The organism is Enterobacter sp. Taxon_8 (genome assembly GCF_058354585.1).
On sequence record NZ_CM177989.1, the window covers coordinates 2,631,565 to 2,743,458 of the forward strand.

Consider the following 111,894-nt stretch of genomic DNA (forward strand, 5'->3'; position numbering starts at 1 on the left):
GTCGACCTCTTCCGTCGTGTTGTACATCACCAGCGACGCGCGGCACATTGCCGGCACCTGGTAAAACGCCATCAGCGGCATGGCGCAGTGGTGCCCGGTACGGACCGCCACGCCGTAGTTATCGAGGAAACTGCCCACATCATAGGCGTGATGTTTCCCGAGATTGAACGCGATCACCCCTTTCCGGTCGGCAGGCCCGTAGAGGGTCAGATCCGGCACGCTGGCAAGCTCGGCAAGCGCATAGTGCATCAGCAGCTGTTCGTACTCCTGAATGCTATCAAGGCCGATTGCGGAGACGTAGGAAACCGCCGCCCCCAGCCCGATAATCCCGCCGGTGTTGGGCGTACCCGCCTCAAAACGCCACGGCGCGCGCGCGTAGGTCGTGCCTTCGGTCAGGCTGACGGTGGCGATCATCGAGCCGCCCCCTTCCCATGGCGGCATCGCCTGCAGAATGTCTTCCTTCACGTAGAGCACGCCGATCCCGGTCGGCCCATAGAGCTTGTGGCCTGAGAAGACGTAGAAATCGCAGTCCAGCGCCTGAACGTCAACCGCGTGGTGCATTACCGCCTGGGCGCCGTCAATCAGCACCTTCGCGCCGGCCTGATGGGCTTTTTCGACAATCTCTGCCACCGGGTTTTCAGTCCCGAGCACGTTGGAGACCTGGGTGACCGCCACCAGCCGCGTTTTATCGTCTAGCAGTGCGTCTAGCTGCTCGAGCTGCAGCGTCCCATCGGCGTTCAACGGGATCACCCGCAGCTGCGCGCCAACGCGCTCGCAGAGCATCTGCCACGGCACGATATTGGCGTGGTGCTCCATCTGGGTGATGATGATGTTATCCCCCGCGTGGACCTGCGCGTTGCCCCAGCTGTTAGCGACAAGGTTGATTCCTTCGGTGGTTCCGCGCACGAAGACCAGCTCCTCGGGCGATTTTGCATTGAGGAAGGCGGCAATTTGCGTGCGCACGTTTTCCATACGCTGGGTCGCCTCGGCGCTTAGGGTATGAATACCGCGATGCACGGCGGCGTAGCCGTGGCGATAAAACTCGGCTTCCGCATCCACGACCGGGTTCGGCTTCTGCGCGCTGGCCGCGCTGTCCAGATAGGCCAGAGGAAGGCCGTTCACTTCACGGGTCAGAACCGGAAAATCTGCCCGCACTTTCTCGACGGGAAAACTCATGCTTCGCCTCCAGGCAGACGCTGACCGATACGCGCCAGCACCTGCTGTTTCAACTGACCATCGTTCAGCGCTTCCGTCAGTTCGGCGGCAAACGCATAGATAATCATTTTCTGCGCCGCCTGCTTGCCGATGCCGCGGGAACGCAGGTAGAACATCTGTTCGTCGTCGATTCGCCCGACCGTCGCACCGTGGCTGCACTTCACGTCGTCGGCGTAGATCTCCAGCTGCGGTTTGGTGTTCACCTCCGCCAGTCGGCCCAACAGCAGATTGTTGTTGGTCATCTGCCCGTCGGTTTTAATGGCGTGCTGCGCCACGTTAATCAGACCGTTAAACACCGCTCGCCCTTTATCACTCACGATGGTTTTGTGCAGCTGGCGGCTGTTGCAGTAGCCTTTGTTGTGCTCCAGCCACGTGCGCGTGTCGCACACCTCAGATTTAACCGGCATCGCCAGGCTGTTGATACGCAGCGTGGTGTTTTCACCGTTAAGCTGCGTGCTGGTATTGTGGCGCAGCACCGACCCGCCGAGCAGGAAGCTATGGCTGTACGCCGCCGCATCCTGGCCCAGGACAATGTCGTTATGGGCAAAGTGGTGGCTCTGCGCATTCTCAAACGCCAGCTTGACGTGGTGAAGCTGGGCATTGGCCGTCACATTCATCGTCAAACGCGAGCCGGTAAAATGGCGCGTCTCGTTGAGGCTGACGTAATGTTCAATCACCGTGGCCTCAGCCCCCTCCGCCAGCTCAAGATGATGGCGATAGTGCGCGGTGTTGATTTCGTCGCCGCCCAGCCCCTGGGTGATGTGCATCAGCAGCAGCGGCTTTGCCGGACGCTGGTTACGCTTCACGTGGATGTGCGTCACACTGCGGGCCAGGCTCTCGGTCAGGTGCAGGAAAACCTCAGGCTGAACCGGGGCGCTCAGTGGCTGGCGATCGTCGTTTATCTCAATCTCAAATCCGCTCCCCTGAAGGGCGTCGCTCAGTTCCGGACGGAACTCACCGTCGACAAAAACCAGGCGCACGGCATCCACGTTTACGGCCAGCGCGTCACGCTGCGCCGGGGTGAGATCCGCCAGACGGGTCACAAACTCGGCGTTCAGCAGGCCATCAAGCGGGGTGTATTTCCAGTTCTCGTGCTTACGCGTCGGCAGGCCGAGACGCAGCATCTGCTGAAGATGCTGCTGCGCCTGCTCGGAGCGCGTGCCGCCCTGGGCTTCAAACAGCCGGTGCCACTGCTGGAGCGCATTACTGCTGTTCGGTAAGCCAGCCATAACCCTGCTCCTCCAGTTGTTTAACCAGCGTGAAATCTCCGGATTTCACAATACGCCCCTGGTAAAGCACATGGACGTAATCCGGCTTGATGTAGTCCAGAATGCGCTGGTAGTGGGTGACGATAATGAATGAACGCTTGCCATCGCGCAGGGAGTTAACTCCGTCAGCGACAATCTTCAGGGCGTCGATATCCAGACCGGAGTCGGTCTCATCCAGAATGCACAGCTCGGGCTCCAGAACGGCCATCTGCAGAATGTCATTACGCTTTTTCTCGCCGCCGGAAAAACCGACGTTCACCGAGCGGGTGAGCAAATCTTCCGGCATTTTCAGCAGCTTGATTTTCTCTTCCATTAAATCCTGGAAGTCGAAGCGATCGAGCGCCTCCAGGCCGCGATACTTGCGCACCGCATTCAGCGCCGTCTGCAGGAAGAACTGGTTGCTGACGCCCGGAATTTCGACCGGGTACTGAAAGGCCATGAAGATGCCCTCTCCCGCGCGATCTTCCGGTGACATTTCCAGCAGATCTTTGCCGTTGAACTCGACCGAGCCGTGGGTTACCTCATAATCTTCGCGGCCCGCCAGCGTCGCGGAAAGCGTACTTTTCCCGGAACCATTCGGCCCCATGATGGCGTGAACTTCACCCGGCTTGACGTCAAAATTGAGGCCACGCAGGATGGCTTTGTCTTCTACGCTGACCTGTAAATCTTTAATGCTTAACATGTGCTTTCCTTAACCGACGCTGTGTTCAAGACTAATGGCGAGGAGTTTCTGGGCTTCAACGGCAAATTCCAGCGGCAGTTCAGAGAACACATCCTTACAGAAGCCGTTAACGATCATCGAGATGGCGTCTTCTTCGCTGATCCCGCGCTGCAGGCAGTAGAAGAGCTGATCTTCCCCAATGCGTGACGTCGTCGCCTCGTGCTCAAGCTGGGCCGTATTGTTACGGCACTCAACGTACGGGAAGGTGTGCGCCCCGCAGTCTGCGCCGATCAGCATCGAATCACACTGGGTAAAGTTTCGCGCATTGGTGGCCGTCGGCATGATTTTCACCAGCCCGCGATAGCTGTTCTGGCTGTGCCCGGCAGAGATCCCTTTCGAGATGATGGTCGACCTGGTGTTTTTACCAATGTGGATCATCTTGGTGCCGGTATCGGCCTGCTGGTGGCCGCTGGTCAGCGCCACGGAGTAAAACTCACCGATGGAGTTATCCCCGCGCAGAATGCAGCTCGGGTATTTCCAGGTGATGGCCGAGCCGGTTTCAGACTGGGTCCACGACATCTTGCTGTTTTCGCCTTCGCACAGCGCGCGCTTGGTGACGAAGTTCAGGATACCGCCGGTATTGCCGTCGCCCGGGAACCAGTTTTGCACCGTGGAGTATTTCACCTCGGCATCTTTATGGATGATGACCTCCACCACCGCCGCGTGCAGCTGGTAGCTGTCGCGAACCGGGGCGGAGCACCCTTCGATATAGCTGACGTAGCTGCCTTCATCCGCGACCAGAATCGTGCGTTCGAACTGGCCGGTTTTTTCGGCATTGATGCGGAAATAGGTGGAAAGCTCCATCGGACAGCGCACGCCTTTCGGTACATAGATAAAGGTGCCGTCCGAGGCCACCGCCGCGTTAAGAGCCGCAAAGAAGTTATCGTTTGAAGGCACCACGGTCCCAATGTACTTTTTCACCAGTTCTGGATGATCGTGAATCGCTTCGCCGAAGGAGCAGAAAATGATCCCCTGCTCTGCCAGCTTCTCGCGGTAGGTGGTGGCCACCGAGACGGAGTCGAAAATGGCGTCCACCGCCACCTCTTTCCCCTCACGCACGGGCACGCCAAGCTGGTTAAAGGCCTCTTCCACCTCTTTGCTGAGGAAGCTGTTTTCAGCGCCAGTTTGCTGCACCGCGCCGGGCTGCGAGGCGCAGGTATCGTCACAGCTGCCGCAGGAGGGCGCAGAATAGTAGCTGTAATCCTGATAGTTCAGCTTGTCGTAGTGCGCTTTCAGCCAGTGCGGCTCTTCCATCTCCAGCCAGGCGCGGAAGGCGCTCAGGCGGAACTCCAGCATCCACTCGGGCTCGTTACGTTTCGCCGAGATCGCCCGCACGACATCTTCGTTAATGCCTTTCGCCAGCTCATCTGTCTGGAGCTGGGTGAAGAACCCCTCTTTATAGTTGAGGTGCCCACCGCTCCAGGTATTTACATCACTCGTTGCTTCAGTATTACGAGACATAGTACCGCCTATACCCCAAAGCTTTCGCCACAGCCGCATTCGTTCTGGGCTTTCGGGTTATGAAATTTGAATAACTGGTTTAAGCCTTCGCGGACGTAGTCCACTTCGGTGCCGTCAATAAACGGCATGGCCTGCAGCGCGACGTACAGCTTCGCGCCGTCAGTCTCGAACACCAGGTCATCTTTCTCGGGTTCGGTGACGGTGTCGAGCACGTAGCCGAAACCTGCGCAGCCGGTCTGTTTGACGCCTAAACGCACGCCGAGGATCTCGGGCTTTTTCGCCACCAGCTCGTGAATATGTGCCGCCGCCGCTGGCGTGAGCGTTAAGCCGCGCCAGGCGAAATCGGCAGGATTAAAGGTTTCTGAATGCAGTTCCATAGGTCCACCTCATCTGATAAGCCATCAGGGCATAACACCATGTTAGTGATAACGATTATCACTTCAACCCTCTGTCAGCAGGGGCATTCGGCTAAAGCGCCCTTTTTGCCTGGTTTTATTAAGCATAGACCCTGTGAGAGGATGCAGTCAGGATGGATGTATTTGTTCAATGCATTGATTAATAATGCATTTCGTCGCGGCATTCATAACGAAGAGAAGAAAAGTAAAATATGCATCGGAAATGCCTATTTTTGAGATAGATTTTGCGCAGAAAGTGATAAAAACAAAAAAGGCCCTCAAGGCCTCTTACACTCAGTGATGAAATGAGACAGCAAACCCCTGTTCACGCCAGTGGTCGAGCTGTTCCTGCTGGCGAGGCGTTGGGGATTTCCCCGTCCAGACGAAGATTTTTTGCCCCGGGAAGAGTTCAGGGCGCGGCGAATCAATAGGTTCCGCCAGGACGTCTATGTGCCAGCCCTTCTGCGCCAGGCGCGCGGCTTCCAGCCACAGGTGGGTGCGGTCATCGCATTCCCAGCCAATCAACAGTGCGTCTTTACCGGCTTTCTTGCGGGACTCCGCCAGGCTTGCAATCGCGAATTCAATCAGAACTCCGTCTAACAGGCTTGCCATGTGACGCACGGTATTTTGGTCCTGGTTCATGCGCTGACGGACGGGAGAAATAATATTGTCAATCAGCGCGTCTATCGCGTGATCGCGGCGGAACTCGCCAATTTTGGCACGCAGCTTTGCCGGGCTGGCGTAACGCAGAACGGTCATCATCTCTTCCTGGAATGAAACCCAGTTGCCCTGCGTCAAAACTTCTTTGTTTTCCAGCAAGGCTTTGACTTTTCCGACCGAGACGCCGCTTTTCATCAGGCGTTTGATCTCTTCGATACGCAGGATATCTTCATCGTCAAACTGACGATGGCCCCCTTCGCTGCGCTGCGGCTTCAACAATCCATAACGGCGCTGCCAGGCACGCAGCGTAACGGGGTTGATACCGCATCGTTCGGCCACTTCGCCGATACTGTAATAGGCCATTAACTCCCTCACGCTCAGAACTTCCATACCTAACTGCACCAACCTTATCAGATTGTACACACTATTTGTATAACTAAGACCGCATTTTGAACCGGTGAACGGGGTTCTTTTCCATCCACCTGTTAATACATTGTTGTATAAAATTTGCCGTTCGTACAGTTAACTCTGCCGGATTGTGTACAGCTTTATCAGAATTCGAACTTTTTCTCCGGCCACGCAATCGCGGGAATACCGCCGTGTCGCGGGCTGGCAAAAAGATGCCCCTGGAACTGGGATATTCCCGCTGACTCCAGCCACATCCACTCTTCAGCCTTCTCTACCCCCACCGCGCAGAACTGGATCTCAAGCGAGGCACAGCATTTGATAATCGCCTGGATAATGGCCTGTCGGGGACCACTTTTGTGCACGTTTGCGACCAGATCGCGATTAATCTTAATTCTGTCCGGCTGAAACTGAGCCAGCAGCTGCAACCCGGCAAATCCGGCACCAAAGTGATCGATCGTCACGCTGATGCCCGCGCTTTTTAACTGCCTGACCGAATCCGTGAATTCATCGAATCGGGAAATGGCTTCGCTCTCGGTGAACTCCACCACAATTTGCTCGGGTACAAACCCATTGGCTTCAATCGCGGTGAGCAGAAAGTCCACGGCGTTGGGAATGTTAACCAGCGTCATAGGCAGCAGGTTCAGGGATAACGTCTGGTCCTGTAACCCCAGCGCGCTGGCCATGGAGAGCGCCACCTGCTTGCTTTGCAAATCAGACGCGTACACTTCCTCATTCGGAAGGCTGGCGAAATAAGCCCCTGGCGAGTCGCCGGACGGGGTGCGCAAAAGCGCCTCCCAGGAGACAACCTGCTGCATAAACGGATCGACTATCGGCTGGAACGCGAAGCTGCAATCCGCCCCTTTCGCGACCACCTCGGGCTGCGCGGACAAGCGCGTCTCTTCGCGCACGAATTCCCAGGAATCCGCAGGAGGCAGTTCAAAATAGTTCGCTTTTTCCGTAGCCTCGACAAAGGTGCGGAAAAACTGCAGCGGGCGGTCGTTGTACGTCAGCTGATAGCGCGTCGTCCCCCTGTTGAGCACCTCTTGCAGCACCTCGTCCCTGTCGAAGTGGCGTAAATCAAAAAGCTCCATGCCCACGTTGCCAAAACGACGGACAGGTCCGTGATCGCGCATCAGCTCCACTACGTTGTGGTGGCGAGGGTCGTTGCAAATCTGCTCATAGATGGCAGAAACGTGTTCCACTGGCCCTTCAAGCAGCTGAAAAAAATGTGTGCCATTAAACAGCAGGATCCCCGTGATATTGGATTGCTGGTTTTTACTATTTGCAGCAGCAACCATGACTTCCAGCGCTTTCACTGGAACGTCCTCGCAGATATGACTGCGGTAAATGATGGTGGTGAGCATGCGATTCCTGGGGTTAGGGGTTGGCCACAAAAGAGGTGGATAAGGTTCATTTATAGCACATTAATTGCCTGACAAATAATTTACATCTCAACCGTTTACGGCAATTTAAGAAACGTTTTTCCTGGCTGTACAACTTAACAGCCCTCGACCATTTTGTACAATATATCCTGTAATATTACCTCTCCACCACCCAAGCGCAACTAACTGAATATAAATAACTTTATAAAATATATCGAAGAAATATTAAAAATCTGTACATTTTTAATGTACAGATTTGGAAATTATGTATACCTTAATTGTAACGCTAGTGATGACAAAATTTTACAGGAGCGAAACATGCAGCAGAAAGGTTACGTCGCAGATTCCGCAGCAGCAATCGCACAGTACTTCGAAAAAGCCGTGCTTCCTACCCAGCAGGAGACGCTGGGCCAGGTGGTTGTTGAAATTCTCAGCGACGGGCGAAATCTGAATCGCAAATCGCTTTGTACAAAATTGCTCAGCCGCCTCGAAAAGGCCGATGGCCCGGAAGAGGAAGAGCATTACCACAAGCTGCTTGGTCTGCTCTTCGAACGGTAAGGGTATGAAGAGCAGTAGCGCAGACAAACTGATCGACACGCTTATCGGTGAAGCCGTTCTCTCTCTTTTGAAAGAGCGGGGACCGGTAACAACCGAAGGATTGCTTCAGCGTCTGCGGATCATGAAAGAACATGAAAAGGATCCCCGGCGGCGGGAGACACTTGCGGTGGTGATTGCCGAAATTGGCTCAAACAGCACCGCCTTTACACGTCGCAGAACCGCGCAAGGACGAACGAAAAGAGAGGGACCTCTCAACGATAACCGGGACAATATTGTGCCGTTGTTTGGAAGTGGAAAACCGTCCGATCCAAAGAAAATACATTGACTGCAATTAACAGCTACGGTGAGAACAAATGAGACAAAATATTCAGCTTCAACCCGAATATCATTCTGCGTTTTTAGACAGTGCGCTGTCGGAATACTTCCGTCACGCAGGCGATCGTTTTGCTGAAGAGTCCGCTGTTTTTTCTACTGCAGTACGCTGTGTTCTGGCCTCCGAAGGTCATCTGTCCAATAAAGCGATTATCCTCTGGCTCATTCAGACGCTGGAAGCCACTCACGACGTGGTTCAGGCGGATGTGATTCGCAAGACGCTGGAAATTGTCGTGGGCTACACCATGGACGACCTGTAATTTCACGGCCACTCATCCTGCTTTCGTGTCATCGTCAAAACTGACGAATGTTCTGACGATGACACGCGCCTTCCCCGCTTGACACCCTGTTAAACCAGCAAAGCCAACCTGGCACGGTTCCTGCTTACCTCTGCTTACGGGACTGGGTTTTCCAGTCAACTTTGCTTCATTTCTTAACAGGTCTGTTATTGATGAAAAAGATCGCCAGCGTCTGCCCCTACTGCGGTGCAGGCTGTAAATTAAACCTTGTCGTTGAAAATAACCGTATCATCCGTGCCGAAGCCGCAGAAGGCATCACAAACCAGGGTACCCTGTGTCTGAAAGGCTTTTACGGCTGGGACTTCCTCAACGATACCCGTCTGCTCACCCCGCGCCTGACCCAGCCGATGATCCGCTACCATAAAGGCGAGGCATTCACTCCCGTTACCTGGCAAGAGGCTATCCGCTACACCGCGCACAAACTCAGCAGCATTAAAGCGCAGCACGGGCCGCGGTCGATCATGACCACCGGATCCTCTCGCGGAACCGGCAATGAAACAAACTATGTGATGCAAAAATTTGCCCGCGCGGTGCTGAACACCAACAACGTGGACTGCTGTGCGCGCGTCTGTCACGGCCCTTCCGTGGCCGGTTTACAGGAGACGCTCGGCAACGGCGCGATGAGCAACTCAATCAACGATATTGAAAACTCAAAATGCCTGCTGGTGTTTGGCTATAACTGCGCGGACTCCCACCCCATCGTCGCCCGGCGCGTGCTGAAAGCGCGTGAAAACGGCGCAAAAATTATCGTCTGCGATCCGCGGCGCATTGAAACGGCGCGCATTGCCGACCAGCATCTGCAGCTGAAAAACGGCAGCAACATGGCGCTGGTAAACGCCTTTGGCTACGTGCTGCTGGAAGAGGAGCTCTACGACAAAAGCTACGTGGCGCGCTTTACCGAGGGGCTTGAGGCCTATCGCCAGACGGTGAAAGACTATGCGCCAGAGACGGTTGAGCATCTTACCGGCATTCCCGCCCGCGACGTTCGTCAGGCAATGCGCACCTTCGCGGCGGCCCCTTCCGCCACCGTGATGTGGGGGATGGGCGTGACCCAGTTTGGTCAGGCCGTGGATGTGGTCAAAGGGCTTTCCAGCCTGGCGCTGCTGACCGGCAACCTGGGTCGACCCGCCGTCGGCGTCGGGCCGGTGCGCGGACAAAACAACGTTCAGGGCGCCTGCGATATGGGCGTTCTGCCGAATATGTTCCCGGGCTATCAGGATGTGACCGATCCGGCGGTCAGGCAGAAGTTCGCCGATGCCTGGGGGATTGACGTCAACAAAATGGACGATCGGGTCGGGACGCGCATTACCGAGGTGCCCCATCTGGCGCTGGAAGGCAAGGTTAAGGCATACTACATCATGGGGGAGGATCCGCTTCAGACCGAAGCCGATCTCGGCCTGGTGCGCAGCGGTTTTGAGGCGCTCGACTTTGTTGTGGTTCAGGACATCTTTATGACCAAAACGGCAGAGGTGGCGGACGTTCTGCTCCCGGCCACATCCTGGGGTGAGCACGGCGGCGTCTTTACCTGTGCCGATCGCGGCTTCCAGCGTTTTGGCAAAGCCATCGAGGCCAGCGGCAACGTGAAGCGCGACTGGGAAATCATCAGCCTGCTCGCCACCGAGATGGGCTACCCGATGCATTATGACTCCAACCAGCAGATCTGGGATGAGATGCGCGAGCTGTGCCCGCTCTTCTACGGCGTGACGTATGAAAAAATGGGCGAGATGGGCCACGTGCAGTGGCCGTGCCCGACGCTGGATCATCCGGGAACGCCGTACCTGTATAAAGACAATCAGTTCGACACCCCAACCGGTAAAGGGCAGCTCTTTGCCGCCCCGTGGCGCGCGCCGGCAGAAACTCCGGACGCGGATTTCCCGCTGGTGCTGTGTACGGTACGCGAGGTGGGACATTATTCCTGTCGCTCCATGACCGGGAACTGCGCCGCGCTGCAAAGCCTGGCCGACGAGCCGGGCCGGGTGCAAATGAACCCTGCCGATGCGGAAAAGCTGGGCATTACTGACGGGCAGCTGGTCTGGGTACGTTCACGCCGCGGCAAAGTGATTACCCGCGCCAGCATCAGCGAGCGTATCAACGCCGGGGCCGTTTACATGACCTATCAGTGGTGGATTGGCGCCTGCAACGAGCTGACACAGGATAACCTCGATCCCATCTCCAAAACGCCGGAAACGAAGTACTGCGCGGTGCAGCTGGAGGCGATAGAGGATCAGCGTTGGGCGGAGGACTATGCAGCGTCTGCATATCAGTCCATGAAGTCTCGGCTGATGAGTGCGGCGAACGTCTGAGGAAAATGCCGGGTGCGCTATGCGTACCCGGTAATAGTTAACGCATCTCTCACTATCTCCAGCATTTCGAAATACTTTGCTTTTCATGCCGTGACATCCTGCATATCCGCAGTGCCGCTGAAATACTTAGCAGCAGGGCTGCTTGAAACAGACTCAGCAGGATCCACGCTATACTGAACCGCATCACTATTGACAGGTTTAATGGATAGGCGTGCACATGGCTGATGAGATGTCCCAGACGTTAATATTCGATTGTTCTTCATCCACACAACTGCTGATCGATTATCTAAAACAGGGTGCAAATCTGAAGAAAGTGCTCCCCCGCCGTCGATTAAATTTTGTAGCTGGCGATGAACGCCTCTGTTATATCCTCCTCAACGGGCGCGTCATGATTCACCGCAGCAACGACGATTTAGCCATGGCAACGGTTAAGGCGCCCGCTTTGCTCGGTCTCAGTAATCTGCATTACGCTCAGATGTTCGGTTACATCAAAACCTTTAATCACTGTGAGATCGTAACCCTTAAAATGGATGCTGTTTATGACATTATCAAGCATCATGAGTTATGGGAGCCGCTGGCTTATCACCTGATGGGCCTTGCAGGTAAGCTATTTCATAGCTACGAAGATATAACCGGACCTTCCGCATACAATATTGTCCGCGCCCAGCTTTATGCACTCTCAAACGAAGAAGAATCATTCAGGCAGAACATTACTGCAGAAAGGTATATCCGGGATAAAACCCACCTGTCCCGTAGCGGCGTCATGCGTATTCTTTCAGCTTTAAAAGAAGGGGGTTATATCGAAGTTGAAAGAGGTGTGCTAATCAATATGGGGAAATTGCCTGAAAGATTTTAATCTCACCGGCTGGTGATGGCCGTGCAGAAAATGATCTGACCCGGACACTGTAGCCGTCCTTTAACAACGAGTTGCCCGATACTGAATTTCAGACACAAAAAAGGCCGCACTCGCGGCCCTTTTATTCTCATGTACTCAATGGACGTGAACGCCCAACCGCCAGGCAAAATAGATCTCTTCTTTTAGTTCATTCGAAGAGAGCGCCAGCAAATCTGTAAATTCCAGCTCAAGCTGTTTCAGCTTTTTCAGGTACTGCGCCGGAGACAGGTTGCTCTTATCGCGACGTAAATATTCAATTGCCAGCTGCGTTGGGGTTATTTCAGTATCCATGATGTCCTCGCTTATGTACAAAACCTGACCAGTATATCACAATCATCTGGCTAGTTTTTGACCAAAGGCAAAACATCTGAAAACTTTACACAACCGCCGTGGTCAGCCGCGACGAGCAGCACAGGCGATCCTGCTCATCGAGAATATCTATCTGCCACACCTGATGGCGGCTTCCGGCGTGCAGCGCGCGGCAAACACCGCGCACGCGCCCGCTGCGCACCGAGCGAATGTGGTTAGCATTCACCTCAAGTCCGACAACCTTCTGCTCCCCTTCGGTACAGAGATACCCCGCCACCGAGCCCAGCGTTTCGGCCAGCACGACGGAGGCCCCGCCGTGCAATAAACCAAACGGCTGGTGGGTGCGACTATCGACCGGCATGGTGGCCTCAATTTCATCGTCGCCAATGCGGATGAACTGGATATCCAGCAGCCCCACCATATTCCCCTCGCCCATGGCGTTCAGCGCCTGCAGCGTGACGGCACGTTTCCAGATCATCCAATTATCTCCAGTAAAGCCTGCAATGGGTGACGCACACCGTTACCTTCTACCCGTTTTACCTGGCTGCGGCAGGAGTAGCCCGTCGCCAGACAGCGGTTTCGCGGCAAACGCTGCATCGCCTGATGCCAGGACAGCTCATAGATGCCGAGCGAGTTGGCGTGGTTTTTCACTTCGTGTCCGTAGGTGCCGGCCATTCCACAGCAGCCTACGCTGACGCTCTCCAGCTTCGCGCCGAAGCGGGCAAAGACGGACGCCCACTGCGCGGGCGCGCCCGGCAGCGCGGTGACTTCCGTGCAGTGTCCGAACAGATACCATGGTTCCCCGCTGACATCCTGTACCGCCTTATCTTCCAGCGCCACCGGCAGCCACTCGTGCACCAGCATCACGTTGAAATCACCGCGCTTGTCGCCGAGCGTCTGCCTGTATTCATCGCGATAGCAAAGCACCAGCGCCGGATCGACGCCGACCATCGGTATCCCGAGTTGCGCCACGCGGTTTAAGAAGTCAGCCGTTTTCTGCGCGGTCTTTGCAAAGCGCGTCAGAAAGCCCTTGATGTGCTGCGCCTTGCCGTTGGGTGAGAACGGCAGAACCACCGGCTGATACCCCAGCTTTTCCGACAGGCGGATGAAATCCGCGACCACCTGCGCATCGTAGTAGCTGGTAAACGGATCCTGCACCACCAGCACCACCTTCGCTCTTTGCTCAGGCGTGAGTGCCTCCAGCTGCTCCAGGGTCATGTTCGCCGAGCGATGCCCGACGAGCTGGCGCTGCAGAGACGGCACCGACAGCAGCGGCAGATCGATCATACCGATATGTTTTTCGGAGAGCTTGCGCACCAGCGGCTGGTTGATAAAGAAGTTAAAGGTCTTCGGCGCGCGCGCCATCAGCGGCGCGTAGCTTTCTACCGTTGCCACCAGATGGTCGCGCACCGGGCGGAGGTAGCGGGTGTGATACAGCTGCAGGAAGCGCGAGCGGAATTCCGGCACGTCGATTTTAATCGGGCACTGGGTGGAGCAGGCTTTACAGGCCAGACAGCCGGACATCGCCTCTTTCACCTCATGGGAGAAATCATACTCGCCCTTATTCGCATGCCAGCTGTTGCGGGTGCGCTCAATCAGCGAGCGCAGGCTGGCCCGTTTTTCCGGGAGCTGCTGCTCCAGCCTGAGCGGATCCACCCCGCGATCGGCCAGCAGACGCAGCCATTCCCGCACCAGCGTCGCCCGCCCTTTCGGCGAGTGGATGCGGTTGCTGGTGATTTTCATCGACGGACACATCGGGCTTTTCACATCAAAGTTAAAGCACAGTCCGTTGCCGTTACACTCCATCGCGCCGCGCCAGGAGGAGCGCACCGCAATCGGGATCTGTCTGTCATACGTGCCGCGCTTGACGGCATCCACCTGCAGCATTGGCGCGTCCACGCCTTCAGGAGGGCAGATTTTGCCCGGGTTGAGGCGGTTGTGCGGGTCGAAGGCCGCCTTCACCTTGCGCAGCTCCGCGTAGAGCTGTTCGCCGAAGAATGCCGGGCTGTATTCCGCGCGGAACCCTTTCCCGTGCTCCCCCCAGAGCAGGCCGCCGTATTTGGCGGTTAAGGCCACCACATCGTCGGAGATCTGCTTCATCAGGATCTCCTGCTGCGGGTCGCACATATCCAGCGCCGGACGCACGTGCAGTACCCCGGCGTCGACGTGGCCAAACATGCCATAGCTCAGGCCGTGGCTGTCCAGCAGGGCGCGGAACTCGACGATATAATCCGCCAGATGCTCAGGCGGCACACAGGTATCTTCGGCAAAAGGAATCGGCTTCGCCGCCCCTTTCGCATTGCCGAGCAGGCCCACGGCTTTTTTACGCATCGCATAGATACGCTCAATCCCCGCCAGATCGTTACAGAGTTGCCAGCCGATCACGCCGCCTTCGCCCTGCGCAATCAGCTCATCCAGCCGCTGGCAGAGCGTGGTGACCTGGCTCTCAATCAGCGCCGCATCGTCGCCGGCGAACTCCACGATATTGAGGCCGAGCATCTCTTTATCCGGCACGTCGGTAATGAGATCGCTGACGGAGTGCCAGACAATATCCTCCCGGGCCAGGTTGAGCACTTTGGAGTCGACCGTCTCCACCGAGAGCGCTTTAGCTTGCACCATAAACGGCGCATTGCGCAGCGCAGAGTCGAAGGAGTCATATTTGACGTTCACCAGCCGACGCACCTTCGGCAGGCGGGTGATATCCAGCCGCGCCTCGGTGATAAAGGCCAGCGTCCCTTCGGAACCGGTCAGCACGCGGGTTAAATCGAACTGGGTCAGGTCGTCGTTAAAGACGTGACGCAGGTCGTACCCGGTCAGGAAGCGGTTCAGTTTGGGGAACTTATCGAGAATAAGCTGGCGGTTGTCGCGGCAGCGCTCCAGTACGGTACGATAGATGCGTCCGCTGGCGGTGTTATCTTTGCCAAGGGTTTCCGCGAGTTCGACCGGCATCGGCTGCGTATCGAGAATATCGCCGCCCAGAAGAACGGCACGCACGCCCAGCACGTGATCGGAGGTTTTGCCGTAGACCAGCGAGCCCTGACCGGAGGCATCCGTGTTGATCATCCCGCCGAGGGTCGCGCGGTTACTGGTGGAAAGCTCCGGGGCAAAAAAGTAACCGTAAGGCTTGAGGTACTGGTTAAGCTGATCTTTGATAACGCCCGCTTCGACCCGCACCCACCCCTCTTCCGGGTTGATCTCAATGATGCGGTTCATATAGCGCGACATATCAACAATGATGCCCTGATTCAGCGCCTGACCGTTGGTCCCGGTGCCGCCGCCGCGCGGCGTAAAGACCAGAGAGGCAAAGCGCTCCTGCGTTGCCAGCCGGGCAATCAGCGCGACGTCGGCCGTGGAACGAGGGAAAACCACCGCATCGGGAAGAAGTTGGTAAATACTGTTATCGGTCGCCATCGTCAGCCTGTCGGCATAGTTCGTGGCGGTATCACCTGTAAAACCCTGTTGCTCCAGTGCTTGCAAAAAATTAAGCACCAGCTGAACGACGCCAGGTGCCTGAGAAATCTGTGGGATCATGACTGTCGACCCTAATTAGAGTTGTATGAAATCGTTTGCGTGTATCTTAAAAGTTTTATCACATTTTTTTCTTATAATCTCTGCTGAATTACAGGCAAAATCCGCCTGTCAAAAACCGCTGAGATCATTAATGATTAAAGAGACGCGGTTTTCCGTTCCCGCCAGTTGTACTGGCGTTCTTTTAAGGAAAGTTTCATTTATGGTCAATCTTCGCCAGCCCAGGGATGTTGCGCAAATTTTGCTGTCGGTGCTGTTTCTGGCCCTCATGATTATTGCGTGTCTGTGGATTGTTCAACCCTTTATTCTCGGCTTCGCGTGGGCTGCGACCGTTGTCGTTGCCACGTGGCCTTTGCTGCTGCGCTTGCAGAAGCTGCTGTTCGGCCGCCGCGGGTTAGCCGTGCTGGTCATGACGCTCCTGCTGTTCCTGCTGTTTATTATTCCGATTGCTCTGCTGGTCAATAGCCTGGTGGATTCCAGCGGCCCCGTTATTCGCGCCATTAGCAGCGGTGACCTGACGCTGCCGGATCTCGCCTGGCTGAACAGCATTCCGGTGGTGGGCGCCAAGCTCTACAGCGGCTGGCATAGCCTGCTGGAGATGGGCGGCAGCGCGCTGATGGCAAAAGTCCGCCCGTATATTGGCACTACCACCACCTGGTTTGTGGGTCAGGCGGCGCATATCGGCCGCTTTATGATGCACTGTACCCTGATGCTGCTCTTCAGCGCCCTGCTCTACTGGCGCGGCGAGCAGGTGGCATTAGGCGTTCGTCACTTCGCCACCCGCCTGGCGGGCAAACGCGGTGACGCTGCGGTACTGCTGGCTGCGCAGGCCGTGCGCGCGGTTGCGCTGGGCGTGGTGGTGACCGCGCTGGTGCAGGCGGTGCTGGGCGGTATCGGTCTGGCGATTTCCGGCGTACCGTACGCCACCGTGTTCACCGTTGTCATGCTGATGACCTGTCTTGCGCAACTGGGACCGCTGCTGGTGCTGGTCCCTAGTATTATCTGGCTCTACTGGACGGGTGATACCACGTGGGGAACGGTGCTGCTGGTCTGGAGCTGCGTGGTCGGCACCATGGATAACGTCATTCGTCCGATCCTCATCCGCATGGGTGCAGACCTGCCGCTGATCCTGATCCTCTCCGGAGTCATTGGCGGACTGATTGCCTTTGGCATGATCGGCCTGTTTATTGGCCCGGTGCTGCTCGCCGTCACATGGCGTCTGTTCTCCGCCTGGGTGCATGAAATTCCGCCGCCGGGAACCGACCCGGACGTGATTCTGAGCGAACTGGAAGAGCTGGAAGAGAAAAACACCCATTAAGTTTTTTGCCGGGTGGCGCTAACGCGCACCCGGCCTACATTCTCCCTCACAATACTTTAGCAGCGTTAAAGTATTTATTCGTTGCACACTGGTCAGACCCGCTATTCATGCATTCATTCTGCTCTTAACCTCAAGAAATCTTTACGTCTCTTTAACTATTGAGACGAATCCGATCGACGCTCAAAGATGACATGCCTACTATTAGCACACGGTTATAAATCAACACCTTGATTTATAAGCATGGAAATCCCCTGAGTGAAACAACGAATTGCTGTGTGTAGTCTTTGCCCATCTCCCACGATGGGCTTTTTTTTATCCTGACTACGTGCGCTTAATCTCACAGGCACTGAGCATCCGCCACTCCGCTGGCAGCACCCGCGTTTCCCCGGACACATTGACCGTCACCGCCTCGCGGATATCCGCCGACGATGCGCCAACCTGCAGTTCAAACTCGCCCGGCTCAACGATGCGCTTCCCGTCCCGGCGGGTAAAGTTGAACATCTCAACCGGTAGCGTAAAGCTGAGCGTGGCGGATTCGCCCGGCGAGAGCGTGACGCGCTGGAACGCCTTCAGCTCCTGAAGCGGCCGTACCTGGGTGGCGACCTTATCCCTGACGTAAACCTGCACCACCTCGCTGCCGCTGCGCTCCCCGGTATTGGCGATATCTACGCTCAGCGTCACCTCGCCGTCGATCGGCACGCTGCTTTCAGCGAGGCGGGCAGCCCCCCAGCTAAACGTCGTCCAGCCGAGGCCGAAGCCAAACGGATAACGTGAACCGAAGTGGAACGCAAACGGCGTGCCGCCGCTTTTGAGCTTGTGATTGTAGTAATACGGCATGGCCCCGGCGCTTTTCGGCACGCTCACCACCAGACGCCCCTGCGGCTCTGCGCGTCCCGTTAGCACGTCCGCAATCGCCCAGCCCCCTTCCTGCCCCGGCGCCCACGCCACCAGCAGCGCCGCGACCTTATCCTCCAGCCCCTGAAGGTTGTACGGGCGCCCGCCGGTCATCACGACGATCACCGGTTTGCCCGTCGCCACCAGCGCTTCCAGCAGCTGTTGCTGCACGCCCGGCAGGTTCAGGGAATCGGTATCGGAACCTTCCCCCACGGTGCCGCTCTGGAACAGCCCGGCAAGATCGCCCACGCAGGCCACCACCACGTCACTCTCCTGCGCCGCGTCCACGGCCTCGGGGATCAGGGCGGTACTCTGCGACACCGGCGACTGCTGCATCGGCTTGCCGCCGCTGTCGCCCGGGAAGACCGGCGCACCCGCCATCCGTTTCTCGATAATGTGACACCCTTTGGCGTAACGGACCTGCGACGCGCCGAGGTAGTGTTTCAGGGCCGCGCGCGGGGTCGTCACCTGCGAGGTCTCTTCAACCATATCGCTGATGATCAGATGCACCGGGAAGCTGTAGCCGCTGAGTAACGCCAGCGGATCGTCTGCCGTCGGCCCCACCACCGCCACGCGGGGCTTACCGCCGAGGGGTAAAATACCGTTATTTTCCAGCAGCGTGAGCGATTTCGTCGCCACCTCCCGCGCGACCTGGCGGGTCATGTCGTTTTGCAGATCGATACCGTTCTCATCCGCGTACGGGTTTTCAAACAGCCCCAGACGGAATTTTTCCGTCAGCACGCGCGCCACGATCTCATCCACTTTCGCCATAGAGATCAGCCCGCGCTCAACGGCGTCTGCCAGATGCCGCGCGCAGTCGTCTTTCGGCAGCTCAACGTCCAGCCCCGCGTTGAACGCCAGCGCGGCGGATTCCGCCGCATCGTGGGAAATCCCGTGATGCTGGTGCAGCAGGCTGATGCCGCCGTAGTCCGCGACAATAATCCCGTCGAATCCCCACTGTTCGCGCAGGACGGTAGTCAGCAGGAAGCTGTCGCTGTGCCCCGGCTGATTGTCGATATCGTGATAGGCGGGCATCACCGACCCGGCATTGGCCAGCTTCACCGCCATTTCAAACGGCAGCAGGAAGGTGTCATTCAGCTCGCTGAACCCCAGGTGTACCGGCGCGTGGTTGCGCGCCCCTTCGCTGAACGAGTGGCCCACGTAGTGCTTGAGCGTCGCCAGCAGGTCGCGATTATCGCCCTGCAATCCTTTCACCCAGGCGGTCGCCATCACGCCCACCAGCCACGGATCTTCCCCGAAGGTCTCTTCGGTTCGCCCCCAGCGCACGTCGCGGGAAACGTCCAGCACCGGCGCCAGCCCCTGCTGACAGCCGACGGATCGCGCCTCTTTACCGATCTGCTCTGCCGCGCGCTGTACCAGTTCAGGATCCCAGGTCGAACCGTAGTTCAGCGACGACGGGAACAGCGTAGCGTCTTTGCACAGCAGCCCCACCAGACACTCTTCATGGAACAAGGCCGGAATGCCGAGGCGCGTCTCTTCCATCATCATGCGCTGCAGGCGGTTAGCGGCGCGCACCCCGGTTTTCGCATCAACGATATGGGTACCGAGCGGACGGGTGATCTGCCCGACGCCCAGCTTTAACCGTTCGCCTAGCGCTGCCTGCTCGCTCACGCCGGCGAATTCATCGCTGAGATCGCTGCGCTCGCGGTGGTTACCGTTTTCATCGAGGATCAGCCAGTACGCATGCATCTGGGCGAACTTCTCTTCCGGGGTCATACGCGCCAGTAAATCGGCGACGCGCTCGTGCACGGGACGTCCCGCGTCCTTATAGATAGCTGTCATGTTTTACTCCTGTAGTGCGGAAGGGGTTGCCGGGCTGAGCTGCCCCGTTTCGGGTCTGACCTCACGTTTGCTGGCCAGCTCACGGGCGATGGAATCAACCAGCCGGCTGTTGAGCTTGTAGATGGCAAGCAGCGCGACCATGCAGAGGAACAGCGCGCAAGGGATAAGGGTGAACAGCGCGTTGATGGTCGAGAGAACGCCTGGCGCCTGGGTTGCCTGTCCCGGCGCGTAATCCACCATGCCAAGCACCCAGCCGACCACCGCGCCGCCCAGCGCCAGGCCGAATTTGATGGCAAACAGCGCGGTGGAGAAGACCAGCCCGTCCAGGCGGCGGCCGCTGCGATGCTCCTCGTAGTCGACCACATCGGAGAACATGGTCCACTGCAGCGGCGTGGTAAGGTTTTGAATAAAGCTAAAGACAATGTTGAGGCCAAAGATCAGCCACACCTGCGAAGGCGGCAGGAAGAAAATCAGCGCGCCGAAGATAACGAAGGAGATAATCGTCCACTGGTAGGCGCGCACGCGGTCAAATTTCCCCAGCAGTCGTTCAGATAATAATGCGCCGCTTAAGGAGGCCACCATGCCGGAAACAATAAAGGCAAAAACCAGATCCGGGCGCAACAGCACATAGTTCACGTAATACATCGTGGCGGAACCGCGCGTCACCACCGCCGTTAACAGCAAAATATTAAACAGGAACACAATGCGCCACTGGCTGTTTCCGGCCAGCAGTTTTAAATCGGTGAGCATCGAGCCGGAGGTATCATTGCGCGGCGAATAGCGCTCGCGGGTCATCAGGAAACAGCAGAAAAAAAGCACAATGCCCAGCAGCCCCATCAGGCTCATGGCATAGAAATAGCCTTTCTGCACGTTGCCCTGGCCTAACAATGAGACCAGCGGCAGGGCAATAACCGTCACAATCAACCCGCCGATAAACGACAGGCCAAAACGCCACGACTGCAGAGAATGACGCTCGCGCGGATCCAGCGTCAGCGCGCCGGGCATGGCGCAGTAAGGCACGTTAATCGCGGAGTAAATCAGGCTTAAAATTGCGTAGGTCACGCAGGCATAGACGATTTTCGCCGTCGGCCCCACGTCCGGTACATAGAAAGTGATAAGGCAGCTTACGCCAAACGGGATGGCGAACCACAGCAGCCAGGGACGGAAACGTCCGTGACGCGTCTGGGTGCGGTCAACCAGCGCGCCAATGCACGGGTCGACAAACGCATCGACCACGCGCACCACTAAAAACATGGTGCCCATAATCGCGGCGGGAAGCCCAAAAACGTCCGTATAGAAATAAGCGAGAAATAACGTTGCCGTTTGCCAGACCAGCGCGCTGGCCATATCACCTAAGCCATAACCTATTTTATCTTTGGTACGCAATACAGAGGAAAGTGTCATTGTTATTTGCCTTTTTATCAGGTTAAAACGTATTTCAACCAGTTGCGCATCACCTGAAGGGAAATGCGCAGTAAGGCTCAAGTATTAGCAACGCGTTGCGCGCTAACAATTGTCTAAATTAACAGGCAAATTATGATATTTAGTTTTTTACTTTATTTGTGATGGGGAGCATATTCGGGCGGAAATAAAAAAGGCGAGGAATAATATCCTCGCCTTTTCGGGTCAGCGTGGCGTTACTTGTTCAGTTCCGCCAGGCTCAGCCAGGTTTGCACCACGGTATCCGGGTTCAGGGACAGGCTATCGATCCCCTCTTCCATCAGCCAGGCGGCAAAGTCTTCATGGTCGGATGGACCCTGACCGCAAATCCCGACGTATTTACCCTGCTTCTTCGCCGCGCGGATGGACATAGAAAGCAGCGCTTTCACCGCCTCGTTGCGCTCGTCGAACAGCTCGGAGACCACGCCGGAGTCACGGTCCAGACCCAGCGTCAGCTGCGTCATGTCGTTCGAGCCGATAGAGAAGCCGTCGAAATGTTCCAGGAACTGCTCGGCCAACAGGGCGTTGGACGGGATTTCGCACATCATGATGATCTTCAGCCCGTTCTCGCCGCGCTTCAGACCCTGACGCGCCAGCTCGTCAACAACGGCTTTAGCCTGATCGACGGTACGCACAAACGGGATCATGATTTCGACGTTGGTCAGCCCCATGTCGTTGCGCACGCGCTTCACCGCCTCGCACTCCAGCGCGAAACAGTCGCGGAAGCTGTCGGACACGTAGCGTCCGGCCCCGCGGAAGCCCAGCATCGGGTTCTCTTCTTCCGGCTCGTAGCGCTCGCCGCCGACCAGGTTGGCGTATTCGTTAGACTTAAAGTCAGACAGACGCACAATCACGCGTTTCGGATAGAAAGCGGCGCCGAGTGTCGCGATCCCTTCGGTCAGACGACCGACGTAGAACTCTTTCGGCGAGTCGTAGCCTTTCATCATCTCGCGGATTTCGTTCTGCAGCTTCGGATCCTGGTCGTCAAACTCCAGCAGCGCACGCGGGTGAACGCCGATCATACGGTTGATGATAAATTCCAGGCGCGCCAGGCCTACGCCTTCGTTCGGCAGGCAGGCGAAGTCGAACGCGCGGTCCGGGTTGCCGACGTTCATCATGATCTTCAGCGGCAGGTCAGGCATGGTATCCACGCTGGAGCTCTTCACGCTGAAGTCGAGGATATCGGCATACACGTAGCCGGTATCGCCTTCGGCACAGGATACGGTCACGTTCTGGCCGTCCTTCATGCGCTCGGTGGCATCACCGCAGCCGACAACCGCAGGAATACCCAGCTCGCGGGCAATGATCGCCGCGTGACAGGTACGACCGCCGCGGTTGGTAACGATAGCCGCCGCTTTCTTCATGATCGGTTCCCAGTCCGGATCGGTCATGTCGGTCACCAGCACGTCGCCTGGCTCAATACGGTTCATCTCGCTGATGTCGTGGATCACTTTAACCGGACCGGCACCGATGCGGTGACCGATAGCACGGCCTTCCGCCACGATTTTGCCCTGGGCGTGCAGCGTATAACGCTCCATCACCTGACCGCGAGAGCGAACGGTTTCCGGACGCGCCTGCACGATAAACAGCTTGCCGGTGTTACCGTCTTTCGCCCATTCGATGTCCATCGGACGGCCGTAGTGTTTTTCAATCTGCACCGCCTGCTTCGCCAGCTCCTGAACTTCAGCGTCGGTGAGGGAGAAGCGGTCGCGCTGCTCCTGCGGTACGTCTTCAATTTTAACCTGCTTGCCATGCTCCTGCGTCGGGGCATAGATCATGCGGATTTTTTTCGAGCCCATGGTGCGGCGCACTACCGCCGGACGGCCAGCGGCCAGCGTAGGCTTATGAACATAGAATTCGTCAGGGTTAACCGCCCCCTGCACAACCATCTCACCCAGACCCCACGCGGAGGTGATAAACACCACCTGGTCGAAGCCGGATTCGGTATCAATGGAGAACATCACGCCGGATGAGCCCACGTCCGAGCGCACCATGCGCTGTACGCCAGCGGAGAGCGCCACGCCGCGATGGTCGTAGCCCTGATGCACGCGATAGGAGATGGCACGGTCGTTGAACAGGGAAGCAAACACGTGCTTCACCGCCACCAGCACCGCATCGTAACCCTGGACGTTCAGGAAGGTTTCCTGCTGTCCGGCAAACGAGGCGTCCGGCATATCTTCTGCGGTCGCAGAGGAACGTACGGCAAAGGAGGCCTGCGCATCGTCAGCGGAGAGCTGGTTGTACGCGTCGTGAATGGCTTTTTCCAGTTCCGGCTGGAAAGGTGTGTCGATGATCCACTGGCGGATCTGCGCCCCGGCTTTGGCAAGCTCGGTGACGTCATCAATATCCGTTTTATCCAGCAGGTCGTAAATGCGCTGGTTAACACCGCTCTGGTCTAAAAACAGGTTAAAGGCATCGGCGGTGGTGGCAAACCCGTTCGGTACGGAGACACCCATACCCGAGAGGTTTGTAATCATTTCACCCAGGGAGGCATTTTTGCCCCCAACTCTGTCTACATCATTCATGCCGAGTTGGTTATACCAAAGCACCAGCGGTGACGAGCCATTGTTGGACATCGAAACAATCCTTTTGTGATATTTGATCGGAGTAAGTAACACCTGACTACGTTTTTATACTGGCATATTTATTTCCGCTAAAAAAACGGTGAATCGTGTAAGCAATTTAAAATTTCAACTTTTCGGATACTTTCCCATCAACGATTAACCCGATGATTCCTCTATATTCAGCCAGAAACCCCAAAAATAAAGTCTCTATTTGAAAAATGAAATCCACTTTTCAGGAAAATCAAAAACAGTGTTTCATTCATAATTAGGATAAGTTCTTTGCTGTGTAAATTACTTTTTTAATTTATGCTTTCAGACAATTACGTATGATATTCAGGGTGGGTAAAATGGATAGTGCTGTCGATCGTCACGTTTTTTATATTTCTGATGGTACGGCGATCACCGCCGAGGTGCTGGGCCACGCGGTGATGTCGCAGTTTCCCGTATCGATCAACAGCATTACGCTGCCGTTTGTCGAAAATGAGAGCCGCGCCAAAGCGGTGAAGGACCAGATCGATGCCATTTACCAGCAGACCGGCGTCCGCCCGCTGGTGTTCTACTCCATCGTGATCCCCGAGATTCGCTCCATCATTCTGCAGAGCGAAGGCTTCTGCCAGGATATCGTGCAGGCGCTGGTGGCTCCGCTGCAAAGCGAGCTGAAGCTCGACCCGACCCCTATCGCCCACCGTACCCACGGGCTGAACCCCGGCAACCTGACCAAGTACGATGCCCGTATCGCCGCCATCGATTACACCCTCGCGCACGACGACGGTATCTCGCTGCGCAATCTCGACCAGGCGCAGGTGATCCTGCTTGGCGTGTCGCGCTGCGGCAAAACGCCGACCAGCCTCTACCTGGCGATGCAGTTCGGCATTCGCGCCGCCAACTACCCGTTTATCGCTGACGATATGGATAACCTGGTGCTGCCCGCTGCCCTCAAGCCGCTGCAGCACAAGCTGTTCGGGCTGACCATTAATCCGGAGCGCCTTGCCGCTATCCGCGAAGAGCGCCGCGAGAACAGCCGCTACGCCTCCATGCGCCAGTGCCGGATGGAGGTCTCCGAAGTGGAAGCCCTGTACCGCAAAAATCAGATCCCATGGCTGAACAGCACCAACTATTCGGTGGAAGAAATTGCCACAAAAATTCTCGACATCATGGGGCTAAACCGCCGCATGTACTAATATGCTAGTACATTAACTCAGATTCAAGTATCATGATCGGCAACCACGGGGCGGTGTCGCCCCGAACTTGAAATCAGCAGGGATTGGTTTAAGGTGATGCCCATCACTTCCCGGTAGTCTGCCGATGAAGCAAAAATTTTCTGAGACATTCCATGAATAAAACCGATGAACTCCGCACTGCGCGCATTGACAGCCTGGTTACGCCGGCTGAACTGGCCCAGCGGCATCCTGTTTCCGCTGCCGTTGCGGAACACGTGACGGCCTCCCGCCGCCGCATTGAAAAAATCCTCAATGGTGAAGACAAGCGTCTTCTGGTGGTGATTGGTCCCTGCTCCATCCACGACCTGGATGCCGCGATGGATTATGCAAAACGGCTTCAGGGCCTGCGGGATAAGTATCAGCACCGCCTTGAGATTGTTATGCGCACCTACTTTGAAAAACCGCGGACCGTGGTGGGCTGGAAAGGGCTGATCTCCGATCCTGACCTCAACGGCAGCTATCGCGTGAACCACGGCATCGAGCTGGCGCGTAAGCTGCTTTTGCAGGTCAACGAGCTGGGCGTGCCGACGGCGACCGAGTTTCTTGATATGGTGACCGGGCAGTTTATCGCCGATCTGATCAGCTGGGGCGCAATTGGCGCACGCACCACCGAAAGCCAAATCCACCGCGAGATGGCCTCCGCCCTCTCCTGCCCGGTCGGCTTTAAAAACGGGACCGATGGCAACACCCGTATTGCGGTTGATGCCATCCGCGCTGCCCGTGCCAGCCACATGTTCCTGTCGCCGGACAAGAGCGGTCATATGACCATCTACCAGACCAGCGGTAACCCTTACGGGCACATCATTATGCGCGGCGGGAAGAAACCCAATTACCATGCACAAGATATTGCGGCGGCCTGTGAAACGCTGGCCGAATTCGACCTGCCGGAACATCTGGTAGTGGATTTCAGCCACGGCAACTGCCAGAAGCAGCATCGCCGCCAGCTGGACGTCTGCGATGAGATCTGCCAGCAGATCCGCAGCGGCTCGACCGCCGTTGCCGGGATTATGGCCGAGAGCTTCATCAAGGAAGGCACGCAGAAAATCGTTGCCGGACAGCAGATGGTTTACGGCCAGTCGATCACCGACCCGTGCCTGAGCTGGGAAGACAGCGAGCTGCTGCTGGAAAAGCTGGCTGCAGCAGTAGATACCCGCTTCTGAAACATGCGGGTCAGCCGGGTCACACCGCCTGACCCGGCTGATAAAAATCCTTCAGCGTTTCCAGCAGGGCATGCGCCGCTTTAGAGAGCTGCGTGTGCCCGGGATGGATCGCCCCGATGCACTTTTCAATCGACGGGTTATCCAGCGGAATACAGACCGCGCCCAGCGCCGTCATCTGCGCCTCGCAGAGCGCCGGGACGGCACTGCCGCCCAGCCCGCTCGCGACCATTCGCCCGACCGTAACCAGCTGATGGCTCTCCAGCGCGACGTCCAGCTTTCTGCCGCTTCGCGCCAGCTCCTCCTCCATCATCAGACGTACCGCTGAGGGGCGCTGCAGGGTGATGAAATCCAGCGTCAGCAGCGCTTCCCATGTCAGGCGCTTCTTGCCCGCCAGCGGGGAATCTTTCGGCACAATGGCTACAAACCTGTCGAGGCCCAGCGGGGTAAATAGCAGGTTGTGCGTGGGCGCGGGCTCAAAGGCGATGCCCATCTCCACGCGCCCTTCCCGCACCATCTCTATCACCTGCTCGTTGATAACGTCATGCACGGTGACGTTGATTCCGGCATGGCGATCGCGAAACGCTTTCAGCACCTCGGGCAGGACATTCGCGGCAAACGACGGCATGGCGGCAACCGAAATTTTACCGCGCTGCAGGGTAAAGCACTGGTGCATCGCCTCTTCGACGTTATCCCAGTCGGCAAGCAGCTGGCGCGCCATCGGCAAAAACGTCTCGCCCTCCTGCGTCAGCGCGACCTTGCGCGTGCTCCGCTGCAGCAGCGGTCCGCCGAGCGCGTCCTCCAGCGCTTTAATCGTCAGGCTCAGGGCCGGCTGGGAAAGATTCAGCCGTTCGCTGGCGTGCGCGAAATTGAGAGTGTGAGCTACCGCTAAAAACGCGCGTAACTGTTTGACACTCATTCTCATTTTTCACCTTGTTAACTAATTGAAAAAATTTAGTTAACAGGAAATTAATAAAAAAACCAAATGAGTGGGTCACAAATTCAAAATTAACAAATGAGTCGCCGCCCCTAATGATACCGCCACGGTTAAGAGGAGGAATGACGATGGCGGGACTGGATAAGCGCGTCGACAGCTATGCGCAGGCGCTGGATGGGCTGACGGACGGAATGACTTTGCTGGCGGGCGGCTTCGGCCTGTGCGGTATTCCGGAGAACCTGATAGCAGAGGTCAGACGCCGTCAGGTGAAAGATCTGACGGTGGTATCAAACAACTGCGGCGTGGACGGCTTCGGTCTTGGGCTTCTGCTTGAGACGCGGCAGGTGCGTAAGGTGGTGGCTTCTTACGTCGGCGAAAACGCGCTGTTCGAGCAGCAGGTGCTGAGCGGCGAACTGGAGATTGAACTCACGCCTCAGGGCACGCTGGCGGAAAAGGTGCGCGCGGGCGGTGCGGGTATCCCGGCATTTTACACGGCCACCGGCTACGGCACGCCCGTGGCTACCGGCAAAGACGTGCGCCAGTTTGCCGGTAAGCACTACATCCTCGAAGAGGCCATTACCGGTGATTTCGCGCTGATCAAGGGCTGGAAAGCGGACTGGTACGGCAACGTCGTCTACCGGCATACTGCGCAAAATTTTAATCCGCTGATGGCAACGGCGGGCCGGATAACGGTCGTCGAGGTGGAAGAGATTGTTCCCCCGGGCGAGCTGCCCCCGTCGGCCATTCATACCCCGGGCATTTACGTCGACAGGCTGATTGTCGGCCAGTTTGAAAAACGTATTGAACAGCGCACCCTGCGCGCGGAAGGAGTGTGACGATGTTAACCCGTGAACAGATGGCCATGCGCGTCGCCCGCGAGCTGCGGGACGGATATTACGTCAACCTGGGGATCGGTATTCCTACCCTGGTGGCGAACTACATTCCGGAAGGAATGGACGTGATGCTTCAGTCGGAAAACGGACTGCTGGGGATGGGCGCGTTTCCTGACGAACAGAGCCTTGATGCGGACATGATCAACGCCGGTAAACAGACCGTGACCGCACGGACAGGCGCGGCCATTTTCGACTCGGCCCAGTCGTTTGCCATGATCCGTGGCGGCCATGTTGACCTGACGGTGCTGGGCGCGTTTGAGGTGGATGTCGAAGGCAATATCGCCTCGTGGATGATCCCCGGAAAGATGGTGAAGGGTATGGGCGGCGCGATGGATCTCGTCGCCGGAGCGCAGAACATCATTGTGGTGATGACCCACGCGTCGAAAAGCGGCGAGTCAAAGCTGCTGTCGCGCTGCACGCTGCCGCTCACGGGGGCGGGCTGTATCCGCCGGGTCTTAACCGACCTCGCGTTGCTGGAGATAGAGGACGGCGCGTTCATCCTGCGGGAATACGCCCCCGGCGTCAGTATCGACGAAATAGCGGCTAAGACGGCCGGAAAAATGATTGTGGCGGACGACGTTCGCGAGATGCGCTTTAGCTGAGGACTCACCATGAAAGAGGTCATGATTGTCGGGGCCACGCGAACCCCCATTGGCAGTTTTCGCGGATCGCTCGCGCCCCTCTCTGCGGCCGAGCTGGGAGCCGTCGCGGTTCATCGTCTGCTTGAAAGCAGCGGTCTTCCAGCAGAGACGATAGACGAGGTGATTTTCGGCCAGGTGCTGACGGCGGGATGCGGACAAAACCCTGCGCGCCAGACGGCCATCGCCGCCGGATTGCCCGTCAGCACGCCGGCGACAACGGTCAACCTGGTCTGCGGCGCGGGCTTGAAAGCGGTGCAGCTCGCCGCGCAGGCGATCCGATGCGGCGACGCGGACGCGATTATCGCAGGCGGTCAGGAGAGCATGAGCAACGCCCCCTATCTACTGGACGGCGCGCGTTCAGGGCTGCGTTTTGGCCATACGGGCCTGCAGGACAGCATGATTACGGACGGCCTGTGGGATGCGTTCAACGATTACCACATGGGGATCACCGCTGAAAACGTCGCCCGGCAGTTTGGCGTTTCCCGCGAAGAGCAGGACGCCTTCGCTGCCCGGTCGCAGCAGAAAGCGGCTTCCGCCGCCGAAGCGGGTCGTTTTGACCCGGAGATTGCGCCGGTGACGGTGAAACAGGGTAAAAAGCCTCCGCTTATTGTCAGCCGTGACGAGCAGCCCCGGCCAGGCACCACCGCCGAGCAGCTTGCGCAGCTGCGCCCCGCCTTTTTGCAGGAGGAAGGCACGGTCACGGCCGGAAATGCCTCCACGCTCAACGACGGTGCCGCTGCGGTGCTGCTGATGAGCGGCGAAAACGCACGGGCGAGCGGACTGCCGATCCTGGGCCGCATCGTGAGTTACGCCGTGACGGGCGTTGATCCGTCGGTGATGGGCATCGGTCCGGTTTGCGCCTGCCAGATCGCGCTGGCACGAGCGGGCTGGACGCTCGATGACGTGGACCTCATTGAAGCCAATGAAGCCTTTGCCGCGCAGGCGTTGGCGGTGGGCAAGCAGCTCGGCTGGGATGAGCGAAAGGTGAACGTTAACGGTGGCGCTATCGCCCTGGGTCATCCGATTGGCGCCTCCGGCTGCCGCATCCTCGTGACGCTGCTGCACGAAATGCAGCGCCGTGATGTTAAAAAAGGACTCGTCACCCTGTGCGTAGGCGGCGGGCAAGGCATCGCCCTCACCGTTGAACGTTAAGCATCTCGTTGGTACCCGAATAATAATTAAAGTGAGGAGTCGTAATGAGCGTGTTAATTGCCCTGGCGGCGCTGGGGCTGCTGATGCTGGCGGCCTATCGCGGATATAGCGTGATTTTGTTTGCGCCGATTGCGGCGCTCGGTGCCGTACTGCTGACCGACCCGGGCGCCGTCGGCCCGACCTTTACCGGCCTGTTCATGGAAAAGATGGTGGGCTTCGTCAAGCTCTACTTCCCGGTGTTCCTGCTGGGGGCGGTGTTTGGCAAACTGATTGAGCTTTCCGGCTTCTCGCGCTCCATCGTCGCCGCCGCGATTCAGATCCTGGGCCGTCGCCACGCCATCCCGGTGATTGTTCTGGTGTGCGCGCTGTTAACCTACGGCGGCGTGTCGCTGTTCGTGGTGGCATTTGCGGTTTATCCGTTTGCCGCCGAACTGTTCCGCCAGAGCGGCATCCCTAAACGGCTGATCCCGGCCACCGTGGCGCTCGGGGCCTTCTCGTTTACCATGGATGCCCTGCCCGGTACGCCGCAGATCCAGAACATCATCCCCACAAGCTTCTTTGGTACCAACGCCTGGGCCGCACCGTGGCTGGGGCTTATCGGCTCTCTGTTTATTATCGTCTTTGGCCTGCTCTGGCTGGAGCGCCAGCGTCGTAAGGCGTTCAATAACAATGAAGGTTACGGCACGGATCTGAAAAATGAACCGGAAACGCCGGACAACATTAACCTTCCGCATCCGCTGATTGCCATCGCCCCGCTGCTGGTGGTGGGCATACTGAACCTGCTGTTTACCCGCTGGATCCCCGTCTGGTACGGCACGACCCACGAGCTGACCCTGCCCGGTCTGGCGAAACCGATTGTGACCGAGGTGGGCAAGATCACCGCCATCTGGGCCGTGGAAGTGGCGCTGATCGCCGGTATTTTGCTGGTGCTGATTTTTGGCTTTCGCAATATCCAGGGGCGCCTGGCGGAAGGCAGCCGGACGGCGGTGAGCGGCGCCATTCTTGCGGCGATGAATACCGCCTCGGAGTACGGTTTCGGCGCGGTTATCGCCGCCCTGCCCGGTTTTCTGGTGTTATCCCACGCGCTGGCGGCTATTCCGAATCCGCTGCTGAATGAAGCCATCAGCGTGACCGTTCTCGCTGGGATCACCGGCTCGGCGTCCGGCGGGATGAGTATTGCACTCGCCGCTATGTCCGACACGTTTATTGCCGCCGCCCATGCCGCCAATATCCCGCTAGAGGTGTTGCACCGCGTGGCGTCAATGGCGAGCGGGGGGATGGATACCCTTCCCCATAACGGCGCGGTGATTACCCTGCTGGCGATTACAGGCCTGAGCCATCGCCAGGCCTACGGCGGCATTTTCGCTATCACTATCATTAAAAGTCTGGCAGTGCTTTTTGTCATTGCCGTGTTTTATCTGACCGGCATTGTGTAAGGAGAGAAAGATGAATCTGAACGGTAAAACCGCCCTGGTCACCGGCTCGACCAGCGGCATTGGCCTTGGGATCGCCCGCGTACTGGCGAAGGCCGGGGCGCAGCTTATCCTCAACGGTTTCGGCGATAGCGACTCAGCAAGAGAAGCTATTGCGCACCTGGGCAAAAAGCCAGGCTATCACGATGCGGACCTGCGTGACGTGCTGCAAATTGAAGCCATGATGCGCTATGCCGAATCGCAGTTTGGCGGCGTGGACATTCTTGTCAACAACGCGGGCATACAGCACGTGGCGCCGGTTGACGCGTTTCCGGTAGAGAAATGGAACGACATTATCGCCATTAACCTCTCGTCGGTGTTTCACACCAGCCGGCTGGCGCTGCCTGCCATGCGCGAGAAAAACTGGGGGCGCATCATTAATATCGCCTCCGTTCACGGGCTGGTCGCGTCAAAAGAGAAGTCGGCCTACGTGGCTGCCAAGCATGGCGTAGTGGGCTTTACGAAATCGCTGGCGCTGGAAACCGCGCGCACCGGCATTACCGCCAATACGATCTGTCCCGGCTGGGTACTGACGCCGCTGGTGCAACAGCAAATCGACAAGCGTATCGCCGACGGCATTCCGCCGGAGCAGGCTCGGGAACAGCTTCTGGCGGAGAAACAGCCTTCGGGCGAGTTTGTTACCCCGGAGCAGCTGGGCGAACTGGCGCTGTTTTTGTGCAGCGACAGCGCCGTTAACGTTCGCGGCGCCGCGTGGAATATGGATGGCGGCTGGGTCGCGCAGTGACGTTCAGGCCGGATAAGGCGAAGCCGCCTCCCGGCAAAAAATCTCTAGCTTGAGCAACTGACCTCCAGCCGCTTGCCCCAGTCAGGCGGGCGGCTGACGTAATCATCATCCCGGTCGGCAAACGGCGTGCGCAGCGCCACGTGCAGACGGTGTAACTCGTCGTACTCGCCCTGCTCCGCCTGCTCAATCGCCCGCTGCGCCAGCCAGTTGCGCAACACCATTGCGGGGTTCGTGGCGTTCATCTGCGTCTGGCGAGTCGCATCATCTACCTCTTCCTGCTGCAGCCGCGCGCGGTACGATGCAAACCAGTCGTCAAACGCCTGTCTGTCAATAAACTCATCGCGCAGCGGGGAGGCGGCGCTGTGCTGCTCCGTCTGCCCCAGCATCCGGAAGGTGCGCGTGTAATCGCTGCCCTCGCGCGCCATCAGGGCAAACAGGCCATTGAGGATGTCGTTATCGCCCCTCTCCTGCGTCACCAGCCCCAGCTTGTTGCGCATCAGCGTGCCATATTCCCGCAGTAATATGTCCTGATAGCTGTCGAGCGCATCATTCAGGGCATCAACGTCGATAAACGGCGACAGGGTTTGCGCAAGCCGCTGCAGGTTCCACAGGCCCACCGCGGGCTGATTGTCAAAACTGTAGCGCCCCTGATAGTCGGAGTGGTTGCAGATATACCCCGGCTGATAATCGTCCAGGAAACCAAACGGGCCGTAGTCGAAGGTCAACCCGAGAAGCGACATGTTGTCCGTATTCATAACGCCATGGGCAAAGCCTACCGTTTGCCAGCGGGCAATCAGGGTTGCGGTACGGGCCACCACATCCCTGAACCAGAGCACGTATTTATCCGCCTCGTCCATCAGATGCGCCCAGTGGTGGCGAATGGCAAAGTCTGCCAGCAGGCGCACCTTTTCCGGCTCGCGACGATAGTAAAAGTGCTCAAAATGACCGAAGCGCAGATGGCTTTGCGCGATACGCATCAGCATTGCGCCCTTTTCCACGGTTTCGCGCACAACCGGCGTATCGCTGGTAACGATCGACAGCGCGCGGGCGGTGGGGATCCCCAGGGCATGCATCGCTTCGGAGCCCAGGCATTCGCGGATCGTTGAACGCAGAACCGCACGCCCGTCGCCCATTCGCGAATAGGGCGTCAGGCCCGCGCCTTTCAGGTGCCAGTCAACCGTCTCTCCGTTGGGAAGCCGTTGTTCACCGAGCAGGATCCCCCTGCCGTCGCCCAGTTGACCCGCCCAGACGCCAAACTGATGTCCGCTATAAACCTGCGCCAGTGGTTGCATTCCGGCGAGTAACGTTTCACCTCCCCAAACGCCAGCGCCCTCTGAACGCTGAAACAGCTCAGGCGGAATGGCCAGTTCTTCTGCCAGCAAATCGTTATGCCAGATAAGGCGTGAATTTTGTAACGGTATTGGTTTGAGTGCGGTGTAAAAGCCGGGCAACTCGTCATGCCATTGAGCAGTAAAAGACAGGGTCATAGGTCCTCCTGCTTTTAGTGTAGAGGGTTTACCCGGACTTAAACACGGGCGAAAGCAAGGGTTATCGCTGCTGAACCAGCGTTGTAACGTGCTCGGCAGAGACGGCTGGCCAAAGTGCGCCCTGCATGGCGCCAAAATTGAAGGACAACACGCGTTGCAACAGGCTGTGATCGTCAACGCCCGAGACGATCACTGACTGGCAATGCGGTGTGATTTGCCAGAGGATGGCGCGCATAAAAGGCTCAAAAGAGAGCTCCGGTGCGCGCTGCTGAATGAATCCTTTATCGAGGATAACCCGTTTAAATAATCCATCATAGACAGCTTTGAGCGAGGCGGCGCCTGCGCCAAAGTTTGCCAGCACCAACGGGAAATGGATTGCCATTCTCGCCAGCTGCAGATCGTCCTTGCCGTTATTTAAACCTGGATAATTCTCATTAACAGTAAACTCAAGAAACGGATAACGCTCAAGAATTGAAACAGCGTTTCCATTACTTAATAAAAATTCAACTATTGCAGGTGTAATATTGATCCATGCAATTAACTGATGCTGAATAAAAAACAGTTTACAGGTATCAAGCAATTGCAGTTTTTCGTTAAAAAGCACTAACTCTTCAGCTGCTGAAAGCCGAGGGATAACGAGTTCAGTGGGGATCCTCACATCGCTGCCGACGCCAGTAAAGTTAACCAGAACCTCTAAACCTTTAAGCTCCCCTGCGCTATTACGGGCGGGCAGAAGCAGCAGTTCAGACTGGTAAGCATTATCTAGCGTAATAATCATTGCACTCGCTCCGCATTAAAGATGAGAGAGGACATCCTGGAGCAATTGCCGACACAATTCCACTGTCTTGATTTTAATAAGAATAATTTCATTAGTTCCGTATTTATTTTCAGATTTATCCCTGAATCTAAAATAATTTTATCCTGGTTGCAAAATAATAGCCAGTTTTAGATAAAACAGACACATGCAGGATTCGATAATTTTAGATAAATTTAACTTTAAGCATCTTATTTGAGAAAAAACGGCATGATTTATTAGTTACCATGCCGTCATAAGAGAAGTTTCTGACAAAGACTATATACGTCGTGCCTGCCAGAAATTTTTACGCCAGTAAACATTATCAAGAGAAGAACGCATCACGCCGCGGCTGGTCGAGGCGTGAATGAACTGATTGTCTGTATCATAAATGCCCACGTGCAGACCACTTTCACCCGAGCCGGTTTTGAAGAAAACCAGGTCCCCGGGCAGTAGATCGTCTTTATCAATTTCAGTACCAATTTCGGCCTGCTTGCGCGTTTCGCGAGGAAGCTGTAAATCAAACTTGTCGCGAAACGTCATCAGAACGAAGCCGGAGCAATCTACGCCGCCGCGGCTCATGCCACCGTAGCGATAAGGCGTACCGCGCCAGTTGCTCAGCTGGTCGTTGAGGCTGGCAATGACGGTGATCGAATCTGAAAGCCGTGGGTTAGGCGGCGGCGCACGATGGCTACTGCATCCCGCAAGAAAGAGTGCGGCCATCAGGATAAACCAGAATCGCATTTTCAGACGAATCCTCTGCTTTTTTTGTTCTTTTCGTAATTTAGCGTGCAATTGTGCTAAGAGGCAAGAAACGGTTACGTTTGCCCGGTAGAAATCAGCATCTTATGTCCCTCTATATCCAGCCTTCGGAACGACATGTTGTATGCGCGGGCAAGATGGGGCGGCGTAAGCACCTGATCCCGCGTACCGCTGGCGACCATCTTTCCCTGCGACAGTAGCCACACCCGGTGGGCATGACGCAGCGTGTGGTTGAGGTCATGACTGCTCATCACCACGGCAATGCCTTGTCGGCTCAGGGCGCTTAAAAGCGTATCCAGTGCTGCCTGCTGCGCCACATCCAGACCGCTCATGGGTTCATCGAGAAGCAGCATCCGCCCGTGAGGATTGCCTGCCGGGTGGATCTGAAGGATGACAGCCGCCAGTCGCACCCGCTGCCACTCTCCGCCGGAAAGCTGGCTGGCATGCCGGGATAGTTTATCTTCCAGCCCGAGGGCCGCGGCCACGTCAGTCAGCAGTGCTGTATGTTGTTTGTCGTGCAAATGCAGCATCAGATAATGCCAGACCGGCATCGCAAAGGGCGGCACCTGCTGCTGGACGAGGTAACTGCGCCGATGCGCCAGCGAGACCGGTGACCAGTCGGCGAGCGTATGCTCAAGCAGCGTTATCTGCCCTTCTCCGTCAGTCATGCCTGCCATCCGTGCCAGCAGCGTGCTCTTTCCTGCGCCGTTCGGCCCGACAAGATGCAGGATTTCTCCCGCATTGACGGCGCCGGTCATCGGCTCAAGACGTCCCCTCTCGGCAACGTCCATGAGCTGCATCAGCAAAGACATTATTTCGCCAGCGCCAGCTTGATCGATTCCTTGACGATCGGATCTTCTGGGGTCATATCGGGCGAAAAACGCTGAACGACCTGGCCATCGCGACCAATCAGGAATTTTTCAAAATTCCACAGGATATCGTCCGGGTAAAGCGGCGCGCGGCCTTTGCTGGCCATGCGTTCATAAAAACCGCTCCCTTCAGGCGCAACGGCCTTCGGCGCGGCAGCGATCAGCTTCGCATACAGCGGATGGCGGTCTTCGCCATTGACATCGATTTTGCTGAACATCGGGAACGTCACGCCATAGGTGGTGCTGCAGAAGGTTTTAATCTCTTCTTCGCTGCCCGGCTCCTGGCCCAGGAACTGGTTGCACGGGAAGCCCAGCACGGTAAAACCGTCTTTCTCCCAGGCCTTCTGAATATTTTCCAGCTGCTCGTACTGCGGCGTCAGGCCACATTTGGATGCCACGTTGACGATAAGCAGCACGTTGCCTTTGTAGCGTTCCAGCGTGGTTTTATCGCCATCAATGGTGGTCACTTCAGTATTCAGGATATCTGACTGCATAGCATTTCCTCAGGTTGTCGATTTAACGTCCAGCTTTTAATAGTAGCCAGATAAATACCGGCGCGCCCAGCGTGGCGGTCACCACGCCAATGGGCAGCTCTGCGGCCGTCAGGGCAAGCCGGGCGATGACGTCGGCCACCAGCAGCGTGACGGCCCCGGCAACCGCCGAGGCTGGAAGCAGGGTTCTGTGGTCCGTGAGGCCACACAGACGCAGCATGTGCGGGATCACCAGCCCGATAAAACCGATCGCGCCCGCCAGAGCCACGCTGACGCCGACCAGCCAGCCAATAGCTATTACCAGCACATTGCGCCAGAATCCAATCGGCATACCGAGCTGGCGGGCAGAGGTTTCACCCAGCGCGAGCATATTCAGCGGCTGCGCCTGCAGGGCAGCCCACACGATGACCGGTACCAGCAGCGCCATCAGCCAGCCCTGGTGCCAGTCAACGCCGCCAAAACCGCCCATCATCCAGTACATGAGCTGTCGCAGGTCAAAGGATGTTGAGAAGTAGACCGCCCAGGTCATCAACGCGCTACAGATGATCCCCAGCGCCACGCCGGCAAGCAGCAGACGGCTGGTCGATAAGTGCCGTCTGGCGAAACGAAGAAGGATCGCTGTGATCAGCAGTGCACCGAGAATAGCGCTCAGGCTAATACGCCATCCCGAGAGTTCTCCTCCTCCCAGCATTACCGCCGCTATCAGGCCTACGCCCGCTCCATTCGACACGCCGAGCAGCCCCGGCTCCGCCAGAGGGTTATCAAACAACGCCTGCATTATGGTGCCGCATAGCGCCAGCGCGGCGCCGACCAGAACCACCGCGACGGTCCGCGGCAGGCGAATTTGCCAGACGAAGAGCTGCCCGTCAGGCCCCCACCAGCTTTCAGGCCCAATCCATTTGTCGCCCGCGCAGAGGCTCACGCCCACGGAGGCAATGAGCAACAGCACCAGCAAAAGCAGGTGACGCCGATCGGAACGGTGCTGGTGATGGGCATAGTCAAGCATGTGTACGGTTTTAGTAGCGTGAGATGTAATTGATTTTACGGCGGGTTTGCCGAAGAGCGCAAAGAAAAAAGGCCGCATGGGCGGCCTTTTTAGTTAGTTCATATTACTCTGCTTTAGGCGTTGCGTTTTCGACACGGCTTTTTAACTTCTGGCCGGGTCTGAAGGTCACCACGCGGCGGGCTGTAATGGGAATATCTTCCCCCGTCTTCGGGTTGCGGCCCGGACGTTGGTTTTTGTCTCGCAAATCAAAATTGCCAAAACCGGAGAGTTTTACCTGCTCACCATTTTCCAGAGCACGACGGATCTCTTCGAAAAACAGCTCTACCAGCTCTTTGGCATCCCGTTTGCTAAGCCCAAGCTTATCAAACAGATATTCTGACATTTCAGCTTTTGTAAGCGCCATAGGTTCAATCCCTCAATGATGCCTGGAATCGCTCTTTTAATGCCTCTACACATTTGGCGACGGTAGCGGCAATCTCCTCTTCTTCGAGTGTACGGCTGGTATCCTGAAGGATAAGGCTAATAGCGAGGCTCTTGAAACCTTCTGCTACGCCCTTGCCGCGGTACACGTCAAATAAGTTTACGCCAACTACCTGATTTACGCCAACTTTCTTACATTCGGCCAAAATATCTGCTGCGGGCACATTTTCCGCGACCACAACCGCGATATCACGGCGGTTTGCCGGGAAGCGGGAGACGTCCTGAGCCTGAGGAATCACGCGGTCAGCCACCGGGTTCCATTCCAGCTCGAACACGATGGTACGGCCGTTCAGGTCCAGTTTACACTCCAGCTCAGGGTGAACAACCCCAATAAAACCAACGCGTTTGCCGTCTAAATAGATGGCAGCGCTCTGGCCCGGATGCAGGGCCGGGATGGCTTCTGCGCGGAATTCAATTTCAGATAATTTACCGGTCAGATCCAGAATCGCTTCCAGATCGCCCTTCATATCGTAGAAATCAACCGTCCCTTTTGCCAGGTCCCAGTGCTCTTCATAGCGGTTACCGCTGATGGCGCCAGCCAGCATGAGATCCTGACGGATGCCTAAATTTGCCTGATTATCCGGTACAAAGCGCAAACCGCTTTCGAAAATGCGCACGCGGTTTTGCTGACGATTCTGGTTATAAACGATAGTACCCAGCAGGCCCGTCCACAGGGACAGACGCATCGCGGACATTTCGCTGGAGATTGGGCTTGGCAGGATCAGCGCTTCCTGGCCCGGATGGATCAGTTGCTGCAGTTTTGGATCAACAAAGCTGTAGGTGATCACTTCCTGGTAGCCTTTGTCGTTCAGCATGGTTTTCACACGCTTCAGGGACAGGTCGGCTTCACGGTGGGTGCCCATCACCAGACCTGCCTGCACAGGCTCGTCAGGGATGTTGTTGTAGCCATAAACACGGGCCACTTCTTCCACCAGATCTTCTTCAATTTCCATGTCGAAACGCCATGACGGCGCAACGGCTTTCCATTCGTCCTGGCCTTCGGTTACTTCACAGCCCAGACGCTTCAGGATATCGGTCACCTGCGCATCGGCAACGTGGTGACCAATAAGACGATCCAGCTTGCTGCGGCGCAACGTGATGGTCGCACGCTTCGGCAGCGTCGCTTCGTTGGTGACGTCGATAACCGGGCCCGCTTCACCGCCGCAGATGTCGATCAGCAGGCGGGTCGCACGTTCCATCGCTTTATACTGCAGCGCCGGGTCAACGCCGCGCTCGTAGCGGTGAGAGGCATCGGTATGCAGGCCGTGACGGCGTGCGCGACCGGTGATGGAGAGCGGGCTGAAGAACGCGCATTCCAGCAGCACGTTTTGCGTCTCGTCGTTGACGCCCGAATGCTCGCCTCCGAAAATACCGCCCATTGCCAGCGCTTTGCTGTGGTCAGCAATCACCAAAGTGTCGGCGTTCAGTTTCGCTTCGCTGCCGTCCAGCAGAACCAGGGTTTCGCCCTCTTTCGCCATGCGCACAACGATGCCGCCGTCGATACGATCTTTATCAAACGCGTGCATTGGCTGGCCCAGCTCCAGCAGGACGTAGTTGGTCACGTCGACCACGGCGTCGATAGAGCGAATACCGCAGCGGCGCAGCTTCTCTTTCATCCACAGCGGAGTTGGCGCTTTCACGTTGATGCCTTTCACCACGCGACCGAGGTAGCGCGGGCAGGCATCCGCAGCGTCAACCTGAATAGGCAGCACGTCACTAATGGTCGCTTCAACCGGCGCGATCTCCGGCGCGTTCAGTTCGGTCTGGTTCAGCACGGCCACGTCGCGCGCCACGCCGATAATACCTAAGCAGTCGGCACGGTTTGGCGTGACGCTGATTTCAATAGTGTTGTCGTCAAGCTTCAGGTATTCACGGATATCGGTGCCGATTGGCGCATCCAGCGGCAGCTCAATGATGCCGTTGTGATCGTCGGAAATACCCAGCTCGGAGAAGGAGCACAGCATGCCTTCAGACGGCTCGCCGCGCAGCTTAGCCGCTTTAATTTTGAAATCGCCCGGCAGTACCGCCCCGACGGTCGCCACGGCCACCTTCAGGCCCTGACGGCAGTTTGGCGCACCGCAGACGATATCCAGCAGACGGTCACCGCCCACGTTCACTTTTGTCACGCGCAGTTTGTCAGCGTTAGGGTGCTGGCCGCACTCTACCACTTCACCGACGACCACGCCGTTGAATGCGCCGGAAACCGGCTCAACGCCGTCCACTTCCAGGCCCGCCATGGTGATCTGGTTAGAAAGCGCGTCGCTGTCCAGCGTGGTGTTCACCCACTCGCGTAACCACAGTTCACTGAATTTCATTGTTCTGTCCTGCCCTTATTTAAACTGTTTGAGGAAACGCAGATCGTTTTCGAAGAATGCACGTAAGTCGGTCACGCCGTAGCGCAGCATGGTCAGACGCTCCATGCCCATACCGAAGGCAAAGCCGGAGTAGACTTCCGGATCAATACCTACGTTGCGCAGCACGTTTGGATGCACCATGCCGCAGCCCAGCACTTCCAGCCACTTGCCGTTTTTGCCCATCACGTCAACTTCCGCAGACGGTTCGGTGAACGGGAAGTAGGACGGACGGAAACGAACCTGCAGATCTTCCTCAAAAAAGTTGTTCAGGAAATCGTGCAGCGTGCCCTTCAGGTTGGTGAAGCTGATGTTTTTATCAACAATCAGGCCTTCCATCTGGTGGAACATTGGGGTGTGGGTCTGATCGTAGTCGTTACGATAGACGCGGCCCGGCGCGATAATACGGATCGGCGGTTCCTGCTCCTTCATGGTACGGATCTGAACGCCGGAGGTCTGAGTACGCAGCAGACGCGTTGCGTCGAACCAGAAAGTGTCGTGGTCAGCGCGTGCCGGATGATGGCCAGGAATGTTCAGGGCGTCGAAGTTATGGTAATCATCTTCGATTTCCGGGCCAGTCGCCACGGTAAAGCCGAGCTCACCGAAGAAACTTTCAATGCGATCGATGGTGCGGGTAACCGGGTGCAGACCGCCGTTCTCGATGCGGCGACCCGGCAGAGAGACGTCGATCGTCTCGGCAGCCAGACGCGCATTCAGCACAGCGCTTTCCAGCTCGGCTTTACGTGCGTTAAGCGCCTGCTGTACCTGCTCCTTGGCTTCGTTAATCACCGCTCCCGCTGCCGGACGTTCTTCTGGCGGCAGCTCACGCAGGGTTGTCATCTGAAGGGTCAGGTGCCCTTTCTTCCCAAGATATTCGACGCGGACATTGTCTAACGCGGCAACATCTGAGGCCTGATTAATGGCGGCTGTTGCATTGGCAACCAGCTCTGCGAGATGTGACATGATTTTCCTCATTATGTCGGTGCAGACACCGATTTGGTGGAGTTATTCTCTCAAATTCAGGCACAAAAAAAGCCTCCATCGGGAGGCTTATCTGGCGCTGTTTTTCGTTTCATCTTTCACGCGCTAGCCTCCTGAAGTCAGGTGCTAAAGTAAAAGAAGAAGCGGAAAATAGCAGCATTCATGCTTGCGTTACCTTGTCTGGTAAAAACCGTTAAGACCTTATTGAAAAGCCTGCACGGGTAAATGTCAATCTTCTTACAGGGTTATATGAAAAGAGGGAGCCAGGCCCCCTCTCTCAACTGGCTTATGCCAGTGCTGCTTTCGCTTTTTCGACCAGAGCGGTGAACGCTACTTTGTCGAATACTGCGATGTCAGCCAGGATCTTACGGTCGATTTCAACAGAGGCTTTTTTCAGGCCGTTGATGAATTTGCTGTAAGAAATACCGTTCTGACGTGCTGCTGCGTTGATACGCGCAATCCACAGTTGACGGAACTGACGCTTACGCTGACGACGGTCACGGTAAGCGTACTGACCTGCTTTGATAACAGCCTGGAAGGCAACGCGGTAAACGCGTGAACGCGCACCGTAGTAGCCTTTAGCTTGTTTCAAAATTTTCTTGTGACGTGCACGTGCAATTACACCACGTTTTACGCGAGCCATATGTGCTCTCCTGTATCTATATTCTTAGTAAAAAATTAAACGTTAACGGCTTATGCGTACGGCAGGCACGCGATAACCAGACCCAGATCGCCTTTAGAAACGAGGCCTTTTGGACGCAGGTGACGTTTACGCTTAGTAGATTTTTTGGTCAGAATATGACGCAGGTTTGCGTGCTTACGCTTAAATCCACCACCACCGGTTTTTTTGAAGCGCTTAGCAGCACCGCGTACGGTCTTAATTTTTGGCATCTTAATAACTTCCACTTCGCATTGTTAAATAAACGAAACATAGGCGAACAAAACCTATGAAACCCGAAGGCTCCACAGATTTTGCTGCTTGAAGGCCTTACTGTTTCTTCTTAGGAGCGAGCACCATGATCATCTGGCGGCCTTCGATCTTCGTAGGGAAGGATTCGACTACTGCCAGTTCACTCAGATCGTCACGGACGCGGTTAAGCACTTCCATACCAATCTGTTGGTGGGCCATCTCACGACCGCGGAAACGCAGTGTGATCTTGGCCTTATCGCCATCTTCCAGAAAGCGAATCAGGCTGCGGAGTTTTACCTGATAATCGCCATCGTCGGTACCAGGACGGAATTTGATTTCCTTAACCTGGATAACTTTTTGCTTTTTCTTCTGTTCCTTAGAAGACTTACTCTTTTCATAAAGGAACTTGCCGTAGTCCATGATACGACAAACTGGCGGTTCGGCGTTAGGGCTGATTTCAACTAAATCTACTCCAGCTTCTTCAGCTTTTTCGATCGCTTCTCTCAGACTCACAATCCCCAGTGGTTCACCTTCAAGATCTGTTAAGCGAACTTCCTGGGCGCGAATCTCGCCATTGATACGATTCGGACGTGCCGTTTGAACTCGTTTTCCGCCTTTAATACCTTATTCCTCCAGTTGTTGAAGACTGCGGCTGCGAATCTCTTGTTGCAGCTTCTCAATCACTTCACTTACGTCCAGGCTGCCCAGGTCTTTACCACGGCGGGTGCGAACGGCAACTTTGCCTGCTTCCACCTCTTTATCACCACAGACCAACATATACGGGACACGACGTAAAGTGTGCTCGCGGATTTTAAAGCCAATCTTCTCATTTCTCAAGTCTGCTTTTACGCGAATGCCCGCATTTTGTAGTTTCTGCGTCAATTCTTTAACGTAATCCGCCTGAGAATCGGTAATGTTCATCACCACGACCTGCACTGGCGCAAGCCAGGTTGGGAAGAAGCCAGCGAACTCTTCGGTCAGGATGCCGATGAAGCGCTCCAGAGAACCGAGAATAGCACGGTGAATCATTACTGGTACCTGACGTTCGTTGTCTTCGCCAACATAAGAGGCGCTTAAACGCTGCGGCAGGGAGAAGTCCAGCTGTACAGTACCGCACTGCCATGCGCGATCGAGGCAGTCATACAGGGTAAATTCAATTTTCGGACCGTAGAATGCGCCCTCACCCAGCTGGTATTCGAACGGAATGCCGTTCTCTTCCAGCGCCACGGCGAGATCCGCTTCTGCGCGATCCCAGGTCTCATCGCTGCCGATACGTTTTTCCGGACGCGTTGAGAGTTTGACCACGATCTTCTCGAAGCCAAAGGTGCTGTACATATCGTAGACCATACGAATACAGGCGTTAACTTCGTCACGAACCTGATCTTCAGTACAGAAGATATGCGCATCATCCTGAGTAAAGCCACGAACACGCATCAGACCGTGCAGCGCACCTGATGGTTCGTTACGGTGGCAGCTACCGAACTCCGCCATACGCAGCGGCAGGTCGCGGTAGGATTTCAGACCCTGGTTAAAGATCTGAACGTGACCCGGGCAGTTCATTGGCTTGATGCAGTATTCACGGTTCTCAGACGAGGTGGTGAACATCGCATCTTTGTAGTTGTCCCAGTGGCCGGTTTTTTCCCACAGCACACGGTCCATCATGAACGGGCCTTTTACTTCCTGATACTGGTACTCTTTCAGCTTGGAGCGTACGAACGTTTCGAGCTCACGGAAGATGGTCCAGCCGTCGTTATGCCAGAACACCATACCCGGCGCTTCTTCCTGCATGTGGTACAGGTCAAGCTGCTTGCCGATTTTACGATGGTCACGCTTCGCCGCCTCTTCCAGGCGCAGCAGGTACGCGTTCAGGGCTTTTTTATCGGCCCACGCGGTACCATAGATACGCTGCAACATCTTGTTGTTGCTGTCACCGCGCCAGTAGGCGCCGGCGATCTTCATCAGCTTAAAGTGATGACAGAAGCGCATGTTCGGCACGTGCGGTCCACGGCACATGTCGACGTATTCTTCGTGATGGTACAAGCCAGGCTTGTCATCATGGGAAATATTTTCGTCAAGAATAGAGACTTTATAGCTCTCGCCGCGCTTCACGAAGGTTTCACGCGCTTCGTGCCAGCTGACTTTCTTCTTGATGACGTCATAGTTCGTTTCGGCGAGCTCGTGCATACGTTTTTCGAGCGCGTCGATATCTTCCTGAGTCAGAGTATGGTCAAGGTCAACGTCGTAGTAGAAACCATTGTCGATAACCGGACCGATCGCCATTTTGGTGTTTGGCCACAGCTGTTTGATGGCATGACCTAACAGGTGCGCGCAGGAGTGACGAATGATCTCCAGACCTTCTTCGTCTTTCGCGGTGATGATGGCAAGCGTCGCATCGTTTTCAATCAGATCGGAGGCATCCACCAGCTCACCGTTAACACGGCCAGCAATAGTCGCTTTCGCGAGACCAGGACCAATGTCCAGGGCAACATCCATTGGGCTAACAGCACGGTCGAAATGGCGTTGGCTGCCATCAGGAAGAGTAATTACAGGCATTTTATATCCTTATTTGCAGTGATGCCCCACACATAAGAGCATATACAAAGAAAATAATCGTGATTTGACAATAGATTACGACACCATCTGACCAACAATCGTCAAATTGGTTCGTCATCATTCACCTGCCGAATTCAGATTAATTCGGATTTACGGCAAGCGACGTAATGTTAACACTAACGGAAAGGAGATTGCACCCTCTGCGGCCAGATTGATGGGCTGGCACTTTCGCACGAATTTGCAGGTTGCTTCTCCCCTGCGCTCGCATTTCGATGATGCTGGGCTACTCTTGAACAGGTCCTTAAACCCAAAGGTGCATACCATGAACGTATCCAGTAGAACGGTTGTGATATTGAACATCCTTTCCGCCACAGGTTTATTGTTGATTCTCGCCGAACGATTCCACTGGTTCTGAGCCAGACCCTTCGCTGGCATAACCCAATCGATCCTGAAAAGGGGCATATTTCGGCCCTGTTTGGTAGACTGTGGATATTAACGAACAAGGATTAGGTTATGCCAACAAAACGATTTGCCGTAAAACACTGGAAAATGGTGCTGGTGCTGATTGCCATCTGCGGCGCAATGCTGCTACTCCGTTGGGCGGCAATGATTTGGGGCTAGGGGCGAATGCAGGTCATCAGAAGGGACATCAAAAAGTCACAGACAATAAACGGGCCGACATCATCATCGGCCCGCTTTTATTACATTCTATAACCCAGTGAAACCGTGGTTCTGCGGTCGGTATGATCCGGTGCAGATTCTGGTGGTGAAGAGTTCCAGGTCACGTTGTAGGCGAGTTTCAGACCAAAGTGTTCGTTGATAGCCACGTTAAGCGCCGTCTCAGAGTTCAACGTCGTATCGTCGGCACCAAATACAGAAACACCCTGGGTAAATTTGGTGTTGTCAGTCATCTGCCAGGCATAGGTACCGGAAGCGTAACCGAGCGGTTGAGTTTTGGTATCGCCATTGGTGTATTCGTCATAACGCACACCCGGACCGAATTCAAAACGGAAGCTGTGTACCGGTCCGTTCAGGAACTGACGACCATAACCGGCGGTGAAAACATCGCGCTGGCGATAACCGTTGTAACGGTCGGTTAACCAGCTCCCCTGACCAAACAGATAGTCATAGTCGGTCATGTTGTAACGGCTACGTCCGCCTACCGCATATTTCTCGGAAGAGCGTTCGTCGTTAGCGGAAGTGTTGCTGGCATTACCCCACAGAGACCAGGCGGTAGTATTACCGTACCATGTGAGCGTACTGTCCGCCGTCAGAGAAGAGCTTTTCGTGTTACCGGATTGTGCCAGGTACCCAGCATTCAGGTTACCTTCAAACGGTTTTTTCGCGGTGGATGGATCGTCCATGACAGTAAAAACGGAATCATCGGCGGTCGCGTTCATAGCCGCAAACACGCCACCCGCCAGCATCAGTGCAGCGGGCACTGTCTTTAAAAGCTTCATTTTATTAAGGAGTCCGTACAACAAAAAAAGAGACCACACGGTCCCGGAATCTTTCTTGAGGATCAATGACAAGGCGTCCAGAGAAAGGTAACAAATTATAAAAAGCCGCAAATAACATAGCAATGTTTTCTTATTTCATTTTTTGAATAAGAACGATCTCAAAAAGCGTTTTATTTTATATATCTCCGGCCTGACTTTTATTCAGTATTCATATTTAAAATCATACTGTTATTTACATTGCCTTCCTGACAAATGGTGCCAGACTAAAAGGAACCCATGCTAAAAGGAGGTAATGATGGTTTCTATCTACACCCTGACGCTCTCCCCTTCCCTTGATTCCGCCACCCTGACGCCGCAGATTTACCCGGAAGGTAAATTGCGCTGTAGCGCCCCGGTCTTTGAGCCTGGCGGCGGCGGGATCAACGTGGCACGCGCCATTACCCATCTCGGTGGCAAAGCCACGGCCATTTTTCCCGCAGGTGGTGCTACCGGTGAACACCTGGTCTCTCTGCTGGCCGATGAACAGGTGGCCGTAGACACCGTCGAGGTGAAAGACTGGACGCGGCAAAACCTGCATGTCCACGTGGGATCCAGCGGCGAACAGTACCGGTTTGTCATGCCGGGCGCGAAACTTACCGATGACGAGTTCCGTCAGCTTGAAGAAAAAGTGCTGACGATAGAAAGCGGCGCGCTGCTGGTGGTAAGCGGCAGCCTGCCGCCTGGCGTCAGCCCGGAAAAATTGACGGCGCTGATTCAGGCTGCACAGCAACGCGGTATCCGCTGCATCGTTGACAGCAGCGGCGAGGCCCTGCAGGCGGCACTGGTGCCGGGCAATCTGGAGCTGGTCAAACCCAACCAGAAAGAGTTAAGCGCTCTGGTCAACCGCGAACTGACGCAGCCTGACGATGTTCGCACCGCCGCACAGGAGCTGGTGCGCAGCGGCAAAGCGCGGCGCGTGGTGGTTTCCCTTGGCCCTCAGGGGGCGCTTGCAGTCGATGAATCGTCATCCGTTCAGGTTGTTCCGCCGCCGATGAAGAGTCAGAGCACGGTTGGCGCGGGTGACAGCATGGTGGGCGCGATGACGCTTAAGCTGGCGCAGGGCGCGTCTCTGCTCGAAATGACATGCTACGGCGTGGCGGCGGGTAGCGCCGCCACCATCAACCAGGGCACGCGTCTCTGTTCACTTGCCGATACGCAAAAAATCGTCGATTACCTGTCCCGAAATTAACGCCTGTTCCCCTTCGTCTTTACGGAGGGGAATGTCATCACCGAGTCGCCAAACGCAAACTATCGACTATGCTAAGAAAACTTCCATGATAACAATGAGGTGAATTATGAGCAGTGGTGACATCACACGCTACGTCGTGACCATCAACCTTCATGAGGCATCGCTGACCGAGCTGAATGAGCTCAACAACGCCTTCACCCGGGCTAATTTTCTCCTCACGCTGACGGATGACGAAGGCAATATTCATGATTTAGGCACCCTGACATTTGGTCTGATCGGCGCCCTGAATCAGGAAGAGGTTCAAGCGCTGGCCGCCAGTCTGGTGGAGAGCGTGACCGACAAGCCTGGTGAAATTAACGTGGATACCTGGGAAAGCTGGCGAAAAAAAGAACAATAAGTGCGCTGCATGAATTTAAACCGCTCAGGTGTGCGTTAGTTCGTATTTTTTTACCGCAATTATGCGCTAACTTTATGATCTGGCAGACAACATGGGAGAGTGAACATGTGGCAGGCTATCAGTCATCTTTTACGTGAGCAGCTGGGTGAAGGTGAAATTGAACTGCGTAACGAACTGCCAGGCGGTGAGATCCACGCCGCGTGGCATTTACGCTACGCAGGGCGCGATCTTTTCGTTAAATGCGATGAACGAGAGCTGCTTCCGATATTTACCGCCGAAGCCGATCAGCTGGAGCTGTTGTCGCGCAGTAAAACGGTGACGGTCCCACAGGTTCTGGCCGTAGGTAGCGACCGCGATTACAGTTTCCTAGTGATGGAGTACCTCCCCGCCCGTCCGCTGGACGCGCATAATGCATTCATTCTTGGCCAGCAGCTAGCGCGCCTCCATCAGTGGAGCGACCAGCCGCAGTTTGGGCTCGATTTTGACAACGACCTCTCCACCACGCCACAACCCAATGCCTGGCAGCGTCGCTGGTCGACTTTTTTTGCCGAGCAGCGCATTGGCTGGCAGCTTGAACTTGCCGCCGAAAAAGGGCTGGAATTTGGCAATATTGATGCCATCGTCGAGCATGTTCAGCAGCGTCTGGCCTCCCACCAGCCTCAGGCGTCTCTGCTTCACGGCGACTTATGGTCCGATAACTGCGCGCTGGGTCCAAACGGCCCCTACATCTTCGACCCGGCCTGCTACTGGGGTGACAGAGAGTGCGATCTTGCCATGCTGCCGCTTCATCCGGAGCAGCCGCCGCAAATATATGACGGATACCAGTCGGTTTCTCCCCTGCCGCCCGGTTTCCTCGACCGCCAGCCGGTGTATCAGCTTTATACGCTGATGAACCGGGCCATACTTTTTGGTGGAGAACACCTGGTTAACGCCCAGCGGGCGCTTGAGCGTATGCTTGCCGCCTGAGACGCGAACGGGTGGCTATGCAGCCACCCGTGTCGCTTACAGAAAACCGAGCAGTGAGAAGAAGAAATATCCCGCCACAATGATAATCACGGGAAGAATATAGAGCGGGAAAATTTGCAGGAAAATGGTGTGACGCGGCACAACAATGCGGGATTCAATCTGCTCCCGACTCATGCCTTCCGGGCCTTTGGCCTGCTCCAGAATCAACTGATCCTCAACGCCTTCGCGTAAAAAGCGCGTCTGACGGCTCATTCGCGCCCCAGAGGCCTGCAGTGCCAGCGCGACAAAGATCAGGGCGTATATCACCCAAAAGCCGATATTCAGCTGTTGATGAAAATCCGGGGTGGGTGAGTTAAACCAGAAGACATTCAAAAATGGCGTATTGAAACGCATCATCTCAATCATAACATGCGCAAAATCAAGCATTACCGCATTGATACCCGGCTGTTTTTCGCTGTGGTCGTACATAAATTTGAGTACAGAAATCAGCGTAGAAATGACGGCAGGAATAAAAATCACCCAGCCTGCAATACGTTTTAAGACCGCAATGCGTCCAGCTTGTTGATACGTCATCAGTTCCTCTTCATAAAGACGCGTTATTTGTGCCTAAGTCTACCTGCTGGTCATCAATTTCGCCCGCTCTTTAAAAGCAATATGCTAAATTGCAGATTGTGCTTAGCACTTATCGTCTGTCGTACACCCTGGATAAGGAGACGTTGTGATGTCGACACCGCGCCAAATTCTTGCCGCAATTTTTGACATGGATGGATTACTGATCGATTCCGAACCGCTGTGGGATCGCGCCGAACTGGACGTTATGGCCAGCCTGGGCGTGGATATCAGCCGCCGTAATGAACTACCCGATACGCTGGGCCTGCGCATCGACATGGTGGTTGACCTGTGGTTTGCCCAACAGCCGTGGACTGGACCGGGGCGAGACGAGGTGACCGCACGCATTATCAGCCGTGCCATTTCGCTGGTGGAAGAGAATAGACCACTGCTGCCCGGCGTACGTGAGGCCGTCGCGCTGTGTAAAGCCCAGGGGCTGAAGGTCGGACTGGCCTCGGCTTCACCGCTGCATATGCTGGAAAAAGTGCTCGTCATGTTTGAACTGCGCGACAGTTTCGACGCGCTGGCGTCCGCTGAAAAATTGCCTTACAGCAAGCCGCACCCGCAGGTCTATCTGGACTGCGCCGCTAAGCTCGGCCTGGATCCCCTCAACTGCGTTGCGATGGAAGACTCCGTTAACGGCATGGTCGCCTCTAAAGCCGCGCGGATGCGCTCCATTGTGGTGCCTGCGGAAGAAGGCCGCCACGATCCCCGGTTTGCCCTCGCCGATGTGAAGCTAAATTCACTGGCAGAACTCACGGCGCATCATCTGCAGGGCGGTTAAGGCCCTCCTCCGGTTTGTGACAAACAGTTACACCGTCACCTCTTCCGCCTACTGTATAAAAACCCTATACTGTATGAATTGACAGTTTTGTGGGTTTTATCATGACGGCGGAAGGCCACCTGCTTTTTTCAATCGCGTGCGCAGTATTTGCCAAAAACGCTGAACTTACCCCCGTGCTGGCACAGGGGGACTGGTGGCATATTGTTCCTTCCGCCGTATTGACCTGTCTGCTGCCCGACATCGACCACCCCAAGTCCTTCCTCGGACAGCGCCTGAAGTGGGTGTCTAAACCCATCGCCCGCGCGTTCGGCCACCGGGGGTTTACGCACAGCCTGCTGGCCGTGTTTGGCCTGCTGACGCTGTTCTATTTAAAAGTGCCCGAAAGCTGGATCGTCCCCGCTGACGCTATCCAGGGGATGGTGCTGGGCTATTTAAGCCATATCCTTGCCGATATGCTGACGCCTGCGGGCGTGCCGCTACTTTGGCCCTGCCGCTGGCGTTTCCGTTTTCCCATCCTTGCGCCGCAAAAAGGTAACCAGCTTGAGCGGGTATTGTGCATGGCGCTGTTTGCTTACGCCGTCTGGATGCCGCAAACGTTGCCCGAAAACAGTGCAGTCCGCTGGTCTTCCCAGATGATTAATTCGTTGCAATTTCAGTTTAATCGCTTTATTCATCACCAGATTGAACAGTAAACCAACAAAATTATCCCATTTGTCATAACCCATTCCATTTGGATATAAGCGCTACATCACACTTCTGCTAACCTTCCGCCAACAGGATCGGTAAAAACCGACCCGATAATAAATCAGGAGAACGGGGATGAATTTTCCACTCATCGCGAACGTCGTTGTGTTCGCTGTATTGCTATTGCTTCTCGCGCAGGCGCGCCACAAACAGTGGAGCCTGGCGAAAAAGGTGCTGGTTGGTCTGGCCATGGGTGTCGTATTTGGTCTGGCATTACAGGCAATTTATGGCTCCGATAATCCAGTTCTTAAAGATTCCATTCAGTGGTTCAACATCGTCGGTAACGGCTATGTCCAGCTGCTGCAGATGATCGTTATGCCGCTGGTGTTCGCCTCTATTCTGAGCGCCGTTGCCCGCCTGCATAACGCGACTCAGCTGGGAAAAATCAGCTTCCTGACCATTGGTACGCTGCTGTTCACCACGCTGATTGCCGCGCTGGTGGGTGTGCTGGTCACCAACCTGTTTGGCCTGACCGCAGAAGGCCTGGTTCAGGGTACCGCTGAAACGGCGCGTCTGACCGCGATTCAGACCAACTACGTTGGTAAAGTGGCTGATCTGACCGTGCCGCAGATGGTGCTCTCCTTCATTCCGAAGAACCCGTTTGCTGACCTGACCGGTGCGAGCCCAACCTCGATCATCAGCGTGGTTATTTTCGCCGCGTTCCTGGGCGTAGCGGCGCTGAAGCTGCTGAAAGACGACGCGCCTAAAGGCGAACGCGTGCTGACCGCGATTGACACCCTGCAAAGCTGGGTGATGAAGCTGGTTCGTCTGGTCATGCAGCTCACCCCGTACGGCGTGCTGGCGCTGATGACCAAAGTGGTTGCAGGCTCTAACCTGCAGGACATCATCAAGCTGGGCAGCTTCGTTGTCGCCTCTTATCTGGGCCTGGGCATTATGTTCGTGGTGCACGGCATCCTGCTGGGCGTGAACGGCGTCAGCCCGCTGAAGTACTTCCGTAAAGTCTGGCCGGTACTGACCTTTGCCTTCACCAGCCGCTCCAGCGCCGCGTCTATCCCGCTGAACGTGGAAGCGCAGACCCGTCGTCTGGGCGTGCCTGAATCCATCGCCAGCTTCTCTGCCTCCTTTGGTGCTACCATTGGTCAGAACGGCTGTGCGGGTCTGTACCCGGCGATGCTGGCGGTGATGGTTGCTCCTACAGTCGGCATCAACCCACTTGATCCGGTCTGGATCGCCACGCTGGTCGGGATTGTTACCGTAAGCTCCGCAGGCGTTGCGGGTGTTGGCGGTGGCGCAACCTTCGCCGCGCTGATTGTGCTGCCTGCGCTGGGTCTGCCCGTGACGCTGGTCGCCCTGCTGATCTCCGTTGAACCGCTGATCGACATGGGTCGTACCGCGCTGAACGTGAGCGGCTCCATGACCGCCGGCACGCTGACCAGCCAGTGGCTGAAGCAGACCGACAAAACGATTCTGGAAAGTGAAGACGACGCCGAGCTGGCGCACCGTTAATCACCGTCTGAAATAAAAAAACCGCCTGATGGCGGTTTTTTTATGGCTGTTATTCCTCAACCTCTTCATCCTGGCGGATCTGCATCGCCCATCGCTGCGCTGACTCCGGCACCGTAAAGGTGGGTGAGCGACGGAAATGTTCGCCGATCAGCACAAAGGCCACGTATTTCCCCCGCAGCAGCCAGACATCGCGAAAACCCTCCACTTTCAGGGCATGGTCAGGCGGCGCGGGCTCAACGCGGGGCACATAGCTAATAACCTGGCGGTTTTGTTGACGAAGAGGTTTCATAAGCGACTGGTTCACTAAAGCAAATTCTTGAAGCAGGAAAACTCTATGATAGCCGATCCTGCTGCCTTCCGTCGCGCCCCGAGTGGGTGAGAGGGCTCCTTTCGTTAATCACGTCATGTGAAAACTCTTAGTTCGCGAACCATGTCGCGACATTGTTCTATCCTTAATAGGGTTTTTAGCAATGGATAAAGGAGAAGCGTGCAATGTCGAACAAAGATAAAACACATCAATCACCGATTCATGGCACTGAAGAATCTCAACCGGGTATGGACTCTCTCGCCCCTGCTGACGGCTCTCACCGCCCCTCGCCTGGCCCTTCCGCGCCGGGAGAACAGCCTACCGCACCGGGAAGCATGAAATCGCCGGATACGGGAAACGAGAAGCTGAAATCTCTTGAGCCACACCGTAAAGGCGGCGAAGGTTTTGCGCTCACCACCAATCAGGGCGTACGCATTGCTGACGATCAGAACTCCCTTCGCGCAGGCGCGCGCGGGCCTACCCTGCTGGAAGACTTTATCCTGCGGGAAAAAATTACCCACTTCGACCACGAGCGGATACCGGAACGTATCGTCCACGCGCGCGGTTCCGCTGCGCACGGCTACTTCCAGCCCTATAAGAGTCTGAAAGCGATCACTAAAGCGGATTTCCTCTCCGACCCGGATAAAATCACCCCGGTGTTTGTGCGTTTCTCCACCGTGCAGGGCGGTGCGGGGTCGGCAGATACCGTCCGGGATATCCGCGGCTTTGCCACCAAATTTTATACCGAAGAGGGGATTTTCGATCTGGTCGGCAACAACACCCCGGTGTTCTTTATTCAGGATGCGCATAAATTTCCTGACTTTGTCCATGCGGTAAAACCGGAGCCCCACTGGGCCATACCGCAGGGACAAAGCGCGCACGACACCTTCTGGGACTATGTCTCCCTGCAGCCTGAAACCTTACACAACGTGATGTGGGCGATGTCAGACCGAGGCATCCCCCGCAGCTACCGCACTATGGAAGGGTTTGGCATCCACACCTTCCGGATGATCAACGCCGAGGGGAAAGCCACGTTTGTCCGTTTCCACTGGAAGCCGGTGGCGGGTAAAGCCTCGCTGGTATGGGACGAGGCGCAGAAGCTGACCGGGCGCGATCCAGACTTCCATCGCCGCGAGCTGTGGGAGTCCATTGAAGCGGGCGACTTCCCGGAGTACGAGCTGGGTCTGCAGCTCATTCCGGAAGAGGACGAATTTAAGTTCGATTTCGATCTTCTGGACCCGACGAAGCTGATCCCTGAAGAGCTGGTACCGGTGCAGCTGGTAGGTAAAATGGTGCTCAACCGCAACCCGGATAACTTCTTTGCCGAAAACGAGCAGGCCGCGTTCCACCCGGGGCATATCGTGCCGGGACTGGACTTCACCAACGATCCGCTTTTGCAGGGTCGTTTGTTCTCGTACACCGATACGCAGATCAGCCGTCTTGGCGGGCCGAACTTCCACGAAATTCCGATTAACCGCCCAACATGCCCGTACCACAACTTCCAGCGCGACGGTATGCACCGTCAGGATATTGATACCAACCCGGCAAACTATGAGCCGAACTCTATCAACGATAACTGGCCGCGTGAAACCCCTCCCGGGCCGAAACGCGGTGGCTTCGAATCGTACCAGGAGCGTATCGATGGCAACAAAATTCGCGAGCGTAGCCCCTCGTTCGGCGAATATTACGCCCACCCTCGCCTGTTCTGGAACAGCCAGACGCCGATTGAGCAACAGCACATCATCGGCGGCTTCAGCTTTGAGCTGAGTAAAGTGGTGCGCACCTACATCCGCGAGCGGGTAGTCGATCAGCTGGCGCATATTGATATTCAGCTAGCCCAGAGCGTTGCGGATAACCTGGGCATTACGCTGACCGACGAGCAGCGCAATCTTGCCCCGCCGAAAGAGGTTAACGGGGTGAAAAAAGATCCGTCTCTGAGCCTGTATGCGGTGCCGGGCGGCTCGATTAAAGGCCGCGTGGTCGCCGTTCTGCTGAACGACAAAACCCGCGCCAGCGACGTGCTGGGAATTATGCAGGCGCTTAAAACCCAGGGCGTGCATGCCAAACTGCTCTATTCCCGCATGGGTGAAGTGACGGCCGACGATGGTTCTGTGCTGCCGGTCGCGGCGACCTTTGCCGGTGCGCCATCGCTGACCGTCGATGCGGTAATTGTGCCGGGCGGGGATATTGCCAGCCTGCTGACCAACGGCGACGCCGTCTATTATCTGCTGGAAGCCTATAAGCACCTGAAGCCGATCGCGCTGTCCGGCGACGCGCGACAGTTTAAGGCGCAGCTGAAGGTTGCCGATCAGGGTGAGGACGGCATTGTCGAGGGAGATAACGTTGACGATGCCTTTATGACGAAGCTGTTTGTTTTGCTCGCCGCGCACCGCGTCTGGTCGCGAAGCAGCAAGATTGACCAGATACCGGCGTAAAAAAAGCCGGGTGGCGCTTGCGCTTACCCGGCCTACATTCGATTGGTTTTGTAGGCCCGGTAAGGTAAAGCCGCCACCGGGCTTTATTTCAAAGATCCCCGAACGTCCCCAAACGATACCCTCGCTCGGCAATCGCGTATTTCAACGACGGCGACGTCAGGACATCCAGCTCCGCCAGGCGCGGCCAGCAGTAGGCGCTTTTATGCACGGTGTTATCGACAAAGGCAGGATGCGCCATGACCTCCAGCGACCGTTCCCCTCGCGCGGCGGAATCATCCAGCACCTTCAGGAACAGCGCGTCGTCAATCTCGTCGCCGTAAAATGCGCTGCTGAACCCCTCTGTGGTGGTGACAGCGCAGTCCGGCAATCCGCGCACCTCCCGATCTACGCGCATCGCGACGCCGTTGCGCTTTGCGAAATCAGCGACAATCGGGAAAATCGTCGGGATCATATGCACGTGGTGATGGCTATCGATGTGCGTCGGCGCCCTACCAAACACATCAACAAAGCGGTTGAACTGACTCTCCAGCTCGCGGGCAATCTCTTCGAGCGGCAGAGCACCCTGCTCTGCCAGTTCCCAAATCCATTTGCCCAGCTGGCCGTCGCGCGTCAGGCCCGGCATTGGAGAAAGCGGCATCCCGAGCGTCAGTACAAAATGCATGCCGACGCCCAGCTCCGGCACCTCGCGGCTCAGCTGCGCCGAGTGTTCAACCGCCTCACCATTAACCAGCGCCGTGGTAGAGGTCACCACACCCCGGCGACAGGCTTCAATAATGCCGTAGTTCTGGCCTTTCGAGAGGCCAAAATCATCAGCATTAACGATCAGCAGGTTTTCCATTGTGCGTCCTCTTATTGCTGTTTGAACTTCAGCTTCTCGATCGTAGCGGCAAAGTTTGGCAACCATTTCTCATGCGCCAGGATCATCTCGCTGGCCAGCTGCTCCGCGTCGCGGTCGGAATGCACCAGCGGGCTAAGGTTCAACGCCAGCAGCACGTCATTGAGTTCGCCGCTTAGCGCCGCATTGCTTGCCGCCACTTCAAAGCCTTTGATGGTATGAATCAGGCCCATGACCTTGTCATCGAAGCGGGTGATACGGGGATGCGGTTTAGCACCCTCGCGCCCCAGGATGCAGGTCATCTCAACCGCCCAGTCAGCCGGAATATTGTCGATATGTCCATGATGCGGCACATTCACATAGTGCTCCGCCTGCTTGTCGTTGTAGATGGCGTTGATCACTTCGCACGCCGCATCGGAGTAGTAGGCCCCGCCGCGCTGCTCCAGCTCTTTCGGTTTGACGTTCAGGTTCGGATCTTTATACAAATCGAACAGCTGCTTCTCGACCTTCTGAACGATCTGCGCACGCGCGCCGCCCTTATAGTACTCGCCCATTTCGATGGCCAGCATCTCTTTCTGCTTGAAGTAGTAAAGCAAATACGAGCAAGGCAGCAGATTCAGCGAGCGGATCAACCCTTCGCTAAACGGCAGGTCAAAGATGTTTTTCACCGATGCCGCCGTCAGGCGACCGGAAGCCACGCCGTCCAGCAGTTCGGCAAACCGTGATTTACCGTTCACGATAACGTCTTTAATGAACACCATGTGGTTCAGGCCGAACAAATCGATGGAGAGGTCGTCGCTGTCGGTCAGCTCCAGCACGTCGCGGATGAACATCTTCATGCCGATCGGAATATTACAGACGCCGATAAAACGTTTGAAGTTCGTATGCCGATAGACCGCCTCGGTCACCATCCCGGCCGGGTTGGTGAAGTTAATCACCCACGCGTTCGGGCAGATCTCCTGCACGTCTTTGACGATGTCGAAAATGACCGGGATGGTACGCAGGCCTTTAAAAAGGCCGCCCGCGCCGTTGGTCTCCTGCCCCAGATAGCCATGGCTCAGGGGAATACGTTCGTCCAGCTCACGCGCTTTCAGCTGGCCGACGCGCAGCTGGGTGGTCACGAAATCCGCATCTTTCAGCGCCAGACGACGGTCCAGGGTTTTATGCACGGTCAAAGGCACGCCGGCTTTTTCTACCATGCGCTTGCACAGGTCGAAAATAATATTCAGCTTTTCCTGACCTTCCTCAACGTCCACCAGCCATAATTCGCTGACTGGTAATTCATGATAACGTTTCAGAAAGCCTTCCAGTAATTCCGGGGTATAGCTGCTGCCGCCACCAATGGTTACGACTTTTAATTTATTCTGCATAATATCTCCCTTAGCGTATCAGGTTAATCGCCTGCAAGGTATAGCGTGCTCTTCCCGCTATTTGGGCAAGCCATTAAAGCAATATTCGTGGCGGGTAATCCGCCGACAGTTAATTAATTACCGTTAAATTTTTCCGGTAACTGTTCGGGGTAAATGACGTCAATTTCTTAAAGGTTTTAATAAACAGGCTGGGACTGCTGTATCCTGACTCGTATGCAATATCGGTGACAGAATAGTTGGTGATTTCCAGCTGTTTTTTAGCAAAATTAATGCGGATTTCATTAATAATTTGCACGGGCGTTTTACGATAATAACGCTGCGTCGCGCGGGTCAGATATTCCTGGGATTTCCCCGACAGGGAGACCATATTTTCCAGCGCATTTTCGCTGAACTGGCCTTTATCGTGCATCAGCTCAACGGTGCTGCGCAGCCACTGTGGAATATCATCCGTTACCTGCTGCTCTTCCCGATGGTGGCGCAGCCGGTTCATCACGTAGAAGGTCACCGTTTCAATAAACTCATCAAATTCATTGTCGCGGAAGTTAAGCGAGGCGATAACCGTTTCAATCCAGGTCATGAACTCGTTTTTGACCCGATAGACCTGAGAGGCCACAAAGCAGAACGGCACCAGCGGCAGATAGTGCTTCTCGAAGAAACGTCTGCTGACGCCCACGTTCAGAATGCGGGTGGCACCAAATTCGTAAAAGCTCTGGTGGTAAGACCCCATCGGCAGGAAGACGAAATCCCCTCGTTCAAGCAGGACGCGCTTACCGTTGATCTCCTGGTAGTAGCGACCGGTCAGAACAATCGTGAACTCGTAGTAGTCATGCTGGTGCAGACCGCTGGCGCTCTCCGTTTTGTTGTAGATAACCACGTGAAAATTTTTGCCGTTAAACAGCTGCTGTTCAAGCGCGGTTTTGATTTCCATCGTGCTGACCTCCTGCTACTCAGTCTGACTTACTGCATCTTCTCGTGAAGCTCAATGAGCTCCGCCACCAGCTCGCGCGCCAGCATCGAGGTCATCAGGTGATCCTGCGCGTGGACCAGCACCAGGCTGACCTTCATCTTTCCTTCGCCCTGATCGCTTTCAATCAGCTTTGTTTGCACCAGATGCGCTTCGTTAAGCGCCGTGCGGGACTGTTCCATCATGGTTTTTGCCGCGGCGAAATCCCCCTGCTTGGCCTGCTTCAGTGCGCCATAGGCCAGGCTGCGGGCCTGCCCGGAGTTGATGATAAGCCCCATCACCACTTCTTCGAGATCGTTCTCAACGGCTTCGTCTGCGACAATACTATCCAAATCTAACATGTTTAAGCTCCTTGTGGCTGGCGCGGGTTTCCCCGCGCCGGTCAATCTTAGAATTTCAGTGAGAGGGCAATATCCTCTTCGCTCTCTTCTTCATCAATGATGGTGGCGGCTTTGTTGGCAATCGCCACGAACGGCATGTACAGCAGGGTGGCAACTCCGAGGTTGAATATCGCCAGCAGGAAGGCCGCGACGCTGCCGTTGGTGTTGAAGAAGGCGCCCAGACCCGCCGGCATGGTCCACGGCGCAATGTTGGTGACCGGTGGGATGATGCCCATGTAATACGCCGTCAGGGTGATAGCGGCCAGCAGCGGCTGAATCAGGATGAACGGAATGAACATTACCGGGTTCATGATGATTGGCAGACCGAACAGAATCGGTTCGTTAATCTGGAAGATGCCTGATGGCAGCGCCAGCTTAGCGACCTGACGGTAGTCAGCACGGCGAGAGACAATAAAGACCGCGATGATCAGACCCAAGGTCGCCCCGGTACCGCCCAGGAAGATATAGGAGTCAAGCATCGGCTTCGCCCACACATGGAAGGTTTTACCCGCTGCCAGCGCCGCGTCAACGGAGCCGTACTGTTGGTAAAGCGCAACGTTTTCCAGTGCCCATGGGGTCATAATTCCGCTGTCCAGCGCGGCCAGTGCCAGTGAACCATGCACGCCAAAGAACCACAGCAGAGAGGTAAAAATCACATACGCCCAACCGACCACGCCACCCATCGACGCCAGCGGCGTAGAGATAGAGTCCATGATGATCTGGTGGAAGTTTGTGCCCCAGTGGGAGAGCGCCCAGGCGATAATCCCCATGATGGAGAGAATAATGAAGCCCGGAATCAACGCGGAAAATGAACGAGAAACAGAAGCCGGTACGCTATCCGGCAGGCGGATAACCCAGTTGCGGCGGATAATAAAGGTGAACATCTCTGCCACCACCAGACCGATAACAATACCGGAGATGATGTTGGCCCCGCCCAGCCAGTTGGCACCGACGGCATAGGCTTCACCCACGCTGTATGGCGTTACGGTCATAAAGGCGGCGACGGATAATAACCCGGCGGCCAGCGGATCCACCTTACGCTCTTCTGCCAGTGCCATCCCAATAAAGAAAGGCGCCATCAGCGACATAATCCCCAACGTACCGTTATAGACGTTGCCGCCGATGGCTTTAAAACCATTAAGGGTTTCAATAGTAGAAGCGTCTAACCGAATTCCTAATGAATAAAAGAAGGAACCTTCACCAAAGCTCAGAAAAACGTTGTTAATTAAAACGAACATGGCCCCGGCCAGCGTCAACGGCATTAATTTAATAAAGCCGTTTTTGATGGCATTAACGTGAGGCTGCTTTCCTATTTTAACAGCAAAAGGAAGGAGTACCTTTTCAAGTGAAGCGATGACTTTACTCATAGGAAAATACCCTTAAATGCCGTAACGCATGTTACGGCGTATTGTGTGTGAAATAACTCTTTGACGGGAAAAATAAAAATTAATTAACAGCTTTTTTAATGGCTGCCACAGCAGCTTTAAGAACACCTAAACCATCAATTTTGCCGTACAGCCCCGAGTCGATCACTTCGACCGGTTTATTCGGTAACAGTCGTTGAATTTCGGGCAACATATAGGCGATTTGCGGTCCCAGTAAAACGACATCGGCTCTCTGACCTTTTTCGCCCGCCAGCGTCTCGGGGAACGCTTCAATCACCACAGGGACTTCATACTTTTCAGCCTGCGCACGCATCTTTGAAACCAGAAGCGAGGTTGACATGCCCGCTGAGCAGAACAGGTAGATATGTTTCTTTTCCATCGTGATTTCCCTCTTGTATGACTACCTGCCATCGCGCTATCACTCGACTCGCTGTCCCAGCAGACAGGTAGCTTGCGTACTGTTGTTTATCGTTGGAGTGAGTATACGCAATGGTACAGACAGGGGATAATTCTGGATAGACTCAAATTGTCTCTCATTGACCTGGCTTGTTGACTCCCTTCACATTTCGGGCAAATAATTCGCGCAAAGAAATAAGATTTTCTGATGCATAAAAAAACCGGCCCTGGGGGCCGGTTTTTTACATCCTCAGGCAAGCAGGGTTACTGCGCCTTAGGTGCCTGCGGATCGGTATCGTATTCAGCACAGGTCTGATAGCCGGAGTTAATCACATGGCCGGTATCATCCAGGGCGACAAAGTAGGTTTCTGCCTTACCATCACGTTGACCCAGGATATAGGTCTGGCAGGTCCCTTTCGCATGAATCATGGTCACTTCAGAAGAAGGTTTACCGGCAATCGCAGCCACCTGCGAACGGGTCATCCCTTTTTTAACGTCTTTTACTACGGGCTGCGTAAACTGATCCTTAGTGCGATCGTAAGCCGTACACCCTGCCAGCATAGTCAGTACCGCCGCTGCGCTAAGAATTCCTGCTACGTTCTTGTTCATATTCCGTCCTCTTGTTTATCAGCGTGTTATCTAAGCATGGGATAAAAAGTACTATTGTTCAACTTTGTGAGTTACGCCAGACGAATTTCGGAAAATTCTAATAAAACAACGATAAGCTGCTAAATCGGCGCAAATTAGCGCACTCGAAACTGTGATCCTTGTCGTTTCTCGCCCAAAGGGTTAGTTTTAACAGCTAACACATTCTGTTTATGTACTGCATATGGAGGGCGTGATGGCTCTGCAACAAGAGATTATTCAGGCACTGGGCGCGAAGCCTACGGTAGATGCACATGAAGAGATCCGCCGCAGCGTGGATTTTTTAAAATCGTACTTAAAAAAGAACGCTTTCCTGAAATCCCTGGTGCTGGGCATCAGCGGCGGCCAGGATTCTACCCTGACCGGTAAACTCTGCCAGATGGCGATTTCAGAGCTTCGCGAAGAGACGGGCGATGAGACGCTGCAGTTTATCGCTGTGCGCCTTCCTTACGGCGTACAGGCGGACGAGCAGGATTGCCAGGATGCCATTGCCTTCATTCAGCCTGACCGCGTGCTGACCGTGAATATTAAGGGCTCGGTGCTGGCAAGCGAGCAGGCGCTTCGCGAAGCGGGCATTGAGCTGAGCGATTTTGTTCGCGGCAACGAGAAAGCCCGCGAACGTATGAAAGCACAGTACAGCATCGCAGGGATGACCAAAGGCGTCGTGGTCGGCACCGACCATGCGGCAGAAGCGATCACCGGTTTCTTCACCAAATACGGCGACGGCGGCACCGACATTAACCCTATCTTCCGTCTCAACAAGCGTCAGGGCAAGCAGCTGCTTGCCGCGCTGGGCTGTCCTGAGCATCTGTATAAGAAAGCGCCGACAGCCGATCTGGAGGACGATCGCCCTTCCCTGCCGGATGAAGCAGCGCTTGGCGTCACCTATGACAACATTGATGATTATCTGGAAGGCAAAAAGCTGGATGAACGTACCGCGAAAATCATCGAAGGCTGGTATCTGAAAACCGAGCACAAGCGCCACACGCCCATTACGGTGTTTGACGACTTCTGGAAAAAATAAAGCAAAACGGTAACCCCGTTTTGTAGGCCGGGTAAGGCGTCGCCGCCACCCGGCTCTTTTTTAACCACCACACTCCTGCTACACTGTATACCTGAACAGTATATGGAGCAGTATGTGAGCAGGCGTCAATCCGCCCCGCGTCTTGAGTTTGAAGCGGCGGCTATCTACGAATATCCCGAGCACCTTCGCCCCTGGCTTGAAGCATTGCCTAAACAGCCGGGCGTGTACATCTTTCACGGCGAAAGCGACACCCTGCCGCTCTACATTGGCAAGAGCGTTAACATTCGCAGTCGGGTGTTATCCCATCTGCGTACCCCGGACGAGGCCGCCATGCTGCGCCAGTCGCGACGCATTACCTGGTTCCAGACGGCCGGAGAAATGGGCGCGCTATTGCTGGAAGCGCGTTTGATTAAAGAGCAGCAGCCGCTGTTCAATAAGCGCCTGCGCCGCAACCGTCAGCTCTGCTCCCTGCAGATCAACGATGGCAAGCCGCAGGTCGTCTACGCGCGCGAGGTCGATTTTTCACATGCCCCCAATCTCTATGGGCTGTTCGCCAATAAACGCGCCGCGCTCCAGGCGCTGCAGACGCTGGCGGACGAGCTGCAGCTTTGCTACAGCCTTTTAGGTCTCGAGGCAACCACCCGCGGACGCGCCTGTTTCCGATCCGCGCTGAAGCGCTGCGCCGGTGCCTGCTGTGGGAAAGAGAGCATTGAGGCGCACCACGCCCGGCTCCTCTCCGGTCTGGGGGCCATCAGCGTGAAGTGCTGGCCCTGGGAAAGCGCCGTTGCGCTAAAAGAAGTGGGTGACGCGATGACCCAGTATCACATCGTCAATAACTGGCTCTGGCTGGGCGCTGTCGACGACATCAACGACGCGGCAACCCTGCTGCGCACGCCCGCCGGATTTGACCACGATGGCTATAAAATTCTCTGTAAGCCGGTATTAGCCGGTAAATTTGAGATCATTGTGCTCAATGACCTGGCAGCCACGTGATTTCGCTGAACAATAAGGTGCCCTGAGCCTCCAGCAGACGCAGCGTATGGGTACCCTCCTCCCAGCTGGCGCCCTGATCGGCCGTCAGAAATTTATCACCCAGCTGCCACGCCCCGCTTAACACAAATATCACGCCCCCGCGTGAGCCAAAGGTGGTAAAGGTACGGTCAGCCACGCGCACCTTCGCCCGGCAGCAGTCGCGCCGGGTCATGATGTTGAAGTCCATCGCCATCCGCCCATCGGACAGCAGCGCTTTCACCGGCAGATCGCCGGCAAAGCTGTAGGGCTGATGGTGCTTGAGGGTATGGAAAAATGCCTGACCGGCATCCAGCGTCACCTCCCCTCCTTCCAGTAACGTGATCACCCGGTCAACGCCTGGAAACGAGGAAAATTCGCCGTTGCTTGCAATAGTCGCGATACTGGCACGCCATTGAAAATCCCGCGTCGCGGGAGGGAAACAACAAATCTCACGCGTTTCACCCGCACCATTGCGCCAGAGGCTGACCGGCATCTTACGGATATCAAAGAACTCCATCACCACTCCTGAATGGCACAACCCGTGCCAGGGCAAGGATATTGCTATCGTTGCTGTCTTGTTTGTTATCGTTGGGTATTCACAGAAACAGTATCGGCAGCAGAGCGGGCAGGCCTTAGCGGAACGTTAATAAAAATTCTAACGCCATGACTCTACAAACATTCTCTGATGCGACTACAGGAGCATACCGCGCTGGCGGCGGCAGACAAGAGGGCAGGAAAGAAAAACCGCCGGTCCTGTCCACAGCGATTGCGCTTTTGTGGACAGGATCCCGGCGGTCTTAAGAGAGTGAACCGATTATTCGGTTGGTGCTGGCATTTTACCTTCCATCGCCGGACGTTCTGTCAGACGCTTCTCAAAATTCGCATTAAATTGTTTTTTCTGTTCCGGGGTCAGAATGTTGTAGATCTTGTTCTGGGTTTCCATGTGAGCCAGCATGCGGGCTTTGTGCTGCTCGGCCATTTTGTCGATCTGCGCTTCGGCTTTCGCCTTATTGAAGCTGTCGCTGGCGATGATGTCATGCATCGCACGACGCTCTTCAAGCGGTGGACGTTTCATCTGGTCGCGTTCGCCTTTTCTGATGTCGCGGATCTGCTGCTTCTGCGCATCCGTCAGGTTGAGATCCTTAAACATCATCATCTCGTTGTGCATACCCGGACCTTTATGATGCATCATCATTTTGCCTTCAGCAGACGCGGCAGGTGTGGTGGTCGCAGTATCTGCGGCGAACGCCATGCTGGTAGCGCCCAGAGCCAGGGTAGAAGCAACAAACAGTGCAGTAAACTTACGCATAATTTATTTCCTTTCTTTCAGTTATTCTTCGGCGCTATGCCGTGTTGACGAGATTAACTTTACGGGGTTTATCGTCAATTAGTCAGAGCAACGGTAAAACAATGAAAGTGTAAAAAACAAATTTTCGCCAAATGTGGAGGAAATAAGGATAAAGCGTGGAGAGTTGCAACCAAAAATATTCAATACGATGATTTTAAAGCGATTTTGCAGAAGTATAACGGAGTGAAGGTGAATAATAAAGCAATTCACCAGGAATATTCTGCAAAACACGTTCACGCGCTTTAATTGCTAAGAAAAGGTATTTAACTTCCCCTCCCGGATGATGAGAGGGGAAAGGTTCAGGATATTTTTTCCAGCATCAGCCCGGCCCGCAGGCCAAACGCGACGGTTGGGTTAGGGAATAAAACATACTCGGTGGTTTTCTGCACCTCGTAACGTTCCTCGCCATCCTCGGCCAGCAGCGCCCCTTTGCGAAACGGCGTGAAGTTTAGAGTATGCGCGGCCATATGGAGCAGGAAGGCGTCGCTGCGCCGCGTGATCTGCTGTACGACCCGATACCGCTCGACGGGCAGATGCGTATGCTCGGGAGCCGTTCCGCCCAGCAGCGCCCGAAGGGCGAGATGCGTTGGCGCAAAGCGGGTAAGATCGTTTTGCCCAAACGGCAGCGCTTTCCCCAGCTCCAGCGTACAGGACAACGCGCCAAAGTGCTCACAGGTGAAGTGCGTAAAGGTTCCGCCCGGCGACTGGTGAAACACCAGTGCCTCCAGCCCGGCGTCTCCCAGCCAGCTCAGGAAATCTTCCTCCCACGGCTGATTGCGCTGCGGCAGAACGCCGAAGCGAACGTGGTAGGACGCGCGAATTGCCGTGTGCAGATCCAGATGCCAGCGCACGGGTCCCGCAGCGTCAAAAAACGGGGCCACGATGTTCTCCAGCCACTGTGCCCGCGCCGTTTCGTCACTCTGCGGAAACTGCGACCAGCGCCCGCCGAACATGCGGTTGATATCGCTGACCAGATACCGTTTGTTTTGCGCCAGCGCAGGCGGATTGCCGAGCACCACCAGCACGCGGCACTTCAGGGTAATCTCATCGCGATACAGCGCGCGCAGCAGCAGATCGACAATCTCAACGGGCGCCGTTTCATTCCCGTGGATACCCGTTGAAAGCAGCAGCGAGAGATCGCCTTTTGCTGTCGGCGTCAGCTCAAGCATCCCGCGGCCAAGCCACCGCCAGCGAAATGAGGGGCCCTCCCCCTCTTTCTGTTCCGGTGTCTCATCGGCCAGGGTCAGCGCCAGTAAATTTTCCATATCCACTCCTTCAGCGCTGGAACGGGTAAACCGATCCCAGCTGCAGGATTGCCGATAACGCGTCCAGCGCCTCGCGTCCTTCACGCAGAAGCTGCGGGTCAACCAGATCCGCCTGCGTTAACCGATCGCGATAGTAGCGATCGACCCAGTCATTCAGCCGCGTAAAGAGCGTATCGTTCATCATAACCGCCGGATTCACCGCCTTCATTTCGTCCTGGGTCAAGACCACGCGCAGACGTAAACAGGCGGGACCACCGCCGTTGGCCATGCTTTCGCGCAGGTCAAACACGCGCAGTTCGGAAATGGGGTTATCGGCCTTCACCAGCTCGGTCAGATAGCGCCACACGCCCTGATGATCGCGGGACTCCTGCGGCAGAACCAGCATCATGCTGCCGTCATCGCGGCTGAGCAGTTGGCTATTGAACAGATACGTTTCTACCGCATCCTGCACGCTAACCGCCTCCGTTGGCACCTGGATTGGCGTGAAGCCACGCACGCGCTCATGCAGCGTGGCGAGCAGTTTCTCCTGATGGGCAAACGCCTGCTCGTGGCAGAACAGCACCTGGCGGTTAGAAACGGCGATCACGTCGTTATGGAATACGCCCTGGTCAATCACATGCGGGTTCTGTTGGGCAAAAACCACCTGGGAAGGATTCACCTGGTTCAGGCGGGCAACCGCCTGGCTGGCCGCCAGCGTCTGACGCGCAGGGTAACGAGTTGGCGCGGCGTGGCCCCCCTCTTCTCGCCCGTAGATAAACAGCTGCAGGCCCGGATCGCCATAATCGCCCCCCAGGCGGTTATGGTTGGCCGCGCCTTCGTCGCCGAACATCGCCACCTGCGGCAGGGCCTGATGCACCGCAAAATGGGCGTCCTGGTTGAAAATGGCGCGCAGCACGCGCTCGGTGGTTTCCGCTTCGGTGGCGCGGTGAAACTTGTTATTCAGGTTCGCCACCGTCAGGTGGACTTTGCCATCCAGCGTATCGGCTGACGGCGCGACGGTTGCCGCGTTGGCGACCCACATCGAAGAGGCGGAGCTTGCCGCCGAGAGCAGGTGCGGCGTCTGCGTACCCGCTTTTTCAACTACCTGCTCATCGGTGCCGCTAAAGCCGAGCTGGCGCAGCACCGCCACGTTCGGACGCTCCTGCGGCGGGATCACCGCCTGCGGGAAACCGGCATCCGCCAGCGCTTTCATCTTCAGCAGCCCCTGTTTTGCCGCCAGCTTCGGGTTGGAAACCTGAAAGCGGTGCTTCGTCGAGGCTTCATTACCAAAAGAGAGACCGGCGTAGTGGTGCGTCAGCCCCACCAGCCCGTCAAAGTTGACTTCACGCGCTTTCATGACGGTCCCCTCCGGTAAAGTCCAGCCCCGGATTAAGCGTCTCCGGCAGCGTCAGCGCCGGGGTTTCCAGGCTCGCCATCGGCCAGGCACAGTAATCGGCGGCATACCACGCGCTGGCGCGATGGTTGCCCGATGCGCCCACGCCGCCGAACGGCGCGGTGCTCGCGGCCCCGGTCAGCGGTTTATTCCAGTTCACAATCCCGGCGCGCGCTTCCAGCAGCAGCCGATCAAACTTCTCGCGATGAGGCGAAATCAGCCCGCTCGACAGGCCGTAGCGGGTGTTATTGGCCATCGCAATCGCCGCATCAAAATCGTCGTAACGCCAGACGCACAGCAGCGGACCAAAGACCTCTTCATCCGGGACGTTGCTCGCGCCACTCATCTCTACGATGCCCGGCGTCAGCAGCGAGGTTCCCGGCTGAACCAGCTTCGGCTCCAGCAGGGTTTTCGCGCCGCGCGCGACGTGGTCCTGCCAGGCCTTCAGCACGTTCAGCGCGGCCTGTTCGGAAATCAGTCCGCCGATAAACGGCTGCGGATCGGCATCCCACGCGGCTGGCACCAGGCGCGCGCTTACCTCTACAAGACGTTTCAGGAAAGCATCCCCCTGCGCACCTCTTTTCACCAGCAGACGGCGGGCACAGGTGCAGCGCTGTCCGGCGGTTATAAAGGCGGACTGAATCGTCAGGTGCACCGCGGCGTCAATATCATCCGGGTCTTCCACAATCAGCGGGTTGTTGCCCCCCATCTCCAGCGCCAGAATTTTTTCCGGCTGCCCCGCCAGCTGGCGGTGCAGCTGATAGCCCGTCCCGGCGCTGCCGGTAAACAGCAGGCCGTCGATATCGCTCAGCGCGCTCAGCGCCTGACCGGTTTCCCGTCCGCCCTGCACCAGGTTTAGCACGCCCGGCGGCAGGCCTGCCTGTTCCCACAGCTTAACCACCGCTTCGCCGGTTAATGGCGTGAGCTCGCTCGGTTTGAAGATGACGGTATTGCCCGCCAGCAGCGCGGGCACAATGTGCCCATTCGGCAGATGCCCCGGGAAGTTGTACGGACCAAACACCGCCAGCACGCCGTGCGGACGGTGGCGCAGCGTGGCCGCGCCGTCCGGCATGTCGGTGTGCTGTTCGCCGGTACGGGTGTGGTACGCCTTCACCGAAATGGCGATTTTGTTGATCATCGCCGTCACTTCGGTTGTCGCTTCCCAGCGCGGTTTACTGGTTTCAGACGCGATGATGCGCGTCAGTTCGGCCTTGTTTGCCTCCAGCAGCCCGGCAAACTTTTCAACAATTTCCTGGCGCACGGCGAAAGGCTGTTTTGCCCACGCCGGAAACGCGCGGCGGGCGGCATGGCAGGCTTGTTCCACCTGCGCGGCGCTGGCGTCATTCCCCTTCCAGAGCGCCTCTTTTCCTACCGGATTGGTCTTTACGCGCTGTTCGCCTTCGCCCGTGACCCAGTCACCGTTAATCCATAATGTCATGCTGTTTTCTCCTCAGGGCAGAGACGCACCAGGCGAACCGTATCGCCGGCGTTACATTTCAGGGCATCCAGTTCTGCAGCCGTCAGCACCAGACGTTCACATTTGGGGTTGGTACGCACCAGCATGGCGCGGAAGTTGGCATAATTTTCGTTCGCCACCAGGCACGCCGGCCAGTCGCCCGGCGCGGGCTGGCCTTCAGAGACCTCAACCAGCCGGCTCTTACGGATCGCGCGCACGCGGTCGATATCGCACTCAAGCGTAGGCCCGCCGTCAAAGATGTCGACATAGTTGCGGTAGCGGAAGCCTTCTTTCTCCAGCACCGCGCGGGCGGGTGCGGTTTGCGGATGCACTTCGCCGATCACCGCCTGTGCTTCCGGGCTGAGGAAATGGGTATAAATAGGATGCTTCGGCATCAGTTCGGCAATAAAGGCTTTCTGGCCGGTGCCGCAGAGATAGTCCGCCCGGCTGAACTCCATCGAGAAGAAGCGCTCGCCCAGGCTCTCCCAGAACGGTGAGTAGCCGGTGTCGTCGATCACGCCGCGCATCTCCGCAACCACTTTTTCGTTAAAGCGATCGCGGAAGGCGGCCATAAACATAAAGCGCGATTTGGAGAGCAGATAGCCGTTGCCCTCTTTTCGCCACGCCGGGTCGAGAAACAGCGTGCAAAGCTCGCTGGCGCCCGTGTGGTCATTGCAGAGAAACAGCGTGGGCAGCGCGTTATAGACGTTAAGCTCTTTCGAGGCGTGAACCATGGTGCCGACGCGGTAGTTGTACCACGGATCGTTAAGCCCGACGGCCACTTCAATGGCGCAGATCCCGGCCACGGTTCCCGTGTCGGTGTCTTCCAGCACGAACACATACCCCTGTTCGCTTTTTGGCAACGTCCCCTGCCAGGTTTGCAGGGCGCGCTCAATGCGCGCCGACAGCGTATTTTCATCGGCAGGAAGCGAGGTCAGCCCGCCTCCCGTCTTACCGGCAAGCTGCATGAGCCCGGCGAGGTCGCCGCGCTCAACGGGACGGATGACCATCATGATGACACCCCGGATTTCACTTTTTCACACGCCAGCGCAAAGCGGTCCAGACCGGTTTGCACCTCTTCCTCGCTGACGATCAGCGCGGGAGCAAAACGCACTACGTTGGCACCGGCAATCAGCACCATCACGCCCACTTTTGCCGCTTCCTGTGAAATAAGTTTAGCTTTCCCGGCAAACTCAGCTGTGAGCTCGCAGCCGATTAACAGCCCCAGGCCGCGGATCTCTTTAAACAGCCCCGTTTTGCCGTTGATGGCGTTCAGACGCTCAACAAACCAGTCGTGGCGCTGCTTAACGCCCTTCAGCACCTCAGGGGTGTTAATGATGTCGAGCACCTGCCCGGCGACGGCGGTGGCCAGCGGGTTGCCGCCGTAGGTGGTGCCGTGGGTGCCGACGGTCATCACGCTGGCGAATTTATCGGTGGTCAGCGTCGCGCCAATCGGGAAGCCGCCGCCCAGCGCTTTGGCGGTCGAAAGCACGTCCGGCGTGACGCCGTAGTGCATATAGGCATACAGCTCGCCGGTGCGGCCCACGCCGGTCTGGACTTCGTCGAAAATCAGCACCGCGTTATGACGATCGCACAGCTCGCGCAGCCCCTGCAGGAATTCCTTTTTCGCCGGAAGCACGCCGCCCTCGCCCTGCATCGGCTCGACGATCACCGCGCAGGTGGTGTCGTTAATCAGCTCGCTGGCGGACTGCAGATCGTTATAAATACCGTGACGGATATCCGGCGGCAGCGGGGCGAAATCCTGCGAGTATGAAGGCTGGCCGCCCGCGCTGACGGTAAAGAGCGTGCGCCCGTGGAAGGCATTTTTAAACGCCACGATGCCGCTCTTGTGGGTACCAAATTTATCGTGCGCATATTTGCGCGCCAGCTTCAGCGCCGCCTCGTTGGCTTCCGCCCCCGAGTTACAGAAAAAGACCTTCTCCGCAAACGTCGCGTCGATCAGTTTTTTGGCCAGGCGCAGCGCGGGCTCGTTGGTAAAGCCGTTGCCGGTATGCCAGAACTTCGCCGCCTGGTCATTGAGCGCCTGACGCAGCGTCGGGTGCGCATGACCCAGCGCGTTGACCGCAATCCCACCGGCAAAGTCGATATACTCTTTACCCTGCTGATCCCACAGGCGCGAGCCTTCCCCACGAACCGGAATAAAAGCCGCCGGAGCGTAAACCGGCATCATCCATTCATCGAAATTTTCACGCGTAATTGACAGAGACATAGCGACCTCATCCGGTAAATAAAAGGTTATTTGAATGTTAAATAATTGAGTGTTTGCACTGTGAATGTAGATTGCAGCCTTCGTGCCAGCCAGCGATAAAATTGCATAAACGAGTTGAGGTAACAGAATATCAATAAGTTACAATATGGAGTTATTCACCTTTAGTGCATAAAAAGTGAATATTTTTACGACAAGCGGCGCTTTGCCGCATGAAAATCAGAAAGAGTATGCACAGGCCAAATATAATTCTGGAATTGTGATCGCTCGCGAAATTTATCGGTCATTTACGCCCTGTTTGAGGGCGAGGCGCGTCAGAATGGTGCAAATATTGCACCACCGGCATTATCTGTTGCAGTTATTGGCCGAAGCCGGTAACAGTTGACGCAAATTCTGCTACCATCCCTGCACTATTCACCTTGCACTGGCAGCGACTATGAAATTTGTCTCTTTTAATATCAACGGCCTGCGTGCCCGCCCTCATCAGCTTGAAGCTATCGTTGAGCAACATCAGCCAGATGTGATCGGCCTGCAGGAGACAAAGGTTCACGACGACATGTTCCCCCTCGAAGAGGTGGCGAAACTCGGCTACAACGTCTTTTATCACGGCCAGAAAGGTCACTATGGCGTCGCGCTGCTCACCAAAGCGCCGCCGGTTTCCGTGCGTTGCGGCTTCCCCGGCGACGGTGAAGAAGCGCAGCGCCGCATCATCATGGCGGAAGTCCCTTCCGCGCTCGGAAATATCACGGTCATTAACGGCTATTTCCCGCAGGGTGAGAGCCGTGACCATGAAACAAAATTCCCGGCTAAAGCCAAGTTTTATCAGGATCTGCAGGACTACCTGACCACCGAACTCAAAAAAGAGAATCCGGTGCTGATCATGGGCGATATGAATATTAGCCCGACGGATCTCGATATCGGTATTGGCGAAGAGAACCGCAAACGCTGGCTGCGCACCGGCAAATGCTCCTTCCTGCCGGAAGAGCGTGAGTGGATGGAGCGCCTGCTGGGCTGGGGCCTGGTGGACACGTTCCGCAACGCCAACCCGGAAACGCAGGATCGCTTCTCCTGGTTTGACTACCGCTCAAAAGGCTTTGACGACAACCGCGGCCTGCGTATCGACCTGCTGCTGGCCAGTTCGCCGCTGGCAGAGCGCTGCATCGAAACCGGGATCGACTACGACATCCGCAGCATGGAAAAACCATCTGACCACGCGCCGGTGTGGGCTAAATTCAAGCTGTAATGACGCGTGAATATTCCAAAAACACTCTTCCTGTGCGCCCTTCTGGGCGCATTTATGTTGACGTTTGTCATGCTTTCCCCGGGAACCCTCTCCCTGGAAGGGATTAAAACCCACCAGCAGGCACTCCTCTCCCATGTTGACCACGCGCCGCTGCGCAGCGCGCTGACCTTTTTTGCGATCTATGTGGCGGTCTCCGCCCTCTCGATTCCCGGCGCGGCGATCCTCACCCTGCTGGGCGGGGCGTTGTTTAGCCTGTGGGAAGGCACCGTGCTGGTCTCGTTTGCCTCCACCCTCGGGGCGACGCTTGCGATGCTCGCAAGCCGTTATCTGCTGCGCGACTGGGTTCAGCAGCGGTTTGCTCAGCAGATGAAAACGGTAAACGCTGGTATGGCGCGCGACGGCGCGAACTTTCTTTTTGCCCTGCGCCTGATGCCGCTGTTCCCGTTTTTTCTGGTGAATTTGCTGATGGGGCTGACCCGCATGGGCGTCTGCCGCTACTGGTGGGTCAGCCAGGTCGCCATGCTGCCCGCCACGATTATCTTTCTGAACGCCGGGCGCGAGCTGGGAAAAGTGACTTCGCTGCGCGATATTTTGTCGCCGGGCATGCTATTCGCCTTTACACTACTGGGGTTATTACCGCTGGTCACCCGCCGGCTGTTTTCCCGTTTTCTCCCGTCTGCTAAAAAGTGAGGCATTATGCGCCGTGTGCGTTTTTGCACGTTTCTGACCGGTCTGCTGCTGGCAGCCCCCCTATTTGCCGCCAACGGCTGGCAGGCCATTCAGCAACAGGCTAAAGGCCAGACCGTCTGGTTTAACGCCTGGGGCGGCGATCCGGCGGTCAACCGCTATCTGGAATGGGTCAGCGATGAGATGCAAACGCACTATGCCATTACCCTCAAAATCGTCCCGCTGGCGGATGCTGCCGACGCCGTAAAACGTATTCAGACCGAAGCCGCCGCGGGGCGTAAGACCAACGGCTCGGTTGACCTGCTGTGGATTAACGGCGAAAACTTCCGCACGCTGAAAGAGGCGAACCTGCTGCAAACCGGATGGGCGCAGACGCTGCCAAACTGGCGCTATGTTGATACCCGCAAACCGGTCACGGAAGATTTTGCCGTCCCAACCGACGGGGCGGAATCGCCATGGGGCGGCGCGCAGCTGACCTTTATCGCCCGCAAGGCCAGCATGCCGACGCCGCCTGTGGATCCTCAGGCGCTGCTGGCTTACGCGCAGCAGCACCCCGGCAAGATCAGCTATCCGCGCCCGCCCGATTTTACCGGCACGGCATTTCTTGAGCAGCTGCTGCTGACGCTGACCGTTCACCCGGACGCGCTGCAAAAGGCTCCCGATAGCACCTTTGCCGAGGTGACGGCACCGCTCTGGGATTATCTGGACAAACTCCACCCGCAGCTGTGGCGCGAAGGGAAAGATTTCCCCCCTTCCCCTGCACGGATGGATGCCCTGCTTGCCAGCGGCAGCCTGAACCTGTCCCTGACCTTTAACCCGGCCCATGGTCAGCAAAAAATAGCGAGCGGCGAACTGCCTGCCGACAGCTACAGCTTTGGTTTCCAGAGTGGGATGCTAGGTAACGTCCATTTTGTGGCGATTCCGGCCAATGCCGGCGCCAGCGCGGGTGCAAAAGTGGTCGCTAATTTCCTGCTGTCACCGCAGGCGCAGATCCGCAAGGCCGACCCGGCCATCTGGGGCGATCCGAGCGTGCTGGATGCCAAAACGCTGCCCGAAGGTGAAGCCAAACAGCTGCTGGCCCACACGCCTCAGGAGTTGCCGAAGGTGCTTGCAGAGCCGCAGTCCGCCTGGGTGAACGCGCTGGAGCAGGAATGGCTGCGTCGTTACGGCACCCGCTGAGCGGGCTAGTCTGGCTGGCGATGGCGGTAATTTATCTACCGCTCCTGCCCGCAGGCGCCATGCTGTTGGCACCGGCGTTTTCGTTGACAAACTGGCAGCGGCTGGTGAACGATCCGCAACTCCCGCAGGCGGCCGTCGCCACGCTGGTCTCAACGCTCATCGCCACGCTGGGGGCGTTGCTGATTGCCCTTTTCCTCGTCAGCCTTTTATGGCCCGGTAAGCGCTGGCGCCGTCTCACTACCCGCCTGCCATGGCTACTGGCGATCCCCCATGTGGCGTTCGCCACCGGCGCATTACTGCTTTTTGCCGAGGGCGGTCTGTTTTATCAGATCTGCACCGTCTGTTCGCCGCCGTTTGACCGATACGGCACCGGGCTGGGCCTGACGCTCGCGGTCAAAGAGAGCGCGTTTGTGCTGTGGGCGATTTACGCCGTGCTGCCGGAGAAGCGGCTCGCGCAGCAGAAGATCGTCCTGCAAACCTTTGGCTACGGGCGTTTTCAGACGCTCAGTTGGCTGATTCTCCCGGCCATCGCGCCCGTTCTCGGGGCGGTGATGCTGGCGGTGCTGGCGTGGTCGCTCTCGGTCGTGGACGTAGCGATCGTTCTCGGGCCCGGCAACCCGCCTACCCTGGCCGTGCTGGCCTGGCAGTGGCTGAGCCAGGGCGACGCGCAGCAGCAGGCAAAAGGGACGCTGCTGTGCCTGCTTCTCCTTCTGCTGCTGTCCGCGCTTGCCGCCCTCGGGTACGGCCTCTGGAAAGCATGGCGTCGCACCATTCCGGAAGTCGCGGGGACGCGTCCCCGGTCTCAGCGCCTCCTGCCTGAGCGAGCACTGAGCGGGTTCCTCCCCGCGTGCGGCGTGCTGTGCGCCGTGGTGCTGTTGATGCTGGCGCAAAGGAATGACGTTGGCCCGGTGGGAAGCAGCCTTTCCTTCGGTCTGCTTTCAGCCTTGATTGCCCTGGTCGTCGGCTTGCTCTGGCTGGAATGGGGTCCGCAGCGTGGCACGCTGTGGGTATGGTTACCGCTCGCCCTTCCGGCCCTCCCGCTCGTCACCGGTCAGTATGCGATTGCGTTGCACCTGGGCATCGACGGGCACTACGCCGCCGTGCTCTGGAGCCACCTCCTGTGGGTATTGCCGTGGACGCTGCTGGTGCTGCAGCCCGCCTGGCGGCGGATCGATCCCCGGCTCATCCTCACCGCCAGAACGCTCGGCTGGCGACGGGGAAAAATATTCTTGCTGCTGAAATGTCCCCTGCTGGTGCGCCCTGCGCTGCTGGCCTTTGCCACCGGCTTTTCCGTCAGCATGGCGCAATACATGCCGACGCTCTGGCTCGGCACCGGGCGTTTCGCCACCCTGACCACCGAAACCGTCGCGCTCAGCAGCGGGGGCAGCATCCCGATCCTCGCTAACCGGGCGCTGGGACTAATGCTGGTCACGGGCACGGTGTTTGGTCTTGCTGCCCTGTTGTCCCGGCTCGTAGGCCGCTACCGACAAGGATTACGTTAATGCTGAAGGTAAACAATCTCACCGTCGAACCGCTTTTCCGCGAGGTCAGTTTTTGCGTGCCCCGCGGGGAGATCGTCACCCTGATGGGGCCGTCCGGCAGCGGAAAATCGACCCTTTTTGCCTGGATGGTCGGCGCGCTGTCAGACGATTTCCAGGCGCGGGGCGAACTGTGGCTGGACGCGCGTCGCTGCGACGGTCTCCCCGTGGAATCCCGCGGGCTGGGTATTCTCTTCCAGGACGCGCTGCTGTTCGAACAGTTCAGCGTCGGGCAGAATTTGCTGCTGGCGCTGCCCGAGCGCATCACCGGACGCGCGCGTCGGGAAGCGGTCGAGCAGGCTCTGAATTCCGCGGGGCTGAGCGGTCATTACGCCAGCGACCCGGCCACCCTTTCCGGTGGGGAGCGCGCCCGGGTTAGCCTGCTGCGCGCCCTGCTCGCGGAGCCGCAGGCGCTGCTGCTGGATGAACCGTTCGGGCGCCTCGATAAAGCGTTACGAGCCTCATTTCGGGCATGGGTGTTTGACGCCGTCCGCGCGCGCAATATTCCAGTAGTGCTGGTCACGCACGATGAGGACGATATTCCGCCCGGCGGCAAGCTGATTGAGATTTCTCGCTGGCAATAATGTGCTAACGCAATGTTTTACGTTTCGGGAGAGACGACAATGCACCCCTCTTTTATTGACGTCAGGTTATTCGATGAAACGTGTTTCTCAACTGACCGCGCTGGCCCTGCTCTGCGGCCTCGCTTCTTTTTCCTCTCTGGCGGCTGATATGCCCAACGCCATCACGCTGTCTCAGCTTCAGGCGCAGCACGGCACGCCTGTCGACACCCGCGCCAGCGCGTTTTATAACGGCTGGCCGCAGACGCTCAGCGGCCCCTCCGGGCATGAACCCGCCGCACTCAACCTTGCTGCCGCCTGGCTTAGCGCAATGAGTGACGAGCAGCTTGCGCTTTGGGCAAAACAGCATCAGTTGCCCCCTGCGACGGCCATCGCCCTGTACGGTGACGATAGGGATAACCTGGCGGTGAAAGCCCGTCTGGAGAAAGCAGGATATCGCCACGTTTCGCTGCTCAGCGATGCTCTGCAGACCCCCGGCCGCCTTCAGCGTCTGCCGCACTTTGAACAGCTGGTTTACCCGGAGTGGATCCATCGCCTGCAACAAGGGGAACGTATCACCGCGGCACCATCAGCCGACTGGAAGATTATAGAAGCCGGCTGGGGGGGGCCTAAATTTTATCTGCTCGGCCATATTCCCGGGGCGGGCTACATCGATACTAACGAGGTTGAAAGCGAACCGCTGTGGAATAAAGTTTCTGACGACAAGCTGAAAGCGATGCTGGAGAAACACGGGATCCGCCATGACACTACCGTTATTCTGTATGGTCGCGACGTTTACGCCGCCGCCCGTGTGGCCCAGATAATGCTCTACGCCGGCGTGAAAGATGTACGTCTTCTGGACGGCGGCTGGAAGGCATGGTCTGATTCGGGACTGCTGGTACAGGGCGGAGTGCCCGGCCCCGTCAAACCCGCCCCCGATTTTGGCGCGCCGATCCCCGGCCAGCCGCAGCTGATGGTGGATATGGAACAGGCGCGCGGCATGCTGCACCGTCAGGATGCCTCCCTGGTCAGCATTCGCTCGTGGCCGGAGTTCATCGGCGAAACCAGCGGCTACAGCTACATCAAGCCAAAAGGTGAAATTGCCGGTGCCCGCTGGGGTCACGCGGGCAGCGATGCTACCCACATGGAGGATTTCCATAACCCGGATGGCACCATGCGCAGCGCGGACGATATCGCCGCCCAGTGGAAGCGCTGGAATATTCTGCCGGAACAGCACGTCGCGTTTTACTGCGGCACCGGCTGGCGGGCGTCCGAAACCTTTATGTACGCCCGGGCGATGGGCTGGAAGAATGTCGCCGTCTATGACGGCGGCTGGTACGAATGGAGCAGTCATCCGCAGAACCCGGTCACCAGCGGAGAGCGCGGGCCAGAGAGCGCTCTCTAAGGGTTGAGTGACTTCAGCGTAACATAGCCGCTCCAGACGCGCGTTGTGGTGGTCAGCCAGCACAGCGCGCCGAATACCCACGCGAACAGCGTAAAGTGCGCCGGGAAGAGGCAGCACAGCACGAACAGCGCGATGGTCTCCGTTCCTTCCGTTAACCCACCGATGTAATAAAACGACTTGTGCGCATAGCCGGGGTTGTCGATGTCGTGCTTTGCGGCCAGCGTCGCAAACGCCAGAAAACTGCTGCCGGTCCCGATAAACGCAAACAGCAGCCAGGCAGCCGCCAGCGCATTCTCTGCCGGAGCAGCCAGCGCAAAGCCAAACGGCACCAGGGCGTAGAAAAGAAAATCGAGCGAGATATCGAGAAATCCCCCCGCATCGCTCAGCCCTCTGCGGCGCGCCAGCGCCCCGTCCAGCCCGTCCAGCAGGCGGTTAAGCACGATGGCGACCAGCGCCGCCGGATACCAGCCGAGGGCCAGAAACGGCAGCGCCAGCACGCCGATGGCAAACCCTGTCAGGGTCAATCCGTCGGGCGTAATGCCCGGTCGGTCCAGCACGGAGACCATAAAATTCAGAGCGGGTTTTATCCGAGGGTGAAGATGGCGATCAAGCATGAGGCGTCTCGTTAAATGTGGCGCACAGCCCCTGCGCCGGAATATCCAGCGCGGCGTTAAAGCGGGCGGAGAGATTCTGAAAGGCAATGAGCGCCGTCATCTCGGTGATGGCGTCATCCGTAAAGTGGCGCTTCAGCGCCGCTCTGATGGCCTCATCCGCCCGGGGCGGGGTGGCGGTCACCGCCTCGGCGTAGGCCAGCGCCGCGCGCTCCTGCTCCGTGAACAAGGCTGAATCCTGCCAGTCGCTCACGGCCTGCACCTTATCCAGCGCCCCGCAGCGCTCGGCCAGCCGCAGGCTGTTGGCATCAATACAGAAAGCGCAATGGCAGAGCTGGGATACCCGCGTCATGAGCAGCGAACGAAGAACGGGCGTCAGGCGCGCGCGACGACGCTCCAGAAAACCGACGAACAGCGCCACCAGCCAGAACAGACGCGGCATGCGCCCCCACCAGCGCGTGGGATTTAGCACGGCGCCAAAATGCTTTTTTTGCATCACGGCAATGGGTTTAAGGCTGGCGGGAAGGGATTCGATAGGGGCAACCCAGGCGGTAGTCTCTTTCACCTGATTCTCCTGATAGCTGGACTCTGAGAAAGGGCACGATAATATGTCTTTTTTCGCCATCAATTATTGACGACCATGCTGAAAACACTCGATGTCGTTGCCGCCATCATCGAAAAAGACGACAAAATTTTACTGGCACAGCGCCCTGCCCACGCCGACCAGCCGGGCATGTGGGAATTTGCAGGCGGCAAAGTCGAGGCGGGTGAAACCCAGCCCGAGGCGCTTATCCGCGAGCTGCGTGAAGAGTTGGGTATTGAAGCGCTGCCCGCGCAATACGTGGCAAGCCACCAGCGCGAGGTCTCGCAGCGGTTAATCAACCTGCACGCCTGGCACGTTCCTGCGTTTAGCGGTGCGCTCACGGCGCACTACCACAGCGCGCTGGCGTGGTGTACGCCGGAAGAGGCGTTCGGCTACACCTTAGCCCCCGCGGATATTCCCCTGCTGGAAGCGTTTATTGTTTTACGCGACGCCAGACCAGCGGGTTCGTGCTGATGGCGCGCTCGTCGCGCTGGCACTGCAGCAGAATGCCGTCCGCTTTCACCACGGCGCCTTCCGAGTAGTTCTGATTCTGATAGATGCAGCACTGATTACAGGGCTGCACCGTTTGATTCTGGCCGCTGGAGCTAAACACTTCCGGCGGCACATTCACTTCCACGTCCGGACGAATGCGGTCAGCCTGCGCGCCAGCGGTGAAGATCAGACATAACGCGGTTAATAGATAACGTTTCATAGACACATCTTCCTGTTGTTCCCTTGATAATGACTATAACGGTAAACCCGCGCGGAACCTTTAATTTATCTCGTCATCGCTTTTGGTTATGACGCCCGCGCTCTCATTAATTTCCCTTTCGTCCTAAATTTCTGCTTGCCAGACAAAGCAGTACGGGTGTTATAGTCAAAAAAACAACACAAATCGCATAAGTCATATACAAACATTATTATAAGAGGTTCTTATATCTATGGATCAGACACGCTCTCTGGAAAGTTTCCTTGCCCACGTTCAGCAGCGCGACCCGCACCAAAGCGAGTTCGCGCAGGCCGTGCGTGAAGTGATGACCACCCTGTGGCCCTTCCTTGAACAAAACCCGCGCTATCGCCAGATGTCTTTGCTCGAACGCCTGGTCGAGCCAGAGCGCGTGATCCAGTTCCGCGTGACGTGGGTTGACGATCGCAATCAGGTGCAGGTTAACCGCGCGTGGCGCGTACAGTTCAACTCGGCCATCGGCCCGTTTAAGGGCGGCATGCGTTTCCATCCGTCCGTGAACCTGTCGATTCTGAAATTCCTCGGCTTCGAGCAGACCTTTAAAAACGCCCTCACCACGCTGCCCATGGGCGGCGGGAAAGGCGGCAGCGATTTCGACCCGAAAGGCAAAAGCGAAGGTGAAATCATGCGTTTCTGCCAGGCGCTGATGACCGAACTCTATCGCCATCTTGGTCCTTACACCGACGTGCCTGCCGGTGATATCGGCGTGGGCGGGCGTGAAGTAGGCTTTATGGCCGGGATGATGAAAAAGCTCTCCAACAACAGCGCCTGCGTCTTTACCGGTAAGGGGCTGTCGTTTGGCGGGAGCCTGATCCGCCCGGAAGCGACCGGGTACGGCCTGGTTTACTTCACCGAGGCCATGCTCAAGCGCCACGGTTTAGGCTTTGAAGGCATGCGCGTCGCGGTGTCCGGCTCCGGTAACGTGGCGCAGTACGCGATTGAGAAAGCGATGCAGTTTGGCGCTCGCGTGGTAACCGCCTCTGACTCCAGCGGAACGGTGGTGGATGAAGCGGGCTTCACGGCAGAGAAGCTGGCACGCCTGTGCGAAATTAAAGCCAGCCGCGATGGCCGTCTTGCAGATTATGCCCGGGAGTTTGGCCTGACGTATCTTGAAGGGAAACAGCCGTGGGGCGTGCCGGTGGATATCGCCCTGCCGTGCGCCACGCAGAACGAGCTGGATGCAGACGCCGCGCGCACGCTGATTAGCAATGGCGTGAAGGCGGTAGCCGAAGGGGCGAACATGCCGACCACAATCGAAGCGACGGATCTGTTCCTGGAAGCGGGCGTGCTGTTTGCACCGGGCAAGGCCGCTAACGCGGGCGGCGTGGCGACGTCCGGCCTGGAGATGGCGCAAAACGCCGCGCGTCTCGGCTGGAAGGCGGAAAAAGTGGATGCCCGCCTGCATCACATCATGCTGGATATTCACCATGCCTGCGTGGAGTACGGCGGCGAGGCATCGCAAACCAACTACGTGCGCGGGGCGAATATCGCCGGATTCGTGAAGGTAGCGGATGCGATGATTGGGCAGGGTGTGATTTAAGGTTTATAGCGTGCGGCCGGGTGTATCAGGCCGCGCTCTTTTTCTTTTTAAACGGTTTCTTCGCGCCACCACCGGGTGCAACCATCCCTCTGAACGTTTTCACCGGCGTGCTGCGCGCCTGATCGATCAGCTGGTAAAGCGTCCCGACCAGCGGCTGCATAAAGTCCTGATAGCGACACTGCTTCTCGCTGATCTGCGTCAGCACCGATTCCCAGTGCGCGGTCATGTCCGGCCTGGCGGCCAGCTCCGGCAGGGAATGAATCAGCGCGCGTCCCGGCTCGGTCGAATGGATATAGCGCCCCTTCTTCTCAAGAAAACCGCGCTTAAAGAGCAGCTCGATGATCCCCGCTCGCGTCGCTTCCGTACCCAGACCGTCGGTGGCGCGCAGGATCTTCTTCAGATCTTTATCCTGCACGAACCGTGCGATCCCGGTCATCGCCGACAGCAGCGTCGCATCGGTGAAATGGCGCGGCGGCTGGGTCTGGCGTTCCACCACTTCCCCTTTTTCACACAGCAGCTCATCGTCTTTAGCGACGACGGGCAGCGGCGTGCCGTCGTTCTCCTCGTCACGCTCTTTGTTCCCCAGCAGGGTACGCCAGCCTGCTTCCGCGAGGAAACGGGCTTTGGCGATAAACTTCCCTTTTGCGATTTCCAGCTCGATCACGCATTTGCGGAACACCGCGTCCGGGCAGAACTGCATCAGGTACTGACGAGCGATCAGGTTGTAGACCTTCGCTTCGTTATCCGTCAGGTTGACGCTGCTGGCGCGCGCCGTCGGGATAATCGCGTGGTGGGCATCGACTTTTTTATCGTCCCAGCAGCGGTTATGGGTATCCGGATTCACCGCCGGCTGCGGGAGCAGATCCGGCGCGTGCACGCTGATGGCGTTCATCACCGAATGACGACCGGCAAAGTGCTCTTCCGGCAGATAGCGGCTGTCCGAACGCGGATAGGTGATCAGCTTGTGGGTTTCATAGAGCTTCTGGCAGATATCCAGCACGTTCTGCGCGCTGAGGCCAAAGCGCTTCGCGGCCTCAATCTGCAGGGCCGACAGCGAGAACGGCAGAGGCGCGGGTTCTGATTCCCGTTTATCGTTATAGCTGGTGACGATAGCGGGCTGTCCGGTAATGCGGTTAACCACATGCTCCGCCAGCGGACGGTGCAGCAGACGCCCCTCTTCATCCTGATACGACTCGCAGGCATCGCTCGGCTGCCAGACTGCGGTAAAGCGCTCGTCTTCAGGCGTGACGATATGCGCTTTCACCTCAAAGAAATCTTTGGCGACGAAGTTTTCAATCTCTTCATCGCGACGCACGACCAGCCCCAGCACCGGCGTCTGCACGCGCCCCACGGAGAGCACGCCCTGATAGCCCGCGTTGCGCCCGAGGATGGTGTAGGCACGGGTCATGTTGATACCGTACAGCCAGTCCGCGCGGGCACGCGCGAGCGCCGAGACGCACAGCGGAATAAACTCGCTGTTGGCGCGCAGGCGCGAAATGGCTCGCTCCACCGCCTGCGGGTTGAGGTCGTTGATCAGACAGCGCTGCACCTGCTGGCGCTTTTCCGGCGCCAGCTCCAGATAGTCCAGCACCTCATCCACCAGCAGCTGTCCTTCCCTGTCCGGGTCACCCGCGTGCACGATTTCATCGGCTTCATGCAGGAAGCGCTTGATCACGTTGAGCTGTTTGGTCACCGAAGGTCGGGGCTGCAGGCGCCATTTTTCAGGCACGATGGGCAGATCGTTCAGGTTCCAGCGGGCGTAGCGGCTGTCATAGACATCCGGCTGCGCCTGCTCAAGCAGGTGACCAATACACCATGTGACCACCTGCCCGTTACCGCATTCGATAAAGCCGTCGCCTTTGCGATGCGGCTTAGGCAGCACGTCGGCGATGGCACGGGCCAGGCTCGGCTTTTCGGCAATAAACAACCGCATCGAATTAACGGATCTCAATCATCGGACGACCGCCGCGCGCGGTCACCAACTCGCCGATCGCCGTCAGGGTAATGCCGAACTCGGCGGCCGTAGCCTGAACCTCGGCTTCGGATTCCGGCGTCACCGCCAGCAGCAGGCCGCCGGAGGTTTGCGGATCGCACAGCAGGTTGCGCCACTCCTCAGGCATTTCGCCCATCAGGTGACCGTAGCTGGCGAAGTTACGCTGGGTACCGCCCGGAACCGCGCCCTGAGCAATATACTCTTCCACGCCCGGCAGCTTCGGCACGTCCTGATACCAGACCTGCGCCTGCACGCCCGCGCCCTGACACACCTCGGAGAGGTGTCCCAGCAGACCAAAACCGGTCACGTCGGTCATCGCCTTCACGCCGTCGATATTGGCAAACGCCGCACCGGCGAGGTTCATCTGGCACATGACTTCGGTTGCCAGCCCTTTGTGCTCCGGTTTCAGCAGGGATTTTTTCTCGGCGGTGGTCAGCACGCCAATGCCCAGCGGCTTGGTGAGAAACAGCTTGCAGCCCGCCTGCGCGGTGCTGTTGCGCTTCACGCGTTCGGTCGGCACCACGCCGGTAACGGCCAGGCCGAAGATAGGCTCCGGCGCATCAATAGAGTGACCGCCGGCCAGCGCAATTCCCGCCTGCTGGCAGGCGAAACGGCCGCCATCAATCACTTCACGGGCCACTTCCGGCGGGATGGTGTTGATCGGCCAGCCCAGAATGGCGATCGCCATAATCGGCTTACCGCCCATTGCGAAGATATCGCTGATGGCGTTGGTGGCCGCAATGCGTCCGAAGTCGAACGGGTTGTCGACAATCGGCATAAAGAAGTCGGTGGTGCTGATAATGCTGGTGCCGTTACCTAAGTCATAAACCGCTGCATCGTCACGCGTTTCGTTGCCGACAAGCAGGTTCGGGTCGACAAACTTCGCCTGTTCGCTGTGCAGGATGGTCTCCAGCACTTTCGGGGAAATTTTACAACCGCAACCGGCTCCGTGGCTGTACTGCGTTAAACGAATGGTTTGCTCGCTCATGGACGTCTCCTGTCATCTCAATCGCGCTATGGTAGCGCTCATTCCATAAAGAGGTAAGTATGACTGTCTGAATTCTGCGGCAGATGCTCAGAATCCAGACAGTTTAGCGCGCGTTATCAGAAACGGCTGACGAAAGGCGTGGTGTCCGGCACGCTGATGGTGCTGGAGGCTTTAAGCTGCGGAGTACCGAGATAGAGGAAGCCGACAATTTTGTCATGCTCGCCACAGGAGAATCCTTCCCGTACGGCTGCGCTCTCCGTCAGCGGCCCGGTGCGCCAGATGCCATTGAAGCCCTGCGCGACGGCGGCCATTTGCATCGCCATTACCGCACAGCCCGCGGACATTTCCTGCTCCCAGACCGGCACCTTATGGTCGGCCTGGCATTTCGCCACGACAGCAATAATCATCGGTGCACGGAACGGGGCATTGCGCGCCTTGTCGATGCCCTTCTCATCCTGCCCGGCGGCCACCGCACCCTGCTCCAGCAGCTGGCTGAAACGATCGCGGCCTTCGCCTTCAATTACAAAGAAGTGCCACGGCTGCAGTGTGCCATGATCGGGGGCACGCATGCCGGCACGCAGAATGTTCTCCAGCTGCTCGCCTGCCGGGGCAGGTTCGGCCAGACGGGAAGCGCTACGGCGGTTAACAAGCAGTTCGAGTGCGTCCATTGGTTAACTCCTTTCTTGAAATTTACTCACAAAATTAACACGACGGCAGATTTTGTTACAGCCTGGCAGGCGATTCCTGCTGACAAGTGGCGGTTGGGTCATTACGATAACCCAACATTACCGTCCAGTGGCGACGGAAACAGTCATTTTCTGGTTAGGGAGAATACATGCGAACCCTTTGGCGAATTATTGCCGGTTTCTTTAAATGGACGTGGCGACTGCTCAACTTCGTCCGCAACCTGGTGATGAACATCTTCTTCATCCTGCTGGTTCTGGTTTGCGCGGGTATCTGGATGCACATCAGCAACGCGAATCAGGCGCAGCATTCGACTCGCGGGGCGCTGTTACTCGATATCACCGGCGTTATTGTTGATAAACCTTCCGCCAGCAGCCGTCTGGGCGTAATCAGCCGTCAGCTGTTTGGCGCGACATCAGACCGCCTGCAGGAAAATTCCCTGTTCGATATCGTCGATACCATCCGTCAGGCCAAAGATGACCGCAACATCACCGGCATCGTGCTGGATCTGAAAGATTTTGCCGGTGGCGATCAGCCTTCCATGCAGTACATCGGTAAAGCGCTGCGCGAGTTCCGCGACAGCGGCAAGCCGGTGATTGCCGTGGGCGACAGCTACAGCCAGGGGCAATATTATCTGGCGAGCTTCGCCAATAAGATCTGGCTCTCCCCGCAGGGCACGGTCGATCTGCACGGCTTTGCCACCAACGGCCTGTACTATAAATCGCTGCTCGACAAGCTGAAGGTCACCACCCACGTCTTCCGCGTCGGCACGTATAAATCCGCCGTGGAGCCGTTTATCCGCGACGATATGTCCCCTGCCGCCCGCGAAGCAGATAGCCGCTGGATTGGCGAGCTGTGGCAGAACTATCTCGGCACCGTTGCCGCTAACCGTCAGATTACGCCTGAGCAGGTGTTCCCTGGCGCGCAGGGCGTGCTCGAAGGCCTGCGTAAGGTTGACGGTGATACCGCAAAATATGCGCTCGATAACAAACTGGTTGATGCTCTGGGCACAAGCGCCGAGATTGAAAAATCCCTGAGCAAACAGTTTGGCTGGAGCAAAGAGGACAAAAATTACAGCGCCATCAGCATGTATGATTACTCGACGAAAAAATCGGATGAGAACGGTGACAGCGTCGCGGTGGTCTTTGCCAACGGTGCGATCATGGACGGTCAGGAGACCCCGGGAAACGTGGGCGGCGATACTACCGCGTCGCAAATCCGCGATGCTCGTCTCGATCCGAAAGTGAAGGCAATTATCCTGCGGGTCAACAGCCCTGGCGGCAGCGTCAGCGCCTCAGAGGTGATCCGTGCTGAACTGGCCGCGGCCCGCGCCGCAGGCAAGCCGGTCGTCGTCTCAATGGGCGGAATGGCCGCCTCCGGAGGTTACTGGATCTCCACGCCAGCCAACTACATCGTGGCTAACCCAAGCACGCTGACCGGCTCGATTGGCATCTTCGGGGTGATCAACACCGTGGAAAACAGCCTGGATTCTCTGGGCGTGCATACCGATGGTGTAGCAACCTCTCCGCTGGCGGATGTGTCGGTGACCAAATCCCTGCCGCCGGAAGTTTCTGAGATGATGCAGCTCAGCATTGAGAACGGCTATAAACGCTTTATCACCCTGGTCGCGGACTCGCGTAAAAAGACGCCTGAGCAGATCGACCAGATTGCACAGGGCCACGTCTGGACCGGCCAGGATGCGAAGAGCAACGGTCTGGTCGACAGTCTGGGTGACTTCGATGACGCGGTGAAGAAAGCCGCCGAACTGGCGAAGCTGAAGCAGTGGCATATCGAGTATTACCAGGACGAACCGTCGTTCTTCGATATGGTCATGGACAGCATGTCCGGCTCGGTACGTGCCATGCTGCCGGAGGCGCTGCAGGCTTACCTGCCTGCGCCTGTCGCCACGGCGGCAAAAGCGATGAAGGCAGAAAGCGATAAGCTTGCGGCCTTTAACGATCCACAGAGTCGTTACGCGTTTTGCCTGACCTGCGCTAACGTCCGTTAAAAACCGTCCCCTCTTCCCGCGAAGAGGGGATTTTTTTCTTTTGAAGAACAAGAACTCACTACCATGCAGAAGAAATCGATTTATGTAGCCTACACTGGCGGTACCATCGGTATGCAGCGTTCCGAAAACGGCTATATCCCCGTCTCCGGCCACCTGCAGCGTCAGCTTGCGCTGATGCCAGAATTCCACCGTCCGGAAATGCCTGACTTTACCATCCACGAATACGAGCCGCTGATGGACTCCTCTGACATGACGCCGGAAGACTGGCAGCATATCGCGGATGACATTAAAGCCCATTACGACCAGTACGACGGCTTCGTGATCCTGCACGGCACCGACACCATGGCGTTTACCGCCTCGGCGCTCTCCTTCATGCTGGAGAACCTGAGCAAGCCGGTAATCGTTACCGGGTCGCAAATTCCGCTGGCGGAGCTGCGCTCGGACGGGCAGATCAACCTGCTGAACTCCCTGTACGTGGCGGCGAATTACCCGATTAACGAAGTGTCGTTGTTCTTTAACAACCGTCTGTATCGCGGGAACCGCACCACCAAAGCCCATGCCGACGGCTTTGACGCCTTCGCCTCCCCAAACCTGCAGCCGCTGCTTGAGGCCGGTATTCATATCCGTCGTCTGGGAACCCCTCCTGCGCCGAACACAGCGGGCGAGCTGATTGTGCATCCGATTACTCCGCAACCGATTGGCGTGGTCACCATCTATCCGGGTATCTCTGCGGACGTGGTGCGTAACTTCCTGCGCCAGCCGGTGAAGGCGCTAATCCTGCGTTCCTACGGCGTGGGCAATGCGCCGCAGAACGGCGAGTTCCTGAAAGAGCTTCAGGAAGCCAGCGAGCGCGGAATTGTGGTAGTGAACCTGACCCAGTGTATGTCCGGTAAAGTGAATATGGGCGGCTATGCCACCGGCAACGCGCTGGCGCATGCTGGTGTGATCAGCGGCTTCGATATGACCGTTGAGGCAACGCTGACTAAACTTCACTATTTACTGAGTCAGGATCTGGACATTCAGTCCATTCGCAGCGCGATGATGCAAAACCTGCGCGGCGAACTGACCCCGGACGAATAAGGAGTGCTCATGAAGCAACGCGCCCTGCTCCTGGTCGATTTGCAAAATGATTTCTGCGCGGGCGGTGCGCTGGCCGTCGCCGAAGGTGACAGCACCGTTGACGTGGCAAACACGCTGATTGACTGGTGCAAAGCCCGTGGTGAAGCAGTTGTCGCAAGCCAGGACTGGCACCCGGCAAATCACGGCAGCTTTGCCAGCCAGCACAACGTAGAGCCCTTCACCCAGGGTGAACTCGACGGGCTGGCGCAAACTTTCTGGCCGGATCACTGCGTACAGCAAACGGAAGGCGCGGCACTGCATCTGCTTCTGAATCAAAAGGCCATCGATGCGGTGTTCCGTAAAGGTGAAAACCCGGCTATCGACAGCTATAGCGCGTTTTTTGATAACGGGTATCGCCAGAAAACGGCGCTGGACGCCTGGTTGCGTCACCACGAAATCACGGAGCTGATCGTACTGGGCCTGGCGACGGACTACTGCGTGAAGTTCACCGTGCTGGATGCGCTTCAGCTTGGCTACACCGTCAGCGTCATCACCGACGGCTGCCGCGGGGTGAACATTCAACCACAGGACAGCGCTCAGGCGTTTATGGATATGGCTGCGGAAGGCGCAACCCTGTATACGCTCGAAGACTGGCTGGAAACGCAGGCATAGTCTTTTACGCCCTCTCCCTGTGGGAGAGGGCATCAACCCGCACCATTATTGCATTTTAATCGTCGCAATCGGCTTCGGCGTGATACCGAAGTCCTCTTTCAGCTCGCGCTTGCTCTTCATCACCATCTGGCCTTTGGTGTCGATCGTCATGTGCTGTGCGTCGGTGTTATTGCGCGCCTGCCACAGCATCACCAGCTGCAAGCTGTTCTCTTTTTGCTCCGGCGTCAGCGCAACGCCGTCGGGCCATTTTCCAAGCTCCACGGCGGTCACCAGACGCTGATAAATCTCCGGCGTCATGCCGCTAATCATGTCATCAATATTCACACTCGCGCCCTTTCAAAGGAATAATTTGCTGAATCGTTTTTTCAACCCTTAATCTGGTCACCGTTTTTATCATCGGTGAAGCTCATTGAGGCTGAATTTACGCAGAAACGCTCGCCGGTAGGCTGAGGTCCATCCGGGAAAACGTGCCCAAGGTGCGCGTCGCAGTTGCCGCAGCGAATTTCCGTACGCACCATGCCGTGCGACGAGTCGGTCAGATAGCGGATTGCCTCATCGCTCACCGGCTCATAGAAACTCGGCCAGCCGCAGCCAGAATCAAATTTCGTTTGTGAATTAAACAGCGGGGCATCACAGACCAGGCAGTGGTAGACGCCGTCCCGCTTGTTGTGCAGTAAACGCCCGGTGAACGGCGGTTCCGTTCCGTGATTCTGCGTCACGTAAAACTGCATTTCTGTGAGGTTTTTTTTCAAATCGTCAGGGTTACGTTGGTTCGACATATGCTTACATCTCGCTGTAGAAACAGACATCTTTCAACCCGGATTCTAACAAAACATTAACACCCTTGCGTGCACTTTTGATCTAAACTTATGTGTCGCGAATAAGCGGTCAGGCAATTGTGATCACGTTCACATTTTTATCCTGCGAGGACTTTAAAATCCCGGCGCAGCCCCCATATGGGTGCAAGCTCAAAGGGAAAGTGAGGCGAGTCAGTCGCACAAACGTTAGTCACAGGATTGATTTGTCGCAATGATTGACACGATTCCGCTTGACGCTGCGTAAGGTTTTTGTAATTTTACAGGCAACCTTTTATTCACTAACAAATAGCTGGTGGAATATATGACTATCAAAGTAGGTATCAACGGTTTTGGCCGTATCGGCCGTATTGTTTTCCGTGCTGCTCAGAAACGTTCTGACATCGAAATCGTTGGTATCAACGATCTCCTGGACGCTGAATACATGGCGTACATGCTGAAGTACGACTCAACTCACGGTCGTTTCGACGGCACCGTTGAAGTGAAAGACGGCCACCTGGTTGTTAATGGCAAAACCATCCGCGTTACTGCTGAAAAAGACCCAGCTAACCTGAAATGGAACGAAATCGGTGTTGACGTTGTTGCTGAAGCAACCGGTATCTTCCTGACCGACGAAACTGCGCGTAAACACATCACCGCTGGTGCGAAGAAAGTTGTTCTGACTGGTCCTTCCAAAGACAACACCCCAATGTTCGTTCGTGGTGCAAACTTCGAAACTTACGCTGGCCAGGATATCGTCTCTAACGCATCCTGCACCACCAACTGCCTGGCACCACTGGCTAAAGTTATCAACGACAACTTCGGCATCATCGAAGGTCTGATGACTACTGTTCACGCGACCACCGCTACTCAGAAAACCGTTGATGGCCCGTCTCACAAAGACTGGCGCGGCGGCCGTGGCGCGGCTCAGAACATCATCCCATCCTCTACCGGTGCTGCTAAAGCTGTAGGTAAAGTACTGCCAGAACTGAATGGCAAACTGACTGGTATGGCGTTCCGCGTTCCAACTCCAAACGTATCTGTTGTTGACCTGACCGTTCGTCTGGAAAAAGCTGCTTCTTATGAAGAAATTAAGAAAGCAATCAAAGCTGCTTCCGAAGGCGCAATGAAAGGCGTTCTGGGCTACACCGAAGACGACGTTGTTTCTACCGACTTCAACGGCGAAGTGTGCACTTCCGTGTTCGATGCTAAAGCAGGTATCGCACTGAACGACAACTTCGTTAAACTGGTTTCCTGGTACGACAACGAAACTGGCTACTCTAACAAAGTACTGGACCTGATCGCTCACATCTCCAAATAAGTTGAGATGAGTGCTTGATCCAAAAAGGCGACTTCGGTCGCCTTTTTTTATTTATAAGACAGAGGATTGCTTAATGATTAATAAAATTTTTGCACTTCCGGTAGTCGAACAGCTTACCCCTGTGCTCTCCCGCCGTCAGATTGACGGTGCTGATATCATCGTCGTTGACCATCCGCGTGTTAAAGCGTCCGTGGCGCTGAACGGCGCTCACCTGCTCTCCTGGAAACCGGAAGGCGAAGCCGAAGGTTTGTGGCTGAGCGATGCGACCTCCTTCAAAAAAGGGGCAGCGATCCGCGGTGGCGCGCCTATCTGCTGGCCGTGGTTCGGCCCGTCCGCCCAGCAGGGTTTGCCTTCTCACGGTTTTGCCCGTAACCAGCAGTGGACCCTGAAAGCGCACAACGAAGACGATAACGGCGCCGTGCTGACCTTTGAGCTGCAGGCTAATGATGAAACCCGCGCCCTGTGGCCGCACGATTTCACCCTGTATGCCCGCTTCAAGCTGGGTAAAACCTGCGAAATCGAACTGGAAGCTCACGGCGAGTTCGAGACCACCTCTGCCCTGCACACCTATTTCAACGTGGGTGATATCAGCGCAGTGAAGGTGAGCGGCCTGGGCGATACCTATATCGATAAAGTCGATAACGCGAAAGAAGGCAAACTGAGCGACGGCGTTCAGGCATTCCCTGACCGTACCGACCGCGTCTACCTGCACCCGGAAGCGTGTAGCGTGATCCACGACGGCGCCCTGAACCGCGGCATTGAAGTGGTCCATCATCATCACAGCGATGTGGTGGGCTGGAACCCGGGTCCTGCGCTGTCCGTCAGCATGGCCGACATGACGGATGAGGGTTATAAAACGTTTGTCTGCGTGGAAACGGCTCGCGTGACCAACCCGCAGAAAGCGAGTGAAGAAAAACCGTCTCGTTTAGGGCAGACGATTCGCATTGTGAAGCGATAATTTCTCTGCACCACACTAAAGCAAACGGGGCGCAAGCGCCCCGTTTTGATGCATAGATTGCACTAAATTAATGCACAATCAGAACTTGTAGCTCACACCCACAGAGAAGATGCCTGCCCAGGACTTATCGACCATCGGGCTATCCTTCACTTCGTCGCTCAGACGCTCGTAGCGGCCGGTACCGTACACGCTCCAGTCGCCAAGGAAGTTGTAGCTCGCTGTCAGCTCCAGGTAAGGATCCCAGCCGTCATCTGCACTATAACTTTTCAGACCACTGCGGCGGGACTCGTTTTTAGAGACGCCGTAGTAATAGTCGTTGTAGTTCTCGCTGTTGTACTGCACACCAATACCCGGCGTCAGGGTCAGCCCACCGTTGGTATAGCGGTACAGCCACGCCAGGTCCCAGATAAAGCCGTTGCTGTTATCCAGCGTGTCACCCGCCAGGGCCGTACGCAGGAAGCCATACTGGGTGTTATGCACGTATGAGAGGCCGGCCATCATCGAGCTTTTACGCTTGTCGAGCTGGCGAAGCGCGTGGCTATCACTGTCACCCGGCTTGAAGTGCGTTGGATCGTAGTAGGCCATGATGGAGAGCTTATCGGCCTTGTCGTTCCAGAGATAGTAGCCGCCGCCGAGCCCGCGGAACCAGACGTTATCCCCTTCATAGGTGATAACCGGAACAGGATACACATCACGGTCATACTGTTTGTACGGGCTGTTAATGACGCCAACACCCGCGCCAAGCGTCCACTGACTTTCCGCCTGTGCGGTACTTACTGCGGTCGCGGCAAGGATGCCTAATGCCAGAAGTTTGAGTTTGGTCACAATCCATTCTTTCCTGTAGTCAAATAATCAGCGGGTGAAGTGTAACCGCCATTCCCGTACATCCCAAAATTTTTTGCCTGCTAATCAGTCTGATTAACCCGTTATTCTTAACTTTTCAGATGACAACACGCTTTCATTTATATGACCGCTGAATGAAAAACGTGCATTTGTCTTATAACGACAGTGGAAATTTTTGGATGAGTTATTGATATGTCATTGAAAGTAGATTTTGTGGGCATGCAAGTTTTGCAAATGCCATCTACGCTTTAATTTAAGAAGAGTTTTCCTGAACACCCTGCGGTTCTTAGCGTCTGACCTGGCATACAGGTTGCTGCTCTGGCAGTGAGGTGCGAGAGATTCTCTTCCGGGAGCCTCCACTACTCATACGAACGGCTCTTATCCTGTGCTAAAAAACGAAAGGACGGCATGCCATGAATATATTCGATCACTATCGCCAGCGCTATGAAGCTGCCAAGGACGAAGAGTTCACACTGCAGGAGTTTCTTACCATCTGTCGGCAAGATCGCAGTGCCTATGCCAATGCGGCAGAACGGCTATTGATGGCTATTGGTGAGCCAAACATGGTTGACACTGCCCTGGAACCCCGGCTTTCCCGTCTCTTTTCGAATCGGGTGGTCGCCCGATATCCGGCGTTTGAAGAGTTCTATGGTATGGAAGATGCCATCGAACAGATTGTCTCCTATCTGAAGCATGCCGCTCAGGGTCTGGAAGAGAAGAAACAGATCCTCTATTTACTCGGCCCCGTGGGCGGCGGTAAATCCTCGCTGGCGGAACGCCTGAAGTCGCTGATGCAGCGCGTGCCTATCTATGTGCTGAGCGCCAACGGCGAGCGCAGCCCGGTGAATGACCATCCGCTGTGCCTGTTCAATCCGCAGGAAGATGCGCAGATTCTGGATAAAGAATACGGTATACCGCGTCGCTACCTCGGCACCATCATGTCGCCGTGGGCGGCAAAACGCCTGCACGAGTTTGGTGGCGACATAACCAAATTCCGCGTGGTGAAGGTCTGGCCATCTATCCTTGAACAGATCGCCATCGCCAAAACTGAACCCGGCGATGAGAACAACCAGGACATCTCGGCGCTGGTGGGTAAAGTTGACATCCGCAAGCTGGAAAACTTCGCGCAAAACGATCCGGATGCCTACGGTTACTCAGGCGCGCTGTGCCGGGCTAACCAGGGGATCATGGAGTTCGTTGAGATGTTTAAAGCACCGATTAAAGTGCTGCATCCTCTGCTGACGGCAACCCAGGAAGGCAACTACAACGGGACGGAAGGTATCTCCGCCCTGCCGTTTAACGGGATCATTCTTGCTCACTCGAACGAATCTGAATGGGTGACCTTCCGTAACAATAAAAACAATGAGGCCTTCCTTGACCGCGTCTACATCGTCAAGGTGCCTTACTGCCTGCGGATCTCTGAAGAGATCAAAATTTACGAGAAACTGCTTAACCACAGTGAGCTGGTGCATGCGCCGTGCGCACCGGGCACCCTGGAAACGCTGTCTCGCTTCTCCATCCTTTCGCGCCTGAAAGAGCCGGAAAACTCCAGCATCTACTCGAAAATGCGCGTGTATGACGGTGAGAGCCTGAAGGATACCGATCCGAAAGCGAAATCGTATCAGGAATACCGCGACTACGCCGGGGTTGATGAGGGGATGAACGGTCTGTCCACGCGCTTCGCGTTTAAGATCCTCTCCCGCGTCTTTAACTTCGACCATGCGGAAGTGGCGGCCAACCCGGTTCATCTGTTCTACGTGCTGGAGCAGCAAATTGAACGCGAACAGTTCCCGCAGGAGCAGGCTGAACGCTACCTTGAATTCCTGAAAGGTTACCTGATCCCGAAATACGCCGAGTTCATTGGCAAAGAGATCCAGACGGCCTACCTGGAATCCTATTCAGAGTACGGGCAGAACATTTTCGACCGTTATGTCACCTACGCTGACTTCTGGATCCAGGATCAGGAGTACCGCGACCCGGATACCGGCCAGCTTTTTGACCGTGAATCCCTGAACGCGGAGCTGGAAAAAATCGAGAAGCCTGCCGGGATCAGCAACCCGAAAGACTTCCGTAATGAGATTGTGAACTTCGTCCTGCGCGCCAGAGCGCATAACAACGGGCGCAATCCAAACTGGACCAGCTACGAGAAGCTGCGCACGGTCATTGAGAAGAAAATGTTCTCCAATACCGAAGAGCTGCTGCCGGTGATCTCGTTTAACGCCAAAACCTCAACCGATGAACAGAAAAAACACGACGATTTTGTCGACCGTATGATGGAAAAAGGCTACACCCGCAAACAGGTGCGCCTGCTCTGCGAATGGTACCTGCGCGTGCGTAAATCGTCTTAAAACAAGTGCCCGGCGGCGCTTAGAGCCTGCCGGGCCTACAAAATGCAAGTTGGCAAATGCAGTACGGGGGGTATATGACCTGGTTTATTGACCGGCGTCTTAACGGCAAAAACAAGAGCACGGTGAACCGCCAGCGCTTCTTGCGTCGTTATAAAGCGCAAATTAAACAGTCTATCTCCGAGGCCATCAACAAACGCTCGGTGACCGACGTCGACAGCGGCGAGTCTGTCTCCATCCCCACCGATGACATCAGCGAACCGATGTTTCATCAGGGGCGAGGCGGCCTGCGCCATCGCGTACACCCAGGTAATGACCACTTCGTTCAGAACGACAGAATTGAGCGCCCTCAGGGCGGCGGAGGTGGTTCAGGAAGCGGTCAGGGACAGGCCAGCCAGGACGGTGAAGGTCAGGACGAATTTGTCTTCCAGATTTCAAAAGATGAATATCTCGACCTGCTGTTCGAAGACCTGGCGCTGCCGAATCTGAAGAAGAATCAGCATCGTCAGCTTAATGAATATAAAACCCACCGCGCGGGCTACACCGCCAACGGCGTACCCGCCAACATCAGCGTCGTACGTTCGCTGCAGAATTCGCTGGCGCGACGCACGGCCATGACGGCAGGAAAACGGCGCGAGCTGCGCGAGCTGGAGAGCAGCCTGAAGGTGGTGGAAAACACGGAACCGGCGCAACTGCTGGAAGAGGAGCGCCTGCGTAAAGAGATTGCAGAGCTGAGGGCGAAGATCGAACGGGTACCGTTTATCGACACCTTTGACCTGCGCTACAAGAACTACGAAAAACGCCCTGAGCCCTCTAGCCAGGCGGTGATGTTCTGTCTGATGGACGTGTCCGGCTCGATGGACCAGGCAACCAAGGATATGGCGAAGCGTTTTTATATTTTGCTCTACCTTTTCCTGAGCAGAACCTATAAGAACGTGGAGGTGGTCTATATCCGCCACCACACCCAGGCGAAGGAGGTGGATGAACATGAGTTCTTCTACTCTCAGGAAACCGGGGGGACCATCGTCTCGAGCGCGCTGAAGCTGATGGATGAAGTGGTCAAAGAGCGCTACGACCCGGCGCAGTGGAATATTTATGCCGCGCAGGCGTCGGACGGCGATAACTGGGCCGACGACTCACCGCTGTGTCACGAGATTCTGGCGAAGAAAATTCTGCCTGTGGTGCGTTACTACAGCTATATCGAAATCACCCGCCGCGCGCACCAGACCCTGTGGCGAGAATATGAGCATCTGCAGGCGATGTTCGACAATTTTGCCATGCAGCATATCCGTGACCAGGATGATATTTATCCGGTGTTCAGAGAGCTGTTCCACAAACAGTCTGCTACCAGCAACGCATAACCCAACAGCCAGCGAGCCCGCTGGCTGTTTTCTTTCGACCCCGCTCATCCCGTGCTAATGTAGAATGCTGCATACTGGATTATCACCGGGAAATCGTTATGACTGATGACGTTATTGAGGCAGGAACCCACCAGCAACTGATTACCTTACTCACCGAGCAGGGCGCGCGGTTTCGCGTCATGGAGCACGAGGCTGTCGGGAAATGTGAAGCGGTAAGTGAAATTCGCGGGACCGACCTGCGGCAAGGCGCAAAAGCCCTGGTCTGCAAGGTGAAGGGAAACGGCGTAAAAAAACACGTTCTGGCGATCCTCGCCGCCGATCTGCAGGCTGACCTAAGCCAGCTTGCCAGCCATTTTGGCGGGCTAAAAGCCTCCCTCGCCAGCCCGGCGGAAGTCGATGCCCTGACCGCCTGCGTTTTCGGCGCTATCCCGCCCTTTAGCTTCCATCCTGACCTGGCGCTGGTTGCCGACCCGCTGCTGTTCGAGCGTTTTGACGAAATCGCGTTTAACGCCGGCCTGCTGGAGAAATCCGTGATTATGGATACCCAGGATTACCTGCGCATCGCCCGTCCTGAGCTTGTCACCTTCCATAAAGCGTAACTGCGATGGCTGACGCCCTGTCAGCCTTTTCGTTCCAGAAACAGCACGGAGGCAACGAGAATAGCGGCAATAGCGAAAAACGATGAGGAGATAATCAGCGTTTCAACAAACATGTGATCGTTCATGATGGCGACCCTTTTGCGATATCTGCTTTCGTTTTAATCCGCGTAAATGACAAGGTAATGACAACGATAAAATCTTTTTAAAACTGTTCTCTGCCGCGTTTGCGCGTACAGTAAACAGAACAATTTTTCTGGCAAGGATTCCCTATGTTTGACCCTACTCTGCTCATTCTTCTGGCACTGGCCGCGCTCGGCTTTGTCAGCCATAACACCACCGTCGCCATCTCGATTCTGGTGCTGATTATTGTGCGCGTGACCCCGTTAAATACCTTTTTCCCGTGGATAGAAAAACAAGGCCTCACCATCGGGATCATTATCTTGACCATTGGGGTAATGGCGCCGATCGCCAGCGGCACGCTGCCCGCATCAACCCTGCTGCACTCGTTTGTAAACTGGAAATCGCTGGTGGCGATCGCGGTGGGGATTTTTGTTTCGTGGCTGGGAGGACGCGGCGTTACGCTGATGAGCAGCCAGCCCTCGCTGGTGGCGGGTCTGCTGGTGGGCACCGTGCTGGGCGTGGCGCTCTTTCGTGGCGTGCCGGTGGGGCCGTTGATTGCGGCAGGCCTTGTCTCTCTGTTTATCGGGAAGTCGTAGTCAGGCTGGCCATATAACGCGCCGGCGTCTGGCCCAGTCCCTTTCTGAACATGGTGATAAACGCGGTGGTAGAGTCATAGCCCAGTGACTGGGCCACCTGCTGTACCGATTTCCCGCCGATCAGGTGCTGTAATGCCACAATCAGCTGCAGCTGGTGACGCCAGCGGCGAAAGCTTAAACCGGTCTCTTTCACCACCAGCCGCGCCAGGCTGCGTTCGCTCATGGCGAAGTGGCTCGCCCACTGCGCCAGCGTCTGCCAGGCGGCGGGCTCTTCCGCCATTTTCTCGCTCATCAGCCGAATTTTGGGATGGGGCGAGACGGGCAGCTGCAGATGCTCCTGACGCTGGAGCGGCAGCTCGTCAAACAGAACGTCCACCAGGCGCGATGTGGCCGCAAGTGGGAGTTGTTCACGCGACTTTTCCGCCAGGGATAAAATTAGCTCCCGCACCAGAGGAGAGATTTTCAGGGTGCAGCAGCGCTCGGGCAGGCTGACGGCCCCCGGCTCAATAAACAAAAAGCAGAGCTGCGCGCCCGGCGTGGCCCTGTTGCTGTGCGGCATCTGGCCGGGGATCCAGACGGCATACTGAGGTGGAACCATCAGCATGGCATTTTCCACTTCACAGGTGATTGCGCCGCCGAGGGCAAGAATCAGCTGCCCCTTACGGTGATGATGCCGGGGAATATACTGTTCCTCCGCCACTACCTGAATGCGAAATGCGACGGCCGCATCGTACTGGCTATCAGGATCGTAGCCTTCCAGTCCCAGACCAATCATCAGTTTGTCCGATATTAGCGATAAACTGTCATTTTAGCCTGATTTCAACCGCTGATAAAATGGGTATTGTGTGCGCTCGCTTGAACGTATGAGAACATAATGACTACTGCTATTCGCACCTCAGGAAAACACGGCGCGCTGTTGATTGCAGGCATCCTGATGATTGCCACTACGCTTCGCGTCACCTTTACCGGCGCAGCGCCGCTGCTCGATACAATTCGTCTTGATTATGGCTTAAGTACGGCGCAAACCGGTCTGCTGACCACCCTGCCCCTGCTGGCTTTCGCCATTGTCTCGCCGCTCGCCGCGGGCGTTGCCCGGCGTATCGGCATGGAGCGCAGCCTGTTTATCGCCCTGCTGCTGATTTGCGTCGGGATTGCCGTTCGCTCCCTTCCTTCCGCCGCTTTGCTTTTCACCGGAACGGCGATCGTCGGCTGCGGTATTGCGCTCGGGAACGTGCTGTTACCCGGATTAATTAAGCGTGATTTTCCCGGCCAGGTGGCGAAGCTCACCGGAGCCTATTCCCTGACGATGGGCGTCTCGGCGGCGTTTGGCTCAGCGATGATTGTTCCCCTGGCACAAGGGAGTGCGGGCTGGCATGGCGCGCTGCTGATGCTGATGGCGTTTCCGCTGGTCGCGCTGCTGCTCTGGCTGCCCCAGTGGCGTCAGAAACACGTCGCAACGGTAACGGCCGCAGGCGCGCTACATAACCGCGCGATCTGGCGCTCGGCCCTCGCCTGGCAGGTCACGCTCTTTTTGGGGATAAACTCGCTGATTTACTACGTCATCATCGGCTGGCTGCCGGCGATACTGCTGAGCCACGGCTACAGCGAAGCCCAGGCTGGCTCGGTGCACGGTCTATTGCAGCTGGCTACGGCCGTTCCGGGACTCGCCGTTCCGCTGATCCTCCACCGCCTGAAAGACCAGCGGGCGATCGCAGGCGCGGTGGCGCTGATGTGCGCGATAAGCGCGGCGGGATTATGGTTTATGCCGGGTATGGCGGTGATGTGGACGCTGGTGTTTGGCTTTGGCACAGGGGCAACGATGATCCTCGGCCTGACGTTCATCGGTCTGCGCGCCAGTTCTGCGCACCAGGCGGCGGCGTTGTCCGGCATGGCGCAGTCGATTGGCTATCTGCTCGCCGCCTGCGGTCCCCCGCTGATGGGAAAAATTCACGATAGCGCAGGAGACTGGCAAATCCCGCTTCTGGGCTGCGCCCTGGCCGCCGTGATAATGGCCCTCTGCGGTATCTTAGCCGGGCGAGACCGGGAGATCGCGCCCCGTTAAACTGTGTGGCAGACCCTCGGGTCTGCCTTTTTTACCCGCGAGCGGCGCGCAGCATCGCCTGCACCAGCACGACCGGACGCCCTTCGAGCGCGGCACGCTCGTGCTGGAATAAGGTAATCACGAAGAACGGGTGCGTAACCAGCTCCGCGGCGCGAATTTCCCCCTGATCGTCCCAGCCCGTAACATGCATATCACCGCTTTCCAGCGCCTGTGCAAACGCCGGCGACACACCATAGTTACAGTGATACCCCTCTTCAATTTCCGGCTTGCCGTATGCTTTGGCGATCAGCGTATTTTTGCGCAGTTCAATCGCATCGGTTTTTTCCACCAGCGAGCAGGTCAGCGGCGCAATCACCATGGTGCCTTCGGTATCCGTCTCAGCGTGTGCCGCATCGGCCCAGCCCAGCACGTTTCGGGCATACTCAATCAGCGCATGCTGGAATCCGCCGCAGGTGCCCAGGAACGGGATGCTGTTTTCACGGGCGTAGCGCGCGGCAATAAAAGCGGCCTCGGTGTTTTTGTAGGGGCTGGCAGGAACCAGCCAGATGGCATCGTAGCCCACCAGATCTTCAGGGCTAGTCAGCTCCGTGGTGGCCAGCCAGTCGTAATCGGCGGTGAGGTCAAGGACTGCTGCAGCGTCGTCAATGGCCAACGGGATCGCCTGATGCGCAATAACATTGGGATTGTAATCGCCAACCAGCGCAATGCGCAGCGTCGTTTTAACCGGGAGGTGTTCCATGAAAGGTTCCTTATGCCAGAGTATTATCAGATAACATAAGGAACCTCAGACTACCGATCTTTTGCAGTTATCACAATACCTTAAATTGGGAGGGTGGAATCATGATTCAGTGCAAACGCGTTTACGAACAGGCAGGTCCGGACGACGGCTATCGGGTGCTGGTGGACAAGCTCTGGCCTCGCGGGCTTAAAAAAACGGACCTCGTCTATGATGAATGGTGTAAAGCGCTCACGCCCTCGAATGAACTACGCAAGGCCTTTCATAGCGAAACCATTGATTTCACCGCCTTCAGTCAGGCCTATCGGGAAGAGCTTGCGAAACATGCTGACGAGGGAGTGCGTCTGGCGACGCTGGCGCGCAGGCAGACCGTCACCCTGCTCTTTGCTGCCAAAAACGCGGAGCAAAATCACGCCCTGATCTTAGCCGACTGGCTGCGTCATCTGTGATCAGCCGATCGTCAGTTCATCCAGAATTTGCGGCGCTTCATCCGGGGTGAGCGGCATCAGATGTTCGGCGCGTACAAACGCAAAGCCGTGCTGGTTGTCAAAGGCGTAGACATCACCCGTCACCAGCCAAAGCGCGCGATCTGCGGTGGCCGGTAATTGCGTCATCACGCCGTTGACCGGGTTAACAAAACGCAGGCCAGGCTGGCAGAGGCCAAATAGCTCAACAGATTTACCAATATTGCGACGGCCTGACGCCGTGCGGGCACCCACGATCATCGCCATGCTGCCCGGTTTTAGCTGAAACATACTTCTCTCGCGGAAACGAATGCCAGAAACTGGCTAAGATTAATCCTAAAGAGAAGTGTATCGCAGGCGGTATCCGTCTGTCACCTGGTGGGTTGCGGACGATCGCGACGATAGAGCGTCCATTCATCGATCACTTCCCCGCCCGGTAATTTGCACTCGGTGCGAACGCCCTGCGGGCTTTGAATTGGGATCTGTTCCCCGCCTTTCTCCAGGCAGTAGACGGAGGCCGGGTTCGCCATACCAATAGCGTGCGGCGGTTTTGGCGCATCGGGTGGCGTGGGTTTTGCGGTACAGGCGGTCAGGGGAAGCGCCAGCGCCAGAAGCAGAAATCTCATCTCATTGATCCTTTTGACGTCATTACACCCTAAGGGTAACGGGTCATCGCCGCGTTCTCCATGATTTCTCCATTTTAACTGCACTTTTCAGCACTATAGTGTGGCATGTTCTCGATTTGACCAGAGAACATCATTCCGTAATCAAGATGTCTTTGCCCCGGTCTCAACAACGGGGCTTTTTTTCTCGCCTGCTCCCCGCTTCCTGCATATATTAAATTTTCTGTATTCATGTTTTACTATGCCTGAAGCCTAAAAACTCAGCATAACATGCAGATGCAGACGTCTTCTGCCTGGGAGTCATTCTACGTCATGTCGGATCTTATCCTCGCTCGCGTTTCAGAAACCCTTGCCACCGAGCAGTCCCTTGAAAGCCTCGTTCGCCAGCTGCTGGAGATGCTGGAGATTGTCACCGACATGGAGTCGACCTACCTGACGAAGGTCGATATCGAGGCGCGGCTGCAGCACATCCTCTACGCCCGCAACAGCAAGCAGATGACGATCCCGGAGGGTCTGAGCGTCCCATGGGACGAGACGCTGTGCAAGCGTGCGCTGGACAGTGACACGTTATTCAGCAATGACGTACCCGAACGTTGGCCCGAGTGTGAAGCCGCAAAAGCGCTTGGCATTACGACCTACATGAGTATACCTGTCCATCTTGCGGATGGTTCACTCTACGGTACGCTCTGCGCCACCAGCACGGCCAGAAAGCCGCTTAGCGAGCGCGGGGAACAGGTTCTGAAGCTCTTCGCCGGGCTGATCGCCCAGTCCATTCAGAAAGAGTCGCTGGTAACCCAGCTTCGCGAAGCCAATGCGGCCCTCATCGCGCACTCCTACACGGATGCCCTTACCGGTTTACCCAACCGTCGCGCCATTTTTGAAGATCTGACCACGCTGTTTTCTCTGGCCCGGCACCTTAAGCGTAACGCCATCATCGCGTTCATCGATCTGAATGATTTCAAACTGATTAACGATCGTTACGGCCATGAGGCTGGCGACCAGTTCCTGATAGAAGTGGGCAAGCGTTTGACGGAAGAGAAACAGGAGGACGATATTATCGGCCGACTGGGCGGTGATGAATTTCTGGTCGCATCGCTGAGCCAGCTCCACGAGGACGGAGATAACGCGCAGGTTACGCTGCTCAAAACGCGCCTCAGCGCCTGTATCGCAGGCGAATACTGGCTGGGCAGCGTTCATATTATTTATCCGGGCGCCAGCCTCGGCGTTATCGAAGTGGACCCTGCCGCAACCGATCCTGACAGCGCATTACGCGGCGCGGATGTCGCGATGTATCAGGATAAGAAAGGAAAAAGCAAAACACGCTTTCTCACTATGGATTAACCCCGTACACTCTACGGCGTTACAAAAACCGAAACAGGTGATGATATGAGAATAGGGATCCTCTTCCCGGTCGTTATTTTTATAACGGCGGTGATTTTTTTAGCGTGGTTTTTTGTCGGTGGTTACGCGGCGCCTGGGGCATAAATGAGAAAAACGACCCTCATTATGCTGATCGTTGCCATCGCGGCGTTTGCCGGCACCCAGCTTGGCTGGTGGTAAACGCCAATACGTAAAAAGGCCGCCATCTGGCAGCCTTTTTTCAACGCTTTTAAGCCTTAGCTTTTGATTTTTCTGTAGATAAACAGAACAACCAGCGCACCAATCACCGCGACGGCGAAACTGCCGAAGTTAAAGCCATCGACTTTGCCAAAACCGAACAGCGTACTGATCCAGCCGCCGACTACTGCGCCGACAATACCCAGTATTACGGTGACGATAAACCCACCGCCATCTTTGCCCGGCATGATCCACTTCGCCAGAATACCCGCAATAAGCCCAAAGATAATCCAGGATAAAATTCCCATAACTTTCCTCTCTGTATGGTTTTTGTCATTAAATCAACGACACAAAAAAGAATAGCACAGGATTTCAGAAAGGAAATTTGTGATAGGCGTCACAATGAGAGAGTGAGTGATTATTCATCAACAAAAAGAGCGTGCCACATAAACTGTGGGGTTGCATCTTTTGTTGAGAAAGATTATCTTTCTCAACACTGAATAGTTGAGCGAAATACTCAGGTATTCAGTACGACATTGCTCACATTGCTTCCAGTTTTTCTTGCCCACTCCTGAGTGGGCTTTTTTTTCTGCTCATACCCCAACAAACGCGTAACGGTTACGTCCTGCGCGCTTTGCCTGATAGAGCGCCTGGTCAGCGGCAATAATGATATTTTGCTGGCTGCCAGCGATGTCGACGGCACGTGCGGTAGAAATCCCGACGCTGACCGTTACCCGTCCGAAGGGGCTAAAAGCATGCGCAATTTGCAGGGAAAACACATTGCGAATAATCGTCTGGGCCAGTCGGAGCGCATCCTGAATATCCGTATCCGGCAATATCAGCGCAAACTCTTCTCCGCCGTATCGCGCCACAATCTGATTATCACGCGTAAGGCTCTCCCTGAGGCTGTTTCCGAGCATTGCCAGACACCGGTCCCCTTCCGGATGACCGTAGTTATCGTTGTATTTTTTGAAGTAATCCACGTCTACGATCAGTATCGAAATCGGTGCGTCATGCTCAGCACACATAATGATTTCCGAGAGGATTTTTTCATCAAAGAAGCGGCGGTTGTACAGCCCGGTCAACGCATCTTCTGAGGCAATAATCTTCAGCGCTTTGTTATCCCTTGTTTTTCGGGACAGGTCGGAATACAGGAAGTATGACGCCACAATGAGGATCGCCGTGAACACGAAAATGAGTACCGCCAGCTGAATGGCCTGTTTGCGCCAGGGTGCAAGGGCTTCATTAATGCTAACGGCCACGGTGGTGACCAGTCCGTAGCGTCTGTTTTTCTCGTAGGCATAAATGCGCTCGATTTTATCAAACCGGGAGATGGAGCTGGCTATCCCCGAATTTTGTACCTTGAGATATTTCCTGAATAGCGGTGAATCAGAAACAATCGTGCCGATATAAGTATTTTTAAAGGGATAACGGACCAGCAGCACGCCTGATTGCGTCGTTAAGCCGATGACGCCCGAGTGACCGATATTAATCTGCCCGTAGAGTGCCAGAAAATTTTCGATACCCAGCGTCACCACCACCACTCCGTTAAATGCCCCGCTCTCGGTTTCAAGGCGTCGACTGATGGTGATAACCCATTTGCCATTGGTTCTGCTTACCACCGGCTCCCCAATAAAAATCTGCTGAGTTTTATTTTCTTTGTGATAGATAAAAAACTCTCTGTCCGAGCCTTTGCGTGACCCGGTAAAACTTTCATGCAGTGCGGTGAAGATATCGCCCTGAGCGTTGTAAACAACCACATTATTAATCTGGGTAAGAAGGTTATCCTGATTATTGATCATGTGCTGAATATTGGCCGCCTGCTGCGGGGTCATACCATAAATTTCGATTATGTCGGAAACGGTAGTAATTAACATTTCACTCTGGCGTATGATCCCCTCGGTGTAGACATCAAGGGTATGGCTCAGGTTAGCAACGCTGGTATTAATTTGCTGGATTGACTGCTGTCTGGACGTGGCTATTTGGACGGCGAGCGACAGCGAGAGGATCAATGAAACAATGATGACGGTAATGGTTGTTGTGTAAAAAGTATTTTTCACATGCACGAGCTTTTCCACCTTATCACGCCTGACATCCCTGGCTGACAACTCTTGTCACTGTAACAAAGCTCGGGATAAGAGGAAAATGAATTGCACTTAAGCAGACAACGGAAGCTTGCCTTTATTTTGATTTACAAACTTACGATCTCCCTGGGTTTAGATAAAATGACTTTAATAAAATCGATATAGGAGACGGGCTTACCAAAATAATATCCCTGTAACAGGGTTATCTCATTACGGTTGAGATACTCCAGCTGCTCTTTTGTTTCTACTCCTTCAGCTACAATGCGCAATGAGAGTTTTTTCGCCAGATCAATGACGCAGTCCAGCAGGATCGTTGAGTCCTTTTCCTCTGAAACCCGGTTCACAAAGCTTTTATCAATTTTAATATAATCAATGGCAAGCGCATTAAGGCATGACAGCCCGGAATAACCCGTACCAAAATCATCAAGGGCAATAACAAAACCGGCGTTATGCAGCATGTTGAGGTTTTCCACCAGGTGAGGATTATCGATCAGCGGTTCACGCTCGGTCACCTCGAGAACCAGTTTGACTTCTTTACCCTGAAACCCCTTCCCGAAGACGCGACAGTCCCCGATAAAGGAAGGTGCATTGATGTGTCTGGCGCTGATGTTCACCCCGATATGAAACCCGTCCGGTAGCTTAGGCAACAGTGGTTTAAGCTGTGCGACCACTTTCGCCATCAACCCTTTGGTTAACGGGATAATTAAACCGCTACGTTCGGCAATCGGAATAAAGACATCCGGCGGGATAAAGCCTGACTTTGGATGTTTCCATCTCGCCAGGACCTCAACGCCGTACAACCCGCCGGTATCCCCGTTCACGATCGGCTGATAATAAGGCTCGATCTCCCCCTGCAAAATGGCTTTGCGCAAATCGTCTTCGAATGAGGTGCTTTTCCCCTTGTAACGGCGGATCAAAATGCCCACCGCCACGGATAATGCAAGAATAAGCAGTGTCAGGCTCCATCCCTGCTGCAGTAGCCGCGTCAGGCTAAAAAAGGCAGGAGGCTGCCAGGCCAGGCTAAAAGGGAACTGCGAAGATGTCGTAAGTGACCCCGCCCACGAGGCCGCTTTCCAGCCGGTCACATCACCGCTGCGGGTAAACATTCTTTCGCCGACAACCAGTCCCAGGCCAACGCTATTTGATGCGCTCGTAATGGCATCCTGCAAATGCGCGTCGCTGATGCTGACCATGACGCGCCCTCCCGCAACGGGCATCTGAAAGACAAGCACCGGCATGCCGTTCACCAGCCGATTGCCGGGTAGCAGCATCAACTTTTCGGCAGGTAAGGTCTCAGGGTTAATAATCAATACGCCATTCCCGGGAAGGGAAGTACAGATGATTCTGCCCTGCTGCTGGATCATGATGGCGCGCAGATGCGGTTTTAGCGCGGCTTCCGTCCCCAACGCCAGCTGTCCGCTACTGGTACACCCCTGCTCCGCAACGCGCTTCGCCGTGCTGGCCGCACTGACTGCTTCAGCCAGAATACTTTCTATTTTTTGGGTGCTTGCCGTCGCGGCATGACTATTACTCAGCTTCGCCATCTGCCATAGCTGCCAGTTAATAATCAGAATGCCGCTCAGAAAAAGAAACAGGGCACTCATAATAGGGATCATCACGTTGCGCATGATGTTTTCCTTAATAGAAAAAACAAGCATGGATGTACTAGAAGAAAAGCCTGTGCTAATCCGGCGTTGCTTATGACAATGAAAATAGCTTAGCTGAGAATTGTCTTAAAAAACTGATGCTTTCGTATGAGTTCACCTGCCTGAATTTGCTCACATGACGTGACTATCAGGCTTGTTCCTTGCCCAGGCTGTGTTAAGCTTTGTGAAATCAGGGAGCGGACTGGATATCTGGAAAATGAAAAAGCGCATTGCCGTTGCTATCGTTTCAACGCTTCTGGTCTTCCTGTCTCTTTATGCCGTCAATGCTGTCATCACAGGACAGCAGAAGAGCAAACAGCTCGAAATATCCCGAACCCTTTTACATTATTCAGAAGACCTGTCCCAAAACGTTGCGCTGGGCCTAAAAAGCATAACGACGCAGGGATGTGATAAAGCCAGCCTTGATAGCTACAGACAAATCAAGCTTAATAATCTTTATTTTGGCGATATTGGTTTTATCGAAAAGGGAAAAATAGTCTGTACCGCTTTTTGGGGGAAACTCGCAACGCCCGTTGCACTTCCTGCAGAACTGCATAAAACGCCGAGAGGCTTTCTCCTGGCCCAGTTTTCGCGAAAAGACTTTTTCACGGGCAACGCGGCAATTTATAACAATATTATTATCTTCACCTCCCGCTATGCTTACGATAAATTCAGCCCGGTTACCGCAAGTTATTCGCTAAGTGCTACCACGAAAGACTTCGGCAGAGTCTTTTTTTCGGCCGCTCCGGAGCTAAATCAGCAGAGCTGGCTGCATTCGACGTTGTTTACCCTGACCCTGACGCAGTGCAGCGCCTTCTGGGACCTGTGCGTCATCGTGAAGCATCATGACGCTGGGCTGGCCTCGTTACCTCCGTTTATCTTTGCGCTTCTTGCGGTCATTCTCTGTTTGATCTGGATCGCGATTACGTTGTTTATCTTCCGAATCTATGAAGATCGTTTTTCTCTGGAACGCACGCTGATCAAAGCCGTCATCACGAATACCATCTGCGTTAACTATCAGCCCATTATCCGCATTCACGATAAAAAAATCGTGGGTGTTGAAGTTCTGTCGAGATGGCGCGATCAAAAGCACGGGGACGTCTCTCCGGAGCTGTTTATTCCATTAATTAAGAAGATTGGTCTGTATAAAAAATATTATAGTAATATTATCGAAAAATCCCTTTCCGAAATTGCCCCACTGGCGATAAAACACCAGCTGATAGTCTCAATCAACGTTGGGCGGAAGGAAATTGAAGATGGACAGTTCATTACCATTTTGCGTCGTGCGTGTTTTGCCAATCACCTACCCCTTTCCCTGATGAAGGTCGAACTCTCTGAGAAAGCCGTTTCAACGGCAGATATCCTAGAGGGATTCTGTCGGGAGCTCAAATCGCTCGGCGTTAAAATATCAATAGATGATTTTGGCGTGCAAAACTCGAACCTCGCCCGCCTGTCGCTGCTTGAATATGATGAAATCAAAATTGATAAGTCGCTGGTGGACGGCATCAGCGAGCATTATAAGCAAAACATCTTCGCTATCTTCAGCGATGCTCTTGCAAGATTGAATAAAACGCTTGTATTCGAGGGCGTGGAAAATGAAATTCAATATCGCTTTATTGCGGACAGATATCCCGATGCCCTGATCCAGGGATGGTATTTTTCAAAAGCACTCACCCGCAGCGAACTGGCGAAGCAACTCACCGGCGTCACACCGTAATCCAAAACTGGCGTGCCCGTTTTTTCCAGTCGGGCATTTCAATTTTTTACGCAAAAACATATAGTCGTCACAATCAGACGGTAGATTACCCTGAAGCACACTCATATTTTGGTTAAAAACGTGAAATTATCCTTACTATTCCCAGTGGTACTCTTTTGCCTGACCGTTATTTTCGCGCTGTTTATCGACGCCCCCGCTTCGCATATTCTGCGGAAAAAGTGCATGTGGTCCGATAGCGTGATGCTTAGCTGTATCGCAAAGCATCAGCATAACGGTTTTTGAAGCAGGCTATTCATTTCCCCACTGATTGAGGAAGTTCGCAATATCATCAATGCGCCCCGCACGGATCCCGGCCTCAGCGGCCATCTCCTGCTGGGCTTCCTCGCTAATCTCCTCGTTATTCGATAAACGGGTAAGCAGCAGCTGGAAATAATGTGCCAGCGCGTCGAGCTCTGACTCAGCGACGGACTCTGCGGCTTCCGTCGCGTACTCATCGGCAATGTCATAATATTTCAGTGGGATATCGTTGTTCATAACTGTCTCGTCGCTAACCTGTAAGGGTGAAGCCATCAGTATATCGGACGCCTTATCTCAACCAAAGCATTGCTTCAGATGAGCAACGCAAGCAGCGCCGCGAGAGCGGGTACGGCCTGTACATACAAAATTTTCCGGCTGGCGGTGGCTGCGCCAAAGAGCCCGGCGATCAGCACGCAGGCCAGGAAGAAGATGGCCACCTGAATACCCTTTTCGCCGAGCCAGAGGCTCCAGAGCAGACCTGCCGCCAGAAAACCGTTATACAGCCCCTGATTCGCGGCCAGTACGCGGGTATCGCGCGCAAAATCAGGACGCAGATTAAAGGCCTTGTGCCCTGTTTTGGTATTCCACAGGAACATTTCCAGCACAAGAATGTAGAGATGGATGAGTGCAACGACAGCGATAAGAAGAGTAGCTAGCATCGTGTTGTCTCCCGCAGGCAGAGGCAAAAAAAACGGGAACCCTCAGGCCCCCGCTCTTGTTTAACCCAGAATCTGGATTACATGTTCGCGATAATCGCGTCGCCAAACTCTGAGCATTTCAGCAGCTTAGCGCCTTCCATCAGACGTTCGAAATCGTAAGTTACGGTTTTCGCGTTGATCGCGCCTTCCATACCTTTAACGATCAGGTCTGCGGCTTCGAACCATTCCATATGACGCAGCATCATCTCTGCAGACAGGATGATAGAGCCTGGGTTCACTTTGTCCTGACCCGCGTATTTTGGTGCAGTACCGTGTGTCGCTTCGAACAGGGCGCATTCATCACCGATGTTCGCGCCAGGGGCGATACCGATACCGCCAACCTGCGCTGCCAGGGCGTCAGAAATGTAGTCACCGTTCAGGTTCATACAGGCAATCACGTCGTATTCTGCAGGACGCAGCAGGATCTGCTGCAGGAACGCATCGGCGATCACATCTTTAATGACGATCTCTTTGCCGGTGTTCGGGTTCTTGATCTTCTGCCATGGGCCGCCGTCGATCAGCTCACCGCCGAACTCTTCTTTCGCCAACTGGTAGCCCCAGTCTTTGAACGCGCCTTCGGTGAACTTCATGATGTTGCCTTTGTGAACCAGGGTCACAGAGTCGCGGTCGTTGGTGATAGCGTATTCAATCGCCGCACGCACCAGACGCTTGGTCCCTTCTTCGGAACATGGCTTGATGCCGATACCACAATGCTCAGGGAAGCGAATTTTCTTCACGCCCATCTCTTCGCGCAGGAATTTAATCACTTTTTCTGCGTCAGCAGAGTCCGCTTTCCATTCGATACCCGCGTAGATGTCTTCTGAGTTTTCGCGGAAGATAACCATATCGGTCAGTTCAGGGTGCTTAACCGGGCTTGGGGTGCCCTGATAGTAACGAACCGGACGCAGACACACGTACAGGTCCAACTCCTGGCGCAGTGCCACGTTCAGGGAACGGATACCGCCGCCAACTGGCGTCGTCAGTGGGCCTTTAATAGCAACGCGGTAGTCGCGGATCAGGTCCAGCGTTTCTGCTGGCAGCCAGACGTCCTGGCCATAAACTTGAGTAGATTTCTCACCGGTGTAAATTTCCATCCAGGAAATTTTACGCTCGCCTTTGTAGGCTTTCTCAACAGCGGCATCAACCACTTTCAGCATCGCCGGGGTAACGTCTACACCGATTCCGTCACCTTCAATGAACGGGATAATCGGATTGTGAGGAACGTTAATCTTGCCGTTTTGCAGGGTGATCTTTTTACCTTCCGCCGGAACAACTACTTTGCTTTCCATTAACCTCTCCTTCGAGCGCTTCTGGTTGTTACTGATCTTATGTTAATAAATTGTAATGAGCCCTTCGATAGTACCTGATTGTCCTGCGCCATGAAAGGTCTTCGTTATTAAGCTATAATGCGGCAATTGATAACGCCTGAAAATACCATGAAGAAAACTTCTTTTACAAAACACCGGGTTGAGCGATTCAGCTCACGACAAGCCGCCAGAAGACCGCAAGAAACCCAGCCAAAGCGGGTTATTTTGTTCAATAAACCCTACGATGTTTTGCCGCAGTTTACCGATGAAGCCGGGCGCAGCACGCTGAAGGATTTTATTCCCGTTCATGGCGTCTACGCAGCCGGGCGTCTGGACCGCGACAGCGAAGGCCTGCTGGTCTTAACCAACGACGGCGCGCTGCAGGCGAGGCTCACGCAGCCGGGCAAACGCACCGGCAAAATTTACTTCGTCCAGGTCGAAGGCGAGCCGGACGAACAAACGCTGGAAAAATTGCGCAAAGGCGTCACGCTGAACGACGGCCCAACACTGCCCGCAGGTATTGAACGCGTGAATGAACCGGAGTGGCTGTGGCCGCGCAATCCGCCGATTCGTGAACGCAAATCCATCCCGACCAGCTGGCTCAAAATCACCCTTTACGAAGGCCGCAACCGTCAGGTTCGCCGCATGACCGCACATGTCGGCTTCCCTACCCTGCGTCTGGTTCGCTACGCCATGGGCAGCTACACGCTGGATACGCTGGCAAACGGCGAATGGCGCGATGCTGCCCCTTAAGGAGAAATGATGTTTAAACCTCATGTTACGGTTGCCTGCGTGGTCCACGCCCGGGGTAAATTCCTGGTTGTCGAAGAGAGCATTAACGGCAAAGCGCTGTGGAACCAGCCTGCCGGACACCTTGAAGCCAATGAAACCCTGCTGGAGGCAGCAAAACGCGAGCTGTGGGAAGAGACAGGCATTCACGCCGAACCCCAGCACTTCATCCGTATGCACCAGTGGATTGCGCCCGACAGCACCCCGTTCCTGCGCTTTTTATTCGCCGTTGAGCTTAGCGAAACGTGCGCCACTGAGCCGCAGGATGACGATATAGACCGCTGTCTGTGGGTCACCGCCGACGAGATCCTGAACGCGCCAAACCTGCGCTCCCCGCTGGTTGCGGAAAGCATTCGCTGCTGGCAGTCAAGCGCACGCCTGCCGCTGGATGTCATCGGCGCATTTAACTGGCCGTTTACAGAGGGTGCCAATGGTGGGGGGGCGTGATAGAATACGCCGCCTTGAAGTTCAATGTCGTGAGTATTCCATGTCAGATAACAGCCAGAAAAAAGTGATCGTCGGCATGTCCGGCGGTGTCGATTCCTCCGTTTCCGCCTACCTGTTACAGCAACAGGGCTATAAGGTGGAGGGCCTGTTCATGAAGAACTGGGAGGAAGATGATGGCGAGGAATACTGCACTGCCGCAGCGGATCTTGCCGACGCGCAGGCCGTATGCGATAAGCTCGGCATTGAACTGCACACCGTTAACTTTGC

The 111,894-nt window shown here is 56.0% G+C and carries 114 protein-coding genes, 1 other RNA gene and 1 other annotated feature (2 of these 116 cut by a window edge); of the genes, 50 read left to right on the forward strand and 65 right to left on the reverse strand.

The annotated features are described in order from the left end of the window. The 7 genes from sufS to AC4IBF_RS12460 form a co-directional block, all read right to left on the reverse strand. Positions 1 to 1,176: the 5' portion of a cysteine desulfurase SufS gene (gene sufS / locus AC4IBF_RS12430; RefSeq protein ID WP_491462853.1), read on the reverse strand. 45 nt of this gene lie to the left of the window's left edge; 1,176 of the gene's 1,221 nt are visible here — the first part of the coding sequence; it begins with the start codon at positions 1,174 to 1,176; the stop codon falls past the left edge of the window. After that, positions 1,173 to 2,444, reverse strand: a complete 1,272-nt coding sequence (gene sufD / locus AC4IBF_RS12435) for a Fe-S cluster assembly protein SufD (RefSeq protein WP_491462854.1) — start codon at positions 2,442 to 2,444, stop codon at positions 1,173 to 1,175. The genes sufS and sufD overlap by 4 nt, the downstream gene beginning before the upstream one ends. After that, positions 2,419 to 3,165, reverse strand: coding sequence for a Fe-S cluster assembly ATPase SufC (sufC, locus tag AC4IBF_RS12440; RefSeq protein ID WP_014831592.1), 747 nt, complete (start codon positions 3,163 to 3,165; stop codon positions 2,419 to 2,421). The genes sufD and sufC overlap by 26 nt, the downstream gene beginning before the upstream one ends. 9 nt (positions 3,166 to 3,174) lie before the next feature. Then, positions 3,175 to 4,665: a Fe-S cluster assembly protein SufB gene (sufB, locus tag AC4IBF_RS12445; protein WP_023311328.1), complete on the reverse strand. Its 1,491-nt coding sequence runs from the start codon at positions 4,663 to 4,665 to the stop codon at positions 3,175 to 3,177. Positions 4,666 to 4,673: 8 nt separating this feature from the next. Continuing rightward, positions 4,674 to 5,042 (reverse strand): Fe-S cluster assembly scaffold SufA, encoded by a 369-nt coding sequence (gene sufA, locus AC4IBF_RS12450; RefSeq protein WP_008500631.1) that lies wholly within the window; start codon positions 5,040 to 5,042, stop codon positions 4,674 to 4,676. Positions 5,043 to 5,354: 312 nt separating this feature from the next. Further along, positions 5,355 to 6,083 (reverse strand): MerR family transcriptional regulator, encoded by a 729-nt coding sequence (locus AC4IBF_RS12455; RefSeq protein WP_133294227.1) that lies wholly within the window; start codon positions 6,081 to 6,083, stop codon positions 5,355 to 5,357. 188 nt (positions 6,084 to 6,271) lie between these two features. Next, positions 6,272 to 7,492 (reverse strand): diguanylate phosphodiesterase, encoded by a 1,221-nt coding sequence (locus tag AC4IBF_RS12460; RefSeq protein WP_133294226.1) that lies wholly within the window; start codon positions 7,490 to 7,492, stop codon positions 6,272 to 6,274. Positions 7,493 to 7,828: 336 nt separating this feature from the next. Between AC4IBF_RS12460 and ycgZ the strand changes: the two genes are divergently transcribed. The 5 genes from ycgZ to AC4IBF_RS12485 all read left to right on the forward strand — a co-directional run bounded on the left by ycgZ (position 7,829) and on the right by AC4IBF_RS12485 (position 11,898). After that, positions 7,829 to 8,068: a regulatory protein YcgZ gene (gene ycgZ / locus AC4IBF_RS12465; RefSeq protein ID WP_023311324.1), complete on the forward strand. Its 240-nt coding sequence runs from the start codon at positions 7,829 to 7,831 to the stop codon at positions 8,066 to 8,068. Positions 8,069 to 8,072: 4 nt separating this feature from the next. Continuing rightward, positions 8,073 to 8,393, forward strand: a complete 321-nt coding sequence (locus AC4IBF_RS12470) for a hypothetical protein (RefSeq protein WP_143345006.1) — start codon at positions 8,073 to 8,075, stop codon at positions 8,391 to 8,393. A 28-nt stretch (positions 8,394 to 8,421) separates the two neighbouring features. Further along, positions 8,422 to 8,700, forward strand: a complete 279-nt coding sequence (locus AC4IBF_RS12475) for a biofilm/acid-resistance regulator YmgB/AriR (RefSeq protein ID WP_023311323.1) — start codon at positions 8,422 to 8,424, stop codon at positions 8,698 to 8,700. A 191-nt stretch (positions 8,701 to 8,891) separates the two neighbouring features. After that, positions 8,892 to 11,042, forward strand: coding sequence for a formate dehydrogenase subunit alpha (gene fdhF, locus AC4IBF_RS12480; RefSeq protein ID WP_491462855.1), 2,151 nt, complete (start codon positions 8,892 to 8,894; stop codon positions 11,040 to 11,042). Between the two features lie 217 nt (positions 11,043 to 11,259). Beyond that, complete coding sequence (locus AC4IBF_RS12485) at positions 11,260 to 11,898, forward strand: winged helix-turn-helix transcriptional regulator (protein ID WP_491462856.1); 639 nt, start codon at positions 11,260 to 11,262, stop codon at positions 11,896 to 11,898. A 135-nt stretch (positions 11,899 to 12,033) separates the two neighbouring features. Here AC4IBF_RS12485 and AC4IBF_RS12490 read toward each other — a convergent pair whose 3' ends face one another. The 3 genes from AC4IBF_RS12490 to ydiJ form a co-directional block, all read right to left on the reverse strand. After that, positions 12,034 to 12,228 carry a YdiH family protein gene (locus AC4IBF_RS12490; RefSeq protein ID WP_003857766.1) on the reverse strand — a complete coding sequence of 65 codons (195 nt, stop codon included), beginning with the start codon at positions 12,226 to 12,228 and terminating at the stop codon, positions 12,034 to 12,036. A gap of 85 nt (positions 12,229 to 12,313) precedes the next feature. Then, the gene (gene menI, locus AC4IBF_RS12495) at positions 12,314 to 12,724 is read right to left on the reverse strand and encodes a 1,4-dihydroxy-2-naphthoyl-CoA hydrolase (RefSeq protein ID WP_023311321.1); all 411 of its coding nucleotides are present in this window, start codon (positions 12,722 to 12,724) and stop codon (positions 12,314 to 12,316) included. Further along, a complete protein-coding gene (gene ydiJ, locus AC4IBF_RS12500) occupies positions 12,721 to 15,777 on the reverse strand; it encodes a D-2-hydroxyglutarate dehydrogenase YdiJ (RefSeq protein ID WP_491462857.1) in 3,057 nt (1,018 codons plus the stop codon). The genes menI and ydiJ overlap by 4 nt, the downstream gene beginning before the upstream one ends. A 199-nt stretch (positions 15,778 to 15,976) precedes the next feature. Here ydiJ and ydiK point away from each other — a divergent pair, with 199 nt between their 5' ends. After that, complete coding sequence (ydiK, locus tag AC4IBF_RS12505) at positions 15,977 to 17,092, forward strand: AI-2E family transporter YdiK (protein WP_045910283.1); 1,116 nt, start codon at positions 15,977 to 15,979, stop codon at positions 17,090 to 17,092. 208 nt (positions 17,093 to 17,300) lie between these two features. Then, an RNA gene (gene rprA / locus AC4IBF_RS12510) (antisense sRNA RprA) lies at positions 17,301 to 17,408 on the forward strand. Between the two features lie 5 nt (positions 17,409 to 17,413). Here rprA and AC4IBF_RS12515 read toward each other — a convergent pair. From AC4IBF_RS12515 to ppsA, 3 genes are all read right to left on the reverse strand, one after another. After that, positions 17,414 to 19,789 (reverse strand): glycoside hydrolase family 3 N-terminal domain-containing protein, encoded by a 2,376-nt coding sequence (locus AC4IBF_RS12515; protein WP_491462858.1) that lies wholly within the window; start codon positions 19,787 to 19,789, stop codon positions 17,414 to 17,416. A gap of 3 nt (positions 19,790 to 19,792) precedes the next feature. Continuing rightward, entirely contained in the window at positions 19,793 to 21,193 is a 1,401-nt protein-coding gene (locus tag AC4IBF_RS12520) for an MFS transporter (RefSeq protein WP_491462859.1), read from the reverse strand. A 233-nt stretch (positions 21,194 to 21,426) separates the two neighbouring features. Next, positions 21,427 to 23,805 (reverse strand): phosphoenolpyruvate synthase, encoded by a 2,379-nt coding sequence (gene ppsA / locus AC4IBF_RS12525; RefSeq protein ID WP_023311316.1) that lies wholly within the window; start codon positions 23,803 to 23,805, stop codon positions 21,427 to 21,429. A gap of 335 nt (positions 23,806 to 24,140) precedes the next feature. Between ppsA and ppsR the strand changes: the two genes are divergently transcribed. Both ppsR and aroH read left to right on the forward strand, forming a co-directional pair. Continuing rightward, positions 24,141 to 24,974 carry a posphoenolpyruvate synthetase regulatory kinase/phosphorylase PpsR gene (ppsR, locus tag AC4IBF_RS12530; protein WP_023311315.1) on the forward strand — a complete coding sequence of 278 codons (834 nt, stop codon included), beginning with the start codon at positions 24,141 to 24,143 and terminating at the stop codon, positions 24,972 to 24,974. A 152-nt stretch (positions 24,975 to 25,126) separates the two neighbouring features. Beyond that, a complete protein-coding gene (gene aroH / locus AC4IBF_RS12535) occupies positions 25,127 to 26,173 on the forward strand; it encodes a 3-deoxy-7-phosphoheptulonate synthase AroH (RefSeq protein ID WP_008500645.1) in 1,047 nt (348 codons plus the stop codon). A 19-nt stretch (positions 26,174 to 26,192) separates the two neighbouring features. Here aroH and AC4IBF_RS12540 read toward each other — a convergent pair whose 3' ends face one another. Further along, on the reverse strand, positions 26,193 to 27,095 hold the full coding sequence (locus tag AC4IBF_RS12540; protein ID WP_168708000.1) for a LysR family transcriptional regulator: 903 nt from the start codon (positions 27,093 to 27,095) through the stop codon (positions 26,193 to 26,195). A gap of 140 nt (positions 27,096 to 27,235) precedes the next feature. On the opposite strand from AC4IBF_RS12540, the gene AC4IBF_RS12545 reads away from it, so the two are divergent. Genes AC4IBF_RS12545 through AC4IBF_RS12565 form a run of 5 tightly spaced genes read left to right on the forward strand, consistent with a single transcriptional unit; the run spans position 27,236 to position 32,010 of the window. Then, positions 27,236 to 27,943: a CoA transferase subunit A gene (locus AC4IBF_RS12545; RefSeq protein WP_115874835.1), complete on the forward strand. Its 708-nt coding sequence runs from the start codon at positions 27,236 to 27,238 to the stop codon at positions 27,941 to 27,943. Positions 27,944 to 27,945: 2 nt separating this feature from the next. After that, positions 27,946 to 28,602: a CoA transferase subunit B gene (locus AC4IBF_RS12550; protein WP_115874834.1), complete on the forward strand. Its 657-nt coding sequence runs from the start codon at positions 27,946 to 27,948 to the stop codon at positions 28,600 to 28,602. Between the two features lie 9 nt (positions 28,603 to 28,611). Further along, the gene (locus AC4IBF_RS12555) at positions 28,612 to 29,793 is read left to right on the forward strand and encodes an acetyl-CoA C-acetyltransferase (protein WP_136194719.1); all 1,182 of its coding nucleotides are present in this window, start codon (positions 28,612 to 28,614) and stop codon (positions 29,791 to 29,793) included. Between the two features lie 44 nt (positions 29,794 to 29,837). After that, positions 29,838 to 31,229, forward strand: coding sequence for a GntP family permease (locus AC4IBF_RS12560; protein WP_136194718.1), 1,392 nt, complete (start codon positions 29,838 to 29,840; stop codon positions 31,227 to 31,229). 10 nt (positions 31,230 to 31,239) lie between these two features. Then, positions 31,240 to 32,010 carry a 3-hydroxybutyrate dehydrogenase gene (locus tag AC4IBF_RS12565; RefSeq protein WP_136194717.1) on the forward strand — a complete coding sequence of 257 codons (771 nt, stop codon included), beginning with the start codon at positions 31,240 to 31,242 and terminating at the stop codon, positions 32,008 to 32,010. 44 nt (positions 32,011 to 32,054) lie between these two features. Here AC4IBF_RS12565 and selO read toward each other — a convergent pair whose 3' ends face one another. From selO to thrS, 14 genes are all read right to left on the reverse strand, one after another. Further along, a complete protein-coding gene (selO, locus tag AC4IBF_RS12570; protein WP_491462860.1) occupies positions 32,055 to 33,497 on the reverse strand; it encodes a protein adenylyltransferase SelO in 1,443 nt (480 codons plus the stop codon). A gap of 61 nt (positions 33,498 to 33,558) precedes the next feature. After that, positions 33,559 to 34,275: an EAL domain-containing protein gene (locus AC4IBF_RS12575; protein WP_248173574.1), complete on the reverse strand. Its 717-nt coding sequence runs from the start codon at positions 34,273 to 34,275 to the stop codon at positions 33,559 to 33,561. Between the two features lie 294 nt (positions 34,276 to 34,569). Further along, complete coding sequence (locus tag AC4IBF_RS12580; protein ID WP_111965616.1) at positions 34,570 to 35,034, reverse strand: C40 family peptidase; 465 nt, start codon at positions 35,032 to 35,034, stop codon at positions 34,570 to 34,572. A 74-nt stretch (positions 35,035 to 35,108) separates the two neighbouring features. Beyond that, positions 35,109 to 35,864 carry a vitamin B12 ABC transporter ATP-binding protein BtuD gene (btuD, locus tag AC4IBF_RS12585; protein ID WP_127730480.1) on the reverse strand — a complete coding sequence of 252 codons (756 nt, stop codon included), beginning with the start codon at positions 35,862 to 35,864 and terminating at the stop codon, positions 35,109 to 35,111. After that, entirely contained in the window at positions 35,864 to 36,415 is a 552-nt protein-coding gene (locus tag AC4IBF_RS12590) for a glutathione peroxidase (RefSeq protein ID WP_136194714.1), read from the reverse strand. The genes btuD and AC4IBF_RS12590 overlap by 1 nt, the downstream gene beginning before the upstream one ends. A gap of 22 nt (positions 36,416 to 36,437) precedes the next feature. Further along, entirely contained in the window at positions 36,438 to 37,418 is a 981-nt protein-coding gene (gene btuC / locus AC4IBF_RS12595; protein ID WP_133294214.1) for a vitamin B12 ABC transporter permease BtuC, read from the reverse strand. Between the two features lie 103 nt (positions 37,419 to 37,521). Further along, on the reverse strand, positions 37,522 to 37,821 hold the full coding sequence (gene ihfA, locus AC4IBF_RS12600; protein WP_003857805.1) for an integration host factor subunit alpha: 300 nt from the start codon (positions 37,819 to 37,821) through the stop codon (positions 37,522 to 37,524). A gap of 4 nt (positions 37,822 to 37,825) precedes the next feature. Beyond that, positions 37,826 to 40,213: a phenylalanine--tRNA ligase subunit beta gene (gene pheT / locus AC4IBF_RS12605; RefSeq protein ID WP_491462861.1), complete on the reverse strand. Its 2,388-nt coding sequence runs from the start codon at positions 40,211 to 40,213 to the stop codon at positions 37,826 to 37,828. 15 nt (positions 40,214 to 40,228) lie between these two features. Beyond that, positions 40,229 to 41,212, reverse strand: a complete 984-nt coding sequence (gene pheS, locus AC4IBF_RS12610) for a phenylalanine--tRNA ligase subunit alpha (RefSeq protein WP_133294212.1) — start codon at positions 41,210 to 41,212, stop codon at positions 40,229 to 40,231. A 62-nt stretch (positions 41,213 to 41,274) separates the two neighbouring features. Then, positions 41,275 to 41,399, reverse strand: a sequence feature (Phe leader region). Next, positions 41,350 to 41,394, reverse strand: a complete 45-nt coding sequence (gene pheM, locus AC4IBF_RS12615; protein WP_001386830.1) for a pheST operon leader peptide PheM — start codon at positions 41,392 to 41,394, stop codon at positions 41,350 to 41,352. (Overlaps the previous feature by 45 nt.) Before the next feature lie 117 nt (positions 41,400 to 41,516). Further along, positions 41,517 to 41,873 carry a 50S ribosomal protein L20 gene (gene rplT / locus AC4IBF_RS12620; protein WP_000124850.1) on the reverse strand — a complete coding sequence of 119 codons (357 nt, stop codon included), beginning with the start codon at positions 41,871 to 41,873 and terminating at the stop codon, positions 41,517 to 41,519. 50 nt (positions 41,874 to 41,923) lie between these two features. After that, positions 41,924 to 42,121: a 50S ribosomal protein L35 gene (gene rpmI / locus AC4IBF_RS12625; RefSeq protein WP_003030583.1), complete on the reverse strand. Its 198-nt coding sequence runs from the start codon at positions 42,119 to 42,121 to the stop codon at positions 41,924 to 41,926. A gap of 97 nt (positions 42,122 to 42,218) precedes the next feature. After that, a complete protein-coding gene (gene infC, locus AC4IBF_RS12630) occupies positions 42,219 to 42,761 on the reverse strand; it encodes a translation initiation factor IF-3 (RefSeq protein WP_014069901.1) in 543 nt (180 codons plus the stop codon). Positions 42,762 to 42,764: 3 nt separating this feature from the next. Then, positions 42,765 to 44,693 (reverse strand): threonine--tRNA ligase, encoded by a 1,929-nt coding sequence (thrS, locus tag AC4IBF_RS12635; RefSeq protein WP_008500657.1) that lies wholly within the window; start codon positions 44,691 to 44,693, stop codon positions 42,765 to 42,767. 322 nt (positions 44,694 to 45,015) lie between these two features. Between thrS and yncL the strand changes: the two genes are divergently transcribed. Continuing rightward, positions 45,016 to 45,108: a stress response membrane protein YncL gene (gene yncL, locus AC4IBF_RS12640; RefSeq protein WP_021241082.1), complete on the forward strand. Its 93-nt coding sequence runs from the start codon at positions 45,016 to 45,018 to the stop codon at positions 45,106 to 45,108. Between the two features lie 98 nt (positions 45,109 to 45,206). After that, positions 45,207 to 45,314, forward strand: a complete 108-nt coding sequence (yniD, locus tag AC4IBF_RS12645; protein WP_008500658.1) for a small membrane protein YniD — start codon at positions 45,207 to 45,209, stop codon at positions 45,312 to 45,314. An 80-nt stretch (positions 45,315 to 45,394) separates the two neighbouring features. On the opposite strand, the gene AC4IBF_RS12650 is transcribed toward yniD, so the two are convergent. Beyond that, positions 45,395 to 46,153 carry a DUF481 domain-containing protein gene (locus AC4IBF_RS12650; RefSeq protein ID WP_111965612.1) on the reverse strand — a complete coding sequence of 253 codons (759 nt, stop codon included), beginning with the start codon at positions 46,151 to 46,153 and terminating at the stop codon, positions 45,395 to 45,397. Between the two features lie 295 nt (positions 46,154 to 46,448). Between AC4IBF_RS12650 and pfkB the strand changes: the two genes are divergently transcribed. The 3 genes from pfkB (at position 46,449) to AC4IBF_RS12665 (ending at position 48,744) form a co-directional block, all read left to right on the forward strand. Next, on the forward strand, positions 46,449 to 47,381 hold the full coding sequence (gene pfkB, locus AC4IBF_RS12655) for a 6-phosphofructokinase II (protein WP_491463321.1): 933 nt from the start codon (positions 46,449 to 46,451) through the stop codon (positions 47,379 to 47,381). A gap of 106 nt (positions 47,382 to 47,487) precedes the next feature. After that, positions 47,488 to 47,778, forward strand: coding sequence for a type V toxin-antitoxin system endoribonuclease antitoxin GhoS (gene ghoS, locus AC4IBF_RS12660; protein WP_133294211.1), 291 nt, complete (start codon positions 47,488 to 47,490; stop codon positions 47,776 to 47,778). A 105-nt stretch (positions 47,779 to 47,883) separates the two neighbouring features. Next, entirely contained in the window at positions 47,884 to 48,744 is an 861-nt protein-coding gene (locus AC4IBF_RS12665) for a fructosamine kinase family protein (RefSeq protein ID WP_024909435.1), read from the forward strand. A gap of 36 nt (positions 48,745 to 48,780) precedes the next feature. On the opposite strand, the gene AC4IBF_RS12670 is transcribed toward AC4IBF_RS12665, so the two are convergent. Beyond that, a complete protein-coding gene (locus AC4IBF_RS12670; protein ID WP_023311291.1) occupies positions 48,781 to 49,317 on the reverse strand; it encodes a YniB family protein in 537 nt (178 codons plus the stop codon). Between the two features lie 148 nt (positions 49,318 to 49,465). On the opposite strand from AC4IBF_RS12670, the gene hxpB reads away from it, so the two are divergent. The 3 genes from hxpB (at position 49,466) to AC4IBF_RS12685 (ending at position 52,348) form a co-directional block, all read left to right on the forward strand. After that, positions 49,466 to 50,137 (forward strand): hexitol phosphatase HxpB, encoded by a 672-nt coding sequence (hxpB, locus tag AC4IBF_RS12675; protein ID WP_491462862.1) that lies wholly within the window; start codon positions 49,466 to 49,468, stop codon positions 50,135 to 50,137. A 101-nt stretch (positions 50,138 to 50,238) separates the two neighbouring features. Then, a complete protein-coding gene (locus AC4IBF_RS12680; RefSeq protein ID WP_014883483.1) occupies positions 50,239 to 50,829 on the forward strand; it encodes a metal-dependent hydrolase in 591 nt (196 codons plus the stop codon). A gap of 127 nt (positions 50,830 to 50,956) precedes the next feature. Further along, entirely contained in the window at positions 50,957 to 52,348 is a 1,392-nt protein-coding gene (locus tag AC4IBF_RS12685; RefSeq protein WP_111965608.1) for an L-cystine transporter, read from the forward strand. Positions 52,349 to 52,397: 49 nt separating this feature from the next. On the opposite strand, the gene cedA is transcribed toward AC4IBF_RS12685, so the two are convergent. Next, the gene (gene cedA, locus AC4IBF_RS12690; RefSeq protein WP_024909438.1) at positions 52,398 to 52,637 is read right to left on the reverse strand and encodes a cell division activator CedA; all 240 of its coding nucleotides are present in this window, start codon (positions 52,635 to 52,637) and stop codon (positions 52,398 to 52,400) included. Between the two features lie 203 nt (positions 52,638 to 52,840). Here cedA and katE point away from each other — a divergent pair, with 203 nt between their 5' ends. After that, complete coding sequence (katE, locus tag AC4IBF_RS12695) at positions 52,841 to 55,090, forward strand: catalase HPII (protein WP_136194711.1); 2,250 nt, start codon at positions 52,841 to 52,843, stop codon at positions 55,088 to 55,090. 88 nt (positions 55,091 to 55,178) lie between these two features. Here the strand turns inward: katE and chbG are convergent, their stop codons facing one another. The 7 genes from chbG to osmE form a co-directional block, all read right to left on the reverse strand. Continuing rightward, positions 55,179 to 55,928 carry a chitin disaccharide deacetylase gene (gene chbG / locus AC4IBF_RS12700; protein ID WP_133294209.1) on the reverse strand — a complete coding sequence of 250 codons (750 nt, stop codon included), beginning with the start codon at positions 55,926 to 55,928 and terminating at the stop codon, positions 55,179 to 55,181. 11 nt (positions 55,929 to 55,939) lie between these two features. Next, the gene (locus AC4IBF_RS12705; RefSeq protein ID WP_133294208.1) at positions 55,940 to 57,295 is read right to left on the reverse strand and encodes a 6-phospho-beta-glucosidase; all 1,356 of its coding nucleotides are present in this window, start codon (positions 57,293 to 57,295) and stop codon (positions 55,940 to 55,942) included. Between the two features lie 109 nt (positions 57,296 to 57,404). Further along, positions 57,405 to 58,223 (reverse strand): transcriptional regulator ChbR, encoded by an 819-nt coding sequence (gene chbR, locus AC4IBF_RS12710; protein ID WP_029740446.1) that lies wholly within the window; start codon positions 58,221 to 58,223, stop codon positions 57,405 to 57,407. A 29-nt stretch (positions 58,224 to 58,252) separates the two neighbouring features. Beyond that, positions 58,253 to 58,600, reverse strand: coding sequence for a PTS N,N'-diacetylchitobiose transporter subunit IIA (gene chbA / locus AC4IBF_RS12715; protein ID WP_111965604.1), 348 nt, complete (start codon positions 58,598 to 58,600; stop codon positions 58,253 to 58,255). 47 nt (positions 58,601 to 58,647) lie between these two features. Then, the gene (gene chbC, locus AC4IBF_RS12720) at positions 58,648 to 60,006 is read right to left on the reverse strand and encodes a PTS N,N'-diacetylchitobiose transporter subunit IIC (RefSeq protein WP_032657878.1); all 1,359 of its coding nucleotides are present in this window, start codon (positions 60,004 to 60,006) and stop codon (positions 58,648 to 58,650) included. 79 nt (positions 60,007 to 60,085) lie between these two features. Beyond that, positions 60,086 to 60,403, reverse strand: coding sequence for a PTS N,N'-diacetylchitobiose transporter subunit IIB (gene chbB / locus AC4IBF_RS12725; RefSeq protein WP_491462863.1), 318 nt, complete (start codon positions 60,401 to 60,403; stop codon positions 60,086 to 60,088). Between the two features lie 281 nt (positions 60,404 to 60,684). Beyond that, positions 60,685 to 61,029: an osmotically-inducible lipoprotein OsmE gene (gene osmE, locus AC4IBF_RS12730; protein WP_010430142.1), complete on the reverse strand. Its 345-nt coding sequence runs from the start codon at positions 61,027 to 61,029 to the stop codon at positions 60,685 to 60,687. 232 nt (positions 61,030 to 61,261) lie between these two features. Here osmE and nadE point away from each other — a divergent pair, with 232 nt between their 5' ends. Together nadE and cho are read left to right on the forward strand one after the other, a co-directional pair. Next, the gene (gene nadE, locus AC4IBF_RS12735) at positions 61,262 to 62,089 is read left to right on the forward strand and encodes an NAD(+) synthase (RefSeq protein ID WP_111965602.1); all 828 of its coding nucleotides are present in this window, start codon (positions 61,262 to 61,264) and stop codon (positions 62,087 to 62,089) included. Positions 62,090 to 62,203: 114 nt separating this feature from the next. Then, positions 62,204 to 63,082 (forward strand): excinuclease Cho, encoded by an 879-nt coding sequence (gene cho, locus AC4IBF_RS12740; protein WP_133294207.1) that lies wholly within the window; start codon positions 62,204 to 62,206, stop codon positions 63,080 to 63,082. Here cho and ves read toward each other — a convergent pair. The 7 genes from ves to astC form a co-directional block, all read right to left on the reverse strand. After that, positions 63,060 to 63,617 (reverse strand): environmental stress-induced protein Ves, encoded by a 558-nt coding sequence (gene ves / locus AC4IBF_RS12745; protein WP_348942677.1) that lies wholly within the window; start codon positions 63,615 to 63,617, stop codon positions 63,060 to 63,062. The two genes, cho and ves, sit on opposite strands and share 23 nt — an antisense overlap. A 297-nt stretch (positions 63,618 to 63,914) precedes the next feature. Then, positions 63,915 to 64,409, reverse strand: coding sequence for an ATP-independent periplasmic protein-refolding chaperone Spy (gene spy / locus AC4IBF_RS12750; protein WP_491462864.1), 495 nt, complete (start codon positions 64,407 to 64,409; stop codon positions 63,915 to 63,917). Between the two features lie 338 nt (positions 64,410 to 64,747). Next, positions 64,748 to 65,713, reverse strand: coding sequence for a succinylglutamate desuccinylase (gene astE, locus AC4IBF_RS12755; protein WP_491462865.1), 966 nt, complete (start codon positions 65,711 to 65,713; stop codon positions 64,748 to 64,750). A gap of 10 nt (positions 65,714 to 65,723) precedes the next feature. Then, a complete protein-coding gene (astB, locus tag AC4IBF_RS12760) occupies positions 65,724 to 67,049 on the reverse strand; it encodes an N-succinylarginine dihydrolase (RefSeq protein ID WP_252092778.1) in 1,326 nt (441 codons plus the stop codon). After that, positions 67,036 to 68,523: a succinylglutamate-semialdehyde dehydrogenase gene (gene astD / locus AC4IBF_RS12765; protein WP_133294203.1), complete on the reverse strand. Its 1,488-nt coding sequence runs from the start codon at positions 68,521 to 68,523 to the stop codon at positions 67,036 to 67,038. The genes astB and astD overlap by 14 nt, the downstream gene beginning before the upstream one ends. Next, positions 68,520 to 69,554 carry an arginine N-succinyltransferase gene (gene astA / locus AC4IBF_RS12770; RefSeq protein WP_115874811.1) on the reverse strand — a complete coding sequence of 345 codons (1,035 nt, stop codon included), beginning with the start codon at positions 69,552 to 69,554 and terminating at the stop codon, positions 68,520 to 68,522. The genes astD and astA overlap by 4 nt, the downstream gene beginning before the upstream one ends. Continuing rightward, complete coding sequence (gene astC, locus AC4IBF_RS12775) at positions 69,551 to 70,771, reverse strand: succinylornithine/acetylornithine transaminase (protein ID WP_248173545.1); 1,221 nt, start codon at positions 70,769 to 70,771, stop codon at positions 69,551 to 69,553. The genes astA and astC overlap by 4 nt, the downstream gene beginning before the upstream one ends. 433 nt (positions 70,772 to 71,204) lie before the next feature. Between astC and xthA the strand changes: the two genes are divergently transcribed. The 6 genes from xthA to AC4IBF_RS12805 all read left to right on the forward strand — a co-directional run bounded on the left by xthA (position 71,205) and on the right by AC4IBF_RS12805 (position 77,380). Then, positions 71,205 to 72,011 carry an exodeoxyribonuclease III gene (gene xthA, locus AC4IBF_RS12780; protein ID WP_491462866.1) on the forward strand — a complete coding sequence of 269 codons (807 nt, stop codon included), beginning with the start codon at positions 71,205 to 71,207 and terminating at the stop codon, positions 72,009 to 72,011. A 6-nt stretch (positions 72,012 to 72,017) separates the two neighbouring features. Then, positions 72,018 to 72,701, forward strand: a complete 684-nt coding sequence (locus tag AC4IBF_RS12785; RefSeq protein ID WP_133294201.1) for a TVP38/TMEM64 family protein — start codon at positions 72,018 to 72,020, stop codon at positions 72,699 to 72,701. A 15-nt stretch (positions 72,702 to 72,716) separates the two neighbouring features. Further along, positions 72,717 to 73,877: an ABC transporter substrate-binding protein gene (locus AC4IBF_RS12790; protein ID WP_133295419.1), complete on the forward strand. Its 1,161-nt coding sequence runs from the start codon at positions 72,717 to 72,719 to the stop codon at positions 73,875 to 73,877. Beyond that, the gene (locus AC4IBF_RS12795; protein WP_136194706.1) at positions 73,850 to 75,379 is read left to right on the forward strand and encodes an ABC transporter permease family protein; all 1,530 of its coding nucleotides are present in this window, start codon (positions 73,850 to 73,852) and stop codon (positions 75,377 to 75,379) included. Before AC4IBF_RS12790 ends, AC4IBF_RS12795 begins: the two co-directional genes overlap by 28 nt. Beyond that, positions 75,379 to 75,999 (forward strand): ATP-binding cassette domain-containing protein, encoded by a 621-nt coding sequence (locus AC4IBF_RS12800; RefSeq protein WP_133294199.1) that lies wholly within the window; start codon positions 75,379 to 75,381, stop codon positions 75,997 to 75,999. Before AC4IBF_RS12795 ends, AC4IBF_RS12800 begins: the two co-directional genes overlap by 1 nt. A gap of 73 nt (positions 76,000 to 76,072) precedes the next feature. Then, positions 76,073 to 77,380, forward strand: coding sequence for a sulfurtransferase (locus AC4IBF_RS12805; RefSeq protein ID WP_136194705.1), 1,308 nt, complete (start codon positions 76,073 to 76,075; stop codon positions 77,378 to 77,380). Here AC4IBF_RS12805 and AC4IBF_RS12810 read toward each other — a convergent pair. Further along, positions 77,377 to 77,994: a CDP-alcohol phosphatidyltransferase family protein gene (locus AC4IBF_RS12810; protein WP_136194704.1), complete on the reverse strand. Its 618-nt coding sequence runs from the start codon at positions 77,992 to 77,994 to the stop codon at positions 77,377 to 77,379. The two genes, AC4IBF_RS12805 and AC4IBF_RS12810, sit on opposite strands and share 4 nt — an antisense overlap. Then, entirely contained in the window at positions 77,987 to 78,556 is a 570-nt protein-coding gene (locus AC4IBF_RS12815) for a carboxymuconolactone decarboxylase family protein (protein WP_136194703.1), read from the reverse strand. The genes AC4IBF_RS12810 and AC4IBF_RS12815 overlap by 8 nt, the downstream gene beginning before the upstream one ends. Positions 78,557 to 78,631: 75 nt before the next feature. Here AC4IBF_RS12815 and AC4IBF_RS12820 point away from each other — a divergent pair, with 75 nt between their 5' ends. Continuing rightward, entirely contained in the window at positions 78,632 to 79,048 is a 417-nt protein-coding gene (locus AC4IBF_RS12820) for a pyrimidine (deoxy)nucleoside triphosphate diphosphatase (protein ID WP_136194702.1), read from the forward strand. On the opposite strand, the gene AC4IBF_RS12825 is transcribed toward AC4IBF_RS12820, so the two are convergent. Beyond that, the gene (locus AC4IBF_RS12825; protein ID WP_115874800.1) at positions 79,008 to 79,286 is read right to left on the reverse strand and encodes a DUF1496 domain-containing protein; all 279 of its coding nucleotides are present in this window, start codon (positions 79,284 to 79,286) and stop codon (positions 79,008 to 79,010) included. The genes AC4IBF_RS12820 and AC4IBF_RS12825 overlap by 41 nt on opposite strands. A 229-nt stretch (positions 79,287 to 79,515) precedes the next feature. Here AC4IBF_RS12825 and gdhA point away from each other — a divergent pair, with 229 nt between their 5' ends. Next, a complete protein-coding gene (gene gdhA / locus AC4IBF_RS12830; protein WP_491462867.1) occupies positions 79,516 to 80,859 on the forward strand; it encodes an NADP-specific glutamate dehydrogenase in 1,344 nt (447 codons plus the stop codon). A gap of 25 nt (positions 80,860 to 80,884) precedes the next feature. Here gdhA and AC4IBF_RS12835 read toward each other — a convergent pair whose 3' ends face one another. From AC4IBF_RS12835 to AC4IBF_RS12845, 3 genes are all read right to left on the reverse strand, one after another. Further along, the gene (locus tag AC4IBF_RS12835) at positions 80,885 to 82,792 is read right to left on the reverse strand and encodes a DNA topoisomerase III (protein WP_111965584.1); all 1,908 of its coding nucleotides are present in this window, start codon (positions 82,790 to 82,792) and stop codon (positions 80,885 to 80,887) included. Positions 82,793 to 82,796: 4 nt separating this feature from the next. Beyond that, positions 82,797 to 83,840, reverse strand: a complete 1,044-nt coding sequence (gene selD / locus AC4IBF_RS12840; RefSeq protein WP_008500702.1) for a selenide, water dikinase SelD — start codon at positions 83,838 to 83,840, stop codon at positions 82,797 to 82,799. Positions 83,841 to 83,956: 116 nt separating this feature from the next. Further along, a complete protein-coding gene (locus tag AC4IBF_RS12845) occupies positions 83,957 to 84,508 on the reverse strand; it encodes an NAD(P)H nitroreductase (protein WP_143344991.1) in 552 nt (183 codons plus the stop codon). Between the two features lie 167 nt (positions 84,509 to 84,675). Here AC4IBF_RS12845 and sppA point away from each other — a divergent pair, with 167 nt between their 5' ends. The 3 genes from sppA to pncA all read left to right on the forward strand — a co-directional run bounded on the left by sppA (position 84,676) and on the right by pncA (position 88,263). Then, positions 84,676 to 86,532, forward strand: a complete 1,857-nt coding sequence (sppA, locus tag AC4IBF_RS12850) for a signal peptide peptidase SppA (protein WP_491462868.1) — start codon at positions 84,676 to 84,678, stop codon at positions 86,530 to 86,532. Between the two features lie 63 nt (positions 86,533 to 86,595). Next, positions 86,596 to 87,612, forward strand: coding sequence for an asparaginase (gene ansA, locus AC4IBF_RS12855; protein WP_008500705.1), 1,017 nt, complete (start codon positions 86,596 to 86,598; stop codon positions 87,610 to 87,612). Between the two features lie 9 nt (positions 87,613 to 87,621). Beyond that, positions 87,622 to 88,263 (forward strand): bifunctional nicotinamidase/pyrazinamidase, encoded by a 642-nt coding sequence (gene pncA, locus AC4IBF_RS12860; protein WP_491462869.1) that lies wholly within the window; start codon positions 87,622 to 87,624, stop codon positions 88,261 to 88,263. A gap of 45 nt (positions 88,264 to 88,308) precedes the next feature. Here pncA and AC4IBF_RS12865 read toward each other — a convergent pair whose 3' ends face one another. Together AC4IBF_RS12865 and msrB are read right to left on the reverse strand one after the other, a co-directional pair. Beyond that, complete coding sequence (locus tag AC4IBF_RS12865) at positions 88,309 to 88,572, reverse strand: YeaC family protein (protein WP_411800869.1); 264 nt, start codon at positions 88,570 to 88,572, stop codon at positions 88,309 to 88,311. Between the two features lie 56 nt (positions 88,573 to 88,628). After that, on the reverse strand, positions 88,629 to 89,042 hold the full coding sequence (gene msrB, locus AC4IBF_RS12870; RefSeq protein ID WP_063409330.1) for a peptide-methionine (R)-S-oxide reductase MsrB: 414 nt from the start codon (positions 89,040 to 89,042) through the stop codon (positions 88,629 to 88,631). 340 nt (positions 89,043 to 89,382) lie between these two features. Between msrB and gapA the strand changes: the two genes are divergently transcribed. Both gapA and AC4IBF_RS12880 read left to right on the forward strand, forming a co-directional pair. Further along, positions 89,383 to 90,378, forward strand: a complete 996-nt coding sequence (gene gapA, locus AC4IBF_RS12875) for a glyceraldehyde-3-phosphate dehydrogenase (RefSeq protein ID WP_014831506.1) — start codon at positions 89,383 to 89,385, stop codon at positions 90,376 to 90,378. A gap of 73 nt (positions 90,379 to 90,451) precedes the next feature. Further along, positions 90,452 to 91,336: a D-hexose-6-phosphate mutarotase gene (locus AC4IBF_RS12880; RefSeq protein ID WP_491462870.1), complete on the forward strand. Its 885-nt coding sequence runs from the start codon at positions 90,452 to 90,454 to the stop codon at positions 91,334 to 91,336. A gap of 78 nt (positions 91,337 to 91,414) precedes the next feature. Here the strand turns inward: AC4IBF_RS12880 and AC4IBF_RS12885 are convergent, their stop codons facing one another. Beyond that, on the reverse strand, positions 91,415 to 92,161 hold the full coding sequence (locus tag AC4IBF_RS12885) for a MipA/OmpV family protein (protein ID WP_115874791.1): 747 nt from the start codon (positions 92,159 to 92,161) through the stop codon (positions 91,415 to 91,417). A gap of 431 nt (positions 92,162 to 92,592) precedes the next feature. On the opposite strand from AC4IBF_RS12885, the gene yeaG reads away from it, so the two are divergent. The 3 genes from yeaG (at position 92,593) to AC4IBF_RS12900 (ending at position 96,484) form a co-directional block, all read left to right on the forward strand. After that, positions 92,593 to 94,527 (forward strand): protein kinase YeaG, encoded by a 1,935-nt coding sequence (yeaG, locus tag AC4IBF_RS12890; RefSeq protein ID WP_008500713.1) that lies wholly within the window; start codon positions 92,593 to 92,595, stop codon positions 94,525 to 94,527. Between the two features lie 74 nt (positions 94,528 to 94,601). Further along, positions 94,602 to 95,885 carry a YeaH/YhbH family protein gene (locus AC4IBF_RS12895; RefSeq protein WP_032651499.1) on the forward strand — a complete coding sequence of 428 codons (1,284 nt, stop codon included), beginning with the start codon at positions 94,602 to 94,604 and terminating at the stop codon, positions 95,883 to 95,885. A gap of 98 nt (positions 95,886 to 95,983) precedes the next feature. Further along, positions 95,984 to 96,484 (forward strand): YbaK/prolyl-tRNA synthetase associated domain-containing protein, encoded by a 501-nt coding sequence (locus AC4IBF_RS12900; protein WP_133294189.1) that lies wholly within the window; start codon positions 95,984 to 95,986, stop codon positions 96,482 to 96,484. 20 nt (positions 96,485 to 96,504) lie between these two features. On the opposite strand, the gene yoaI is transcribed toward AC4IBF_RS12900, so the two are convergent. Continuing rightward, a complete protein-coding gene (gene yoaI, locus AC4IBF_RS12905) occupies positions 96,505 to 96,609 on the reverse strand; it encodes a small membrane protein YoaI (RefSeq protein WP_111965575.1) in 105 nt (34 codons plus the stop codon). A 144-nt stretch (positions 96,610 to 96,753) separates the two neighbouring features. On the opposite strand from yoaI, the gene AC4IBF_RS12910 reads away from it, so the two are divergent. Continuing rightward, positions 96,754 to 97,200, forward strand: coding sequence for a DUF441 domain-containing protein (locus AC4IBF_RS12910; RefSeq protein ID WP_024908579.1), 447 nt, complete (start codon positions 96,754 to 96,756; stop codon positions 97,198 to 97,200). On the opposite strand, the gene AC4IBF_RS12915 is transcribed toward AC4IBF_RS12910, so the two are convergent. Then, positions 97,184 to 97,975: an AraC family transcriptional regulator gene (locus AC4IBF_RS12915; protein ID WP_491462871.1), complete on the reverse strand. Its 792-nt coding sequence runs from the start codon at positions 97,973 to 97,975 to the stop codon at positions 97,184 to 97,186. The two genes, AC4IBF_RS12910 and AC4IBF_RS12915, sit on opposite strands and share 17 nt — an antisense overlap. 99 nt (positions 97,976 to 98,074) lie before the next feature. Here AC4IBF_RS12915 and AC4IBF_RS12920 point away from each other — a divergent pair, with 99 nt between their 5' ends. Further along, a complete protein-coding gene (locus tag AC4IBF_RS12920) occupies positions 98,075 to 99,262 on the forward strand; it encodes a CynX/NimT family MFS transporter (RefSeq protein ID WP_136194696.1) in 1,188 nt (395 codons plus the stop codon). A 31-nt stretch (positions 99,263 to 99,293) separates the two neighbouring features. On the opposite strand, the gene AC4IBF_RS12925 is transcribed toward AC4IBF_RS12920, so the two are convergent. Continuing rightward, positions 99,294 to 100,001: a CTP synthase C-terminal region-related (seleno)protein gene (locus AC4IBF_RS12925; RefSeq protein ID WP_133294187.1), complete on the reverse strand. Its 708-nt coding sequence runs from the start codon at positions 99,999 to 100,001 to the stop codon at positions 99,294 to 99,296. Between the two features lie 101 nt (positions 100,002 to 100,102). On the opposite strand from AC4IBF_RS12925, the gene AC4IBF_RS12930 reads away from it, so the two are divergent. Beyond that, entirely contained in the window at positions 100,103 to 100,447 is a 345-nt protein-coding gene (locus AC4IBF_RS12930; protein ID WP_133294186.1) for a DUF488 domain-containing protein, read from the forward strand. Here the strand turns inward: AC4IBF_RS12930 and AC4IBF_RS12935 are convergent, their stop codons facing one another. Together AC4IBF_RS12935 and AC4IBF_RS12940 are read right to left on the reverse strand one after the other, a co-directional pair. After that, positions 100,448 to 100,753: a nuclear transport factor 2 family protein gene (locus tag AC4IBF_RS12935; protein ID WP_045401563.1), complete on the reverse strand. Its 306-nt coding sequence runs from the start codon at positions 100,751 to 100,753 to the stop codon at positions 100,448 to 100,450. A gap of 80 nt (positions 100,754 to 100,833) precedes the next feature. Beyond that, entirely contained in the window at positions 100,834 to 101,088 is a 255-nt protein-coding gene (locus AC4IBF_RS12940) for a putative hemolysin (RefSeq protein WP_133294185.1), read from the reverse strand. Positions 101,089 to 101,397: 309 nt separating this feature from the next. Between AC4IBF_RS12940 and AC4IBF_RS12945 the strand changes: the two genes are divergently transcribed. Continuing rightward, complete coding sequence (locus AC4IBF_RS12945) at positions 101,398 to 102,426, forward strand: sensor domain-containing diguanylate cyclase (RefSeq protein ID WP_143345715.1); 1,029 nt, start codon at positions 101,398 to 101,400, stop codon at positions 102,424 to 102,426. Positions 102,427 to 102,471: 45 nt separating this feature from the next. Next, complete coding sequence (locus AC4IBF_RS12950) at positions 102,472 to 102,570, forward strand: YoaK family small membrane protein (protein ID WP_029739841.1); 99 nt, start codon at positions 102,472 to 102,474, stop codon at positions 102,568 to 102,570. Positions 102,571 to 102,701: 131 nt separating this feature from the next. On the opposite strand, the gene AC4IBF_RS12955 is transcribed toward AC4IBF_RS12950, so the two are convergent. The 3 genes from AC4IBF_RS12955 to AC4IBF_RS12965 form a co-directional block, all read right to left on the reverse strand. Then, a complete protein-coding gene (locus tag AC4IBF_RS12955) occupies positions 102,702 to 102,950 on the reverse strand; it encodes a GlsB/YeaQ/YmgE family stress response membrane protein (protein ID WP_008500746.1) in 249 nt (82 codons plus the stop codon). A 285-nt stretch (positions 102,951 to 103,235) separates the two neighbouring features. Next, positions 103,236 to 104,720: a sensor domain-containing diguanylate cyclase gene (locus AC4IBF_RS12960; RefSeq protein WP_491462872.1), complete on the reverse strand. Its 1,485-nt coding sequence runs from the start codon at positions 104,718 to 104,720 to the stop codon at positions 103,236 to 103,238. 113 nt (positions 104,721 to 104,833) lie between these two features. Further along, positions 104,834 to 106,354, reverse strand: coding sequence for an EAL domain-containing protein (locus AC4IBF_RS12965; protein WP_491462873.1), 1,521 nt, complete (start codon positions 106,352 to 106,354; stop codon positions 104,834 to 104,836). A 235-nt stretch (positions 106,355 to 106,589) separates the two neighbouring features. On the opposite strand from AC4IBF_RS12965, the gene AC4IBF_RS12970 reads away from it, so the two are divergent. Beyond that, positions 106,590 to 108,089, forward strand: coding sequence for an EAL domain-containing protein (locus AC4IBF_RS12970; RefSeq protein ID WP_133294183.1), 1,500 nt, complete (start codon positions 106,590 to 106,592; stop codon positions 108,087 to 108,089). Positions 108,090 to 108,377: 288 nt separating this feature from the next. Here the strand turns inward: AC4IBF_RS12970 and AC4IBF_RS12975 are convergent, their stop codons facing one another. The 3 genes from AC4IBF_RS12975 to icd form a co-directional block, all read right to left on the reverse strand. After that, positions 108,378 to 108,623 carry a DUF2543 family protein gene (locus tag AC4IBF_RS12975; protein WP_111965567.1) on the reverse strand — a complete coding sequence of 82 codons (246 nt, stop codon included), beginning with the start codon at positions 108,621 to 108,623 and terminating at the stop codon, positions 108,378 to 108,380. A 74-nt stretch (positions 108,624 to 108,697) separates the two neighbouring features. Next, entirely contained in the window at positions 108,698 to 109,045 is a 348-nt protein-coding gene (locus AC4IBF_RS12980; protein ID WP_133294182.1) for a DUF1304 domain-containing protein, read from the reverse strand. 77 nt (positions 109,046 to 109,122) lie between these two features. Then, complete coding sequence (icd, locus tag AC4IBF_RS12985) at positions 109,123 to 110,373, reverse strand: NADP-dependent isocitrate dehydrogenase (protein WP_023292761.1); 1,251 nt, start codon at positions 110,371 to 110,373, stop codon at positions 109,123 to 109,125. 117 nt (positions 110,374 to 110,490) lie between these two features. Between icd and rluE the strand changes: the two genes are divergently transcribed. The 3 genes in view from rluE to mnmA are tightly spaced (at most 40 nt apart) and all read left to right on the forward strand, a layout consistent with a single transcriptional unit that may run on beyond the window. Then, on the forward strand, positions 110,491 to 111,144 hold the full coding sequence (gene rluE, locus AC4IBF_RS12990) for a 23S rRNA pseudouridine(2457) synthase RluE (RefSeq protein WP_252092740.1): 654 nt from the start codon (positions 110,491 to 110,493) through the stop codon (positions 111,142 to 111,144). A 9-nt stretch (positions 111,145 to 111,153) separates the two neighbouring features. Beyond that, positions 111,154 to 111,627 carry an NUDIX hydrolase gene (locus tag AC4IBF_RS12995; RefSeq protein ID WP_133295416.1) on the forward strand — a complete coding sequence of 158 codons (474 nt, stop codon included), beginning with the start codon at positions 111,154 to 111,156 and terminating at the stop codon, positions 111,625 to 111,627. Between the two features lie 40 nt (positions 111,628 to 111,667). Beyond that, positions 111,668 to 111,894, forward strand: partial view of a tRNA 2-thiouridine(34) synthase MnmA gene (gene mnmA / locus AC4IBF_RS13000; RefSeq protein WP_021241033.1) — the beginning only. The gene runs 886 nt beyond the window's last position; only the first 227 of its 1,113 coding nucleotides appear in the window; its start codon is at positions 111,668 to 111,670; the stop codon falls past the right edge of the window.

Bases quoted from the DNA above. Each gene is read 5' to 3' on its own strand.
- AC4IBF_RS12795 (WP_136194706.1), top strand. From the start codon at position 73,850: ATGGCTGCGTCGTTACGGCACCCGCTGAGCGGGCTAGTCTGGCTGGCG.
- ves (WP_348942677.1), bottom strand. From the start codon at position 63,617: ATGGAGTTCTTTGATATCCGTAAGATGCCGGTCAGCCTCTGGCGCAAT.
- osmE (WP_010430142.1), bottom strand. From the start codon at position 61,029: ATGAACAAGAACGTAGCAGGAATTCTTAGCGCAGCGGCGGTACTGACT.
- AC4IBF_RS12920 (WP_136194696.1), top strand. From the start codon at position 98,075: ATGACTACTGCTATTCGCACCTCAGGAAAACACGGCGCGCTGTTGATT.
- AC4IBF_RS12825 (WP_115874800.1), bottom strand. From the start codon at position 79,286: ATGAAACGTTATCTATTAACCGCGTTATGTCTGATCTTCACCGCTGGC.
- pheS (WP_133294212.1), bottom strand. From the start codon at position 41,212: ATGTCACATCTCGCAGAGCTGGTTGCCAATGCAACAGCCGCCATTAAT.
- astA (WP_115874811.1), bottom strand. From the start codon at position 69,554: ATGATGGTCATCCGTCCCGTTGAGCGCGGCGACCTCGCCGGGCTCATG.
- AC4IBF_RS12540 (WP_168708000.1), bottom strand. From the start codon at position 27,095: ATGAGAATGAGTGTCAAACAGTTACGCGCGTTTTTAGCGGTAGCTCAC.
- menI (WP_023311321.1), bottom strand. From the start codon at position 12,724: ATGATCTGGAAACGTGCCGTCACGCTGCAGGCGCTGAACGCCATGGGC.
- AC4IBF_RS12565 (WP_136194717.1), top strand. From the start codon at position 31,240: ATGAATCTGAACGGTAAAACCGCCCTGGTCACCGGCTCGACCAGCGGC.
- ghoS (WP_133294211.1), top strand. From the start codon at position 47,488: ATGAGCAGTGGTGACATCACACGCTACGTCGTGACCATCAACCTTCAT.
- cedA (WP_024909438.1), bottom strand. From the start codon at position 52,637: ATGAAACCTCTTCGTCAACAAAACCGCCAGGTTATTAGCTATGTGCCC.
- AC4IBF_RS12520 (WP_491462859.1), bottom strand. From the start codon at position 21,193: ATGACACTTTCCTCTGTATTGCGTACCAAAGATAAAATAGGTTATGGC.
- AC4IBF_RS12545 (WP_115874835.1), top strand. From the start codon at position 27,236: ATGGCGGGACTGGATAAGCGCGTCGACAGCTATGCGCAGGCGCTGGAT.
- AC4IBF_RS12590 (WP_136194714.1), bottom strand. From the start codon at position 36,415: ATGCAGTCAGATATCCTGAATACTGAAGTGACCACCATTGATGGCGAT.
- AC4IBF_RS12845 (WP_143344991.1), bottom strand. From the start codon at position 84,508: ATGGACGCACTCGAACTGCTTGTTAACCGCCGTAGCGCTTCCCGTCTG.
- AC4IBF_RS12955 (WP_008500746.1), bottom strand. From the start codon at position 102,950: ATGGGAATTTTATCCTGGATTATCTTTGGGCTTATTGCGGGTATTCTG.
- aroH (WP_008500645.1), top strand. From the start codon at position 25,127: ATGAATAAAACCGATGAACTCCGCACTGCGCGCATTGACAGCCTGGTT.
- selD (WP_008500702.1), bottom strand. From the start codon at position 83,840: ATGAGCGAGCAAACCATTCGTTTAACGCAGTACAGCCACGGAGCCGGT.
- rluE (WP_252092740.1), top strand. From the start codon at position 110,491: ATGCGGCAATTGATAACGCCTGAAAATACCATGAAGAAAACTTCTTTT.
- AC4IBF_RS12485 (WP_491462856.1), top strand. From the start codon at position 11,260: ATGGCTGATGAGATGTCCCAGACGTTAATATTCGATTGTTCTTCATCC.
- pncA (WP_491462869.1), top strand. From the start codon at position 87,622: ATGAAGCAACGCGCCCTGCTCCTGGTCGATTTGCAAAATGATTTCTGC.
- pfkB (WP_491463321.1), top strand. From the start codon at position 46,449: ATGGTTTCTATCTACACCCTGACGCTCTCCCCTTCCCTTGATTCCGCC.
- AC4IBF_RS12560 (WP_136194718.1), top strand. From the start codon at position 29,838: ATGAGCGTGTTAATTGCCCTGGCGGCGCTGGGGCTGCTGATGCTGGCG.
- btuD (WP_127730480.1), bottom strand. From the start codon at position 35,864: ATGTCTTTGCTGATGCAGCTCATGGACGTTGCCGAGAGGGGACGTCTT.
- AC4IBF_RS12930 (WP_133294186.1), top strand. From the start codon at position 100,103: ATGATTCAGTGCAAACGCGTTTACGAACAGGCAGGTCCGGACGACGGC.
- AC4IBF_RS12900 (WP_133294189.1), top strand. From the start codon at position 95,984: ATGACTGATGACGTTATTGAGGCAGGAACCCACCAGCAACTGATTACC.
- ydiK (WP_045910283.1), top strand. From the start codon at position 15,977: ATGGTCAATCTTCGCCAGCCCAGGGATGTTGCGCAAATTTTGCTGTCG.
- AC4IBF_RS12865 (WP_411800869.1), bottom strand. From the start codon at position 88,572: ATGATTAGCGGCATGACGCCGGAGATTTATCAGCGTCTGGTGACCGCC.
- AC4IBF_RS12680 (WP_014883483.1), top strand. From the start codon at position 50,239: ATGACGGCGGAAGGCCACCTGCTTTTTTCAATCGCGTGCGCAGTATTT.
- AC4IBF_RS12575 (WP_248173574.1), bottom strand. From the start codon at position 34,275: ATGATTATTACGCTAGATAATGCTTACCAGTCTGAACTGCTGCTTCTG.
- AC4IBF_RS12910 (WP_024908579.1), top strand. From the start codon at position 96,754: ATGTTTGACCCTACTCTGCTCATTCTTCTGGCACTGGCCGCGCTCGGC.
- icd (WP_023292761.1), bottom strand. From the start codon at position 110,373: ATGGAAAGCAAAGTAGTTGTTCCGGCGGAAGGTAAAAAGATCACCCTG.
- hxpB (WP_491462862.1), top strand. From the start codon at position 49,466: ATGTCGACACCGCGCCAAATTCTTGCCGCAATTTTTGACATGGATGGA.
- AC4IBF_RS12940 (WP_133294185.1), bottom strand. From the start codon at position 101,088: ATGAGATTTCTGCTTCTGGCGCTGGCGCTTCCCCTGACCGCCTGTACC.
- chbA (WP_111965604.1), bottom strand. From the start codon at position 58,600: ATGTTAGATTTGGATAGTATTGTCGCAGACGAAGCCGTTGAGAACGAT.
- ansA (WP_008500705.1), top strand. From the start codon at position 86,596: ATGCAGAAGAAATCGATTTATGTAGCCTACACTGGCGGTACCATCGGT.
- AC4IBF_RS12470 (WP_143345006.1), top strand. From the start codon at position 8,073: ATGAAGAGCAGTAGCGCAGACAAACTGATCGACACGCTTATCGGTGAA.
- AC4IBF_RS12995 (WP_133295416.1), top strand. From the start codon at position 111,154: ATGTTTAAACCTCATGTTACGGTTGCCTGCGTGGTCCACGCCCGGGGT.
- AC4IBF_RS12475 (WP_023311323.1), top strand. From the start codon at position 8,422: ATGAGACAAAATATTCAGCTTCAACCCGAATATCATTCTGCGTTTTTA.
- AC4IBF_RS12880 (WP_491462870.1), top strand. From the start codon at position 90,452: ATGATTAATAAAATTTTTGCACTTCCGGTAGTCGAACAGCTTACCCCT.
- rplT (WP_000124850.1), bottom strand. From the start codon at position 41,873: ATGGCTCGCGTAAAACGTGGTGTAATTGCACGTGCACGTCACAAGAAA.
- chbC (WP_032657878.1), bottom strand. From the start codon at position 60,006: ATGAGTAAAGTCATCGCTTCACTTGAAAAGGTACTCCTTCCTTTTGCT.
- katE (WP_136194711.1), top strand. From the start codon at position 52,841: ATGTCGAACAAAGATAAAACACATCAATCACCGATTCATGGCACTGAA.
- xthA (WP_491462866.1), top strand. From the start codon at position 71,205: ATGAAATTTGTCTCTTTTAATATCAACGGCCTGCGTGCCCGCCCTCAT.
- AC4IBF_RS12925 (WP_133294187.1), bottom strand. From the start codon at position 100,001: ATGGAACACCTCCCGGTTAAAACGACGCTGCGCATTGCGCTGGTTGGC.
- AC4IBF_RS12515 (WP_491462858.1), bottom strand. From the start codon at position 19,789: ATGACAGCTATCTATAAGGACGCGGGACGTCCCGTGCACGAGCGCGTC.
- yeaG (WP_008500713.1), top strand. From the start codon at position 92,593: ATGAATATATTCGATCACTATCGCCAGCGCTATGAAGCTGCCAAGGAC.
- AC4IBF_RS12550 (WP_115874834.1), top strand. From the start codon at position 27,946: ATGTTAACCCGTGAACAGATGGCCATGCGCGTCGCCCGCGAGCTGCGG.
- ydiJ (WP_491462857.1), bottom strand. From the start codon at position 15,777: ATGATCCCACAGATTTCTCAGGCACCTGGCGTCGTTCAGCTGGTGCTT.
- sufA (WP_008500631.1), bottom strand. From the start codon at position 5,042: ATGGAACTGCATTCAGAAACCTTTAATCCTGCCGATTTCGCCTGGCGC.
- ihfA (WP_003857805.1), bottom strand. From the start codon at position 37,821: ATGGCGCTTACAAAAGCTGAAATGTCAGAATATCTGTTTGATAAGCTT.
- AC4IBF_RS12490 (WP_003857766.1), bottom strand. From the start codon at position 12,228: ATGGATACTGAAATAACCCCAACGCAGCTGGCAATTGAATATTTACGT.
- gapA (WP_014831506.1), top strand. From the start codon at position 89,383: ATGACTATCAAAGTAGGTATCAACGGTTTTGGCCGTATCGGCCGTATT.
- astC (WP_248173545.1), bottom strand. From the start codon at position 70,771: ATGTCTCTGTCAATTACGCGTGAAAATTTCGATGAATGGATGATGCCG.
- thrS (WP_008500657.1), bottom strand. From the start codon at position 44,693: ATGCCTGTAATTACTCTTCCTGATGGCAGCCAACGCCATTTCGACCGT.
- astE (WP_491462865.1), bottom strand. From the start codon at position 65,713: ATGGAAAATTTACTGGCGCTGACCCTGGCCGATGAGACACCGGAACAG.
- sufB (WP_023311328.1), bottom strand. From the start codon at position 4,665: ATGTCTCGTAATACTGAAGCAACGAGTGATGTAAATACCTGGAGCGGT.
- astB (WP_252092778.1), bottom strand. From the start codon at position 67,049: ATGAAAGCGCGTGAAGTCAACTTTGACGGGCTGGTGGGGCTGACGCAC.
- AC4IBF_RS12895 (WP_032651499.1), top strand. From the start codon at position 94,602: ATGACCTGGTTTATTGACCGGCGTCTTAACGGCAAAAACAAGAGCACG.
- AC4IBF_RS12580 (WP_111965616.1), bottom strand. From the start codon at position 35,034: ATGCGATTCTGGTTTATCCTGATGGCCGCACTCTTTCTTGCGGGATGC.
- astD (WP_133294203.1), bottom strand. From the start codon at position 68,523: ATGACATTATGGATTAACGGTGACTGGGTCACGGGCGAAGGCGAACAG.
- AC4IBF_RS12935 (WP_045401563.1), bottom strand. From the start codon at position 100,753: ATGTTTCAGCTAAAACCGGGCAGCATGGCGATGATCGTGGGTGCCCGC.
- AC4IBF_RS12685 (WP_111965608.1), top strand. From the start codon at position 50,957: ATGAATTTTCCACTCATCGCGAACGTCGTTGTGTTCGCTGTATTGCTA.
- AC4IBF_RS12455 (WP_133294227.1), bottom strand. From the start codon at position 6,083: ATGGCCTATTACAGTATCGGCGAAGTGGCCGAACGATGCGGTATCAAC.
- chbG (WP_133294209.1), bottom strand. From the start codon at position 55,928: ATGGAAAACCTGCTGATCGTTAATGCTGATGATTTTGGCCTCTCGAAA.
- AC4IBF_RS12980 (WP_133294182.1), bottom strand. From the start codon at position 109,045: ATGCTAGCTACTCTTCTTATCGCTGTCGTTGCACTCATCCATCTCTAC.
- AC4IBF_RS12805 (WP_136194705.1), top strand. From the start codon at position 76,073: ATGAAACGTGTTTCTCAACTGACCGCGCTGGCCCTGCTCTGCGGCCTC.
- AC4IBF_RS12460 (WP_133294226.1), bottom strand. From the start codon at position 7,492: ATGCTCACCACCATCATTTACCGCAGTCATATCTGCGAGGACGTTCCA.
- rpmI (WP_003030583.1), bottom strand. From the start codon at position 42,121: ATGCCAAAAATTAAGACCGTACGCGGTGCTGCTAAGCGCTTCAAAAAA.
- AC4IBF_RS12965 (WP_491462873.1), bottom strand. From the start codon at position 106,354: ATGCGCAACGTGATGATCCCTATTATGAGTGCCCTGTTTCTTTTTCTG.
- sufD (WP_491462854.1), bottom strand. From the start codon at position 2,444: ATGGCTGGCTTACCGAACAGCAGTAATGCGCTCCAGCAGTGGCACCGG.
- AC4IBF_RS12705 (WP_133294208.1), bottom strand. From the start codon at position 57,295: ATGCAGAATAAATTAAAAGTCGTAACCATTGGTGGCGGCAGCAGCTAT.
- pheT (WP_491462861.1), bottom strand. From the start codon at position 40,213: ATGAAATTCAGTGAACTGTGGTTACGCGAGTGGGTGAACACCACGCTG.
- sufC (WP_014831592.1), bottom strand. From the start codon at position 3,165: ATGTTAAGCATTAAAGATTTACAGGTCAGCGTAGAAGACAAAGCCATC.
- ycgZ (WP_023311324.1), top strand. From the start codon at position 7,829: ATGCAGCAGAAAGGTTACGTCGCAGATTCCGCAGCAGCAATCGCACAG.
- yncL (WP_021241082.1), top strand. From the start codon at position 45,016: ATGAACGTATCCAGTAGAACGGTTGTGATATTGAACATCCTTTCCGCC.
- AC4IBF_RS12800 (WP_133294199.1), top strand. From the start codon at position 75,379: ATGCTGAAGGTAAACAATCTCACCGTCGAACCGCTTTTCCGCGAGGTC.
- AC4IBF_RS12810 (WP_136194704.1), bottom strand. From the start codon at position 77,994: ATGCTTGATCGCCATCTTCACCCTCGGATAAAACCCGCTCTGAATTTT.
- btuC (WP_133294214.1), bottom strand. From the start codon at position 37,418: ATGCTTGACTATGCCCATCACCAGCACCGTTCCGATCGGCGTCACCTG.
- AC4IBF_RS12650 (WP_111965612.1), bottom strand. From the start codon at position 46,153: ATGAAGCTTTTAAAGACAGTGCCCGCTGCACTGATGCTGGCGGGTGGC.
- AC4IBF_RS12950 (WP_029739841.1), top strand. From the start codon at position 102,472: ATGAGAATAGGGATCCTCTTCCCGGTCGTTATTTTTATAACGGCGGTG.
- AC4IBF_RS12915 (WP_491462871.1), bottom strand. From the start codon at position 97,975: ATGATTGGTCTGGGACTGGAAGGCTACGATCCTGATAGCCAGTACGAT.
- yniD (WP_008500658.1), top strand. From the start codon at position 45,207: ATGCCAACAAAACGATTTGCCGTAAAACACTGGAAAATGGTGCTGGTG.
- AC4IBF_RS12970 (WP_133294183.1), top strand. From the start codon at position 106,590: ATGAAAAAGCGCATTGCCGTTGCTATCGTTTCAACGCTTCTGGTCTTC.
- AC4IBF_RS12820 (WP_136194702.1), top strand. From the start codon at position 78,632: ATGCTGAAAACACTCGATGTCGTTGCCGCCATCATCGAAAAAGACGAC.
- AC4IBF_RS12945 (WP_143345715.1), top strand. From the start codon at position 101,398: ATGTCGGATCTTATCCTCGCTCGCGTTTCAGAAACCCTTGCCACCGAG.
- yoaI (WP_111965575.1), bottom strand. From the start codon at position 96,609: ATGAACGATCACATGTTTGTTGAAACGCTGATTATCTCCTCATCGTTT.
- AC4IBF_RS12835 (WP_111965584.1), bottom strand. From the start codon at position 82,792: ATGCGGTTGTTTATTGCCGAAAAGCCGAGCCTGGCCCGTGCCATCGCC.
- msrB (WP_063409330.1), bottom strand. From the start codon at position 89,042: ATGTCGAACCAACGTAACCCTGACGATTTGAAAAAAAACCTCACAGAA.
- ppsR (WP_023311315.1), top strand. From the start codon at position 24,141: ATGGATAGTGCTGTCGATCGTCACGTTTTTTATATTTCTGATGGTACG.
- fdhF (WP_491462855.1), top strand. From the start codon at position 8,892: ATGAAAAAGATCGCCAGCGTCTGCCCCTACTGCGGTGCAGGCTGTAAA.
- chbB (WP_491462863.1), bottom strand. From the start codon at position 60,403: ATGGAAAAGAAACATATCTACCTGTTCTGCTCAGCGGGCATGTCAACC.
- AC4IBF_RS12670 (WP_023311291.1), bottom strand. From the start codon at position 49,317: ATGACGTATCAACAAGCTGGACGCATTGCGGTCTTAAAACGTATTGCA.
- chbR (WP_029740446.1), bottom strand. From the start codon at position 58,223: ATGGAAATCAAAACCGCGCTTGAACAGCAGCTGTTTAACGGCAAAAAT.
- AC4IBF_RS12555 (WP_136194719.1), top strand. From the start codon at position 28,612: ATGAAAGAGGTCATGATTGTCGGGGCCACGCGAACCCCCATTGGCAGT.
- gdhA (WP_491462867.1), top strand. From the start codon at position 79,516: ATGGATCAGACACGCTCTCTGGAAAGTTTCCTTGCCCACGTTCAGCAG.
- AC4IBF_RS12975 (WP_111965567.1), bottom strand. From the start codon at position 108,623: ATGAACAACGATATCCCACTGAAATATTATGACATTGCCGATGAGTAC.
- spy (WP_491462864.1), bottom strand. From the start codon at position 64,409: ATGCGTAAGTTTACTGCACTGTTTGTTGCTTCTACCCTGGCTCTGGGC.
- sppA (WP_491462868.1), top strand. From the start codon at position 84,676: ATGCGAACCCTTTGGCGAATTATTGCCGGTTTCTTTAAATGGACGTGG.
- nadE (WP_111965602.1), top strand. From the start codon at position 61,262: ATGGCTCTGCAACAAGAGATTATTCAGGCACTGGGCGCGAAGCCTACG.
- ppsA (WP_023311316.1), bottom strand. From the start codon at position 23,805: ATGTCCAACAATGGCTCGTCACCGCTGGTGCTTTGGTATAACCAACTC.
- AC4IBF_RS12665 (WP_024909435.1), top strand. From the start codon at position 47,884: ATGTGGCAGGCTATCAGTCATCTTTTACGTGAGCAGCTGGGTGAAGGT.
- selO (WP_491462860.1), bottom strand. From the start codon at position 33,497: ATGACCCTGTCTTTTACTGCTCAATGGCATGACGAGTTGCCCGGCTTT.